This window comes from Collinsella sp. BM28, from assembly GCF_054551995.1.
Genome location: NZ_JBTOLJ010000001.1, coordinates 1,493,956 through 1,609,298 on the forward strand (window position 1 = coordinate 1,493,956; position 115,343 = coordinate 1,609,298).

The window sequence follows — 115,343 nt, forward strand, 5'->3', positions numbered from 1 at the left end:
AGGTCTATTCCGACGACCCCGTTGCCATCGCACGCGAATTCTCGCAAGCGGGCGCGCAGTGGATCCACGTCGTCGATCTTTCCGCGGCATTCGGCGAAGACGACGACGTGTGCGCCGCCAACATGCGCGCGATTCGCTCGATTTGTTCCATAGAGGGGCTATCGATCGACGTCGGCGGCGGCGTCCGCTCCCTCGCGCGCATCGACCAACTCGCCGCGGCGGGTGCCAAGCGCATCGCCCTCGGCACCGTCTTGGTCACTGAACCCGGGTTTGCCGAGGTCGCAGCGCGTGGATTTGGAGAGCTGCTCGTTGCAGACGTCGCTGCCCGCGACGGGCAGGTCAAGGTCAACGGCTGGCGCGATGGCGTTGGACGCAACTGCGACGAGGTCGTGTCCGAACTCGCCTCGCTGGGATTCAAGCACCTCGTGTTCACCGACATCGCCCGCGACGGCATGCAGACGGGCATCGATGTCGATGCGCATCGCGCGGTCGCCCGTGTCGCCGGATTCCCCGTGGTCGCCTCGGGCGGCATCTCGACGCTCGACGACATTCGCGCCCTCGCCGCCGCCGGACCGGAGGTCATCGAGGGTGCCATCACCGGACGTGCCCTGTACGAGGCCTCCTTCACGCTCGAGCAGGCGCTCGATGCGGCGGCTGGGAGGTAGACCATGCTCACCAAACGTGTTATTCCCTGTCTCGATGTGCGCGATGGGCGTGTGGTCAAGGGCGTGAACTTCGTTGACTTGCGCGACGCCGGCGATCCCATCGAACTCGCCGCCGTCTACGATCGCGAGGGTGCCGACGAGGTGGTTTTCCTCGACATCACCGCCACGAGCGATAACCGTGCCACGACTATCGACATGGCGGCCCACGCCGCCGCCGAACTCGCCATCCCCTACACCGTGGGCGGAGGATTCCGCGACCTTCCCGGCATGCGCACCATGGTTGCCGCCGGCGCCGACAAGGTCTCGGTTAATTCGGCTGCGGTGCGCGACCCCGATCTCATCACGCAAGCCGCGGCCGCATTCGGTAGCCAAGCCGTTGTGGTGGCGATCGATGCCAAACGCGTGGGTAAGCCCGGAGCGCCGGGTGCCGATCGATGGGAGGTCTACCTTGCCGGCGGGCGCACCCCCACCGGCATCGACGCCGTTGCCTGGGCAGAGGAAGCGGCTCGCCGCGGGGCTGGTGAGATCTTGCTCACCAGCATGGACCGCGACGGCACAAAAGCCGGATTCGACCTAGCGCTCACCCGTACCGTGGCACGCGCGGTGTCCATTCCTGTCATCGCCTCAGGCGGCGTGGGCACGCTCGAGCACTTCGCCGAGGGCGTACTGGAGGGCGAGGCCGATGCCGTACTCGCCGCAAGCGTCTTCCACTTTGGCACCTACTCGATCCGCCAGGTGAAGGAATACATGGCCGCCCAGGGCATTCCCGTGAGATTGGACTTCTGATGAACATCAATGACCTGCAATTTGACGACCGTGGCCTCATCACCTGCGTAGTGCAGCAGCACGATACGGGCGAGGTGCTCATGGTCGCCTGGATGAGCCGAGAGTCGGTGCGCCTCACGCTCGAGACGGGCACCACCTGGTTTTGGAGCCGCAGCCGGCAGGAGCTCTGGAACAAGGGCGCCACCAGCGGCAACATGCAGCGTGTGATCGAGCTGCGCGCCGACTGCGACGCCGACACGCTGCTCGCGCTCGTCGACTCGCCCGGCCCCGCGTGCCATACCGGCAACCGCACCTGTTTCTTCAACACGGTCGGGGCGGAATAACGCCGTCGCCGCCCCGCGCCGTCGGCGCCCCGCGTTCGCACCGGCACATCATCGAACAGGAGACCAACATGGGAGTTAGAACCGCCAACGTGCAACCCGGTAACATCGGCGAGACCCTCGAGGGGTTGGCCGCCACCATCCACGCGCGCCGCGACGCCTCTCCTCAGGAGAGCTATACGGCGCGTCTACTCACGGATGTCGAGGACGAGCTGCTCAAAAAGCTCGCCGAGGAGGCCAGCGAAATCATCATGGCCTGCAAGGATCGCGATCACGATCACATCCGCTATGAGGCGGGTGACCTGGTATATCACCTGCTCGTGACCCTCGAACGCTACGGCATCTCGCTCGACGAACTCGCCGGCGAGCTCAATGCCCGGATGAAGTAGCCCCGTCATTCGCCCGCAGGCGTTCAGGCGTCAGCACAGTCAAAAAAAGGGCCTCGGCGCGCAGCCGAGGCCCAAGGGCAATGCAGCGAAGATTACTTGCAGAGCGACAGGGCCGCGTCGTCGGCGATGACCACGCAGTTGGGGTGCAGCTGCAGGATAGAAGCCGGGCAGGAAGGCTGGATGGGGCCAAAGCACATGTCGTGCACGGCCTGGGCCTTCTTCTCGCCATTGGCGATTACGAGCACCATGTAGGCGTTCATGATGGTGTGGATGCCCATGGTGTACGCCTGACGAGGAACGTCCTCGATGTTGTCGAACAGGCGGCTGTTGGCCTCGATGGTGCTCTCGGTGAGGTCGACGCAGTGCGTGCCCTTGGAGAAGCAGGTGTCGGGCTCATTGAAACCAATGTGGCCATTGTTGCCAATGCCCAGGAGCTGCAGGTCGGGATAGCCGGCCTCCTCGACGATACGGTCGTACTCGGCGCACGTGGCCTCGGCATCGGGGTTGGAGCCGTCCGGCACATGGGTGTTGGCCTGATCGATGTTGATGTGATCGAACAGGTTCTCCTTCATGAAATAATGGTAGCTCTGGGGATCGTCGTGGGACAAACCGCGATACTCGTCCAGGTTGTAGGTGCTCACCTGGGAAAAGTCCAGATCGCCCGCCTCATAGGCCTTGATGAGGTTCTGATAGGTGCCGATGGGCGTGGAACCGGTGGCAAGACCCAAGACGCAGCAGGGATCCATGACAACCTGAGCGGCGATGAGATTTGCCGCCTTTCGGCTCATATCCTCATAGTCGGCGGCGTGAACGATACGCATGACGCGCTCCTTTCCTCCGGGACATCCAGTCCCGGCACATGCGGCCCCGTCGGCCGCAACCAACGTGAGACGCGCACCGTCCAGGGCGAGGGCGCGTATGTCAAAATCCCCACCGTGTCGAGGCCCCTGCCCGTCCACGGCGACTCGGACGCGTTCGCCCCAGCACTTCTATTGTGAAGGTTGCGCGAGGAAATGCAAGTATGGCCTCGCAAGCCCTCAAGCTAAGGGAAACCCGCCAAGAGAAACTCCTGGCGGGTTTGTCATTCCAATTGCCCCATCGGGCCCCGTTACCGCGAACGAACGGTGATGAGCTGGTCGAGCTCCTCGACATCCGCTCCTTCCGATCCCTTAATGCTGGCATATTCCGCAGAATTGCAGATAAGGATCGGCACCGTGACGTCATAGCCCTCGGCTGCGATGGCCTCTCCGTCAAACTCTATGAGCACGTCACCGCGATGCACTGCATCTCCCACGGACGCGTTCACCTTGAAATGCTTGCCATCGAGCCTAACCGTCTCCAGGCCAACGTGGATGAGCACGTCGAGGCCTTCGGCGGTATGAATCGCCACCGCATGCCCCGTGGGGAAGATCGCCTCGATCTTACCATCGGACGGGGCCACCACGCGATTGCCCGTGGGTTGAATGGCCACGCCCTGACCAAGCAAGCCCTTGGCGAACATCTGGTCAGAGACTTCCGAAAGCGGGATAACATGGCCCGCCAAGGGCGAGGTCAGTACGCTCGTGCGAGTGTTCACGTTAAGCGACTTGAGAAATCTGTCGAACATCTAACTCCTTTGAGGTCCCCCATGTCTCTCCATTCTACCGAACTGTGAGACCGAAAACCAATCCCGGAAACCAGGGCTCGCTTAGGGGAGCTCGCGCTGGACCACGGCAACGATCGAGTCGACGGCGGCCTGTGCCGCCTCCTGCGTCTCTGCCTCGGCCATCACGCGCACAAGCGGCTCGGTACCGGAGGTGCGAACGAGGATGCGACCACGCTCGCCCAGCTCCTCCTCTGCCGCGCGAACGGCGTCCCACACGGGCTTGCACTCATCGAGCTCGGCCTTGCGCTCGCTGCGCACGTTGACGAGCACCTGCGGGAAGATCTTAACCGGGGCGCACAGCTCGGAGAGCTTCATGCGCTCGGCTCGGATGACCTCCATGATGCGCAGGGACGTCATGATGCCGTCTCCCGTAGTCTCGATATCGCCAAAGATGACATGGCCCGACTGCTCGCCGCCAAGGCTATAGCCCTTTTCGCGCATACAGGCGGTGACGTACTTGTCGCCCACCGGCGTAGTCTCGTACTTGAGGTTGGCACGGTCGAGCGCGCGGAACAGACCGAGGTTGCTCATGACCGTGGGGACCACGGTACCGGCGGTGAGACGGCCGTGCTTGTGCAGGTAGGTGCCGCACACATACAGGATCAGGTCACCGTCGACCACGTTACCGCGATCATCGACCGCCAGGCAGCGGTCCGCATCGCCATCATAGGCAAAGCCCACATCAAGGCCCTGCTCGACCACATGACGGCGCAGACGCTCAATATGCGTGGAGCCGCAGTCGACGTTGATGTTGAAGCCGTCGGGCGCATTGTTGATGATACGGACATCGGCGCCAAGGGCGTCGAACACGGGTTTTGCCACCGAGGAGGCGGAGCCATTCGCGCAGTCCAGGCCGACCTTCACGCCCTGCAGAGAGAAATTCGCGCTGGCGATCAGATGCGCGATGTAGCGGTTGCGGCCCTGCATGTAATCGACCGTGCATCCAATCTCATCGCCCGAGGCGAACGGGATCTCGCTCTTGCCGTCGATGTAGTCCTCGATGAGCTCAAGGACTTCCTCGTCCATCTTGCAGCCTTCGCTGTTCATGAGCTTGATGCCGTTATCGGTATAGGGGTTGTGGCTCGCCGAGATCATGATGCCGCAGTCGAAGCGGCCGTCGATGGTTTCGTACGCAACGCCCGGCGTGGGGATGACGTGGAGCATGTACGCATCGGCACCGGAAGCGACCAGACCGGAAACGAGACCGGACTCGAACATGTAGCTCGAGCGGCGCGTATCCTTACCCACAATGACGCGGGCCTTGCGGTTCTGGCGCGCGCCGTAGTACCAACCTACGTAGCGACCAATCTTATACGCGTGCTCGACCGTGAGGGTCGTGCCCGCCTCGCCGCGGAAGCCGTCGGTTCCGAAGTACTTCATTCGCATTCCTTCCATACGCCCAGCGCCCATACGACGCCGGTCTGATGTGGGGCGGACATTGTTGAGAACGAAAATTCCGCACCGTCGTAATGGTACAAAAAAAGGGCCCACCGAAAAACTCGGTAGGCCCATTTCCATACGGGAAACGTCTTCGCAAACACCTTAGCGCTTGGAGAACTGGGGAGCGCGGCGGGCCTTCTTGAGGCCGTACTTCTTGCGCTCGACGACGCGGGCGTCACGGGTGAGGAAGCCAGCGCGCTTGAGGTCGGCACGATAGTCGCCCGCCTCGAGAAGGGCGCGGGCGATGCCCAGGCGCAGGGCGCCGGACTGACCGGTGATGCCGCCGCCATCGCACAGGGCGATGACGTCAAAGGAACCGAGGGTGTCGGTCACCTTGAAGGGGGCAAGGGCGTCCTCAACGAGCTGGTGACGGCCGAAGTACTCCTCGGCGTCGCGCTTGTTGATGGTCACCTTACCGGTGCCAGGGACGATACGGACACGAGCAACGGCGTTCTTGCGACGGCCGGTGCCGTAGTAAACAACGGTGTTCTCAGCCATCTTTTAGCCCTCCAGCTCGATCTTGACGGGGTTCTGAGCAGCGTGCGGATGCTCGGCGCCAGCATAGACCTTGAGCTTGGTCAGCTGCTTGCGGCCGAGAGTGGTCTTGGGGAGCATGCCGCGGACAGCGCGCTCGATGACCTTCTCCGGGTGCTTCTCCATAGCCTGGCGGAAGGACTCCGCCTTGAGGCCGCCATTGTAGCCGGAGTGACGGTAGTAGGTCTTGTGGTCGGCCTTGTTGCCGGTAAGCTGGACCTTATCGGCGTTGATGACAACCACGAAGTCACCACAGTCGGAGTTGGGCGTGAACTGGGGCTTGTTCTTGCCGCGCAGGATCTTGGCAACCTGGGCAGCAAGACGGCCCAGCGTGGCGCCCTCGGCGTCGATGAGGACCCAGTTACGGGCAACCTCACCCTGCTTGGCGTAGTGAGTCGACTTAAGAATCACTTTTCCTCCATGTACAGTACGTGTGTCTTAACAGAGTTTCACGGGGCTCTGGAAAGTAACTTGTCAATAATACCGCCCTGTGCTGCGAAGTCAACGCATTTCCGCTATACGTGCAGAACTTCTGCACAGGCGGGTAAGTATGGGAATAGGCATATGACGACGCCCCGGATGTTCCTCTGGTGTTTAGCAAGAAGGAACCCGGGGGCCTTACGCCTACCCGGGTTCCCGACCTCTCCGCCCTCTGATGGGGCTTCTCTGAGTATCTCAGTGGAGAGGACCCTTTGTTCACTCTTCTTATACCACGAAGTGCCAGCAGGTAGTCTTACTGGTATGAGAAATCGAGACCAACCGGTAAGCGGTCGATATTCAGCTGCCAATGGAATGCGCGGTATCGACGTCACGCCTCCGTCCAGCCCCTATTTGCCCACGAACTCCCGTATCTCATCAATATGGGCAACCGCCTCTTGGCGGCCCTGAATATACAGATCGAGCAACTTCGCCGCATCGTGTTCGACATGCCCCACCTCAACGGGGCGCGGCGGCGCCAGCACAAATGCCCGGCCCTCACGCTCATATTCCCAAATGTGCTCGCGCTGCTCGTTGTAGCGCACGTGACGATTCTCCATTGCCTCCAGCAAATACGGATATGCGGCGTATGCGCGCTGAGCAGCCGGCATGAGCCCATAAGTGCCCTTGACGTAATCGCGATCCTGCGTGAGCACCACAATCGCCCGGTCAAAACCCGCATCTTCGAGCGCATGCTCAACCGGTACGGAATCGGCGGTGCCACCGTCAAGATACAGGTGCCCATCGATCTCGACAGGCTGCGTAACCAGCGGCAAGGACGTGGAGGCGCGCACGGCGTCGATGTCGAGCGTTGCATTGCGAACCGGCAGGTACGCGGCAGTTCCGAACATCACATCCGTGGCGCATGCATACATTTCCATGGGATTCGCCAAATAGGCGTCATTATCGAAGGGGTCAAGGCGATCCTGTACGTCGTTGAGCATGAAATCGTAGCCGACCATGCTGCCGGTGGTAATGAGCGACTGAGCGCCCATGTAGCGCGGATCATTGCAAAATGCCAGGTTCACGCGGTTTGCACGACCGATCTGACGGCTCTTGTAATTCAGGCCGTTGAGCGCACCCGCAGAGGTTCCGTAACACGCCGCGACCTCAACGCGGTGCTCCATGAGAACGTCGAGCACGCCCGCGGTGAACTGGCCACGAAAGCTGCCGCCCTCCAAAACAATCGCAACCTTACCCGCGTTTTTCGCCTTGTCTTCCATCTGAGCTCCTCTCGTCTGTATGACTTGTACCCCAATGAGTCGTGAAGATGAACAGATGTCCGCAAATCATGGGGCTTCTTCTCCCGCTGTGCGTCACATGAGTGCCCTGAAGACGCTCGAGACGCGAACGTGGTACACTGTTCGCTTACGGATTGCGGCACGTTCGCAGTTCGGGTACTTTGACAGGTCGTCGCCGCTCATGCGGCACCACGACCCTCACATGAGGGGCCGACTGGTTTCGACACGATAGTTCTGAGAGAGGAAGCAGGCCGTGGTCTCCTCGCCCACGTTAAACAGGGGTACCGTCAAAATGAATTGACAAGAATTCTTCTTTTGAGCCCCAGCTGGCTCTCGCTGCTTAATTTATAGCGGCGCGTCAACCCGGTGATTTCCCCGACACCGGCGCGACGTCATTTGAGGGGAATGCTCCCGCGCACGTAATCGGTATGGCGCGGGCTAAGACCGAACCGGTTGGGACGCCGAGAGCGTGTCGCTCCGCGCGAGGCGTCCGAGACTAAATGAGTGACTGAGCCTGGAGATGCCGATCAGGGAGCTGTCGTGGACCGGAGTTCGATTCTCCGCGGCTCCACCATAAGAGAATTACGCGAACTGTCAACCACGGTTGACAGTTCGCCTTTTTGCTATCTTCGCCACCATCCACCAGCCGCGATGCCGCTCGGCGGACATAAGTCGCCGGAGGTTTTTCCTTGGCTTGCCATCATCTCTTCTCGGCGCGGGCCACGGCGCGTTTGACGCCCAGCAGGATGAGTACAATGCTCACACCCAAAACGATATGGCCCAACCCGGCGATGCCGGAGATCGCCGCGTCCATGCCGCGGGAAAGATCGATACCCAGAACCTGGGGCACGCCGCGAGCCACGAGCATGAGGGCGGTAACGTTGAGACCTACGTGGTAGGCAACCACCGCACGGGACACGGAGCGGTCGGCGATGTGCAGGGTCTTCTCAAGCACGAGGAGCAGCAAGAACATGATCATGCCCAGGGCAAAGTAATGCGTGTGCACGAACGCCAGGGTGGTCGCGCCGTCAAACGAAAAGAACTTGGTGAACTCGCGGAAGAACACGCCGCCGATCATGGCCAGGATCGCATAGAACAGAGCGCTGTTCGCATATTTCTTCATGAGGCACGTTCCTTTCCCACGCCTTGCGCCTCCTGGCGCCTCGGCTCATATCTTGCCCATGGCCTTAGGGTACCCTCGCAAGCGTTCTATTGCTAGATTTTTTGCACCATTAACCCCTCCCCTCGATGAACGCTCTACGCCGATGTTCAGCGGAGTCATCGCGCTCATCCAGGGCGACGTCGCGCTCCTCCCCCGCCGCATTGGCCGCCTCGTCGGCGGCATCTTGAGCGTCCAGTCCCGCACGCTCATGATCAGGAGCCAGAGGGCATCGGCCTTCCTAAGCCCGCGCAAGCGATAGATTGTCCGCTCCTCTTTTGGGTTAGCGATGATCGATCGCACCAACTATTCGTCTGGTAGAAACCCGCACGCTGGTCTTCCTGGACAGATACCAATGCTCCACCTTTAGCCGTCTGAAACTCATAAACCTACCGTTCATGTTCCAAATTAATACGCCTGCCGATTCCACGAGGGGGGGGGTTGGGCACCCAGGCAAACTTGTTCCGATTGAGTGCATCCTGCACCGATCGTAGCCGGATGCACCACCAGTACCTGCCAGCACCGGCTGGCAGCACGTGATGGGAGGAATATGCAGCGTAAAAACCTCGCGCGGTTTGCCATCGTGGCCGGTTTGTGCTCATCGCTCGCACTGCCCACGGCGGTGTTCGCGGATCAATGGATCACCGATGAGAGCCTCAACGGCGTTGCCACCGCACAGCCCCAAAAGGACGACATCGTCCCCAACAAGGGTCAATACAAATACACCAAGGAGGAGCTCGCGGCGTTCTGCCACTTTGGGCCCAACACCTTCTCGGGCGTCGAGTGGGGCACCGACTACGGCACCAAGATGCCCTCGGCGGTCACCTATATGAACAACCTCGAGACCTTCGATGCCGAGGGCTACGTCAAGATGATCAAGGAGGCCGGCTTCAAGCGCCTGGTCGTCACCGCCAAGCACCATGACGGCTTCTGCATCTGGAACAGCGAGTCGACCGACTACGACATGGGCAGCACCACGAGCCGGATCGACATCCTGGCGGAGCTTTCCAAGGCGTGCTCCACATATGACCTCGACATGGGCCTGTACCTCTCCCCCTGGGATATCCATGAGCCGAGCTACGGCAACAAGGACGGAAAGCCCGACAACTACAACGACTTCTACGACGGGCAGTTGCGCGAGATCCTCGGCGATCCCAAGTACGGCAACAAAGGCAAGTTTGTCGAGGTGTGGATGGACGGCGCAAAGGGCACCGGCGCCGACGCACAGAACTACAACTTCGAGCGCTTTGCCAAAACCATCAAGGAGCTCGAGGGCGACGAGTGCGTCCTCTTCCAGTGCGGCCTGCAGTCCGAGGTCCGTTGGGTGGGCAACGAGAACGGCCTTGCCGGAGACACCGCCTGGAACCGCGTCGAGATGAACCCCAACTGGGATTCGAGCTCCGCCGAGGTCCCCTGGAACAAGAACATCCAAAACGACCCCACGGTGGGCGCGGAGGTCAGCGTTGGCTCCCCAACAGGAGGCAAGTGGATCATGCCCGAGGCGGACGCCCGCATCACCGCCGGCTGGTTCTGGCACAACAACATGAAGACTCCCAAGACCCTCACCGAGCTCAGCAACATGTACTTCAACTCGGTCGGTCACGGCGCCCCGTTGCTGCTCAACGTGCCGCCCAACGATACGGGCACGGTCGACCCCGAGATCAAGCAGCGCACGCTCGATTTTGGCGACAACGTTGAGAAGACCTTCGCCCAGGACCTCACGCGCGAGGGCGAGGGGCGTACGGCGGCGACCGCCAAGGCCAGCAGCGCCTGGGAGAACGACCCCGCGTACGGCCCCGGCAAGGTGCTCGACGGCAAGGACGAGACCTACTGGAGCGCCAAGGACGCCACGGGCACCCAGTCGCTCCTCATCGAGTTTCCCGAGGAGCGCACCTTCAACGTGGTCTCCTTTGAGGAGGCCATCCAGAACGGCCAGCACATCAAGAACTTCGCCGTCTCGTACCGCGACGCCGGCGGCCAGTGGGTGGAGTACGGCAAGGGCGGCACCGTGGGCGCCAAGCGCCTCGTGCGCGGCTCGAACGTGACCGCCAGCGCCATCAAGATCGACCTCAGCACCCTTGACGGCAAGGTCGCCCAGATCTCCGAGGTCGGCGTCTTCAAGACCACCAAAGCCTTCGAGAAGCCCATGCCCGTCCCCGAGGGCATGGAAATCCTCGACAACGCCAAGATGCAGACCAGCAGCGGGTGGAACCAGGAGAAAAACGCCAGCTTCATCGACGGCACCAGCATGTGGACCGGCCAGGCCGGCGCAACCGCGACCTTCCAGTTCGATGGCACCAAGTTCATGCTCATGGGCACGGTCGACCCCAACCATGGCCACGCCAAGATCACGATCGACGGCAAAGAGCCGATCGAGATCAACACCCGTGCCAGCAAGCGCGCCACGAGCGTCCCGCTCTTCACCTCCGACACCCTCGAGGCGGGCACCCACACCGTCAAAATCGAGGTCGTGGGCGGTGACAAGGGAGCCGTTGGCATCGACGCCGCCGCCTACCTGAACAACAACGGCGCGGGCATGATCGACTTCGACGTGACCGAGATCACCATGGACGAGAATTCCGTTTACGAGCTCGGCGTCACGCGCAGCGGCGGCTCCACCGGCAGCGCCGAGGTGGTCGTGAACTTTGAGCCCGGCTCCGCCGTTCAGGGCGACTTCGACACCGATTCCAAACACGTAGTCTTCAACGAGGGCGAGACACACAAGACCGTCCAGGTCCGCACCAAGCGCGTCGTGAGCTCCAGCACCATCGGCAACGGCCAGTTCTACGTGACCATGGCTCCGGTCTCCCCCGAGGGCCTCGTGATCGGCTCCAACGACGACGTGACGGTGACCATCATCGACCGCGAGTCCAACTACACCCTTGAGAAGCTCAAGGAGGCCATCCAGAACGCCGAGGCGGCGGCCAACGCCGGACAGTACACGGCCGAGAGCGTCCGAGTCCTCGACAAGGCGCTTGTCACCGCACACGCCGTGGTAGCCAAGGACAATCCTTCCGCCGATGCCATCTTCGAGGCCATGAAGGTCCTCCAGGCTGCACAGTCGGGTCTCGAGATCCGCAAGGCCTACTCCGAGGATGAGCCATTCGCGTTCCCGAGCATCGTTGGCACCACCTCGACCATCGAGTTCGAGCTCGGCGTGCTGCATAACGACACCACGGGTGACAACAACTGGCCCATGGCGATCAAGGATCGCGACGGCGCGAGCCTGGGCAAGCTCGTCGACTCCGTGGGCGAGAACGACACGATCGCCATTCCGTTCACCGTCGAGCGCGCAGGCACCTACAACGTCAAGCTGCGCTACATGAGCGGCTCCAGCAACAACAAGGTCGTGTGGACCGACGCCAACGCCGATGACCCCATCATCGCGAAGGGTGAGCATGCGGCCGGGCACACCAATGCGGATGCATATCAGACCGTCGACTTTACCTTCACGGTGAACAAACCCGGCACCTCCCAGCTCGTGTTCAAGGGGCCCAAGGAAAAGTCCCCACGCCTGGACAAGCTTGACATCACCCTCGCCGCGGACAGCCTCACCAGCTTTGGCGCCGTGGGCCGCGCCGGCGTGGGCGGCACCGTGACGCCCGAGGGATTTGTCGCCCTCAAGGACGGCAAGACGACCTTCACCGTGACCCCCGACGAGGGCTACCGCATCGCATCCGTCACCAAGAACGGGACGCCGGTCGATGTTGCAGGCCCCACCTCCACGACGTCCGTCGAGGTCACCGAAGTCGACACCGAGAGCGGCGATGCCGTTGTCGAGGCCGTCTTCGAGAAGATCCCCGCGCCTTCCCCCGAGCCTGAGCCGCAGCCCGACCCGCATCCGCAGCCCGACCCGCAGCCGGAACCCGAGCCGCAGCCGCAGCCCGACCCGCAGCCGGAACCCGAGCCGCAGCCGCAGCCCGACCCCAAGCCCGAGACCGGCAACAAGCCGAACAAGAAGCCCGCAGGCACGAACGGCCCGCTCCCCCAGACTGGTGACATCGCCGCTATCGCCACGCCCGTCGCCCTGAGCGCCTCCGCGCTCATTGGCGCCGCAACGGCCCTAAGAAAGAAGCGCCGCTAGTCTGTCTGCACACTCGCAGGGATGCAAAGGTGGAAGACGCACGCCGTCTTCCACCTTTTTCTTTTCGTTTTGGCGGTTGTGGTCAAAAGGGACTGTGGACGAAAAGTTGGACACCTTGACGGTGTCTGGTCTGGAGGTTCGCATGCACACCAAAGAGGAGGTCGGGCTGTTCCTGCTCGCGCGAGAGGATGGCATGTCCGTCGCCGAGGCCGCGGCGTTCGTCGGCGTCGGGGGAGGGGCCGCCAGAAGCTGGGACGCGGGGATGCTGCCGCACAGCTACACCGGCAGGCCCTGGGACTCGGGTAGAATCGGGGGCGGCGACGCCCGCACGACCCGAGGGGAGCCCGAGTGGGGAAGATCGAGATCAAGGGGCCGTACGAGCCGCCCGAGACGGGCCCGCTCGCCGAGATGACTCCCGACCAGATAGAGAAGCTGCTGCTCAGGGCGGTGTCGGACGACCTAAAAGAGGGAGGCTCGCACCCCCTTCGACCCCGATGCGGAGCAGGTGCGGGCTCGCCGGGAGATTGAGGGGGCCACCGGTCTTCCGACGTCGACGATTACCCGCTTCCTTGACATCCCCAGGAGCACCTACTACCACCACCTCTCGCGGGCACTTGGCTGGAGGACGCCCGACGAGACCGCCTTGCGCTGGGCTACGCGGTGTAGGATTGTCTAAGAAAATGTCCGCATCCCCATCCGCAATGAACGCTCTACACGTTCGTTCAGTTCCTTTGCCACGAGGCCCCAACGATGCGTCGGCGCCGCTTTCCGCAACACTCCCCATACGCCTTGCCCGAGCCACATGGGCACGGGTCTGCGTCGCTCACGCGGATCTCGCTTCCGTCCGGCGCGTAAAACACCTTGCGACCCGTCAGGCGCTCCATGTGCTCTCGTCTTGACCAGCCGTTATCATCCCACGAGGGCAGCGCCTGGTAGAAATTGATGACGAGGCGAATGAGCTTCACCGTGGAAGGCGCTTCGTGCGGATATCCATAGAGCTTCAACGCGCGCATGGCAGATCCGAGCGAGCCCGTGGCAACCACGGAGGTCATCAGGTCCTCAACCATGCGATCGGCGAAGAAATATTCGTTCTCCCCATCCGGCACGATGCCATCGAGGAAATTCCTAAGTGCTATGGCCTCCGGCAGCGAACAGGCAAAATCGAGCCATCCGTCTTTGACCAGATCGGAGCTGAGCGGACAACGCGGGGTGGCACGGTGCTCTTGGATAAGCTGGTCGATATACTCGTTGGTTTGGCTCTCAAAACGATCATAGGCAGCCTGGATGCGAGCCGCCGTCGTGTCGTTGGCGGGACGTGCGGCGAGCTGCTCGCGCAACGCATAAAAGAGCTCATCGACCGTCGCACCGCCCTCTTCCATAGCGGCGAGAAGACCGAGAAGCGCCCCGTCCCCGCACTCCTTGACCGCATCGTGCACGAGGCAGGGAACGCTCAGCACGCGATTGGCTACGTACTCGGTACCATGGCGGAAGACTAGCCCCGTGCGGCACAGACTCCAATACCTGCCTGATGCGACACCCCTGAATTCTTCGATCGAGATGGGCGTGAGCGTCATTTCCGCATACAGGCGGTACGCCTCTGCCAATTCGATCACACCGTACAAGTACGTACACGATTCAATCACTCGAACGGCCTGATCCAACGGGAATCCGATAGCTTCGAGCTCACCACAGTCCTGCGTAGGCGTGGATTCCCCCTGCCCCTGGGGTTTTACTTGGCAATCAGCCACCCCCTCTCCCTCAAGCGACTCAAGCAGCGCTACGGCCTCTTGCTCAACGAGCTCAGCGCGCTTTTCTTCGGGAAGGCCATAGAGCACGCCGCGATGGAAGCCCTCGCTGGGCTCGTCCTCGTGCTCGGCATCATTAAGCAAGTAATCGATCTTGTTTTGGAGGGCGCGCGTCTTCTCGGCGCGCGCGGTGAGTCTGAACGTCCGCGCATCCGAGATGGGAGGGCATTCCACAGACGCAGCGTACGCATTCGCTTCCTCTTTTGACAGAGGGGGCAGCCCATGCACGCGCATGGGCTCTTGCATCACGATGACATCGCCGAAAGGAAGCAAAGCGCCCTCAACGCAAACGGGAAGCACCGGAAATCCGAGCTCCAGGGTCTCCCCAAAGCCACTCACCCTGAACAAGATGCCATCGCCCACGAGCAAGGCAGTACCGTCTTGCACTTCGAGCACGATGTATATGCCAAACAGGGCATCTTTCCAGCTCCGGACCAGATTCAGCTCAGAAGCCGACAAGCGATAGACTTCCTCTTGCGCAAAGTCATCAATTACGTCGGGCGTGTGCCACAGCTCCTGCAACACGAGCAGGCATTTTTCCTCAAGTTCAGGTTCAATGGGCCAAGCTGGACTGAATACATCGAAAACCGGCACAACGCCCAAGCGTTCGTTGGCGTACGTCATGAGCTCGCGAAGGAGCCCGTAGTATTCCCTTTGTTGCGCCTCATCCATGCGCATGGTCTTCCCTTCGACGCCACATCGCGCGGACCTTTTTAATAAACGGATGTTCATTATTTTGTCCGACTTGCTATTTGATGGTGCACGTTTACCACCTCCGACGCCCTCGCTGCAACGAATCAACCCGTTTGAAGCCACCGCCGTGGGCATCTACCCCGAGAACCGGGCAACAGCGGCAAGAGACTGGGTATTGAACACCTTTTCAACCGCAACCTCATACTCATTGATCTTCCGGACCTTCCGCACCGTGCGATGCACCGCCATGGGGTCGGCAAAGGCGCACTTGGCGTAGAACCACCACTCCTTCATGCGGAAGACCGCGTTGCCGCCGATCTCGTCGACGTATGCATGGAACAGCTTGTCGTGGAACTGTCTGAGTTCGTCCGCGCTCGCAGCCAGGCCGCCGGCGAGCATGCGCGCGAGGGCCGGATTGGCGAGCAACCCGCGTCCGAGCATCACATGACGGGTCCGCGGGTGCGCTTCCGCGAGCGCATCCATGTCCCCCGTGCCAAAGATGTCGCCGTTGTAGGCCACCGGGAAGGGCGCGCGCTCGAGCGTTTTGCCATACGGCTCCCAGCGAGGTTTGCCCTGGTAGCGGTCCTTCTGCACACGCGGATGCACGATGAGTTCCGCGAGCGGCAGGGTGCAATACAGCTCGAGGATGCGCCCGTACTCGGAGTCGTCCTCGAGTCCAAGGCGCGTCTTGACCGAGACGGGCAGGGCCGAGCGCTCGCACACGTCGCGCAGGAACGCCTCGAGCGCGTCCGGGTCGCGCAGGAAGCCGGAGCCCTTGCCCTTGGAGACGACCGTGCCGGACGGGCAACCGAGGTTGAGGTTAACCTCGCCATACCCCAGCTCGGCCAGCTCGCGTGCGGCCCACACAAACTCGTCGGCGTTCTTGGTGAGCAGCTGCGGGACGACGTTCAGGCCCTGGTTGTTGACCGGGTCGATCTCCTTGAGGTTCTTGCCGCCGAAGGGGGACCCCACGCGCGGCGGTGGGAGGAAGGGCGTGTAGTAGCGGTCGAGCGCGCCGAAGCACTCAGCGTGCACGCGGCGGAATGTGTGCCCCGTGATCCCCTCCATGGGGGCGAGTGAGTACAGCATCTATCGATCCTCCCAGGGCGTGATGACCAGCTTGAGGCAGCCGTCCTCGTGCGCCTCGAACGCGCGGTACGCCTCCACGATGTCGTTGAGCGGGTAGCGGCCGGAAATGAGGCAGCCCGTGTCGATGCGGCCCTCCTGCACCAGGCGCATGGTCTCGCGCAAGTTGCAGGCGTCGACGCCGCCGGTCTTGAAGACGAGGTTCTTGCCGTACATCTCGTGCAGCGGCAGGGTCTGGGCGCCCTTGGGCGTGGCACGTGGAACGGCGCCGTGGATGATGTGCGGGTCACTCGTGCAGACGGTCGAGCACGTGACGCGAATGATGGCGTCGTGCGGCGATTGCAGCTGCGGCTCGGGGCGATCCTCGAGTGCGATATGTCCGCTGCCGTCGTGTACCAGGGCTTTCATGGGGATCTCCTTATCGCTTGTTCGCCCGCAATGATACGCGATTCGGGAGACTCGTGACATGCCGCCGGCAACGTCCGCCTGCAGGTTTCGTCCTTAAAAATGTTGGACTCCACATTTTTAAGGACGAAAGACCCATCTGCCAGCTTTGGGCAAGGCTACCGCGGTCTAGCGTGCAATAGCTATTGCACAATTCGATGTGCAACTTACAGCCTGATAGCCATCCGGCCCGAATCTCCTATGGGGCTGAAACCAAAACGGACATAGAACGCCGCGGCCGTATCGTCTGCGGGATCAACCACAAGCGCCCGCGCGCCGGCAATCGCCGCCACCTTGGAGGCGTTGATGATCGCATCGCGCAGAAGGGCGGCGCCGAGACCCATCCCCTTGAAGTCGTCGTCCACGCCCAGCATCCCCAGAAGCACGGCGGGGACCCGGGAGGGGGCGTTGCGGGCGAGCCATCCCCCGCCGATGTCGGACCGCACAACAGAATGCGTGCTCAGCGTATAGAAGCCCGCCACGCGCCCGGCGCAGCGCGACACGTAAACCACAGCCGTGCCCCGAGCGCGGGCGGTTGCGGCATGGCGCGCAGCCCATTCGTCAACGATTTCGACGCCGCAATGGAAACCCTCTATGCCCTCCCCCGCCGCAAGCTGGACGGGCCGGGAAAACCCAGCCGTCACACCCAGATCTCCTCACGGGCAAGGAGCTCGCGAGTCGACTCCGGCAGCGGAGCGTCGAGCATCGAGCAAAACTCTTCAAACGCGGGCCCCGCGAGCCGGGTCAGGCGTGCAGCCTCTATATCTGCCGCCGCCGCCTCATCGAGCTTGGAGGTCGACCACTGCGTGAGCGTCTGACCCTTGAGCGCCGCCGCCTCCTCATAACTGGCTCGTTGGGAGCCAGTTAGCCTCAGGTCCATCCTGCAAGGCTTTTCCAAAACAAGCGTTGCCATGTCATCCTCCTCTTGAAGCCCACCATTCGTACGGAACTACTACGTACAAGTATAGTGTCACGAATCAAGTTCGTCCAGGTGCCGCCGCGGCGCTAACGCTCCTCTCCAGCTATCTGCACTTCAGCCTGTCCGCCGACTACGGCGCCTCGACGCGCGGCGCTTCCCGGTCGTCCACAACGAAAGGAGCCACAGGTCAATCCTGAGCGATAACGCGCCGAACGAGTTTTGCAGTAGCTATTGCACAATTGATCATGCCGAGGGCTTGAGCCACCAATCCACATCCACGCTGCATCCAACGTCTATCGGCTCGGGATGGAGATCCGGCATGGAGCTTGCCGCGCCGTTCGGGGTCGCAGAAGCGTCGGCACAAGCCACGCCCCAGAAACAGGAATCCCCGCTATTTCGCCGAGTCATGCCTGCAAACAGATGTTTTCGAGCACCATTGCAGGCGCACGGCGATGAGATCGAATTCGATGTAGATCCCGCCATCGAACTTGGGAGCATCGTCCTTGCGGTTCAAGCTCTTGCAATCAGGCGCGAACGAGGGCGCGCTTCGTCACAGTCTCGCCATGCGCGCGAGCGCGTGCACGGTCATGTCGCTCTTAACGGCGCTCCCATCCGGAAACGCCATAGCCGGCGCCTCCCCTTCCCATTGTTCCCGCATTTCCCGGTAATCCTCGATTGCCATGTCGATGATCTCCTCAGGAGTTCCGTCCATGAGGCCACGGTCTTCCGGCCACGCGTCGAGGAGTTTTCTCGCGAGAGATTCGCGCTCACTCGGACAAAGTTCGATGTCGAACGTCGCCTCCAGCACAAGATCGATGATTCGCGCGACCTCCGAGATGGGCGTCTCGGGCGAGACGCACGCCGCCAGAATGAGCGCCTCAAACGAGTACTCGTCAATCGGCGCGCCGCCCTCGCCCCCACATAGCTCCATGGGGTCGGCCTCGTAGAGAACGCGTTCCGCCACCGCCGAGCGGTGCTCCAGCATGAGGCTGAACTGCTCGCCCTCGTCCAGCACATCGAGGGCGACGCGGTAGCGCTCGCGCCTTCGAGAGAGCTTCGCCTCGTCGATGTGCCCGCAGCCCTCAAACCGCGTCTCGTCCAGGTTATGCATGAGGTCGGCGCGCTTGACCGTGCGTGCGACCGGATCGACGACAAGGGCGTCTATGTAATCGCGGTAAGGCACGGCGGGGTCGTGCGTGAGCAGCCGCAGCGGCTCGGTGACCTCCGGCGGAAACTCGCGCTCCAGCTCTTCGAGCGTGATGGGCGTGTCTTCCACCGCATCGTGCAGCAGGGCCACGCAGGTCGTGACCTCGTCAGGCATCTGCTCCGCGAGATGATACGGGTGGAACACGTAGGGCGCGCCGCACTTGTCGACCTGCCCCGCGTGCGCTTCGTAGGCAATTTGCATGGCGCGGTTGGTAAGCGCTGTGTAGATCATGAGCGGCCCCTTTCTCGTTGTACGCATTATCTCACGGAAAATGCCAGGCCATCCGTGCGGCTACAGCCAGCAAGGAAGACGAGTAAGATCTTGAGAGTCTTCATCAGTTGCTTCACGCAACAGATCTTCTCGAGAGCTCACCGACGAGCCCAGAGGTATCGCCCCCTGCAATCCCAGTTCTCGAATTCGTGGGCGCAAGGCGCAGCAAGACCATCGCTGTCGATGAGAGCCGCCCTTGATCCGGACATTATCGGAACGTGTCCTGATAAATTGAGACATGTCCTGATTCTGTCCTATGGTGGCGCCGCCAGAATCCCCTTCTTGTTGAGCGTGCCCTGTCGGAGTGGCTCGGCGCCATCTATTTCTTCGACTTCGAGCAGGTGCAGCCGAAGCCGACGTCGCCCACGCGCTCCACCGTCTGCCTGCCGCAGCTCACGCAGCGGACAACAAAGAGCTGCTCCCCAGGACGCGCCCCCTGGAGCAGCTCGACGAGCCCGTAACCGTTCTTGCGGGCCAATGCGCGGGCCTCGGCCTCGCTCATGTCGACGGGAGCCTCCCCCGTGCCCGCCGCTACGAGATGCTGCTTCGCCTCGACAAGGCTCATGCCGTTTGTGTAATGGATATCCTCCTCGCCGCGATACCATTCGCGCCAGTAGCACGCACGGCAGACCTTCTCGCCAATCGCGTTCTTGTCCAAGATGTAGGCGAGGCGGTAATCCGCCTGCGTGCCGCACGCCAGGCACGCGGTGCGCAGCCACTCGGTCTTGCGATAGCTGCAACGCGGGCTGTGCTCCTGATCGAGGCGCAGGCCGGCTTTTGCCAGCAGGGCATCGAGCTCTTCATTCGTCAGCTTCATACGACCTCCAAGCACGTTGTGGCGTCTTTGATTGTAGCGCGGCGCAGGGCGGACCAGGCGACCGCTCCGGCCAGGAATGCCTGCTCAGCGCCGAAAGGAGAGATGCGACGACAATATAAGAATGCAGCATTACATTGTAGAACAGCAGGTCGATATAGAAATCCTCACCGCCCACCGCAAGGTGATACTGCCTGCCCACGAAAGCGAACCCCGTCCCCAACTCTAGCAGGGTCTTGGTGACGTTCTAGACCATCTGCTGTTCAATCTCATGCTCCTGGTGGCCCTGCCTGGTGGTGATGAAGTCAAACACGTACGGGTCTTTGAGCGCCTGCTGGGCGAGTTCGCTCTCCGGCGCGGGCAGGGTACGAGAGAAGTTGGTCACCTTGCCGGCAAGCCTCTGGCGCTCGTAGAGCTGCAGGTCAATCTGGTGGTCAAGAACCGCACGCGACCAGCCATTTTCGATAGTCACGTTCAGGTACCACAATCGCTCTTCCCCAAGCCTGGTCTTGTCGAGGAGCAGTATCATATGGCCCCATGGAATTGTGCAGCAACTGCTGCGCAATTCTGAACCCACCTCACGTGCGAACTTCGCCATGTACTTGAGGCTGCGAACCGAAAAACCCTTAATGCCCGGAAATGCAGCTCTAATGTCCTTCGAAAGAGTCTCAATGTATTTGTTGCCCCACTCCGAACGCGCCACAAGCTCGTTGCCTATGAGCCAGTACATGCGAATCATCTCTGCAGAAGCCTTCTGCGCCGCATTCGACCGCGCGGAAGAGATAATCTTGACCACATGGCCGAGAGACTCTTTGTATTCACCCGTGTTCAGTAGCATGGCGCCCACTCCAGCTCAACAAGTCGCACATCGATCGCTGCGTAATTAGCCACCTCATTTTAGAAACATAGCTCCCGGAAAACCCGCACAGACCGCCGAGCTTCAATTTGAAGCTGCGCCTCAATGGCCTTGGCCACACCTACCACCTCCAATCCTGGGAGGCGTCCGCGTCCTCGCGGAACTCGAGGAAGCGCAGGTAGTCGTCGTGCATCTCGCGGCCGGTGCGCGAGAGGGCCTCGACGCGCCCCTGAATCGAGTCGCCGCCGGCGGCGTCGATGTCCTCGCGGCCGACGACGAGGTCGATGGAGCAGCCGAGCGCGTCGGCTATCGCCCAGGCGCTGGGCAGCGGGATGCCGCACTCGGGTCCGTCGCCCGCGCGCTCGTAGCGGGCGTAGGTGGACATGGGGATGCCCACGCGCTCGGCGAAGTCCTTGGCGGAGCGGAAACCCGCCTCGCGGCGCATGCGCTGGAGCGTCCGCTTGCCCTTGCTCACGTTGGGTTTGGGTAGGTTCGTGCGTGATGACATATAATGTCACCGTCCTCTCTGGATGCCTCTGGATTGGACCGGGCCCCGTAGGAGTTGCCGCTCCCGCGGGGTCACTCTCGTTTTTTCGCGCTACTTGCCGCCCGCACCCCCTCTCCCGGCGCGCGCGGTGCTGTCGAAGCTAATGAACATGCGGTCGAAAACATCGGTGCGGGAATCGTACACCACGCGCGACAGGTCGACCCAGTGGATGCGATCATAGGCGTCCATGATCTTGGCGATCACCGCTTCGTCGCGGATGCGTTCGAACTCGGTGCCGGACTCGCCGCGCTTCTCCTCGGCCATGAGCGTAATGAAGGCCTCGAAGCCGCCGCGGCGCTTCTCGGGGTCCCCTTCGTTTGCGAGCTCGCCGAAGGGGGCGTCTTCGTTGAGGGAGTTGATGTAAAGGGTCTCATAGGTCGTGGCAAGTGCTTCGAAGCGCCGGCGCTCCGCCTCCTCGGCCCGGGCGCGCTCGTCGGCGTCGGAATGCGCGAGGAACGCGAGGTACTTGTCTAGGGCGACCCTGGAGTCGGGCGAAAGGTTGTCGTAGGCGCGCTGCACCTCGCCGCGAGCGTCTCCCACCTCGATGCGCTCGCGGCCGACGATGGCGTCGATGGAGCAGTCGAAGACGTCGGCGAGCCTCCACGCCTTGTCGAGGGGGATCTTATCCGGGCTGCTCTCGTAGCGGGCGTAGGTAGACTCGGGTATGTCCATGGCGCGCGCGAACTCGGGCGCGGTCCGGTAACCGACTTGCTTGCGGAGCTCTTGAAGGGTGCTGGCCACGGCGCGGCTCCTTCCTTTCGCCAATGAATGCCTGAGTAGTTTAGAGTAATTTAGCATAATCTGAACTTCTATATCAGCAGATGATATTTAGTTCGATGTACTACAGACTCATTTAGCATAATTCGATATTTACTATAGAAGCCGCACGAACACCAGAAGCACAATCTACGAGTTCGCACCGGCGATGCGCACCGAGGACCAGGCGCGGGCGTTCAGGGTCGCACTGCGGACGCTTGGCGACCTGTGCGACTTCGACATCAACCACTTCGACCTGGAGAACGTCGGCTACGCAAAGACCGCCGCGGAGATCTCTGCCGACAACTCGACCCTCATGCGCAACATCCGCAGGCACGAGCACGCGCTGGAGGGTGCGATCGCGGGCATATGCCGGGCGCTGCTGGCGACGGAGCGCAGGCTCGGGGTGGAACTGCCCGACGAGGGACTAATGCGTGTGACGCTCGACGACATCATCATCACGGACACGGCGGCGGAGAAGCGCCAGGGCATGGACGAGGTCGCGGCGGGCCTCCTGGAGCCGTGGGAGTACCGGGCCAAGTGGCGCAGCGAGGACGAGGCGACCGCAAGGGCAGCCGCACGGCCAGGTCCATCCGCCGCCGGGCCGGGGTGACACCACTGCCGGCAGCGGACAAGCGAGACTGCGGACAACCTTCGATGGGCAGCGGGCGGCGGTGGCTGCGCCCCGGGTGGCGACGGATGGCTCGACGTCCTTCTCGTCCCCCTCGTTAGTCACCGCCCATATTGATGGATCTGTTGTCGGAAGGGGTTGGGGACGGTCCGCCTCAGGTACCCTTGCGCGCGACGGCGACGCAGGCGGTCGAGCCCGCGCGACGCCAGGACACGTCGCTGAACCAGATGCCGAGGATGCGGCGCATCTCGGCCTCGGAGTAGATGCGGACGTCCCCCTCGCGCGAATGCGGCATCCATGCGTTCATAATCGCGCGGGCGGGCGCCGGCTGCCACGCGTCGCCGACGACGAGCGTGCCGCCGGGCGCGAGCACGCGCCACGCCTGGAAGGCCGCGCGCTCGGGGTCCGGGTAGTGGTGGAAGGAGTCGTTGCACCAGGCGGCGTCGAACGAGCCGTCGTGGAAGGGCAGGCGCTCGGCGTCGCAGAGGAGGACCTCGGCCCGCCCGCCCAGGCGCTCCCTCGTGGCCTCGACCATCCTCGGCGACAGGTCCACGCAGCCGAGGCACGCGCCCGGGATCTCGCCGAGCACCAGCTCGGCGAGGGCGCCCGTGCCGCAGCCCAGGTCGAGCAGGCGCGGCGCTGGGCTGCTCGCCACGGCGCGCGCCACCTCCGCGAGCACGTGCGGGTAGAGCCGGCGCGCGTGATCGCCTTGCACGCTCTCGTCGTAGGTCGGCGCCTGAGCGTCGAAGGCCTCGCGGGAGCGCGAGCGCAGCAGTTCGGCGCGCTCCTCGTCCGTCCTGTTGTCCATCTGCTGTCCTTTCTGTTGAGCATTGTTCAATACAATCGGCCGAAAAGAGCCCCGGCCTCGGCCGGGGCGGGATCCCTAGTCGGCGGCGCCCCCCGAGCGGAACTCGGCGAGCAGTGCGCGGAGGTAGCGGCGGGCGGCGGCGGTCGCGGCGCCGTCCGGCATGCCCGGGCCCGAGGCGAGGCCCACCGCGCCGTAGGTCATGATCGCGGCGAGCTCGTCGGCGTAGGGCGCAGCCGCGCCGCGCGAGGCGGCATCGGCCTCGAGCGCGGCGCGCAGGTGTGGCCGCACCGCCTCGCACATGGCGAGCGAGAGCCTGTCGTGGAGCGTCCCGTTTCCCTCGGTGTGGAAGAAGGCGGCGTAGGGGTAGCCGCCGGCCGCGCCGAGATCGAGCGCGCGCCCGAGCCTCTCGTCCAGCGGGAGGTCCCCCTCGTCCAGCACCGCGTTAATCCCCTCGGCGCAGCGGCGGGCGTAGTCCCCGATGGCCTCGGCGAACATCCTCTCCTTGGAATCGAAGTAGTGGTAGGCGAGCCCCGGCGCCACGCCCGCGGCGCGCGCGACGGCGCGCACGGACACGTTGTCGTAGCCCTCCTCGGCGAAGAGCCTCATCGCGCACGCCAGCAGCTCGCGCCGACGCTCCTCGGGGCCCATCACGGTTCTGGTCACGGCCGCCACCTCCTCGTGACGGATGGTACACCTCGATTGAACATTGGTCAACGGTGGAGAGTGCAGTGGGTCGCCGCCAGTCAGCCCCCCCCCACACCCCACCACCGCCCGCGAACGAGTACGAGAGAGCAGCACCCCGTCTGCCGTAGCGGAGTGCGCGCCGCCGCGAGGAACCGACCCGCCCTGCGCACGTCGGACTCCCAACAGGCCATGCCCAGAGCGCAGATTGTGTATGCGCAGCGCCGCGAGAGACAGACAGCGCAGCCTGCGTGTGCGACCGCCGCGAAGGGCAGACGGCGCAGCCGGCTGAACTGAGCCGGAAGCGACACGCAGGCGGAGCCGGCTGGCCCGAGCCGCGAAGCAATACACAGCCGGAGCGGCGGGCATGGCCGTGGATGGCGCTTCCATGCACAGAGAAGATCCTTGAGCTGCCCCTTGAAGAGCACAACTACGACGGCAAGCGTAGGGAGCTCGGCGCTTTGGGTAGCCTCCCTGATGACATACCGCAGCTCGCAGGATTGAGCTTTCCTTTCGATGTGGAAGTGATCGATGAAGCCAAGGTGCTGCTCAAGACGCGTTACACAAGGGATGATTTTGCCGTCGATTTCATCAGGAGCGTGACATCCAAGCGTCGTTTCGTTGAAGCGGGACTCAAACTTTTGGATGGAGACGAGTGCCCTTTCTGTGGGACACCCTTTAATTCCGATGCCCAAAAGCTCATAGAATCCTACGAGGCGTATGCGCAGGGGCAGGAGGCGAAAACCGTCGCCGCACTAGAGCCCTGCATCCAAGCCCTTGACTCGCTACACACTTCCTACGGAGCGTTTGTGGAAAGCTACCAAGGAAGGTCAAGCTGGCTTGCACGGCTCAAGCCGGCCTTTCCCGCGCTCGAAGCAGGCGAGCTACCGTCCATTCCATCTACCGCCGAGCCCAATGCGGCAGCAGATTCCGCTGTCGGTGCATTACGCGACAAGATTGCCGATATCTCAGCCGTACAGGACTGCCGGGATGTTGCATTGCTACGCAATCAGCTGCAAGATACACAGGCGTTTTCCAGGGCAGCCCATCTCGCTTGGGATTGATTTTGATTTAGACGGCGCAAGAAGTCCGAACAACCAATAATCCGTCTTTTGTGACACCGATTGATGGTGCCCGTACGTACAAGGTGCGGGCTTTTTATTTGCCCCCCTTATTGAAAGGACGGGTCATGAATGGCTTGCAGGACGAGACGAAGCAGGGCGACGAACAGCGCATAGGGCTCGAGCTTCAGCTCGCGGGCGTCCGCAACGTCAAGGCGGCCCACGCCCCCCCCGACCACGACAACGACATCGAGAAGCTGAAGGCTGCGGAGCCGTGGCTGTTCGGCGAGGGCGCCCTCGCGCCCGCCCAGTCGGGCGCCACGGGCCTGCCGAACGCGGGCGCGGCCACGGTCGAGGGCGCAACGATGAAGCGTTGGCGCGAGATCGCCGGGCTGGGCGAGAAGTAAGGAGCCAAAGACATGGCCAACAGCATCGCATTCGCGAAGAACTACATGGGAATCATCGACGAGGTCTACAAGCGCGCCTCCGTCTCGGGCTGCCTGACCTCCAGCGCGCGCATGGTGCGTGCGGGCGATCGCGGGCTCTGCGTCTCCACCGTGGGCTTCACCAAGGAGGCCCGTTACGAGGCCGACCGCGCCAACGTACCCGTGCGCCTGCTCGACCTCGACGCCTTCATTCGCCATTACGTCGAGACCTACGATAAGACCGACGACGAGACCCGCAGCATCCTCTCACTCACCCGCATCTAGCGGCCAAGCAGGATGGCAATATAGAATCCTCGCCAATATACGCGTATCTCCGCCATTTCCAACATGTTTGACGAGGATATCTGAAGCACAGTGGACCAGCAACGTGGACTCACGCCACGATTTCACGGTCGCAAAAAGCACGTGCGTCGCCCCCTGAAAAAGAAGTTGAGGTTTTTCGTACTCGATTCCGGTTTTGCCAAGTAGAGAGCAAACCCACGCATACAAAACCCCAGATAAGGGAATTGAAGTGAGGCTGTATACTCGGCCAATTCAAAAACTAATACGAAAAACCTCAACTTCATAGCTTCGGGGAGTCAACTCGGGTCAACCAGCACTGGCTCATGCGGTAAACAGGGTTTCCAGAGGCGAATTCCAGCTCGCTCACCGCGCCGACAGCCCCGCCCCGGGGGCCGTTGCGGCATTCCTTCGCCATACGAACTCCTGTTCGATGGATTTAGCTTGGACGCCACCGCATACGACCCGCGCTATGTTACGGTATTCATTTACATGGCTACAAAGACGCACAAGGGACCCACCGAGAGAGCGAGCATGGCAAAGAACACCGCAAACTATGGCAACGACAGCATCCGTCAGCTCAAGGACGAGGAGCGCGTACGCCTGCGCCCCGCCGTCATCTTCGGCTCGGACGGGCTCGACGGCTGCGCACACGCCGCCTTCGAGATCCTGTCCAACGCCGTCGACGAGGCGCGCCAGGGCTACGGCAAGCTCATCACCCTCACCGCATTCCGCGACGGCTCCATCCAGGTCGAGGACAACGGCCGCGGCTGCCCGCTCGACTGGAACCCCTCCGAGAAGCGCTTTAACTGGGAGCTCGTCTTCTGCGAGCTCTACGCCGGCGGCAAGTACAGCAACAACGAGGGTGGCGACTACGACTTCTCGCTCGGCACCAATGGCCTGGGCTCCTGCGCGACCCAGTACGCCTCCGAGTACATGGACGTCACGGTCTGGCGCGACGGCAACAAGTACTCCCTCCACTTCAAGAAGGGCAAGGTCGTGGGCGCCAAGAAGAAGGCGCTCGAGATCGAGCCCGCCGATGGCGACCGCACCGGCACCACCATCAAGTGGCGCCCGGACCTGGAGGTCTTCACCTCAATCAGCATCCCCCACGAGTGGTATCGCGAGACCATGCGCCGCCAGGCCGTGGTCAACGCCAACGTGACCTTCCGCCTGCGCATCGAGGGCGATGATGGCGAGTTCATCGAAGAGGACTTCTGCTACCCCAAGGGCATTGAGGACTACGTGCTCGAGAAGGTGGGCGCCGACTACCTGACCGAACCCTTCTTCATCGAGGCGGAGCGCCGCGGCCGCGACCGCGAGGACCTGCCCGATTACAACGTCAAGATCACGGCCTGCCTGTGCTTCTCGCGCACCTTCCAGATGCAGGAGTACTACCACAACTCCTCGTGGCTCGAAAACGGCGGCTCGCCCGAAAAGGCTGCCCGCAGCGCCCTGACCAGCGCGATCGACGCCTACATCAAGCAACAGGGCAAGTACAACAAAAACGAGAGCTCCATCAAGTGGCAGGACGTCCAGGACTGCCTGGTGCTGGTGACCAACTGCTTCTCCACCCAGACCTCGTACGAGAACCAGACCAAGAAGGCCATCAACAACCGCTTCATCCAGCAGGCCATGACGGCGTTCCTCAAGGAGCGCCTGGCGACCTACCTGATCGAGAACAAAGACGCCGCCAACAAGATCATGGAGCAGGTGCTCATCAACAAGCGCTCGCGCGAGAACGCCGAGAAGACCCGTCAGAGCATCAAGACCAACCTACAGCAGAAGACCGACATGGCCAACCGCGTGCAGAAGTTCATCGACTGCCGCTCCAAGGACAAGACCCGCCGCGAGGTCTACATCGTAGAGGGCGACTCGGCGGCGGGCGCCATCCGCACCTCGCGCGATGCCGAGTTCCAGGGCGTCATGCCCGTCCGCGGCAAGATTCTCAACTGTTTGAAGGAGGACTACCCGCGCATCTTCAAGTCCGACGTCATCATGGACCTCATGCGCGTGCTGGGCTGCGGCGTTGAGATCAAGGACAAGCGCATCAAAAACCTGGGCGCCTTCGACCTGGACAACCTCAACTGGAGCAAGGTCATCATCTGTACGGACGCCGACGTGGACGGCTACCACATCCGCACGCTCATCCTGACGATGCTCTACCGCCTGGTGCCCACGCTCATCGACGAGGGCTACGTCTACATCGCCGAATCGCCGCTGTATGAGATCAACTGCAAGGAGAAGACCTACTTCGCCTACACCGAGCTCGAGAAGAACGCCATCCTGGCCGAGATCGGCGACCAGAAATGCTCCATCAACCGCTCCAAGGGTCTTGGCGAGAACGACCCCGACATGATGTGGCTCACCACCATGAACCCCGAGACGCGCCGCCTGATCAAGGTGGAGCCCGAGGACGTGGCCAAGATGGAATCCATGTTCAACCTGCTGCTGGGCAACGACGAGGCCGGCCGCAAGCGCCATATCGCCGAGCACGGCAAGGAGTATCTCGACCAGCTGGACCTGCAGTAAGGACGGGCGGCCAGGACGAGCGGCGTCAGCCCGCGACAAGCCCCGCGCCCGCCATCCGGCGGCCCCGCACGCGCTACAGCACAACGGCCCTAAAGGAAGCATCAAGAGGACATCGTGGCAAAGAAGAAAACCAACACCCCAAGCAAGAAGAAGCAGGTCAACACCGATAACGTCATCGGCCTGCACTCGGAGGTCACGGCGCAGCCCATCACGGAGACGCTCGAGACCAACTACATGCCGTATGCCATGAGCACCAACGTCTCGCGCGCGTTCCCCGAGATCGACGGCTTCAAGCCCTCGCACCGCAAGCTGCTGTACACCATGTACAAGATGGGCTTGCTCAAGGGCGAGCGCCAGAAGAGCGCCAACATCGTGGGCCAGACCATGAAGCTCAACCCGCACGGCGACGCCGCCATCTACGAGACGATGGTGCGCCTCGCCACGGGCAACGAGGCGCTGCTCGCGCCGTTCGTGGAGTCCAAGGGCAACTTCGGCAAGTACTACTCGGGCGACTTGACCTACGCCGCCTCGCGTTACACCGAGGCCAAGCTCTCCCCCATCTGCGCCGAGATCTTCAAGGACATCGACAAGGACCCGGTCGACTTCGTCGACAGCTACGACGGCGCCATGAAGGAGCCGCGCCTGCTGCCCACCACGTTCCCCAACATCCTTGTCTCGGCCAACAAGGGCATCGGCGTGGCCATGGCATCCGACATCTGCGGCTTCAACCTCAACGAGGTGTGCACCGCCACCATGCACTTCCTCGAGGACCCCAGCTGCGACCTGCTCGAGTACATGCCCATGCCCGATTTCTCCACCGGCGGCGAGATCATCTACCGCCGCGAGGAGATGGAGCGCATCATCGAGACGGGCCTGGGCAGCTTCCAGATCCGCTCGCGCTGGCGCTGGGTCCCCGAAGAGCGCATCATCGAGGTCTACGAGATCCCCTACACCACCAAAACCGACGTGATCATCGACCGTATCGTCAAGCTCTCCAAGGAGGGCAAGGTGCGTGAGATTGCCGACATCCGCGACGAGACCGACCTCTCCGGCCTGCGCATCGCCATCGACCTCAAGCGCGGCGTGGACCCCGAGAAGCTCATGGCCAAGCTCTACCGCACCACCACGCTGCAGGACTCGTTCTCCTGCAACTTCAACGTCCTGGTGGACGGCTACCCCCGCGTTATGGGCGTACGCCAGATCCTGCATGAGTGGGTTGCGTGGCGCATCCAGTCCACGCGCCGCCGCGTGAGCTTCGATTTGGGCAAGAAGTCCGAGCGCCTGCACCTGCTGCACGGCCTCGAGGCCATCCTGCTCGATATCGACAAGGCCATCGCCATCATCCGCGGTACCAAACTCGAGGCCGAGGTCGTCCCCAACCTGATGAGCGGCTTCGACATCGACGAGACCCAGGCGGAGTTCGTCGCCGAGCTCAAGCTGCGCAACATCAACGAGGAGTACATCCTCAACCGCACCAAGGACATCGCGAAACTCGAGGGTGAGATCGCCGCGCTCGAGGAGATTCTCTCGAGCGAGGAGAATATCAAGAAGGTCATTCGCGACGAACTGGCCGCGGTCAACAAGAAGTACGTCATGCCGCGCCGCACGGGCCGCATCGAGCCGTCCGACGTCATCGAGGTGAGCCTGGAGCCCGAGGTCGAGGAGTACCCGGTCACCATCATGCTCTCGCGCGAGGGTTACCTCAAGAAGATGACGGACCGCGTTCTACGGAAGGCCGCGGAGCTCAAGTACAAGGACGGCGACGAGCCCTTCATCGAGTTCCCGTCCGCCAACACGCACGAGCTGCTGGTCTTCACCAACAAGAGCCAGGTGTATAAGTGCAAGGTCGCGGCGTTCGAGGACACCAAGTCCGCGCAGCTGGGGTCGTATCTGGCCACGGACCTCGAGATGGACCCCGACGAGAGCGTGATCTGGGTCATCGACCCCGAGGACTACAAGGCCGACGTGCTGTTCGTCTTTGAGAACGGGCGCGCGGTGCGCGTGTCGCTGGCCGGGTACGTCACCAAGACCAACCGCAAGCGCCTCAAGAACGCCATCTACGGCGGGTCCAAGCTGCTGTACGCCCAGGTGCTCAAGGAGGATCGCGACATCGCTCTGGTCTCGAGCGACTACCGTCTGATGAACTTCAACACTTCGCTACTCAAGACCAAGACGACCACCAGCACGCAGGGCGTCCAGGCGTTCACCGCCAAGAAGGGTCGCGCCATCACTACCGTGAGCACGGTCGAGGAGGTGCTGGGCGCCGGCGTCTCCGCGAAGAAGTTCACCGCTCAGAGCCTTCCTTGTGCCGGAGCTCTCATGAAGGAAGACGACATGCCGAGCTTGTTCGACTAGGGGCGACGCTGGGCATGAAATGCTTGCGGCGCACGGGCGCACGGGAATACGCTACACCCTGCGGTACCGCGTCCCCCTGCCAGCGCCCTCCCTCGTAACGAGGCCGCGCGACGCGAGGGCGTTCAGAATGCGTGTGGTCTTGTCTTTGCTGAAGCCGCTCCGGAGACCGATCTCCGCGCGGGTCATCAGGATACTCCGGCTCATTTCGTCCATGAGCTTGCGCTCATCAAGGGTCACCCCCTCAGGTCGCGCTGCCTCGAAGGGCAAGGTCACCGCGATGGAGTTCTCGCGGATGTCGAAGGCGGGCTTAACCGCCAGTTCTTCATACGCCTCGTTGATGCGCGCGATGCCTGTCCCAAACTGCTCGATGTAATCGAGTCGGAAGAATATGTTGGCCACGACGGGATTCCTCGGGATCGAGACGCCACCCCCTAGATACTCCTCCTCGGTCACGCCGCTGGGGAGGCCGCCCGGCGAAACAACGGTAACCCGGTCGTCGTAGATTGAGACGGTGACGTTGGCAGGGACATCCCATACGCGATGGACGAGCGCGTTCGCCACCGTCTCTCGAAACGCCTCGAACGGGACGCGCTCCACCCTTTCCCTGGCAGCGCTCGAAACCGTCTCGTACACGAGGTAACGCTCGTACATCTCAAGTGCCGCGTCGTATTGCTCGAGAGCCGAGCGGCCCTCGACGGCCTTGCGGTCGAGCAGCTCGCTAATGCCCGAGCCGAACTTCACGGCATCAATGCCCGGGAGGCCGTTGTCATCGGCGAGGATCTCCCCGGCAATGGTGTACGCCCCGTCTATCCCGAGGAGCCCGAGAGTCCGAAGGGAGTTGTCATCGAAGGCGGTCAGCCCGAGATGCCTCATGAAGCGCTCCGCCAAAAGCGAGAACGACAAATCGGTGCGGGAGGACCGGAGTTCGTCAAAGCTGAGGTTCTGCCCCGAGAGGACCAGCCTGCCGAGCTCGATTCTATCAACCTCGATAGTCGCTGAATCCGCCCTTCGGTAGGCCCTCCGGTTGCAGTAGTACGGCTTCGACTTCCCCTCGTTCACGGTTAGGCAGATGGCCTTGTTGGCCTCATCGATGTTGATGGTGTAGCGCGGAACGGGGTCGAGCGAGTCGTTGATCATGTTCTCGATTCGAAGCGCATCCGCCGACGGATCTGCGAGGCCGACCGTCGCACCCGAGTCGTCAACCCCAAACAAGATGCGACCTGTGCCGTAGTTTGCGAAGGCGCTTACGGTCTTGAGGAACGTCTTGGTGACCGATTCTTTGAATTCAAGGGTCCTGGTTTCTCGCATGGGCTCTCCCCTTCGCCTGAATGATAATGCATCGAAGCTGTTTTCGTTGCATATTATAATGCAACGATACACCATTCGTTGCATTATGACTTACACCGACCCTGGCCCATTCATTTCTTTTGGCGAACTGAAGGGGGCGCGCGAGAATTCTTACCTCCTTTTTCAGGCCCAGCGCCTACAAAGATTGCCCAGAGGTTGCCAGAAAAGAAAACCCCCGACCTCTCCGCAGGTCAGGGGTTTGGACGGTGCTGTTTCTCGCTACTCCCACTCAGTAACAGGAGCCACTGGTCAAAAGCTCATTAACTTCAACACGAGTTCTCGGCCTGCCGATTCCAAGTGAATCAATGGTCCTCTTTTAATTCACGTCACTCATGTACCGAGAAGCAAAGAAATCCGGCCGCCGCTCAAATTAGGTCGCCATTATCTTTCATAAACGACACCATGTTAAGATGTCTGACGCCATCTCTCTCCTGCAGCAGGGGATCAAGCGTGAAAAGGTATCGCGGATACCCGTCCCTGATGTAGCCGAATGGCCTGTACTCACGCTCTTCCACGTTCCTATCGGCAATTGTCATCGAAACCTGGATGTAGGCATAGGCGTTGCGCCTGCGGGCGATGAAGTCGCACTCCAGCTTCCCGATGCGGCCTACGGATAGCTTATATCCCCTCGAGCGGAGATAGATGTACAAGGCGTTTTCCAACGAGGGCCCGTAATTCAACCGGACATCGATGTTGCGCGCAAAATAGATACCCGGATCCGCAAGGTAGTACTTCTCCTCGCCACGCAACGATTTGCGGGACTTAAGGTCGAATCTCTCGCATCTGTAGAGCACCTTGGCGTCAACGAGCATCTGGATGTAGGAGGCGATCGTCCGCCGCTCGACGGCAATGCGCTCCGTCTTAGTGAAATAGTCATGAAGGTTGGTGAGGCTCGTTGGCGCACCATAGTTGTTGATGACGTAGGTCATGACACGGTTGAACGTATCAATGTTCCGGATCTTGTTGCGAGACCTGATGTCCTTGTCGACGATCTGCCCAACGACATCCTCGATGTAGCGAGCCTTTGCCTCGGGATCTTCGTATTCCAGAGACCGAGGAAACCCGCCATAGCGTAGATATTCGTCAAATTCGATTCGCGCGTCACCGACCGCCTTGCCCATGAACCTCTTCATATCGAGGAACTCGGAAAAGGACAGGGTGAACATCTCGAACTCCACGTATCGGCCCGTGAGCTTGGTCATCAGCTCGCCAGACAGCAGATACGAGTTGGAGCCTGTGATGAATATCGAGAAGCCGCCATCCGAGTTGTAGGCGTTCACGACCTCCTCGTAGTCTCGGACGTTCTGCACCTCATCGATGAAGAGGTATTTGAAGCCGTTGTCAGCCAGAAGCGACTCGATTTTTTCCTCCAGCTGCTCAGGCGTCTTAATCGAGCGGTTTCCGCGCTTATCAAGATCGAGGTAGATGATGTCCTTATCTTCGACGCCGCGATTTCTCAGTTCTTCGGCAATCGTTGCCATGAGGCACGATTTGCCGCAGCGACGAATACCTGTGATTACCTTGATTAGATCGTCATCGTAGAACGGTCGAATCTTTTTCAGATATTGCTCGCGATGGTACAGTTTCATGTAAACCGCCTCCTCTGCCTAGTTTATCAGAGGAGGCGATAATCGTCAGTTAAGACACTAATATTTTTGATTTTTCAGAAGTTGGTTCCTTAAACCTTATTCCCACTCACTAAATCGAAAATCACATCGCATCTATCTGATAGCGTAGATTATCCACGAAACGGACATGGCGACACTTGGTGTACGCCACGGCACCAAACTGGGACAGCACTGCTCTCTTCCATGAAACTCAAATGAAACTCAGGGGTGTTGAGTTTCATTTTTGTCCCAGTAGAGAAATGGGGCAGGGTAGAGCAGCCAAATCCTCCCCTTTTGTGTGGTTTGGTGCGATATCGCATGCAAGCCACCAGCAACAATTGCAAAGCAGTTGACGCAAGTGGCTTGCACGTGATGTCACCCACCTGCATGTTTGCAGAATGATTTGGACATTATTCGTTTGGAATAATCGCAAGTGGCTTGGTGCTAATCGGCTATGAGTTGCAAATGTCCTTATTGGGACAAATTGTCCCAATAAGGCTACATAACCGCATTCTGGGTTGTAATACTCTCCAACCTTCCGTCCTTGAAGACGATGGCGATACCGTGTTCGATGTCGAACTTAAAATCACACAACAAAGCGACGGCACCCTTTGGTTTGCGCATCACGAAAATCGACCTAGGCACAACGTACTTATACACGTTGTCTATGTCGTCGGCTTTGATCTTTCCAGCCGAGTGCTTCTCGCAGTAGTTTTTCAGGGAAGCAAGGGATAGCTCGACCTCGGGGCAGTCTCCCAAAAAGGAAGAAAGAGCTTTTTCTTGAGAAGGGGCAATCTCCTCGTCCTCGAAGCAGTCGTAAATAACCTTCAGTTGGAGTTTGCGACCCCATATTGTCTTATCAACCTTAGACATCGAATCCTCCTCCGTCTTCTAGCATTTCTTTACCTTCTGAAACATATGGCGCACCTTGTCCAGGCGGCTGTTTGGACGGCGGGGCTGGATGACCGGCTCGCCGACAGCGGCCTGATACCCTTTCAGTTCCGTCAGGCATACGCTCCGCCCGTTGGTGTAAAAGGCCAGATCAGTATGGTATGCCTGTATGCAGCGGACGGGAATCTCGCCCGTAATGACAACTTCATCCTTTTTTACCTGGGCCGTTTCGATGGTGGCACAGTATTTCGGCGCATCATGATAAGCCCTGGAAAGGTATTCCTGGGGCGCATAGAGGGTGAAGGAGAGATAAGGTTCCAGCAACTGTGTCCCTGATTCCTTCAATGCCTGTTCCAATACAATCGGGGCCAATGAGCGAAAGTCCGCCGGCGTGCTGACCGGACTATAATAAAGCCCGTATTCAAAGCAAATCTTACAGTCCGTTACGTTCCAGCCACACAAGCCTTGCTCCAGACCGTAACGGATACCATCCATGACAGCGTTTTGAAAACTCTGGTTCAAGTATCCCAGGGAAACCCGGCTCTCGTATTGTACACCGGAGCCAAGCGGGAGCGGCGTAACAGACAGTCCGATGGATGCCCAAAACGGGTTGGGCGGCACCTCGATATGGATAGTGTGGCTGGCCACTTTGAGCGGCCGCTCTAAATAAATGACGGTAGGTTCCTTCACCGCTGTTTCAATCTTGTACTTTTCCGCCAGCAAAGCGGAAACAACCTCCAACTGCACCCAGCCTAAAAAAGAAAGAATGATCTCGTGGGTGATGGAATCCACCTCGTAGCGCAAAAGCGGGTCAGTATCCGCAATTTGAGTAAGAGCGTCCAGCAGCCGTTCTCTTTGCGCTGCCGTTTTCGGCGCAATCGTCGTCCGCAGCATGGGGAGGGGGGGGCATCACGCCACCTTTCACGAGGAAGCCGGGTGTTGTCCCCCAATACGTCGTTTAATCCCACGCTGTCGCTGGGAAGGATGACAATTTCACCCTTATGGGCGGTGTCTGTCCGAACAATCTCCCCTTTGGATGGAATACGCATCTCTGTGATTTTCAGCTTTTCTCTCCCGGCCAGGGCCACCGTATCCCGCAGGCGCAGCGTTCCGCTGTATAGCCGCAGATAGATGAGCCGCTGGCCACAATCTGTATACTCCACCTTGAAAACGCTGCCGCATAGGGCGGCGCTCCCCTGTTCCCCAATCGGTTGGAACAGCCCTGTCACCGCATCCATCAACGGTTGAATGCCAAGGCCCTTTTTGGCGCTGCCATGATAGACCGGGAACAGGGAGGCGTCTTGAACCCGCCGCTGTTCCTCCCGCGCAAGTTCTTCCCGGCTGATTGGTTCTCCTGCGATATACTTTTCCAATAATTTATCGTTATTTTCGATGACCGCATCCCATGCTTCTATGCCGGTATTTTCCTCCAGGACTATTTCCGGGGACAGCGACACCGTCTGCTTGATGATAATATCGGCGGAGAGCTTATCCCGAACAGACTGATACACGCCCTGCAAATCAACGCCAACCTGGTCGATCTTGTTGATAAAGATAACGGTGGGAATGTTCATTTTCCGCAGGGCATGGAACAGAATACGGGTCTGGGCCTGCACGCCATCTTTAGCGGAGATCACCAAGATGGCCCCATCTAAAACAGCCAAAGAGCGGTACACCTCCGCCAAAAAATCCATGTGGCCGGGCGTATCCACAATGTTGACTTTACATCTGTGCCACTGGAAGGAAGTGACTGCCGCTTGAATGGTAATCCCACGCTGCCGCTCCAAAAGCATGGTGTCCGTCCTCGTTGTCCCTTTTTCGACGCTCCCCGGTTCTGAAATGGCTCCGCTGGCATATAGCAGGCTCTCCGTCAAGGTTGTCTTTCCAGCGTCTACATGGGCAAGAATCCCAATATTGATAATGTTCATGTCTATCCTCCGTACAAGGCCCAAATGGGCGCAAAAATCCCCAGCGGCTAATACTTTTACCGCTGGGGATCATGACTTCGGACACACAGAAGTATACACGGCTTACATAAGCCGCTGTCCGTCACGATATTTACTAAAAAGGCAAAAGTATTCTTAAATTGGGTGCAAAAACCAAGCCCCTGCAAGGGGCAATCATTTTTGTGCCCATTATCAAATTTTATTTAATAATACCTTGCCGCATATTTGGTAGACTCCTCAAATCAGGCTAATAGCAGTATATCATAGTACGCTCTAAAAAACAAGAAATTATTTTACCCGATTCCCCAAATAAATCAGGAGGGCATTCACTGGAACACCCTCCGGTTTTGGTGATTATCGTGCGCCTAATCTTGCTTTTTGCCTTGCGGCCCGTTTCCGTTCCTTTTCAGCCTGTTCCTGCTGGTAAGCGGCCTCTAATATTCTGTCCGCCTGTTCCGGGCCAATGGCCCGCCTGACCCGCTCATAGTCTCTGACCTTTCCCTTTAGACTGTCCCTCTCGGCGCAGACCTCGTAAATTCTTTCTGATAAGGTGCTGTTTTTGCTGACCTCCCGGCCATAGTCCGCTTGCAGCCGCTCAAATTTGGATTTGAGGTCGTAGTAGGCCCGATAGACAGACCGCAGCACCTTGACGATCTTCGCCCATAAGGGCTTGGCCTTTTTCTCCCGGTAGGCTCTGGCCGATTCCAGCGGTCCCGCTTCTGGCAAGACCTGTTCCGGGTCGCTGGAAAATTCCTCCGCCAGCTTCTCCATGCCTTTCAGCATGGGGGCCACATCGTTTAGTTTGGCCTTGGCCTGGGCCGCTTTCTTTTCGGCAGCTGTCGCCTCCCTGTTCCTTCGGTCAACCTCGGCCTGGGCCAGCACAGCCGCCTCTTGAAGCTGTGCCAACCGCTCCTGTTCACACTTCACCTTGAACTGCGTGACCGTCAGATGTTCCTCGGAACTGCCACGCTCTCCACGCTCCAAGTCCGTGTAGCCAGCGGAGCGCATCTGCTGAAAGAAATCATCCTGCAAGACGCTGTACGACTTTCTCAGAACAGGCTTGCCCTTTGCTGCTCGTAATGGCTCCCCGGTGGCCTCGTCTACTGAGGGCTGGGACGCCCACTTTTTGCTCATGCTGACCTGCATAACGGTTTCTTTGACCTTGCCCACCAGAGATTTGTCCTTGCACCGCTTTGTCCAGCGGATTTCCTTCTCCACCACCGGGATATAGACCACATGGAGGTGGTAGTGGTACACGTCCTCTCCCAGCGCCTCGGACATAGCCCGGTTGCGTTCGTCGGCGTGCATGACCGCCGACAAAATATACTGCTCTCCACCTACGATTTTGATTGCGGATTTGTAAGCGTCGGTGTAAAATTGTTTTGCGAAGTCATAGCCGCCGTGATTGTAGAAGTAGGCGGAGTTCACATCAAAGACCAACTCACCGTATCGAAATGCGTCCGCCTTAATGCCACGGGTGGAGATCACACCATCGGCCTCCATTTGGGAGAACATCTCCTGATACCCTGCAGATGGGGCCTTGAAATGGACATTGAGCGGCGTCCGCTCTGGTACAATGTCCTGGTTGACATAGGAATCCTTCTCACGCTCGTTGTGCTGCTGGGTGTTGCCGATCTTGGTTTCGGTCAGCCTCATATTTCTTGCGTTGGTACGGTCAATACCGTCGCCTCTCGCCATAGGCAAAAATCCTCCTGTTTCAGATGTTTGGTTGTTGAAAATGGACGGGGGTTCGGGGGAGTCACTTCCTGCGGGAAGTGTAATAACCCACTATGACACTTTCGCCCCGTTGGTGCGAAAGTGCGCGTGCTTTCCCGAGGGGGTGTGGGGGCTTTGCCCCTGGTAGGGCGGTTGCCTCCCCCAGCAGGGCCGCCCTTTGAAAAGGGCACCCTGCACCCCGCCTAAACTTTTCCACTCGCCGTTGGGCAGGTGGAAAGGCACAGCCTTTCCACCACCCGGCAAGTGTCCTCCGTGGGCCAAATGTCAAGGGGTTCGGGTTGTATTGCCTTGCGGCAATCTCCACCCGTAGGTATGCCCCCTTGACATTTGACCCCGCTCCCCCGTGACAGCCGTGACGACCGTGACGATGTTTTAGACACCGCCCCCGCTCTCAAAAAAGCCGTCACAGCCGTCACGGTCGTCACGCCTGGGGAGGCTCCAGCGTCAGGCTGATGCTTCTCCCGGCGTGGGTACGAGTGTTCTCATAACGGATATGATACTCCGTCGCCAGTTTCCCAGCCCGGACATTCAGCCGCATAGCCAAGGCGTTAGGCTTCATATCCACTTGCAGGACCGCTGCCAACTCCGTGGCTGTACCGCTCCAGGACGGCCTCTCCGCCGTAATAAAAGCGGCTACGGCCTCCAGCACCGGGTCGGGGGGTTCTACCCACAACTCCGTTTCCATCCGCTCCAGTGTCCATGTCAGGTGTTCCTTGTCCTTGGTGAGATAGAGCCGCTGGTCTTGCTGGTCACGTCCTACCACATCCAGAATGGCGGTGTCGTCCGTCCGCTTCTCCTTCTGAAGAAGAAAGGCCCCATCCGCCGCACCCGACAGGCCATTGGTGCCGGAGATCATATCAAACTTGTCGTCGGCCTGCTGTTTCCGAGTGTGATGTACCAGCAGGAGGCAGACGCCGCAGGCATCAGCGAGGCGTTTCAGCTTGCCCACCACCTCGTAATCGTTGGCGTAGCTGTACTTATCCCCGCCAGCCTCCCGGATTTTCTGGAGGGTGTCAATGATAATCAGCTTGGTGTCGGGGTGTTCCTGCACGAACCGCTTTAGCTGTTCCTCCAGCCCGCTGCCGACCTGCTTGGCACAGATGGAAAAGAGAAGGTCGTTGGTGCCGTCCATGCCGAACATCCGGTAAAGCCGCTCCTGCAAGCGACGGTGATCGTCCTCCAGCGCCAGATAGAGGACAGTCCCCTTGTGAACGGGATAGTCCCACAGGGGGAGGCCCATGCTGACGTGGTAGGCAAGCTGGGCCATCAGGAACGACTTGCCCACCTTGGGTGCTCCCGCAAAGAGGTACGTCCCCGGATAGAGCAGACCGTCAATGACGGGCGGTCTGCTCTGATAGACGTTCTCGTACAACTCGTTCATGGAAATCGTGGGGAGATACGCCGGGTCGTTCATGCGCTGCATTTTGCGCAGCAGTTCCGCATAATTTTTTTCAGGGGGATTGTTTTCTGTCGTTTCCTCTGTTATACTTGCAGTAGGTGTTTGTGAAATGGGCTGTTCCCCGTCTGCGCCAACAGACGGAACCGGGACAGTCCTTTTCGTTTCCTTGGAATCCAAATCTATCAATCCTCCTTCATGCCGCCCATGATGGCGGCGATCATCTGAATGGTGTCCAGCAGTTCATCATCCACGCCAGCCCCATCCTCGGCCCGCCGCAGTTCGTCCAGAACGGCGGCAAGCTGGTCACGCAGGGCCTTGTAGACCTTGGGATTACCCTGTACCACTACTTCCCGGCACAGGAGGCGTCTTGTGATGTAGTCCTGCTTTGTCAGGCCGGAGAGCCGCACAGCGGCCTCGATCTGTTCATCTTCCTCCGGGGACACCCGGAAGGCCACGGTCTTGTTCCTCCAGCGATTTTTGTTGTCTCGGTTTTTCAGTGACATGGTTACGTTCCCATCCTTTCAAAGTCCAGATTGTCCGCCATCTCCGTCTGCCTTGTAGGAAACAGATGGGCGTAGCGGTAGGTGATGTCGATACTCTCATGCCCCACCCGGTCAGCGATTGCCAGGGCGGTGAAGCCCATATCAATCAGCAGGGAAATGTGTGAATGTCGGAGGTCGTGAATCCTGATCCGCTTCACTCCCGCCGCTTTCGCACCTCTGTCCATTTCATGGTGGAGATAGTGCTTGCTGACAGGGAAAATCCGTTCATCCGCCCCGGCGCTGTAAAACATCTTTAAGTAGTCCTCCATCTCTCCACAGAGGAATTTGGGCATCTTAATGACACGGTTGCTCTTTTTCGTCTTGGGGGTGGTAATCACGTCCTTGCCCTTGAGCCGCTGATAGGATTTGCTGATGGACACTGTACCCGCCTCAAAGTCGAAGTCTGTTGGGGTGAGGGCCAGCAGTTCCCCCTCCCGGATACCGCACCAGTAGAGCATTTCAAAGGCATAGTAGGAGAGGGGCTTGTCCATCATGGCGTCGGCAAATTTCAGATACTCTTCCTTCGTCCAGAACAGCATTTCACGCCGTTCTTCCACCCCCATGTTCCCGGCCTTGGCCGCAGGATTGACCTGGAGGCCGTAGTAGCGGACAGCATGGTTAAAGAGGGCACTTAACTGATTGTGGACGGTTTTGAGATAGGTAGGGGAATAGGGTTTTCCCTTGGCGTCCGTCAACCCTCGGATCACGTTCTGCCAGTCCATCACGTCCTTGGCGGTGATTTCCGACAGTTTGCGCTTTCCAAAATACGGAAGGATTTTCTTTTGGATGATGCTCTCTTTTGTCAGCCAGGTGTTCAGCTTCAGCTTGGGCTTCATATCCTTCTCATAGAGCTGGGCGAAGCTCTCAAAGGTCATGTTCACATCGGCCTGCTTCTGCATCAGAAACTCCCGTTCCCACGCCTGGGCCTCTTTCTTGGTGGCAAAGCCACGCTTTAACTTCTGCTGGCGCTCCCCTTTCCAGTCCGTATAGCGGAACTGGACGTACCAAGTGCCGTTGGTCTTGTTCTTAAACGCCGCCATAGGTTAATCACTCCTTTCGCTCTGGCCTCTTGTGCCATAAAATTTTTCGTGGAAGAATTTGCGGTCGATCCGGCCTGAAATGGTAATACAGCCCGTCTTTTTCAACTCCGCATTCATGGAACGAATCAGCTTATAGGCATAGGGGACAGAAACCCCTAATTCCTCCGCTACCTCGTCCACCCGCATGAACATAGTGCTTGCCATTGTGCGCTCACCTCCTTTCACGGCTCGAAAACTAAGCCTTTATGCTTAATCTATTATAACTAAGCAAATTTGCTTTGTCAAGTGGCTTGCGGAATAATTTTTAACTTTTTTGTTTAAGATACTCTTGACTGTTACTAAGCGAATATGTTATACTACTTTCGACAGAAACCACCAGATAGGAGTTGGCATTTATGGCAATAGGAGAGCGCATCCATTTTTTCCGCACCCTCCGGGGTATGACACAGAAGTATCTTGGTATGGCGGTGGGCTTTCCAGAGCGTTCCGCCGATGTTCGTCTGGCACAGTACGAAACAGGCACCCGGACGCCGAAGGCCGATTTGACCGCTGCCCTGGCTCATACTTTAGATGTATCGCCCCAGGCGTTGAGCGTCCCGGACATAGACAACTACATAGGTTTGGCCCATACGCTGTTCGCCTTGGAGGATGTTTACAGTCTGAAAGTGATAGAGGCGGATGGACGTGCCTGCCTGCAAGCAGATATTTTCCAGGGAGGCCGTCAAGCCAGTGAGTTGAACAAAATCTTGATTGCGTGGCGGGAACAGGCGGCGAAGTTGGAGGCCGGGGAGATCACCAAGGAGGACTATGACCGCTGGCGGTACAACTACCCCAAGTATGACACCACCCAGCGGTGGGCCAAAGTCCCCTCGAAGGAATTAAGCGATGCTCTGATAAAAGGATTGAAGAAACAGAGAAAAGACAAATAGCAAAAAAGGTCTTGCCGACTGGTGAAAGTCAGCAAGACCTTTTTCTTAGGATATGGAGGATTTACCCGCAAACCACCCGCTATACAGGAGTGAGCAAAGTAAATCCGATTTTGGTATCTGCTATCAATTTGCTATCAAATGCCCCGTTTCCGCTTCAAAAACCCAGTGTTTTCAAGGCTTTGCGGGTTTTGTCAGTTATTCCCACTCAATGGTCGCGGGCGGCTTGGACGTGATGTCATAGCACACGCGGTTGGCGCCGGGAACCTCGGCAACGATGCGGCCGGAAATGCGGGCCAGCACATCGTAGGGCAGCTTGGCCCAGTCGGCGGTCATGGCGTCACTGGACTCGACGGCACGCAGGATGATCGGACGCTGATAGGTGCGCTCGTCGCCCATAACGCCGACGGACTTGATGTCGGGCAGGACGGCGAAGTACTGCCAGCAGGAGTGCTCACTGTTGCGCTCGCCGGTCTGCTCGAACAGGCGCGCGTTGTACTCGTCCAGCTCCTCGCGCACGATGGCGTCGGCGTTCTTCAGGATCTCGAGCTTCTCGGGGCTCACCGCGCCGATGATGCGAATCGCCAGGCCGGGGCCCGGGAACGGCTGACGGTGCACGATGTGCTCGGGCAGGCCCAGCGCCAGGCCCAGTTCGCGCACCTCGTCCTTGAAAAAGTGGTCGAGCGGCTCGATGAGATCGAAGTGCACGCCCTCGGGGAACGGGATGAGGTTGTGGTGGCTCTTGATGGTGGCCGTCTTGCCGCCGGTCTTGCGGGCGCCGCTCTCGATGATGTCGGGGTAGATGGTGCCCTGCGCCAGGTACTTCACCGGGCGGCCGTCGGTCTCCAGATCCTTCGCCACGGCGAAGAACTCGTTCCAGAACTGCGTGCCGATGATGCGACGCTTCTCCTCGGGATCGGTCACGCCATCGAGCAGCGCGGCGTAGCGCGCCTCCGCGTGCACGTGCACGAAGTCGACGTCGAACTGCTTGGTGAAGACCTCCTCCACCTGCTCCGACTCGCCCTTGCGCAGCAGACCATGGTTGATGAACACGCAGGTCATCTGGCGGCCGACGGCGCGGGCGCCCAAGGCCGCGACCACGGAGGAGTCGACGCCGCCGGACAGCGCCAGGATCACGCGGTCCTCGCCAACGGCGGCGCGGAACTCGCCCACCATGGTCTCGACCAGGTTGTCCATGGTCCAGCTGGCCTCAAGCCCGCAGATGTCGAACAGGAAGTTACGGAGCAGCTGCTGGCCGTGCTCGGTGTGCTTGACCTCGGGGTGGAACTGCGTGGTGTAGATGCGGCGCTCGGCGTCCTCCATGGCGGCAACCGGGCACACGGAGGTGCTCGCGGTCACGGCGAACCCCTCGGGCACGCGGGAGACGGCGTCGCGGTGGCTCATCCACACGGTCTGCTCAAGCGGCGTGGCGTTGAAGAGCTTGCTCTCGCGGTCGCGCTCGATGGTGGCGGGGCCGTACTCGCCGATCTCGGAGTGGCCTACCTCGCCGCCGAGCGTGACGGCGGTCACCTGGTGGCCGTAGCAGAAGCCCAGAATGGGCAGGCCGAGGTCATAGATTGCGGGATCGACCGTGGGCGCGTCCTCCGCGTACACGGACGCGGGGCCGCCAGACAGAATCAGCGCCGCGGGCGCCATCTCGCGCACCTCTTCGGCCGTGATGTCGCACGGGACGATCTCGGAATATACATGCAGGTCGCGTACGCGACGGGCGATGAGCTGCGCATACTGCGCGCCGAAGTCGAAGACCAGCACCTTCTGCGCGGCCCGCTCGGATGCATTCTGGGTCATGAACCCTCCCAACCGTGCCGCCATAATCGACGGCGAGACGTGTTAGCCAATTGGTACATCATACTCGCCAAGCTGCGCGTGCGCAGAATCCTTACATGGTTTTTAGCCACATTGTGCCGATACGACTCGTAAAACCTCCTCGCGTCATCCGCGAACGCATCTCTCGCAGCAGTCGGCATCCACTACAATGTCTGAGTCGTCGTAACCCGCCATGTTGAGGAGGCCCACGCGTGAAACGCATTCTTTTGATTGCCACGGGCGGCACGATCGCCTCGGCCGAGGAAGGCAATGGCCTCTCCCCCGCTCTCTCTGGCGAAGAACTCGCACGCAGCGTGCCCCAAATCGAAGGCCTCTACGAGCTTGACATCGTGCAGCCCATGAACATCGACAGCACCAACATGCGACCCGCCGACTGGCTACGCATCGCCGAGGTCATCCGCGAGGGCTACGACGCCCACGATGGGTTCGTAGTCATGCACGGCACCGACACCATGGCATATACCGCCGCGGCGCTCTCCTACCTTATCCAAGGCAGTCCCAAACCCATCATACTCACCGGCTCCCAGCAGCCCATGGGCAATCCCTTCACCGACGCCAAGATTAACCTCTACCAAAGCCTGGTTTACGCCGCCGACGACCGCTCACGCGACGTCTCCATCGTCTTTGGCGGCTACGCCATCGCCGGAACGCGCGCACGCAAGCAACGCACCATGAGCTTCAACGCGTTCGCCAGCGTCAACTATCCCGTCCTCGCCTACCTGCGGCAAGGCAAGATTATCCGCAGCGGTTCCGTTGCCGTGGCCGCAGGTCTTGCCGAAGGCGAAGTCGCCGCATCCATGGGCACCGCCTCCGTGGGTGCCGGCGCCCCAATTGACCAGCGCCTCACAAGCGAAGATGGCCCCCGCTTCTACACTCACGTTGACAACCGCGTGTGCGTCCTCAAGCTCACTCCGGGTCTCACCCCGCACATGTTTGAGCTGCTCAAACCCGATTACAACGCCATCATCCTCGAAACTTTCGGCATGGGGGGCGTGCCCGAACTCGGCGCCGACAACTCATCGTTCCAAGAGGCGATCTTTGACTGGGTCGACTCGGGGCGCACCATCGTCATGACGACCCAAGTGCCCGAAGAAGGCCTTGACCTTGGTGTATACGAGGTCGGTCGCGCATATGCCGAACACCCCGGGGTCCTCAAGGGCGGAGACATGACCACCGAGGCACTTGTGGCAAAAACCATGTGGGCCCTTGGACAAACGCGCGAGCCCAAAGAGCTGCAGCGCCTGTTCTACACCCCCATCAACCACGATCGTGTGGACGAGTGGTAGGCACTCTGCAATTCGAGACCAACGTGCACGCTGCATCAATCGCCCGCACAAGGCCGTCGGCCTCGCGTGCGGAAAACCTGAGACCGGCAACTGCCAAAGCGTCATAACCTGCCCCCTCCAGGGCAATGGGGGCACCCGCTGCCATGAGCAGGTCGCGATCGATGGGGCTGGTACCGACTGCCACCACGTCTTCCAAGCCCATACCCCATCCTTGAAGCACCGTCGTCAGTGCCTCCACCCGCGCCGCTCGGCGCGTCAAGGGCGGACCCGGCATAAGCCTCGAATCGCGGGGGACCGCTATGGACACTCCGTCAACCCCGTCGAACTCCTTCGCTGCTTGCCTTCCATACAGCTCGGTGAACACGACGATTTTGAACCCCGCAACAGCGGCGCGTGCGATTGCATCGCGCTCGGAGACCGTGAACCCCCTCGTGCCGGTGCCAATCGCCAGCGCTTTGGGCACGCGCACAAATTTCCCACCATGCAACACGGTCAACGACAGCTTTTGCCTCATTGGGATCTCTGCACCTCCCCTGCGCCCTCAATCAAGCCCAGACGTAAACTGTACTTTACATCTTATCCATCAGCTTCGCATCGCTTTGCGAGCGGCGCTCGACTCCAAGCACTTTAGAGATAGAATTTCCGCGACTCCACAATATGGATTCCAACCACAACAACAGGTGAGCGCCTTGAGTAACGACGACAACATGCGGCAGAAGTACATCGACAGGCATCGGCGGCGCCACGGCGATCGCCCTGCGCTGCAACGCGTCTGGAGGGGCGTGCAGAAATTCGTTTGCCGCACCTTCAATATCCGCGAAGGGCGCGCGCCCTACCATGTGATCCGCAAGCGCTTCGTCAACGGTGCCCGTCTTACGGGCACCCATTTGTGCATCCTCATCGTCGCAATGATCATTGCGTGCATTGGCTTGGACACCGACTCCGACATCGCCATCGTGGGCGCCATGCTCATCTGCCCGCTCATGGGGTCCGTGCTCGCCATCGCCTACGGTGTCGCTACGGTAGATCGGGCGCTTATGCGCGACGCCTTGGGCGGTCTCGTGCTCCAAATGGCCTTTTGCCTCATTACGTCGACCATCTATTTTGTGCTCTCGCCAGTCGCGGGCATGACCCCCGCCCTCGTTGACAACTCGGGGCCCACTATATGGGATCTTATGCTCGCGCTCGTAGGTGGCTTCGCGGGTGGCCTGGGCAACTCACGCGACCAAGAACCAGCAACCGTCATCTCGGGCGTCGCCGTGGCCACAGCCCTCATGCCTCCACTGTGCGCGGCGGGCTACGGACTCGCCGCTGCCAATGCCGGGGTCTTCCTTGGGGCGCTGTATGAATTCGGCATCAACGTCGTCTTCATCGCACTCTCCGCCGCGGTCGTTTTGCTGTTGCTGCACACGCCACTCAAACGCGACCTCAACGACGACGGAGTGGTGACGGAAGCGGAAGACGAGCTCGTGCGCGCCGAGTCGCACAAGATTCGCTGGCGCATCATGCTGGGGACCGCTATCTTCGCCATCCCCTGTGTGATACTTACCGGCAACATGCTCGCCACCGCCGAGGAGCAGGCCGCCGGAGACACCGACTACTACGGCGCCGCCGAGACCGCACGCGAGCTCGCCGTGGTGTGCCCGGAGTTTAAGAACTACTCGATCGGCATGGAGGTGTCCGCCCAGGCGCAGGGCGGGGACGGGGCCGAGAGGCAAAGCGGCGCCGAGCAGCTCGTGGCTCGCGTCACGACGTTGGAGCCCCTTGCCAGCCGAGAGCGTACCATCGCGGAGGAGCTGATACGCCTGGACGCCCCCGACGTGGAGCGCGTCGAGTTCAGCGTGGGATAGGGTTTTCGACGCGGATAAGAAGCAACGGACCGGTCGCCAATAGGAACAGCGACGTCGCGGCAGGTATCATCTCCCAACGATCGACAGGACTGAAACACCCCATCCGACCAAACGCGAGCAAAGAACAGTTTTTACAACGAACACACCAAGTGCACGGGGCGTCCTCATTCGCGTGGTAACGTCTTGGCATTAACGCCGGGGCATCGGCTCGATACGCCGACAGCCCGCTTTGCGTTGAAGCGACCACGAGGAGGTGGACCGTGGCAAACGAACTCGAGAGCAACATGGCATGCGCGCGGGAACGCGGATGCGCAGGTTCTTGCCACGCTCCGTGCGCGTCCCACGCCGCCGACGAAGTCGAGCTCGCCGCACGCGCGCTCGAATCACAGGGGCGCTTTGGCCTCACGCGCGGCTTCATCCAGCATGGAGACGTGAGCGTGCACGCCCATGTGCTCTCGGTCGCCCGCGCGAGCGTCGCCATGGCGGACTTCCTCGGCCGCGCCGGAGTCCGCGTCGACCGCGCCTCGCTCATTCGCGGCGCGCTGCTGCACGACTACTTCCTCTACGACTGGCACGACCCCGACCCATCGCACCGCCTGCACGGCTTCACGCACCCCTCGACGGCCCTCGCACGCGCCGAGGAGGACTTTGAACTCACCGCGCGCGAACGCAACATCATCGCCCGTCACATGTTCCCGCTGGTGCCCATGCCGCCGACCTGCCGCGAGGCGTGGATCGTCTGCCTCGCCGACAAGGCGTGCGCCCTTCACGAGACCATCGCGGGTCGCCTGCCCAAGCGGGCATCGAGCAAGAATCGGGCGGTGTAACGTCGATGAGCCTTGATGGATTTTTCGCCGCACTGACCGCAACCGGCGCTCCCCTGTCGGCGCTGTTCCTCTCGTTTTTGGTCTTCTCGTTCGCCGGCTGGCTTTACGAATCCACCGTCTGCGCCATGGCGAACTACGGTCACTTCGCCAACAGCGGCTTCCTCCTCGGCCCCTATTGCCCCATCTACGGCGTGGGGGCAGTCGCGTGCTGGCTGCTGTTGCGCGACATACCCGGCGTCTTCACGCAGTTCCTCGCCGCCGCCCTCGTGTGCAGCGCAATCGAGTACACCGTGGGCGCCCTGCTCGAACGGCTCACCGGCGCGCGCTTTTGGGATTACTCCAAGCTCCCCTTCAACATCAAGGGAAGGGTCTGCCTATACGGAGCCGCGCTCTTCGGGGCCGGCGCGGTGATCGTCTGCCGCGTCGCCGAACCCGCGCTCCTCGCCGCGCTGCAGCTCATCCCCTCCCTCGCGCTGAAAGTCATTGCGCTCGGGTGCGCCGCGTGCATCGCGATCGACACCGTGTTCGCCGTAGTGAGCTGGCGCCAGCTCTCCCAAAAACTCGAGTTGTTGCGCATCGAGATCGCCGACAAGTTCAACGACTCCCTCAAGGACGCATCCACCTCGCTGCTCGACAAGGTGCCCACCCCGATACTGGATTCGGCCGCCGAACTCAAGGCGCGGAGCCGGGCACTCAATTCGTGGCTCGCCGACATGTCGGACGGCACGTTCGAGGCCGTCCGCGGAAGGGTGGAGCTCCCCTCTTTCATCGCCGAGGGGACGCGCGGGGTGAGATTGGTCGCCCGCCATGCACATGGCATCGCGACGCGCGCCGAGAAAGCCGCCCCCGAGAAGCTCAAGACCATGATGACCCGGCGCGAACTGCGCTTCTTTAACGCATTCCCCGAAATCAAGCTGAAGTCCTACGAGGGCGTCATCCGTGCGACAAAGCTCAAGGAGCGTGCCCGTGAGCTGTTCCATAGGGACTGAACAGCGACGAAGCTGAACCGATGACGAGCCGTCAAGGCGCGCCCAGATGAGTATGCTAGGCGTTCTTTGCCGGCAACTTCTGCACCGCCATTAACACGGACCTCGACGATACCGGCACACTGCGCGCCTGGACCCCTCTCCGACACGGAGCCAAAAGAGGAGTTCAACGAGTACACCTCGCCACAGATCTCCGTCTATCTGATAGCATGCGACCATTAGACGTTTTATTTTTAGACCCTCTGTCCTTGATGATTTCCCATAGCCATCTAACAGCTGTTTTATAAAACTTGTTTGTTAATAGGGAGACGTGATTATTAGAATATTGTATTGTTTGACCCTCCCCTGAAAGGAGAAGACATGAGGACCATCGTTGTTGGGGACATGCATCAGAAGCAACATCTGGTCTTGCCGATCGTGGACAACGCCATCCGGTTCCTCGGCGCGAAGCGGGTCGTGTTGCTCGGGGATTATTGCGATGACTACAGCCCCGACAGGGACGAGACCGACGCCGAAAAGCTGCTCAGAGGGCTGGAATACCAGGTGGATTGGGTCGACCGCACGCGCAACCGCGGCGTACAGGTAGACGTCTTGCTGGGAAACCACGACATGCAGTACCTCGTCGAACGTCAGGGCCCCGGCACCAACCTGAACTGCATCATCCCCGTCCGGCGCCTGCTCGCCCAGATGAACGTGCGCATGGCCGCCGCCGTCGATGGATGGCTCGCCACGCACGCGGGTCTCACCAGCCAATTCGCGGACATTGTGCTTGAAATCGATGACGAGGCCGAGTCTTTCGGCAAGCCGTCGTATTCCGCCGAGTCGCTTGCCGCCCAACTCAACGCTGCATTTGACCACGCACTGACCGAGATGTTCGATCATGCTAACGATGAGGAACTCCTGCTGTTCAACCTCTGCGGCCCCGGACGTGGCGGCATAAGCATCCCCGGCCCCCTGTGGGCATCGACCAGCGAACTCACGGTCCTCGGGATGCCGCACCTCGACCAGATCGTCGGCCACACGCCCGTCTATTCCGTCCACAAGCTTGAGGAGCAAGGCTTCAGTGGCGAGCGATTCATGGCCTGCGACACGTTTTCGACCGATTTCGATTTCCGCCCGCTCGGAGATGGAAGCATCCTGCTCGCCGATGACGAGACGCACGAGATGCGCGCCGTTATACCCGAGGAAGTAGACTGCGAGTGGGCGGGGACATTCTGATTCCTGCGGATATCAGGCCCACCCGTCACATAAATGAAGTAGTCACGCGGACGGAGAGAAAGAAAGACGACAAATGAGCGACAAAACGAACCTTACCGCCAGAGAATTTCTCGAAGCGATCTTCGAGCAGATCCGACCCTACGCAGCCAACCCCGAAGAGTTTACAAGCGAGTGGGAGAGGATAACGGACGAGCTCGACAGCGAGATCGAGGATTTGGAACGCGTCATGAGCGAGCGGGATGCCCTGGCTCGGCAGCTCATCTTGCTGGTGCGCAACCAGCTTGCAAACAGCTACCTGTTTGACGATCTGTGGCTCCAATACTCCCAAGGGTGCAGCGTATTGAGCGACTACGCCGAACTGTTGAGCGACCCCGAGCTTGACAGGAAGAAGGGAGGTGTCTGGGGTGGACACAAGTGCGATGCCATCCATTGGACTTGGTACGAAAAGCGCGCGATGCCGAAACCCCTGGAAGAGAAGAAACTTGTTTTCCAAGGTGGGGAAAGGAGCGGCTGGCCATACTGCAGCTGCATGGACCACGCCCTGAGCAACTTGATTTGCAAAGCCTGGGGCTTCTCCGGATACAGAAAAGGACTAAGGTCCGATGATCCCGAAACAGAATTCAAGGTTACCTTTTGGCAGGACTCGAGCATGTACCTTTCCGTACTGCTCTGCTTCGGAGTCAACATCTTGAACGACCAGATACTCCTCGAAGACCTGAAAGACACGCAGCAGATCGATATCGATATTATTCCCGAGCCAAAAGAGAAGCTGCGGGCCGTATTGAACGCGAAAAGTATTCGCCCGAAGCTCTGGGCGCGCATACAAGATCAAATAGGGAAACGCGCGAAAGAGGCTGGCGCGAAGGCTTCTCAGCAACAATAGCTCGAGCAACCCGCACGAGAGGCGGCGTCTTCACCGCGCTCTACTGGTTTGGCGTCGGGTGTCTGTTCTGCATCGCCATCGTCGGGATTCCCCTGGGCCGCCAGGCGTTCAAGATGGCGAAGCTCTCGTTGCTGCCGTTTGGCGCAACAGTTCGATAGCGCTGTCAGTTTTCCGCTCGTGTAACCGGACCAGTCACTACCAATGCCATTTAGTGGATGGGTGTCACATCATTATTTGAAGATAAATGCTATCAGCTCTCTGAGATGTCTCATTTGGTGCGCAGATAACTGACATACGTTTGTTTACCGCATCGCTCGATTCTCGTTAACGGCCCAGCCGCCCCCTTCTTTTGCCATTCGTCGGTCACACAAGCACCGTTTTTGACAATCGCAGTCGCCAGAGCGCTCGTTTTATGCCAAGACTACGTTGGCGGCACGCGCTTTCGGAGATGCGCGCCGCACTTCTTGAAGTTTTTCGTATCGAAATTAAAAACTCGCGAGTAGGCCGAAAGTGGCGGTAGGAAAAACCGCAGGTCGCCGGAGGCCGCAAATGCCACCTACTCGACGAATCCCGATTTGAATACGAAAAGCCTCATTTAGGCTTGCCAGCTTGGAACGTAAACGACAAAAAGGAGACGAGCCCGGTGATAGGCTGCCTCCCATTTCTTGGACATGAGAGAAAGAAGGCGGCTCGGGCGGCCGCCTCCTTTTTCATCGAAACTTATCCTCGGGTAAGATGCCTGGTCGAGATGCTTACTCCTCCGTGTCGCCCCTACTCGCGCGCCTCCAGTGCAGGCCGCGGCTCAGCCGATGCGCCACGCGCTCGACCTCGGCATCGCTCGTGAGATGGTGCGGCTTCATGCGGCTCGTCACCGAGTCGCGGCGGATGGTCGCGATCGGCTCCATCACGAAGCCCTTGCCCGCGCGCATGTTCTCCTTGGCGACGCTGATCATGAGCTTAATGCGGTTGAGCTGGTTGACCTCGCTCGCACCGGGGTCGTAATCCACGGCCACGATGTTGCTCTCGGGATGCTGGCGGCGCAGCTCTTTGATCACGGCCTTGCCCACCACGTGGTTGGGCAGGCACGCGAAGGGCTGCGTGCAGATGATGTTCGGCGCCCCGTGGTCGATCAGGTCGAGCATCTCGGCGGTGAGCAGCCAGCCCTCCCCCATGTTGTTGCACAGGGAGAGCACCTGGCTCGCCTTGTCGGCCATCACGGAGATGGGCTCGGGGCGCTCGAAGCGCACGCTGCGCTCGAGCAGGTCCTCGACCGGCTTGCGCATCCAATCCACCAGGCGGATGGCGGCGTCCATGCTGGCGCGCGCAGCGGCAGAGCTGCCGAGCTCGCCCTTCTGCACCTGCGCGTTGCTCATGGAGTACAGGAAGAAGTCGAGCAGGCCCGGCACCACGGCCTCGCAGCCCTCCGCCTCGATGACGTCGACCACGTGGTTGTTCGCCGTGGGATGGAACTTCACGAGGATCTCGCCGACCACGCCCACGCGCGGCTTGGTGCCCTCGCCGGTGAGGGGCAGGACATCGAACGCGTCGATCGCCTCGCGGGAGAGCTTGGTGAAGCTGCGACGCGTGAAGGTCGGCACCATGCGGCGCGCGCGGTCCATGAACTCCTCGAACAGCGCGTTCGCGGAGCCCGGCTCGGCCTCGTAGGGACGCGTGCGGTAGAGCATCTGCATCATGAGGTCGCCGAACAACACGCTGTACACGCATGCCTTGAGCATGGCGGGAGTGAGCTTGAAGCCGGGGTTCTGCTCGTCCAGCTTGACCGCGGACAGGCTGATGACCGGGATATCGGCGTGCCCGCTCTCGCGCAGGGCCTTGCGAATGAGCGCGATGTAGTTGGTGGCGCGGCAACCGCCGCCCGTCTGCGTGATCACCACGGCGGTGCGGGACAGGTCGTAGCGGCCGCTCTCGATGGCCTCCATGATCTGGCCCGTGACCAGGATGGACGGGTAGCAGATGTCGTTGTTCACGTAGCGCAGGCCGGCTTCGACGGCGCCGCGATCCGTGGAGGGCAGAAGCTCCAGGTTGTAGCCGGCCGCCTGGAAGACCTCCTTGATGAGGTCGAAGTGGATGGGCGCCATCTGCGGGCACAGGATGGTGTAGCCCGCGTCGCGCATCTCCTCGGTGAACGCGACCTTGGGGAACGCGGCGCTCTTGCTCGCGCGCTGCGCCTCGAGGGCGTACTTGTGCGTCGCGAACACCGGCGCGTCGGTGGAGGGCGCCACGGGCGAGGCCTCGCCCGGCTCGTAGGCGTCGCCCGACGAGGCGGCCTCGGCGGCGCGCTCGGCCTCCTGGTCCTTGAGCGCCGCCATGAGCGATCGGATGCGAATGCGTGCGGCGCCCAGGTTGGACACCTCGTCGATCTTGAGCACCGTGTAGATCTTGCCGGAGGCCTCCAAGATCTCCTGCACCTGGTCGGTGGTGAGGGCGTCCAGGCCGCAGCCGAAGGAGTTGAGCTGGATAAGGTCGAGGTCGTTGCGCATGGTCACGAAGCGCGCGGCCGCGTAGAGGCGGCTGTGGTACATCCACTGGTCGACCACGCGGATCGGGCGCTCCGGCTTCACCAGGTGCGCCACGGAGTCCTCGGTGAGGACCGCAAAGCCAAAGCTCGCGATGAGCTCGGGCAGCGAGTGGTTGATCTCGGGGTCGTTGTGGTAGGGACGCCCCGCCAGCACGATGCCGTGGCCGCCGTGCTCCTCGATCCAGTGCATGGCCTCCTCGCCCATGGTCTGGATGTCCTGATGAAAGCGGGCGTCGGCCTCGTAGGCGGCGTTCACGGCGTCGTCGATCTCGGTACGGGTGAGCTTGGGCCCGTGCACGCGGCCGCGTCCGGCCTCCGCATCGGCCACGCGCTCGACGGCGAGCAGCTCATACAGGCGGCGCTTGAGCTCGATCTTGTCGTGGTAGGGCACGAACGGATACATGAACTCGACGTGCTTCTCGCTGATGTCGTCGATATTCAGTCCGAGCGCCGTGGGGTAACTCATCACGATGGGGCAGTTGTAGCAGTTGCCCGCCGACGGATCCTCCTTGCGCTCCCAGCGCACGCAGGGCATCCAGATGAAATCCGGATCTTTCTCGATGAGGTTCATCACGTGGCCGTGGGAGAGCTTGGCCGGATAGCACACGCTCTCGCTCGGCATGGACTCGATGCCGCTCTCGTACGTGGCCTTACTGGAGTTGTCGGAAAGCACGACGGAGAAGCCCAGGCGCGTGAAGAACGCGTGCCAGAACGGGTAGTTCTCGTACATGTTGAGGGCGCGCGGGATGCCCACGGTGCCGCGCGGAGCCTCCTCGGGCGCCAGGGTCGGGCGGTTGAACAGAAGGTCGTTCTTGGCGGCGAACAGGTTGGGCGCCTCAGACTTCTGCTTCTTGTGGCCCGCGCCCTTCTCGCAGCGGTTGCCCGTGATGAAGCGGCGGCCGCCGCCAAAGTCGTTGATGGTGAGCTGACAGTTGTTGGAGCAGCGTCCGCAACGGGCGTGCCTCTGCTCGACCGTCAGCGCGGCGATATCGGGGGCAGAGAGCACCGTCGAGACTCCAGAGGCGCCGGCGCGGTCGCGGGCGAGCAGGGCTGCGCCGTACGCGCCCATGCAGCCGGCGATGTCGGGGCGCACGGCGTGCACGCCCGTGAGCTGCTCGAACGCGCGCAGGGTCGCGTCGGACATGAAGGTGCCGCCCTGGACGATCACCTGCGTGCCGATCTCCTTGGGATCACGCAGCTTGATGACCTTGAACAGGGCGTTCTTGATCACGGAGTAGGACAGGCCCGCCGCGATGTCGCCCACCGTGGCGCCCTCCTTCTGCGCCTGCTTGACGCGCGAGTTCATGAACACGGTGCAGCGGCTGCCCAGGTCGACGGGGTTCTTCGCCGCGATGGCCTCGGCCGCGAACGCGCGCACGTCCATATCCATAGACACGGCGAAGCTCTCGATGAAGCTACCGCAGCCAGAGGAGCAGGCCTCGTTGAGCATGATGTGCTCGATCACGCCGTCGCGCACGCGCAGGCACTTCATGTCCTGGCCGCCGATGTCGAGGATGAACTCGACGCCGGGGAGGAAGGCGCGGGCGCCGCGCAGATGGGCGACGGTCTCGATCTCGCCCGAGTCGGCCTTGAGGGCCTCGATGAGCAGGGCCTCGCCGTAACCGGTGGTGGTCACGTGGCCGATGGTGCAACCAGCCGGGATATGCGCGTAGAAGTCCGCCATGATGGTCTTGGCGGTACCCAGAATGTCGCCGTTGTTGTTACCGTACCAGGTGTGCAGGAGCTGACCATCCTCACCCACCATCGCGGCCTTCATCGTGGTGGAGCCGGCGTCGAGGCCGATGAACACGCGCCCGGTGTAGCCCTCAAGCTCGCCGCGGGGCACGACCTCGCGCGCGTGACGCTCCCGGAACTCGGCGAGGTCGGCCTCGGTCGCGAACAGCGGATCCAGGCGGGCGACCTCGTCACCCTGGGTGTCGCCCAGCGCGTCGATGGCGTCGATGAGCTCGCCGAACCGCACGAGCTTGCTCGACTCATGTGCCATGGCTGCGCCGGAGGCCACGAACAGATGGGCGTTGTCGGGCACGATGATGTGCTCGTCGTCGAGGTTGAGCGTGAGGTAGAAGCGATGACGCAGCTCGGAGAGGTACTGCAGCGGGCCGCCGAGGAAGGCGACGTGACCGCGGATCGGCCTGCCGCACGCCAGGCCGGAGATGGTCTGGGTCACAACCGCCTGGAAGATCGAGGCGGCGACGTCCTCGGGGCGGGCGCCCTCATTGAGGAGGGGCTGCACGTCCGTCTTGGCGAACACGCCGCAGCGGCTCGCGATGGGATAGATGGTCTCGGCGCGCGCGGCGAGTTCGTTCAGGCCGCCGGCGTCCGTGTGCAAGAGGGTCGCCATCTGGTCGATGAACGCGCCGGTGCCTCCCGCGCACGTGCCGTTCATGCGCTGTTCGATGCCCGAGTCGAAGTAGATGATCTTGGCGTCCTCGCCACCGAGCTCGATGGCGACGTCGGTTTGCGGGATGAGCGTCTCGACGGCGCGCTTGCTCGCAATGACCTCCTGCACGAACTCGAGGCCGAGCCACTGCGAGAGCAGAAGACCGCCCGAGCCGGTGATGGCGCAGGTCATGCGAGCCTCGGGCAGCACGGTGGCGGCCCCGGCGAACAGGTCGCGCGCGCAGGCGCGGACGTCGGTGTGATGGCGCTGGTACTTAGCGTATACAATCTGGCTCTCGTCGTTCAGCACGGCGAGCTTGACCGTGGTGGAGCCCACATCGATGCCCACGCGGAGATCGCCGCGGGCGTTCTCGGGGTTCCAGATGGCACCCTCCGGGGCCTGCGGCACCCCCGCGAGCTCTCCCCGTTCGGGAGAATCCGGGGCACCGCAGGCCCCAGAGCAATTCGCCTGCATGTTCTGCATATCGTCAGCCATAGTTAGTTCCCTTCCGTCGGGGAAGACGAGGTGCCGCCCGCGAGCATGGCCGTAAGGTCGGCAAGGAGGTCATTCGGGGGTATTTCGCAATTGTCTACATTCAGTCCCATGAGCTTGAGGCCATATGCGGCCACATTGACGTCGATGGGCATGCCGTAGAGGTCGCCCGGGCGCACAAAGGCGATGACCGTCATGATGCGCGCCATCGTCTCGGGCGTCTCGGCGAGGTCGCGATCGAACCAGCGCTGCACCACGCCCACCTCGGAGGCGACCACCGAGGCGAGGTAGTAGTCGAAAAAGGCACCGAGCGCGCCGGGAAAGATGCCCGTCTGCATGCGGTCCGACACTGCGGCGCAGGCCATATCGATGACTTTCTTGATAAACGCCTGGTCACCGCCGGGACCAATCAGTGCCCCGATGAGCTCGCGGTTGTCGGCGATGTAACGGAGCAGCTCAACCGAGCCGGGCGCCGGCTCAAGGTGCTCGATGCTCTCGTACAGCTCGGGCAGGGTCGCCTCGGCAATGGCGCGCACGAGCGTGCGAACCTCGGCCAAAAGCGCGTCTTCCACCTGCTCGATGAAGTCGGGAATGTCCTTATAGTGCGAGTAGAACGTTCGCCGCGTAAGACCCGCGCGCTCCGTGAGCGCGGCGACGCTGATGCGCGAGATGTCCTCCCCCGCCGTGATCTCCTCCGCGAGGGCCGACCTGAGCGCGCGCTGGGAGCGCAGGCTGCGACGATCGGACTTGCACGCGGATGTGCCCGTTGGCTGAGGCATATCGCCCCTTTCCTCGACCGAGTTCTAATTCACTCTCTGTGCATTATTGCACACGGTGTGCATCAACATGGAATCAGCACGGTAAGGGTTGTGCAAGCTTCAACGCGAAAACGGGCGAAGGGATTACGCGATTTGAATACACTGCTGGCTGTGGAGGGTCTTGAGGATGTGCTTGGGTACCGCGTGGAACTCGCAACGGCCGATCGTCGCGCTCGCGGCGGCCTTGGCGGCATCACTGCCATTCGCCGTGGCGTAAGAATGGCGGAAGCGGCTGAGCATTGCCAGGTCGTTGCCACCGTCACCGTACACGGCGATCTCATCCTCCTCGATGCCGTAGTAGCGGCCGAGCCACGCCACCGACTCGCCCTTATTGCAGTCCTTGTCGGTAATCTCAAACATCACGGGATCGAACGGGGCGTTGACCACCGTATCCGCATGGTCGGCGAGGAACGCCTTGAGCTCGCGGTCGAGCTCCTCGGACGTCACGCGGCAATTGATCTTGCAGACCTCGTGCGAGAGGATTGACGAGAGCGGCTGGTCGAAGAACTGCTCCTCATGCGCGCCGCCGCGGGCGCGCATGCCGCGCATGATGATGCGTCGCATGAGGCCATCGCGTTTGAATCCCGCCTGATGCATTTCGTAGCTGCCGCTCGAGAACATGCCGTCGGGCGTACAGCAATCAAAGCAGATCTGCGGGAATGCGCACAGCAGCTCCTCCACGAATGCGGGGTCGACGGAAAACGTCTTGAGCACCTCGCCATTTTGCCCGCGGACAATCGACCCGTTGGCGCACACAGCGTCAATCTTGAGGCCCGTGAAACCGCGGTCGCCAATGGGCAACACCGAGCGTCCCGTAGCGGGAACAACATGCGCGCCGAGTTCACCCGCCTTCTTGATGGCGCCGCGGATCGTGCGGTCCGCCTCGTGCAGGGCATTCAGCAGGGTTCCATCCAAATCACTCGCGAACAACTTGATCATGCGCATCTCCTTAGCCGAGGCTTTCCGCGCATCATTGTACGCCGCACGGGCATACGAACCCCTCGGCACGCCCCGACTTCGGCAGAACTTCCGACCACGGCCAGCCTCGAAGCACCCCGGAGCCTACGCCTCGGCGGAATCCTGCACGTCAAGGCCTTCGCGACACGAGAGCAGGGCACGCGCCAAATCGCCCACGAGCTCACGGTTCGACTCGGAGTCAGGCATGGCGGTAAGGATCGACATGATGTAAGTCTTCCCGTCGATCTCGACGATGCCGGCATCGCTCACGCTGTTGTACGCGGGATCGGAATCGGAGCACCAGCCTGCCTTGTCACGCACGGTCGCGCCCATACCCTCAAGTCCATCGCGGATAAAGGAGACCGCCGTCTGGCTTGTCAGGTCGCTCAGCCATTGCGCCGTGTCCGTGCCACCCGATATATAGCTGAGCATTTCCGTCCATAAGCGCGCCGAGCTACGGGCGCAATAGGTAGGGAACCAGGAGTCGGAGCGATAGACGGCGTCCATGGCGCCAAGCGCCGTGACCCATTCGTCGAACCCCTCTTGATCAAACGCGTTCCTCAACGCTCCATACGCGTTGTTGCTCGACTGCGTGATCGCTCCTTCGATGAGGCTGGAGATGGTGTAGGAGCTGCCCGCGTAGAACCCGTCAGGGCTCAGCGAGTAGTTGACCGTGCAATGCGTGTCCAGCGAGGCGTCGCCCGTCTCGATGAACTCCTCGCACACATACAGGGAGTAGAGGGCCTTGAAGGAGCTCGCACCATACGTCACCAAATCGGGCTGGTACGAGATGCCGCGGCCCGTCTCCACATCAATAAACACGACGGATGCGCTTCCCTGCTCCTCGATAGCGTCGATTGCCTGCTCGACGCTGGCAAAGTCGTCCGATGCGATCGTGGGGCTCTTCAATCCGGACAGTGAGAACAGCCGCAGTCCGTCATCGGTGGGCATTTCGTCAAACGACGCCGCAGTGAGATCGAACTGGAGGTCCTCAAGCTGTTCGGACTCTGACGCGGTCTTTACCTCGGCTTTCGTCGCGGCCTTCTCCTTGGCGGCTTCCTGCTTGGCAGCCTCAGCCGCAGCAGCGGCGTTGTGGGCAATCGCACTCGGGATGATCACCGCCAACACCACAATGCAGGCAAGCGCGGCATACCAAGACGCAGGTACGGAGCGCAGTAGGCACACGGCTCGTTCGAGCGCCCCCTGTCCACCCGCGCCGGCATACGAGGAGCGATAACCCGATGCCCCACTCCGACGATACCCATACTGAGAGGATGAACGCGTCCCGTAGTCGTCACGCGCGTTGCCGTGCCAAGATGCGTGTGCAGAGCGATCGCCACGGTCACGCTCGTAACCATCGGCGCCTGCATGTCCCACGGATCGACGCGTTGCCCCTGCGCCGGCACTCCCACTCCGCGATGACGCCAGCTGAATGCCCGGCCTTCTTGCGGATCCATTCCCCGAGGCGCGACTTGACCCAAATCCCCCGCCGGAGGCATATCCGCCGTCGCCGTTCCAGTCGGTGGACCCGTAGGCTTCCTCATCGCGTTCCACAGGGCGCCTCGAGCGACCGCGGTCAGATGCGTACCCCATGTCTGCAACCGCCTAACGTACAAGTGACAATTATGTCACCGCATGGTACTACACATTTGGTACCTCTCCGGTTGCAAGAATCGCCTCCATCGCTGCTTCATCGAGCACAGGCACGCCCAAACTCTCTGCCTTGGTGAGTTTTGACCCCGCCTTGGGACCCGCCACCAGGTAGCTCGTCTTCTTGGAGACCGAGCCGGAAACCTTGGCGCCGAGCAGCTTGAGCGCCGCGCCCGCCTCGTCGCGCGTGCGGTTGACGAGCGTACCGGTGAGCACGAAGGTGAGGCCGGCGAGCGGTTGCCCGGACGCGAGGGTGGCATCGACGCCGGTCTCTTGAGCCGCCTGCGCCACCGCGGCACCCAGGTTCTCCTCGAGTGTGAGGCCAACGTCGCGCAGGCGCTGCAGGACCTCGAGATTCTCGGGCACGGAGAGGAACTCACGCACGGACGCCGCGATCTTGGGGCCGATGCCCTCACACGCGGCAATGTCCTCCTCGGATGCGGCGGCCAGCGCGTCGATGGTGAGGAATCGCTTCGCGAGGACCTCGGCAACGGACTTGCCCACATGGCGGATGCCGAGCGCGAACAGCACGCGAGAGAGCGGCTGCTCCTTGGAGCGTATGAGCTCGTCCATGACTTTGGTTGCGATAGCGGTGCCCACCTTGATGGAGTCGCCCGCGGCTACGCCCTTCTTCTTGTCGTCCTTGGCGTAGGTGCGGCCGGTATCGAGCGCGGCGATTGCATCGACGTCGAGCAGGTAGAAATCGGCGACATCGTGCAGCAGGCCCGCCTCGATCATCTTGTCGATGAGTTCGTCGCCCACGCCGTCCACGTCCATGCAGCCGCGGCTCACCCAATGGATAAGGCGCTCCTTGAGCTGAGCGGGGCAGTCGAGTGAGATGCAGCGGTACGCGACCTCATCGCCCTCATGCACGACGGGGCTGCCGCAGGCGGGGCAGGCAACGGGCATATCCCACTCGGGCGCGTCGGCGGGGCGCTTGTCCAGCACCGGCCCCACAACCTCGGGGATCACGTCGCCCGCCTTATGGACGATGATGGTGTCGCCGGGACGGACGTCCTTGCGGCGGATCTCGTCGAGGTTATGCAGGGTGGCGCGGGCGATGGTGGAGCCGGCCACCGTGACGGGGTCGAATTCGGCGACCGGGGTGAGCACGCCGGTTCGGCCTACCTGGATGCGAATCTCGCGCAGAACGGTTGTCTTCTCCTCAGGAGGGAACTTGAAGGCGATGGCCCAGCGCGGAGCACGGGCGGTGAAGCCCAGGTCAAGCTGCTGATCGAATCCGTCGACCTTCACCACCACGCCATCGATGTCGTAATCGAGGTCGGCGCGATGCGCAAGGGCGTCGGCGCAGAAGGCGTGGACTTCCGCCGGCGAAGTGCAGCGAGCGACGTTGGGGTTCACCGAAAAGCCGGCACTGCGGAGCCAGTCGAGGAACTCGTGTTGGGAGTCAACGTGCAGCGGCGCCGTGTCGGCGATGGCATACATGAAGGTAGCGAGGTTGCGCGTTGCCGTGACCTTGGGGTCCTTCTGACGCAGGCTGCCCGCAGCGGCGTTGCGGGGGTTGGCGAAGGGCTCGCGGCCCTCGGCGTCGGCCTCGGCGTTCAGGCGGGCGAAGCTGCCCTTGGGCATATAGACCTCGCCGCGGACCTCGATGGGGGTCGCGCGGTCCGCGCCCATGTGCGCGAGCGCCGCCTCGGAGAGATGCATGGGCACGTCCTTGATCGTGCGAACGTTAAGCGATACGTCCTCGCCCGTGGTGCCGTCGCCGCGCGTGGCAGCGCGCACAAAGGCGCCATTTTGGTAGGTGAGGGCCACACCGAGGCCGTCAATCTTGAGCTCGCAGGTGTAGGCCACGTGCCCGGCGCCAAGCGCATCTTCCGTGCGGGCGAGCCACTCGTCGAGCTCCTCGAGGTTCATGGCATCGTCCATGGAATACATGCGCGCCATGTGCGTGACAGGCGTGAACTGCTCAGACACGTAACCGCCCACGCGCTGGGTGTAGGAATCCGGGGTGACGAGCCCGGGATAGGCTGCCTCGATCTGCTGGAGCTCGATGAGGAGCTTGTCGAACGCCGCGTCCGTAATCTCGGGAGCGTCGAGGGCGTAGTACCGATAGGCGTGGTAATCGAGCAGATGGCGCAGCTCGGCCGCACGCGCCGCCGCCTGGTCGACCGTCTGAGCATGGGCGGCGCCCTCAAGGGGGGACCGAGAGCCGGTGGATGCATCCGCGGCGGCACCGGCTGACGCGTTGGCGACCATCTGGGCACCAGTGCCCTCGCCGTCCGCAGCGACGTGCGCTGGAACCCCGGTCTCTCCCTGTCCCGTCATACCCCCGAACAAACTCTGCTGATCAGCCACGTCTGCCTCCTTGATTGATTTCAACTGTTACAGAGTACCATCGCGTCGAGAATCAAGCGCCTTCGCATGGTCGCCCCTCACAAACACACGGCCCCTCTCCTACGGACCGTCTAAGCTGCCCATACGGCATGTCAAAGAGTCATTGCAGCGAACGTTTGGCGTGCAAATACGCAAATGTTGCCCCAAATCACGTTAGGCCGAGTAGAGAGCTATATTGGCATCACAAAAGAGCAGGTAGAAAGGATGACATGATTTTGCGTACTTCACGCATCGCGTTTTGAGGCAACATTTGTGTATTTGCAAGCCGACAGAGATGTTGCGATGGCAGCAGATGCAATCCAAGGCCTCGCGGTCATCGATCGCCAAAGAAAAAATGTGCCATTGAGGACATCGTCCTCAATGGCACATCTAATGGATGCCTTGTTGGCGGAAAACGACGCTCTAACAGCGAAGTTCTCGATGGCAGCGACGCTCTAGACGTCGGCGGGTGCGACCAGATCTCGACCGCCTTGGCAATGGAAACGATGCGCCCCTGGCTGCCCTGGTAGCGTCATCTCCAGGCCCGTCGGTATCGGCACCGGCGGCATCATCTCCGGACCCGGCGACCTTAGAGGAGGATCGACTAGGCCTCGTCAGCTCCGAACTCGGCGGCACTGGCATCGGCCTCCGCCTCGGCGGCAAGCGCCGCCTTGTACTCGCGCCACTCGGCGTGCTTGTGCACGCCGGCGCACACGGACAGCACGAGCGCCGCGGAAACCGCCACGAAGCCCAGGACGAGCATGGGCGCCACGGTGTAGAACACGGATTCGAACATGGCTCAAACCCCCTTACACGAACAGTCCGCCGGCGATACCGGCGACTCCGGTGAACGCCAGCGCCATGAGGGACGCGGTCACGAGCGTAATGGGCAGGCCGCGCAGGGCGGCGGGCACCAGGCGCTCGTCGATGCGGTCGCGCACGAAGGCGAACAGCACGACGGCGAGGAGCACGCCCAGGCCGGCTCCCAGCGAGCTGCCGAGGGCGGCGTCCCAGGTGAGGGTCTCAGCAGCGGCGGCATTGCCGAGCGAGACGGCCAGCACGGCGGCGTTGCAGGCGATGATCGGGCACGCGCGCAGCAGGCGCTCGCGTTCCGCCACGGTCTTGCCGGCACCGAGAACCGTCGCGATGACGACGATGGCGGTCCAGCTCACGAGCACATACGCGAGCGGGGCCAGATAGGCCACGCCCCAAGGCTGCAGGAGCTGCGTGTACAGCGGCCAGCCCAAGGCGCCGGCGACGGCGGTCGCCACCGCGACCATGCCGCCGAAGCACCAGGAGTCCTGCGGGCGGCCGGCCACCAGCACGACGGACACCATGCCGACGAGCTGCGCGAACACGAGGTTGTTATCGAGAGCGGCGGTAAAGAGCGCATTGAGGAACGCCATTAGCGCTCACCCCCTTCCGCATCGGCGCCATCGGCGGCAGCGCCCTTGGCGCACACCTGCTCGATGGACTGCACGAACACTGCCACGAGCGCCAGCACCAGCAGCGAGCCCGTGGGCTTGCCGAAGGCGGCGATCGGCGAGGCGGCGAGCTCGCCCATGGTGAGACCGAAGACCTGGCCGGTGGTGAACATGCCGTTGATGAAGCCCACGAACGCGAGGGTCGCGAACACGCACACGGCCGCGAAGGCGGCGGTGGCGAGCGGCGTCTTGGCCGGGGCGACCACGAGGCCGTCGCCGGCGATCCAAGCGACCACGAGCGCGTTGACGGCGACGAGCGGCAGGTAGATGCCGAGCGCCTCGAACACGACGGGATCGATCACGCGCACGGCGTACCCGAGCAGCGTCACCACGGTGACGCTCAGCATGAGCATGACGGCGGAACGCGACCACACGCCGGTAAAGGCACGCAGCACCGGGGCGACGAGGGCCATCACCAAAATGGCGACGGCGGTCACGATGCCGATAGCAACGCCGTTCTCCAGCGAGGTGGCGGCGTACAGGGCGGGCAGGGCGCCCGCGACCACGAGGAACGTGGGCGTATGGATCATCTTGGAGATACGAGCGTCCTGCTCGCGCACGATGTTCTCATTCAAGGCCATTAGTTGCCTCCCATCTGAGCGTAGGCGGCGAAGGCGATATTGAGGCAGTCGACCACGGCGCGCGAGGTGAAGGTCGCACCGGAGACGGCGTCGACGTGGGTCTGGCCCGAGCCCGCTTCCTCGACCGTGAGCTCACCGGCGGCGGGAGAGCCCGCGAAACCGCCGAAGTACTCCTCGGTGAGCGCGTTGGTGCCGATGCCGTCGGTCTCGTCCTCGGCGACGACCTGCAGGCCCGCCACGGTGCCATCGGCGTTGATGCCCACCATGAGCTCAACATCACCGTGGTAGCCCTGAGAGGAGGTCACGTCAAAGACCCACTCGCCGTTGTCGGCGCGGTACACGGAATTCAGGCCCTCAACAGCAGGAGCAGATTGGGCCTCGAAGGATCCGGCATCGGGGAACAACGCCTTGCGCTGGGCGCCGCCCTTCGCCTCGTCAAGAGCGGCATCGGAGGCGGTGAAAGCGTCGGTCAGGCCGTAATGCGTGCCCGCAAGCACGCCCGCGCACGCAAGCGCGACGAGCAGGACCGCGAACGCGGAGAAGATGGCACCGTTGCGGCGACGTGCCAGGGGACATTTGCTAGACGAGGGCATGCTTCACACCTCCAGCGGGCTGAGGACGCGTGTAGCGGTCGATCAGCGGGGTGAACATGTTCATGAACAGGATGGAGAACGCCACGCCCTCAGGGGCGGAGGCGAACAGGCGCACGAGCGCGGTGATGACGCCACAGCCTATGCCGAAGATGATCTTGCCCTTCGGCGTCATGGGCGTGGTGGTGTAGTCGGTAGCCATGTAGAAGGCACCGAGCGCAAGACCGCCGGAGAGAACCTGGTAGATGGCGTCCTGGCCGGCCAGGCCCGTGATAACGGCAACCGTGGCGATGAAGGGCACGGTCGCCCAGGCGTCGACCACACGCAGCACGAGCAGGAACACGTAGCCCGCGAGCAACGTGATAATGCAGGTCTCGCCAAGCGCGCCTGCGTGCATGCCGAACATCATGTCCATATAGCTGTAGGGCTCAGCGCCCGCAGCGTTCATGGCAAGCGGGGTAGCGCCAGTGATGGCGTCGAGCGGACGACCCATGATGTCGGGGTAGGCACCCAGGGCGATGGGCATGGCGAGCATGATGAACACGCGGCCGGCGACCGCCGGATTCGCGAAGTTGCAGCCGATGCCGCCGAACAACATCTTGACCACGGCAACGGCGAACACGGTGCCCAGGATGGCCGGGAAATAACCGCAGTCGGCAGGCAGGGTGAAGGCGAACAGCATGGCGGTGACCACGCAGGACAGGTCGCCCGCAGTGCTCTCACGGTGCATGAGCTTGCAGCACACGTGCTCGGTCACGAGCGCAGTGGCGACGCAGACCAGTACGAGCAGCGGAGCGCCGAGGCCGTAAAGGAACACAGACGCCACGAGCGTGGGTACAAGCGACAGGCACACCATACCCATGATCCACTGCGTGGAGCCCTTCCCGTGGAAGTGAGGCGAGGCCTCGTTGATGAGGTTCATGGTTTACGCCTCCTTCTTCTCGGACGGGACGGCGGGCTTGGCCGGGGCGGTCAGGCGCGCAACCTCACCGCGGTAGACGGCCTTGCCCTCGCGGATTGCCGCGGTAATGCGACGGTGCGCCGGGCACACGTACGCGCAGGAGCCGCACTCCATACAGTTCATAACGGCGAGCTCGTCGAGCGCGACCACATCATGGCTGCGGGAGGCGCCGTCGAGCGCAAAGGGCGACAGCGACAGCGGGCAGGCGCGCACGCAGCGGCCGCAGCGGATGCAGGCGGTCTCGTCGGGCAGGACGGCGGCGTCGTGCAGGGCGACGATCGCGTTGTTCGCCTTGATGATCGGGCAATCGATATCGGTGATGGTGCGACCCATCATCGGTCCGCCCATGATGATCTTCCTGGGCTCCTTGACCATACCGCCCGTGGCCTCGATGACGTCGCGGACGCTCATGCCGATGGGGATGCGATAGTTGCCCGGCTTGGCGATACAGTCGCCCGTGACCGTGACGGTCTTACAGGTGAGGGGCATGCCATAGCGGAAGTACTGCTCCACGCGCGAGATGGTGGTGACGTTGACCACGAGGCAGCCCACATCGATGGGCAGGCCACCGGCGGGGACGTCGCGGCCGGTCGTGGCCTTGATGAGCACCTTCTCGCCACCGGCGGGGTACTTGGTGGGGATCGACATGACCTCGATACGGTCCTCGCGACCCTTCTCCTTGACCACGCGCTGGAGCTCGAGGATGGCCTCGGGCTTGTTATCCTCGACGCCGATGACGGCGGCGGGAATCTCGAGCGCCTCGATGGTGCGGAACACGCCGTCGACGACGCGCTCGGTATGCTCCATCATCTGGCGGTAGTCGCTCGTGATGTAGGGCTCGCACTCCATGCCGTTGACCACGAGGAACTCGAAGCTCTTGCCTTGCGGGGCGCGCATCTTGAACCACGTGGGGAACGAGGCACCGCCCAGGCCCACCATGCCGGAATCGCGCACGCAGGAGATAAACTCCTCCTTGGTGGTGTACTCGGGCGCCTTGAGCGCGGGGTCGGCCTCCATCTTGCCGTCGGAGACGATCTCCACCACGGGTGCGGTCGCGCCCGTGGGCAGCTGCTCGGTCGCCACCTTGGCGACCGTGCCGGAAATGCTCGCGTGGATCGGGGAGCCCAGGCCCTCGACCTGGCCGATCAACGTGCCGACATATACATGGTCGCCCTCGCTCACCACCGGACTCGCCGGCGCGCCGATGTGCATATTCAGCGGAATGAGCACTCGCTCGGGCGACGTGATGGACGTGCAGGCAAAATCCCGCATATCCTTGCACTGGGGCGGATGCACGCCACCCCTCGTCTTGTGCAGAGAGAACATTGGCTTCCCTTCCATATCTCCCCCAACAATGCGCGGCCGCGCAAAGCACGGCCGCGGCGCATAGCTAGGAAAAATTGTAACGGGTTTCCACCCGATATGGGGTGCCAATGAGCAGTTTTATGCGGCCTGAAGCGTTTTAGCGTCCACAATGGACGACAAAGCTCTCCACGCGATCGGATTAGATGCCAATCCCCGAGCCGGTATAGACGCCGTACAGGATAATGCCCGTGGCGACGATGAAGACGATTCCCTGGACCGTCGCATTGCGGACCGCACGCTGGAAGGTGATGACGGCGAGGGTCTTATCATCGCGATAGCTCTTGGCGTTCTTGATGCCCGTGGCGATCGTGGCACCCGAAAGCAGGAAGCCAAAAGCCGGAATGAGCATGAGCTCCCACTTGGAGCCCCAGCGCAGAACCTCGCCCGCGGAGCTGACCTTCATGGGAACCTGGTCGCCGAGCTGCGGGAAAACCATCAGCACCGCGATCAGCGGGATGAACGAAAGCATGATGGCCACCATGGCCCTTGTGCCATTTTTCTTGCCAAACGAGAACATTACAGCCCCTCCTTACACGTTGAAACGGAAGTGAACGACGTCGCCGTCCTGCATGACGTAGTCCTTACCCTCCATGCGCAGACGTCCCGCCTCCTTGGCGCCCTTCTCGCCGCCGAGCTCAACGTAATCGTCGTACGCGATCGTCTCGGCCTTGATGAATCCGCGCTCGAAATCGGTGTGGATCACGCCCGCGGCCTGAGGAGCCGTGGCGCCCTGGCGCACGGTCCAAGCCTTGACCTCCATCTCGCCCGCGGTAAAGAAGCTCTGCAGGCCGAGGAGCTTGTATGCCGCCTGGGCGAGGGTCTCCAAACCCGAGCGCTCAAGCCCAAGGTCGGCCAGGAACATCTGGGCCTCCTCGGGGTCGAGCTCGGAAAGCTCGGCCTCCACTTTGGCGCAGATTGGGATGGGCACGACGCCGTCGATGGGGTCGAGCTCCTCGCCCAGCATGTCCTCGTCGACGTTGGCCACATAGAGCATGGGCTTCATGGTGAGCAGGAAGAGGCCCTTGGCGGCGGCGCGCTCTTCGTCGGTCATCTCGAGCGTGGCGGCGCGGTTGCCCTCGTTGAGCCACTCGAGCTGGCGCTTGGCGATCTCGAGCTTGGGCTTGAGCTCGGCGTCGCGCTTGGCCTCCTTCTCGAGCTTGGGAAGCTGCTTCTCGAGCGACTGTATGTCGGCCAGGATGAGCTCGGTCATGATGGTCTCGGCATCGCTCGCGGGGTCGACGAAATCGCCCGTGTGGTTGGCCTCGCGCATGACGTCCGGGTCCTTGAAATAGCGAACCACCTGGCAGATGGCATCGCACTCGCGGATGTTCGCCAGGAACTGGTTGCCCAGGCCTGCGCCCTCGGAGGCGGCACCCTTGACCAGGCCGGCGATGTCGACAAACTCGACCGTCGCGGGAACGATGCGACCAGGATGCACGATGTCGGCGAGCGCCTGCAGGCGGTCGTCCGGGACATCGACGATGCCCACGTTGGGGTCGATCGTGGCGAACGGGTAGTTTGCGGCCAGGCCGCCCTTCTTGGTAAGGGCGGTGAACAGCGTGGACTTGCCCACGTTGGGCAAGCCGACGATTCCGATGGAGAGTGCCATGGGATTCCTTTACTCAACGCGGCGCATATGGCGCCGTTAACATGTAAACCTTGTTATTATAGCCCGTTGACATAGCAAAGAGACGCGGGGGTCAAGCCCCTCGCGCCGCGCGGCCCCGCAATCCCTCCGCCGCAATCCCTCTACCGCAATCCCTCCCTGCAATCTTGCTGCAAATCTGCCTACTCCTTGTCGAGAGTTAACTCTCGCGGCATTTTTGCGGATGCATCCCCGTGAAAGCTCCGCGAAAGTTAACTCTCGCGAGTTTTAATCGAGTATTACCCTACATTTGGCGTTATTTGACCATATGTAGGGTAATCACATCAGGCAAGCGCTCGCACTTCGGGCATTTCCCGGCTCTCGAGCATCTTCAGCTGATATGTTGTCTCAAGATCGAGCCAGAAGCGCGGGGTCGTACGAATTATTTCCGCGTCCCTTACTCCGCGAACTTCTCCACGCTGTCGAGGACCTTGTCCACGGTCTTCTTGACCTGGGCCTTAGCCTCGGCATACTCGGCCTTGGCCTCCGCAGCGAGCTTCGCCTTGCGCTCGGCCTCGGGATCGGGAACCACGAGCTCGGCGCCATCGCGCTCGACCATCGTGAGGGCGTGGTCGCCGCACACCTCGGCGCACAGGCCGCAGCCGATGCAATACGTGGGTTCAATGGCGAGCTTGCCACTTGCGAGCAGATCGCATGCGAACACGGGGCACGCCGCGACGCAATCCCCGCACATGGTGCATTTGTCATGGTCGCACTCGGGTATCTGCACCCGCACGTTCTCCGCGAGCTCCGGGTGCTGCTGAAGTGTGGAAAGCATGAGCTGGCGACCCTGGGTGAGGACGCGGCGGCGCTTTTGCGACGTCGTCCCGCAGGCGGTGTTGAGAGTCTTCTCCAGCGCGCTCACGCGGCTCGAATGCTCGCGGATGCGCTGCGTCACGGTTGCCACGGCAGCGGTCGCCGGCGTGAGCTTGGACACCGTCAGACCCGTCTGGCGCACGATGTTGTCGACGAACTCCTTGCGCTCGTACTCGCGGCGTTTGTTGCACACAAGGTCCTTCGGCTCGACCTCGAGACCCATGCCACGACCGGCCCACTCCTCGGCAGTCGCGATGGCCTCGCCGAGCATCTCCTCGCCCGCGGCGTTTCGACAGGCCGTGCAGATGTCGAGCGGCAGGTACACGCTCACGTTGGGAAAATCGGTGAGGATGGAGAACCACGTCTCGCGCGTGACATCGCCCACGCAGGCAAGCACGACTTCGTTCTCGCGCGGGACGCGCTTGAGGGCACGCGTACAGGTGACGTAGGCCGTCTCGTGAGCGGTCGCCGCGCGAGCCACGGCGTCGTAAACCTTCTTGGGCTGCAGGCGCGGGCTCACGAACGCCTCCGTGGGACACGATGCCACGCACAGGCCGCACTTGCGGCAGCTGTCGAGCACGTCGATGGCGCCGTCCTCGATCTCGATGGCGTTAACGGGGCACACGTCGATGCACGCGCGGCAGCCGCTCTTGTCGGACTTGCAGGCCAGGCATGGAATGCAGTTCACACGCGGACGTTCCTTGTAATCCGCCGGGTTCCAATGCGGCTTGGAATCGTCCACCGTGCCGATCAGCGCGTCGGTAATGCCGCCGAACGGGTTTTTGAGCGCATCGATGCCCTTGCTGATATCGATAATGTCGTCGAACATGTCGCGCTGCTGAGCCATGCGTATCCCCTTGCGCTCGATTTGCCGAAAAACGCGCCCGCCATCCAGACGGGCGCGTTCACAGCACCATATTGTACTCAGCGCCGACTCACTTCGCGAGAGTTCCAAATGCAGAGGCGCGCCCAAGGTGCCTGCCGTCCGCTACACGCCAAGGCGCGTGCTCGCGAAGAAGCAGATACCGGCGAGCGCCAGCACCACGAGGGCTCCGGAGATATCGACGAGCATGCCGCCGACGCCACGATGCGCACGCCAGGCATCAAGGCCCTCGGAGCCGCGCCTCCACGTGCGCCAGAGCAGCACGGCCATACCGGCGATTCCCACGATATTTTGCAGGAGCATCTCGGCGCACAGAAGCGCGATGAGGTTCGACACGGCATAGCCCGTGTCCCCCTGCGCGTAATGACGGTAGACGAACCGCAGCAAATACGCCACGAACGGCTGCAGGCACGCGGCGATGAGCGTGATCGATGCGGCGGGGTTCTCGGCGAACGTCGCTTGCAGGCCCTCGGCCGAAAGCCCACCGCCCGTCATGGACAACACCGCGACCGACCCCACCAGCACAAGGCACAGCACGACCTCGACCGTCGTGAAGATGCGCTTCGTGAGCTGCTCACGGCCAGGCAAGTTCTCCTCGTCAAGTGCCGGTAGCCACCAGGATTGACGATCGCCGGGGGCATTGGCTTTGCGTGCGCCCGCCGTCTCTCCGTTGCGAGCTACTTGGCCCTGCACGCCCGAGCGCCCCTCGCGCCGAACATCGGCCTTCGTACCAGCCGCCGCAGCCTGCGCCCTCGTCTTCTTCGCCATGCCCAATACATCCTTTCGCCTGCCAACACGCAACCATGCCACCTCAAGGGTTTTTAAGGCTTTCCCAAGTGCCGCAGATCGCCCTGAAAGAGGAGGGCGCACGCCTTGCGAGCGGCGCCCGACGATTGAGGGGCGAGGTGCGGTGCTTGGGGAAGTCGACTACTTGAGCTCGGGCCAGAAGCCCTTGTTGGCCTCGATGAGCTCGTCCAAGATCTGCTTGGCGACCTTGGCGGACGGGATGGTGGCGGAGAGCGTCAGCGCCTGCCACAGCTTCTGGTAGGAGCCCTCGACCCAGGCCTGGACGACGAGCTTCTCGACGGAGACCTGCTGCTCGAGCATGCCCTTCTGCCACTGCGGGACCTTGCCCTGGCAGATCTTCTCGTAGCCGTTGGAGCCCACGATGCAGGGGACCTCGACCATGGCGGTCTCGTCGAAGTTTGACACGGCACCGTCGTTGGGGACGATGAGCAAGAAGCGCTCACCCGTGTTCTCGGCCAAGGCGCAGGCCAGGTCGACGATGTAGGTGGCGTGCGCATCGGCCTCGAAGCCCGCACCCTTGGCGGTACCGGTCTCGATCACCTTGCGGCAGGCGCCGAAGACCTTCTTCTCGCGGCCGTCCATGACCTCGTTGGCGCGGGTGTACTCGGGGTTGGAGGTCTCAACCACATAGTCCGGGAAGGTATAGTACTTGAGGTAGGTGTTCGGGATGGTCTCCGGGTCGAGCGCATAGACGTCCTTGGCCTTGCCGAAGGTGTGGATCCAGGATTCGTCGATATGCTGCTCCTGGCCCTCCTCGTGGCTGATGCCGTCGAGGTAACCGTTCTTGGCCATGTGCTTCTTGATTTCGGGCATGAGGTCGTTGCCCTGCTTGTCAAAGATCTTGGTGAACCAGCCGTAGTGGTTCAGGCCGTAGTAGCTGTACTGCAGGTCGCGGTGATCCTCAAGACCGCACATGACGGCCATCTTGTCCATGAGGTCGATGGGCATGTCGCAGATGTTGATGATCTTGGAGTTCGGGCGCAGCACGCGGCAGGCCTCGGCCACGATTGCGGCCGGGTTGGAGTAGTTGAGCATCCAGGCGTTGGGAGAGTACTTCTCCATGTAGTCGAGGATCTCGATGACGCCGCCGATGGAACGCATGCCGTAGGCGATGCCGCCGGCGCCGCAGGTCTCCTGGCCCACGCATCCGTACTTCAGCGGGATCTTCTCGTCGAGCTCGCGCATGGCGTAGAGGCCCACACGGATGTGGGCGAGGACGAAGTCGATGCCGGTGAATGCCTCCACTGGGTCGGTGGTGTAGGAGAAGTCGAGCTCAGGCGCATTCTCCTTGAAGTAGATCTCGCAGGCCTTGGCCACGATCTCCTGGCGCTCGGCGTTGTTGTCGTAGAAGATGACCTTGTCCACGGGGAAGCGATCGTGCTCCTTGAGGAGCATCAGCGCGATGCCGGGGGTGAAGGTGGAGCCGCCGCCGGCGATGGTTACTGCGTAGCTGGACTTTGCCATGGTTGATCCCTCCTGGATCCGGCCGCCTACCTGTTGTGGGGGCGCCGCCGCGGCCACGTGCGACGCCCGGTTGGTACCAAAATGGCGTGCCCGGTTGTGCTGGGACGGGCGGCCCCGTGATGGTCGGCGTGTTTTGGGAGACGTAAGGCGTCACTGCCCGGCGTCTGCCCACCCCTTAGAGAAGAGCTTCGAAGCGATCGCGGACCTTGGGCACCTTGAGGCCGATGATGACCTGCATGCCCTTGCCGTTCTTGGCGATGCCGCTCGTACCAATGGACTTGAAGTCGGGATCGTCGGCCACGAGGGTCTCGTCCTTCACGTTGACGCGCAGACGGGTCACGCAGTTGGTCACGTCGACGATGTTGTCCGCACCGCCGAGCAGCTCGAGGACGGCCGCAGCCATGACCGCGTAGGGGTCGGACTCGTCGATCTCGACGCCTACGGCATCGGCGAGCTCGCCATTCTTGGCGGCGCGGTACTCGGCCTTGCTGCGGAACTTAACCTCCTCGGCATCATCCTCGCGACCAGGGGTCTTGAAGTCGAACTTGAGGATGAGGAAGCGGAAGACCACAAACCAGATGAGGGTAAAGACGAGGCCGATGGCGAGCGTCATGAGGTACTGCTGCCAGTGATTGGCCATGAGCGGAATGAAGTTCAGCGAGCTGATCTCGATGAGGCCACCGGCGAACACGCCCACGCAGCCGACCATGTTGATAACCATGGCGAGGAACGCCGTGATGATGCAGTGGACCAGGAACAGCGGCGGGGCGATGAACAGGAAGGTGAACTCGATGGGCTCGGTCACGCCGCAGAAGATCGCGGTGAGGGTAATGGGGATGAGCAGGGAGAGCAGCTCCTTCTTCTTCTCGGGCTTGGCGGTGGCGTAGAAGGCAAGCGCGATGCCCGGGCAACCGAAGATCTTCGACCAGCTGGAACAAGTGAAGGCGGCGTAGGGAGCGAGCTCCTTGAGCGAATCGGTGGATGCGGCGATCTGGGGCAGTGCGGTGGCGAAGGCGGTGTAGATGCCGCCGTCGACCACGGCATTGTCATAATAGAACGGGCTGTACATGAGATGGTGCAGACCGAACGGGATGAGAGCGCGCTCAAGGAAGGCGAACACGCCCACGCCCAAGGTGCCGGTGGTTGCCACGAAGCCCTGGAAGGCACGGATGCCGTCCTGGACATGGGGCCAGCCGAGGCAGGCAAGGAAGGCAACCGGGAGCATCACGAAGAACGTGACGATGTAGACGAAGGTGGAACCGGCAAAGACGCCCAGCCATTCGGGCAGTTCGACCTCGTAGAACTTGTTGTGGATGGCAATCACGATGCCGGAGACAGCGAGAGCGCCGATCATGCCCATGTCGAGCGTCTTGATCGAGGCGATCATGGCAAGTCCGGACGTTCCGCCCACCTCGGCGGCGAAGTCGACACCGAAGAAGCCGCCCCACTGCGAGAGCAGCGTGCTCACGAAGTACTGGAACGTGAGGTAGCCCACAAGAGCTTCCATGCAGCAACGAGCGTTCTGCTTATTGGCGAGGCCAATGGGAAGCGACACGGCGAATAGCAACGGCAGCTGGTTGAAGACGGTCCAACCACCCTGAAGGATGACATTCCAGACGCCGTACCACATGGTGTCGGATGCGGCGAGAGGCCCAAAGATGACCTCGGTCGTGAAGAGCGTGCCAAATCCGATCACGACGCCCGCGAACGCGAACAGCATGACCGGGGTGAACATCGCACCTCCGAACTTCTGAATCTTCTGCATCATGGCAGGAAGTTCCTTTCCCCTCTCGTGCGTCCCGTCCTTTGCGGGGCGCTACGTGCCACCTGCGCGAACATCCCTTGGCGCCTTTACGGGATTGCTTGTTCGTACAAGTTGTGTGGCAGCATAATTGCTTACTTGTTCGTACAAGTTAATTATTGAGAAGGGACCTTCCCTGAACGGTCGGTTTTTACCGGTGAACGTGTTTCCATGCTGATGGTCGACGGCATGCGCGATCGTACACCAGCGCGCCCTGTTGCAGTATCATGTTCGTACAAGCTCAAACAAGGTAAGCTCGCACGGACGTGGGGTCATCATGCCTAAATCGGTCTACCAAGACATCTATCAAGATCTCAAAGGCCGCATCGAATGCGGAGATATTGCGTATGGCGCGTTTTTGCCCTCCGAAAACGAGCTTACGGGCAGGTACAGCTGCTCGCGCAGCTCGGTACGGCGGGCGCTCGCCGAGCTCGCGTCCGACGGCTATGTGCAGTCGCAGCAGGGTAAGGGCGTGCGCGTTATCCGCGACCCCACGCTCGACGTAAGCCGCGGCTACGACGGGCTTGAAACCTTCAACGAGATGGCAGCGCGCCTCAATTTCACGCCGACCACGCGATGCCTGGTACTTGAGGACCTCACGGCAGACGAAGACCTCGCCCGTCTGACGGGCTTTCCTGCAGGAAGCGAGCTCACGCACGTGCTGCGCGTCCGCATCGCCGACGGCAAGGCTCTCTCGACCGACGAAAGCTACTACCTCTCGTCGGTGGTTGAGGGGCTCACGCCCCCGATCGTAGAGGGCGGCATCTATCGTTTTTTAGAGGGGGAGCGCAGAATCAAAATCGCCACAAGCCGCCGCATCATCACCGTTGAAGGCGTAACCGAGCAGGACGAGCGCTGCATCGATCTTGATGGGTTCAACGCCGTCTCGGTTATGCGCAGCCACACATTTGACCTTGAGGGCATCATGGTCGAATACACCGAGACGCGTCAACGGCCCGAGACTTTCTCCCAGTACTCCACCACCATTCGCACGCGATAAGCTGCCGCGTTGGCCCGTCGACCCGTCCGCGAGTCAACCGCACCCCTTCCCACGTGCAACGCCTCCGCATTCCCTACGGAAAACGGGGGCGAGCATGGCTGCAACCGTGGCCAAAGCCACGTGTCATTGCATGCGCTCAAGCACGGTAACCGTATAGTTGTTCCGCTCGTACGGACGATAGAACGTCCTTCCCTCAACCACCTCAAATGCACCGGTCGCCACGAGGTCATCTGCAAGCGACGTGACCTCGTATACGTCGTTTTCCTCCGCATTGTCTTCATCAAGCACCACAATAAATCGCCCGGAGGCACTCAGGACCTCCTCGACATGTGCCGCAAACGACATAACGGGCGCGTACACGCGGTACGCGCGGCCGATACCCGTATCGGGGGCAATGAACGTCTGCGGCACATCGTCGCACATCACCGCATACGTTCCTGCACACATAATATTACTTGAAATAACGGTGGGCTCACCATCGTTATCGTAGGTGTGCGCCACCGCCTCGAGATAGTCAATCGGCTCATTGTTGAGCTGGGAATACCCGGCGACCACAAAAACCGCCTGGCCATATAGCCCCACAGCGATGAGCGCCGCACAGCCGCAGGCGATTGCACGCACACCCAAAAGCTTTGCCGCAACGATAGAGATGGCCAGCAGCAAAGGCGGCAACGCAACGTAAAAGTAGCGAGCAACAGCTATAGGGGATGCCAGAAGCACCGAAGCAGCCAAGGCGAACGCCACCGTACCTGCATACACTGCAACGCCCCACCAAACGTCGACGGCCCAATCATCCGAGCGCTGCACGCGACAATGGGACCCGCGTGCCATCGGCCTCAATGAAATCATGCAAAACCTGATAAACAGAAAGGCAAGTAGAAGCAGAAGCGCAGCAGCAAGCGCAAGGAACACCAGCGCAACCATTTGGAACATGCCACCGCTCAGACCACGAGCCTCATCGAGCATCTGGGTCGAAACGAGCGGATATACCATCATTTGAGCAAGGCGGGCGGGCGTGAGCTTAATCCAATAAGACGTTGATACCACGGAGAGCTGGTCCAACAGTTTAAGTAACCACGGGGCGTACAAGGCAAGCTGGCATACGGTCGATACCACAAATGCGCCCATGTTGGATTGAGCATTTTCCGACTTTGCCGCAACGCCGCGCAGCAGATGAATCATGAGCAGCAAGTTAATAATGAATGCGGCAATGGCACCAAAATAATGCAAATATGCCGAGGCGAGGCTCGCTAGGGCAAAAAGAACCCAAAGGCGCGTCGGGCGTCGGGCGCCTGCATCGGAAAGCTTTTTGATATGCAGCGCGCACAGGAAACACGCCCCGATCGAAAAAGCAGCCCAAGAATACATGCGAAGCTGCACGGACATTGACGAGGCGTGCGGCAACATAACGGACATCACGGCAAACAGCAGACCGGCAATATCGCCGTAATCCCGTCGAACGACCGTTGCGCCCAGCACGGCGAACAAGAACGTTGGAAGCAACGTAACCACGCGATAGACGATTAAATTCGTTCCAAAAATTACGTTCACCAGATGGAGCATCCAGTAGTACAGCACAGGGTGAACGTCCAAAGCACCAATGTCCCAAATCTCCGCAAACGAGTGGGTCGCCATAGCAACTGAGAAGCTCTCGTCAAACCACAATTCGTTAGTAAAGGCTCCCGTAAGCAGAAATGCGGCGCTCAATACAAGCAGTACAGGCCAAATGATGGAGGGGGGGGTGGAACAAGGCCGGGGCTCTTCGTGCGCACCATTTCGCATCCAATCGCTCGATAAACACCTCGAGCTATTGTATACCTGCGTACAGGATTGAACATGACGAGGGGCGCCCGATATGTGTCGACCATGCAAGACAATAGTGGCTGTTTTGTCTTTCATAGTCGCCACGCATGCATGGGCGGTAAAACGATCATGCACCATTGCGCCTTCGACACAAAAACCCGCGCGCGGTTCTTGACCTGCGGCAGCTCAGGGTCAAGCCAGTCGTCGCTCATGTAGACCGTCTTGCCGTCGAGCTCGCACTCGTACCAATCGGTGCCAAGAACCTTGCCGGTCACGTGGACCGCGATGCAAAAAAGGATCCGCCCTCAATGGACGGATCCTTTTTGACTAAACGCGACGCTTGCGAGCACGTGCGCCGGCTATTGTCGTTGCGACACCGACAGCCACGCCACCTGCAACCATCAGCGTCGAGGCATCGCCCGTTTGGGGCAGGCCTCCCTGGGGCTTCTGCTCGGGCTTTGGCGTGGGTTTGGGGTCGGTCGGCTTCTCGGACGGTTCGTCCGGCGTCGATGCCTTGGTCCACTTGGCACTCAGCACCAGATCGCCCTCAATCGGCCTGCTGGAATCGAACGCGGTGCCGTCCTCATAGAACCAGCCCTCAAAAACCCATCCCTCGCGAGTGAGCACGGGAAGCTCCTCGGAGAGCTTGCCGTCCACCACATCAATGGTCTTGTACGGCTCGCCATCGAGCATAAGCTTGATCGTGTAGACCGTCGGTTCGGGCTCGGGCTCCGGATCGGGATCCACCGGCGGCTCCTCGGAGCCATCACCAATGGCCACGATCGTGAAGGAGTGCGGGGCGAGCTCAAGCTCATACGTGGCACCCGTTGCCTCCTCGGTGCGCTCCTCAATCGCCAGGTTCTCAGGGTTGGCGAGGTCGTTCTCCTGGTAGAAGCTGTCACCGGCGAGCGTCTTGATCTTGAGCGTCTTGCCCGTGAGATCCATGCCGTTCACGGCGAGCGTGACCTTCTGCGACAGCGCGGCATCGGCACCGGCCGTTTCAACGTCGTTCAGGCCCAGGTTGACAATGGCAATGTAGACGGTGCCGTTCTCGTCGGTCGAGGCCATGACGGAATGCTGGGATACACCGTTGGAGAGCGTTCCTTCGTTCGAAAGCGACGTGCCCACCATCTTGGAGCCAAAGCTGCCATTCAGCATCTGGAAGATGTGCGCGCTCGGCGTGGAGAAGAACTTGAACTCGCCGGTTCCGTCCTTCTGGTTGTCCAGGTTGCCCTGGGCAACGGCCTGGATAACGGCTTGCTGGGTGGGGCCAAGCGAGTCGGCGCCGCTGGAATAGTAGTCCACCAGGCAGTGCTTTTGAATGTAGGGGCTCCCCTGCTCGGCATACTCCATGATGGCACGGGCGATGTAGAGTGCATGCGTCTGCGAACGGACCATGGTATTGGTCGAGCGGAAGATGCCGTACTCCGAAATGACCGGCACCTTGGTGTTGTCGCCCGTCACACGGCGCATGTAGTCGACATGCTTCTGCACGTTGTTGGCAACACCGTCACCCAAGCGCATGACGTCGAGGTACCACTGCGTCTTGTTCTCAACCGTGGGAGTGTTGTCGTTGTTGGCGGGATTTCCCACCTTGTTGGTGTAGGGATGCACGGCCATGCCGTCGTAGAGGGCGTCGGCGTTCTTCTCGTGCATCTTGTCGACGAAATTGTCGGCCTCCCACGAGGTGTAGATCTCGATCTCGTCCTGGGTTCCGGCATCTTTGTTGATCTGATCCATGGTGCTGCGCATGGCTTGGGAGATATCGATGAAGCCATCGCGGGCAACCTGATAGTCGACCTTGATCTGCTTGCCCTTCCCGGGAATCGCGCCATGCTCGCCATCGCCGAAGGTGAAGAAGCCGGTGGTCATGTCGAGCTGGTAAACCTTGTCGCCTGGCTTGGCGGACTTGATGTTGTCGACGGGGCTCCAAAGCTCATCGTCCACGTAAACCTTGACGGAGTCCTTCACGACCGCGTCACGAGCCTTGCCGCTCTCATCGGTGCGCGGGATAAGCGCGTAGCGGCAGGCGAATTCCTGGTTCTTCTCACCCGTGGAGTAAGACTTGGCGACGTTCCAATCGCCACGAATGACGGCGTACTGCTTGTTGAAGGTCGCGGTGCCACCGTCCACATAGCCCTCAAGGGCACCACCGTTGACGTTGGGCATCCAATACTGCTGCGAGGCAGTGCCGTCATCGCCGCCCTGGTTGTTCTCATTGCCGATCTCGAAATAACGGATGCCGAAGGGTTCGGGATGGCCGAGCTCAGCGCGCTTATCGGCCCAAGCAACACCACCATTGGGGTTGGTACCCTGCTCGGCGTTCAGGAACTCGACCATGTCGGCGGCGTCGAGCGCGTCACCGCGGCCGATGCCGTAGACCATGATGATCTCGGAGTTCATCTGCTCCGCGAACTCTGCGACCTCGAGCAGGCCGAACGCAGGTATAAAGCCCGCCTGGCCCTGGTTGTTATAGAAGCCGTGGATCTGCGGGGTGCGCTCAATCTCTTTGGTGATGGGATCGAGGTCGCCAATGGACTCGGTCCACACGTAGTTATTGGAGATCGTGCCGCCCGGGTAGCGCAGGGAGCCAAAGCCCGCCTGCTTGTAGAGCGCGGCGAAGTCGTCCTTAACGGTGCCGTCCGCGTTCACGGTGCCATAGCCGTAGTTGGAATACCGGTGGTTGATGCCAAAGAGCGAATCGTCGATGGCGCGGCCCACGACGGACGGGTCAACGGTGATCGTCGCGCCCAGCGCGCGCACGGCGGCGACCGAAGCGGCCAGCTCGGCCTTGGCAGCCTTCATGGCCTCGACGTCCTTGCCCTCTATGGCAGCATTCGCCTTGTCGATAGCGACCTTGAGAGACTGGTACTCGGCAGCGTCCTTGGTAGAGGCGTCGTCGTAAAGCTTTTGCGCAGCTTCGACATCGCGCGCGAGCTCGTCGGCGATGGTGATGTCGCCGTACGAGGCATAGAGCTGTTTGACCTGCTGCTCGGTCAGGGCGCTATCGAAGACGCACAGCTCGTCGATTTTCCCTTGGAAGCGGGACATATCGTTGGGGTTCTTGTGCTCGCCGATGAGAAGGTCCATCATGCCAGCGGGCAACGTCTCGGTCCACGTACCGGAACCGTTCTTCTCGCCGTTCACATAGAGCGTGACATTCTTGGGATCGCCCGTCTTGGTGAGAACGAGATGCTCCCAACTTCCGCGCTTGGGATCCGAACCCAAGCTGCTGTCTACCTTGCCAACAAAGGAAACGAACTCACCATCGGCACGCTGGTACAGAAGCGTGCGCCCCTCGCCTGTAAACTGGAGAATGGCGGTCTTGGCGCCAGGCGCGCTGTCCTCCGACTTCAGCCACATGGAGATGCTGTACACCTTTTGCGAGTCGACCGCCTGGGCAACCTTGACGTCAAAATCCTTGCTCTTATCGGCCAAGTTGAGCGAATTGCCGAGCGCGGTCATATCGCTCGCCTCGACCTTTGCGCCCTCGCCGCTTACCGTCAGCTTGAGGTCCTTCTTGGTGCCCTCGTTGACGTAGGTGCCGTCCTCGCCCTTCTTTTCAAACGACCAGTAACCTTGGGCGGTCTGAGGCGCCACCGTTTGGTCGGCGATCGCCGGAGGAGCCGCAAACACGCACGTCGCCGTGACAGCCGCGCCCGCGAGCGCGTAGGCGATCACATGACGCGGGCGCCTCAAGACGTTGCGAAATAACGGACGCCCCGCCATCTCGAAGCTCTGCCTTCTTCCCATCTGTCTCCCATCAACCTTGCTGCATGCGCAGCCCAGCATATCCGGCCCAATGTAACGAACATTTTCGAACATTATGTCCGCATTTCGATTAACGGTCGGTAATTCCATCGCAACGGTAGGTTGAAATGGAGGGAGTTTATTGTGTTGGAATTAATGGTGTTTTAAATCAAGGCAGCACATGGGGAATGCGCAACAAGAGATAGATGCGCGACATTAGATTGTTCAAACCAATCGAACATCTTCAAACACATAGAACCCCCTCTCCATGTCAAGAGGAGGGCATCTCGTGAATCGTTCGCCTACCATTCTGTCGAGTATACTGGACAAGACGATCCCGTTTAAAATGCCGACGAACATGACGAAGCCGCCCCGTTCTCGAGCAACGATGCGCAAGATGTAGGGCAGAACGCATAGACCCTAAAGCGCCCCTCCCCCACCACAGCCCATGCAAGGCCGAAAACGCAGGAATCCCCCGGCGGATTCCTAAGCGAACATTCCGCAGGCCGCAGGCCGAGGACGTTCGCGTGGAACCGCCGGGGGATTCCGGTGGGAGTTTAGGCCTTACGGCTTAGTACATGCCACCGCCCTGGGCACCCGCGGTAGCAGCCGCGATGGCATCCTCGAGCTGGGTGTTCTTCGGCACGTCGGTGACGGTGGCCTCGGTGATGAGGATGAGGCTCGCCACGGAGGCGGCGTTCTGCAGGGTGGTGCGGGTGACCTTGACCGGGTCGAGCACGCCCATGTCGATCATGTTGCCCCACTCGCCGTTGGCGGAGTTCAGGCCCTCGCCCGCGGGGAGCTCGGAAACCTTGTCCACGATGACGGCGCCCTCGTAACCGGCGTTCTTGGCAATGGTGGCCACGGGAGCGGTCAGCGCCTTCTTGATGATGTCGATACCGATCTGCTCCTCGGGGTCGGAGACCTCGAGACCCTCAAGCGCGGGCAGGGCGTCCATGAAGGCGACACCGCCGCCAGCGACGATGCCCTCCTCAACGGCCGCGCGGGTAGCCTGCAGGGCGTCCTCGACGCGGTGCTTGATCTCCTTGAGCTCGGTCTCGGTAGCGGCACCGACCTTGATGACGGCAACGCCGCCGGAGAGCTTGGCAAGGCGCTCCTGGAGCTTCTCACGGTCGAACTCGGAGTCGGTGTGCTCCATCTCGCCCTTGATGGCGGCAACGCGATCGGCGATGGCGTCCTTGGAGCCGGCACCGTCGACGATGGTGGTGTTGTCCTTGGTGATGGTCACGCTCTTGGCGGTACCGAGCATGTCGGCGGTGATGTCGGCGACCTTGATGCCGAGCTCGTCAAGGGCAGCCTGGCCACCGGTAAGGACGGCGATGTCCTCGAGCATGCGCTTGCGACGGTCACCGTAACCAGGAGCCTTCACGGCGCAGACGTTGAGAGCGCCGCGGATCTTGTTCAGGACGAGCGTGGGCAGAGCCTCGCCGTCGATGTCCTCGGCAATGATGAGCAGACCCTTGCCGGCGCGGGAGACGGCCTCGAGCACAGGCATGATGTCCTGCACGTTGGAGATCTTCTGGTCGGTGATGAGGATGTAAGGATCCTTCATCACGGCCTCCATGCGGTCGTTGTCCGTGACGAAGTACGCGGAGACGTAGCCCTTATCGAACTGCATGCCCTCGACGGTGTCGATGGTGATATCGAAGGTCTGGGAGTCCTCGACGGTGATGACGCCGTCCTTGCCCACGACATCCATGGCGTCGGCAATCTTGGCGCCGACCTCGGGGTCGCCGGCGGAGATGGTGCCGACGGACGCGATCTGCTCCTTGGTCTCGACCGGCTTGGCGAGGGCCTTCATCTCGGCGACGGCGGCGTTGACAGCCTTGTCGATACCACGACGGATGGCGAGCGGGTTGGCGCCGGCTGCGACGTTCTTGAGGCCGTCGTTGACGATGGCCTGGGCCAGCAGCGTGGCGGTGGTGGTGCCGTCACCCACGGTGTCGTTGGTCTTGGTGGCAACCTCCTTCACCAGCTGAGCGCCCATGTTCTCGATGTTATCCTCGAGCTCGATCTCCTTGGCGACGGAGACGCCGTCGTTGGTGATGGTGGGAGCGCCGAAGGAGCGCTGCAGTGCCACATAGCGGCCCTTGGGGCCCATGGTAACGGTCACGGCGTCTGCCAGGGTGTTGACGCCCTTGGCGAGCTTGGCGCGAGCGTCGGTGTCGAACGTAATGTTCTTTGCCATTGTTCAATCCTCCAAATGAGTGAAGTTGCATGCCGTCTGCGGCTGAGTCGCGCACCGCAGCGGCGAGAACGAGTACCACGCCTCAATTTAGGGACAGGCACTAAATTGAGGTCCGGAGATGCTACTCGACGACGGCGTAGATGTCGTCGGCGCGCATGAGGAGGTAGTCCTCACCGTCGACCTTGATCTCGTTGCCACCGAACTTGCCGTAGATGACAACATCGCCCTCGTGAACGTCGAGCGGCAGGCGCTCGCCCTTGTCGTTGAGCTTGCCGGCGCCCACGGCGACGACGGTGCCGCGCTGCGGCTTCTCCTGGGCGTTGCTGGCGATGTACAGACCAGAAGCGGTCTTCTGCTCAGCAGCGTCGGGCTTGATCAGAACGCGATCTGCAAGCGGCTTCAAAGACATGTTCGTCTCCTCCTTTGCTGGCACCCCGGCTCCACGCCAAGGCCCATGCGGTTTATGTACGCGATGAATAGTACCCAGCTTCCAGAAGTTATACAACACGACTTCAAAAAATCTTATAAACCGGCACTTAGATTTCCTGAGCGCTCATTGGGTATCGCAAAGACGCGATCGAGCATCAAATGCTTTCCGGACGTCTGGAGGCGTTTTAGGACATTTTGACCCCGTTTCCGGACATTGTCCGCAAATGTCCGGAAACGGGACGTGGATGTCCGCAAAGGCGTGCATCTTGCCGATGAACCCCAGTTACCCACCGCTAGCTAACCGTTCATGAGCATGGACAATCCATGCAGAACACCTCGGCAACCGCTACCGCTCGTAGACCCGTTGACCACCCACGTAGGTGACAAGCACCTGCGCAGATTGGATCTCCTCCGGGTCGCACACGGTGATGTCGCGGTCCAGCACCACGAAGTCAGCCAGGTAGCCGGGCGCAATTTGTCCGAGCTCGTGCTCGCGGCCCACCGCCGCGGCGCTGCCTGCAGTGTAGATGCGCAGCGCGTCTGCGGCACTGATGCGCTCGCTCGGCAGCCATCCGCCCGAAGGTTCATGGGTAAACGGATCCTGACGCGTAACGGCACAATAGAGCACATCCATGCTGGTCACGGCCGTGATGGGTGAATCGGTGCCAAAAGCTTGCTCAACGCCACGCACTGTGTACGTCGCGAATGGCCACATGATGCGGCTGCGTTCGGGGCCGAGGTCGCGCTCGGGGCCACCCGGGTCGAGGGTGATGTGCCCAGGTTGCGAGCTTGCCAGCACGCCAAGATCTGCCAGGCGGTCGATGTCCTCGGGCAGGAGGTTCTCTAGGTGCTCAAGGGTGTTGCGGCCCTGCATGGGAGCACCGTACCAAGCCAGCGCCTCCTCAAAGATGTCGAGTGCCTCGTGGATGGCGCGGTCGCCGATGGTGTGGATGCGAACGGAATGACCGCGCTCGGCAGCTGCGAGCACCAGTTCGCGCATACGGTCCGCCGGCACCGTGGGGCGCCCGCAGTCTCCCTCGAACCGTGCGTTCGCGTACGGTTCGGTCAGCCACGCGGTATGCTGGCTGCTCACGCCGTCGAAAAACTGCTTGAAACCCGGAGCACGCAGCAGCGGGAACTCGTCGCCCGCATAACGATCCTGCAGGTCTTCCAGACGCGACTGGTCGTCCAGTAGCGTGGGGTACATGTGCACGCGCAGAGTGAGCTTGCCCTCGCGCGAGAGCTTCTCGTATACATCGTCGCGAATGAAGTCGCAGCCGGGGTGCGGCATGAGCGCCATATCGCAGATCGAGGTGATTCCCTGCTCCGCCATGCGGTGCATCTGAGCCTCGTAAGCGGAGGCGATGTCCTCCTCGGTGAGCCATTCGAGGCACCGAGGAAGTAGTTCCATCGCAGCTGCCTCGCGGATGATGCCCGTGAGCTCGCCGTTCTCGTCGCGGTCGTAGCTGCCTCCCTGAGGGGGCACGGAATCGCGGGTCACGCCGAGGGCCTCGAGGGCGCAGGTGTTCATCCACAGCGTATGGCCATCACCCGAGTACATAACGCACGGGCGGGTGGGAAACGCCTCGTCGAGCGAGCGCTTGGTGGGCGGTACGGGCGGGTCCCAACGGTAATCGCGCCAGCCCTGCGTGACCACCCAGGCGTGATTGGGCAGCCCAGCGGCGAACTCGACGGTGCGCGCCACGAGTTCAGCCTCGCTTTCGCCCATGTGCATGAGCAAGTACGGGGGTGCTCCAAGTGCCGTGTGGAAGAAGTGCAGGTGGGCGTCGTGGAATCCGGGGCAGATGAAGGCATCGCCGAAGTCGAGCACCGGCGTGCCCGGCGCGCAGGCGGCGATGACATCTGCGGGCGTTCCCATGAACTCGATGCGATCGCCCACAACGGCAAACGCCAGGGGGCGAGCCGCGTCATCACCCACCGCGCTCGTAAAGACCCGCTTGGACGTAACGATGTAGTCGACGTGCCCAAACCCCATCACATGCTCCCCTCAAAAGGCGTTGCCATCTAGGCAAGATTGTTGAACCTGCGCCGCAAAAGCACAAGACATAGTTACGAGAGGCAGGCTCGATGGTGTTCGTGAGACCTGATGCTGAATGAATCCCTTGAAGTAAAATGTCATAACTTTTGATGCATCTTTCCGTCTTCTACGCTCTTCCGCCACCTGTGGTTTTACAGCCATCTCACCGCACACTTATTGTTGCAGCAGATATAGCAATTTACTTCAAGGGATTTTTTCATCATCAACCACAGAATCAATCCGAAAACGCGCTTTAGCATTTCGCCCAGCACCGATGACTTGTACGCATACAAAATCAGGTCAGATGCACGAAGCATCTGACCTGCTAATTTCGATGGAGCCAGCGACCGGGCTCGAACCGGTGACCCCCGCTTTACGAGAGCGGTGCTCTGCCAACTGAGCTACGCTGGCGGTTCCATGCGCGATACGGCATGACCATACCGACGGTTGTTTATAGTACGTGGAAACCGTCGGCGACGCAAGCCCCTAGTGCCGCTTCCTAGAAAAATCTGCCATTGCATTGCAAGTCGCGAATACGGCGCAGGAAGTGTCGAGACCAGCCGACCCGCATCAGTGGCAAGCAGGCCCAAAGCCTAGGACACACACTGGAGGCAAACCGCACCGCGACCCGGGGAAACGCTACATGCGTGCGAGCACACCGAGGGCGAGTGCCTGCATGGCATCAGCGGCGGCATCCGCCGCCTCGAGCACTTCGGCATGCCCACCACCCGGACAACCCGCTTTATTGGTCACGAGCGTGATGCCGAGCACCTCCATGCCCAGCGCACGTGCCATAATCGTCTCGCACACCGTGGACATACCCACGTAATCGGCACCGAGCGCACCCAGCATACGGATCTCTGCCGGCGTCTCATAGTTGGGACCCAGCAAGCCGGCATACGTACCTTCCGCGAGCTCCATTCCCAGCTCCGCCGCCGCCTCGCGCGCCAAGCCGGAGAGATACGAAGAATACGCGCCCGCCATGGAAACGAAGGGGCTATCGAGTCCGGCTGCCGCCACGCCAGCGGGCGTTGCAAGTGGATTGCGCCCCGTGAGGTTCAGCTGGTCGCTGATAATGCCGACCGTTCCCGGCGCGATGTCGCCAACCGCGCCCGAAGCACAGCTCAAGACAATGCTGCGGCATCCCAGTTTATGGGCATGACGAACCAGGGACGTCACCTGAAGGGCATCGTACCCTTGATACATATGGACACGACCGGGATACACGACCACCGGAACGCCATCGAGCTCACCCACGAGCACCGTGAAACGATGGCCCTCAACGGGAATCGCCTCGGCGGGAAATCCGTCGATGTCGCTGTACGGGATATGACGCACAACGCGCACCCGCTCGCCCAAAGAGCCAAGGCCGCTGCCCAGCACAATCGCCACGGGATGCTCCATAGTGGGCTTGCAATGTGCCGCCATCTTCTCAAACGTCTCGCTCATGCGTCGTCCTTTCTTCTTGCCCGATGAAGACGCGGAGACCATGAATGCATGGCCGGAACCGCGATCTTGCAACCGCGCGCTTACCTTGGGAACCATATGCCCAGCATAGCAAGATGCCCGGCGACCGCCTCGGGCAAACCCGTGAGCGGCGCGCCGGGCATCCGGGCGGTCATATAAAGGCCCTACATCTAAGCGAACAGACCATAGAGCGTGATATTCGCCTTGGCAAACAGGCCATTTACGTACGCGGTCCAATCCTGGTTGGCGCTAGAGGCCTCAGTCGCGTAATCCTGATACGCGGCGGCGTAGGCCTTCTGCGCCTGCTCATAGGTGGCAGTCTGACCGTCAAAGTCGTCCCCGCTGAACGCCGTGGCGTACGTACCGTCGGAGTCGGCCCAGGTGCCAGCCTCCTCATCCCATTCATCTCCCGCGAGGTCGAGGATATAGGCGGCGTAGTCAGCGGTCGCCGTCGTGCTATCGCCGTCCGCCGGCTCCTCGGGAGCAGTTGGAGCGGTGGGAGCATTCTTCACGATGGTGCCGTAGAGCTTTTGAATGGTCGCCTGCTGACGAACGATGTCCTGGGCCTGCTCCTCCGTGACCTGATACTGGCTCGCAATCGTCTCGAAATCGGAGGTGCCCAGGGACTGCTCGGCAGCCGCGGCGAGCTCGGAGTCGTCGATGGTCAGGCCCTGCTTCTCAGCTGCCGCAAGGAGCACCTGGTTGCGGGCATAGGAGAGGATGACCTCGGCAGAAGGCGCAGGGTAGGCGTCGTCATCGCCCTTGACGCTATCGAGGCTGTACTGGCTCTCGATGGCCTCGCGGGCAGAGACCTTGTGGGTGCTGCCGTCGATGGTCCAGGCGGCGACGGTGGTGTCGAGCTGGTCTTCGGTGAGCGTGGCGGAACCCGTCCCCTTCTGCCCGAATCCACCCGAGCCAATCACATAGCCCACGATGGCGGCGGCGACCACGGCAATAACGGCTAGGGCGATATAGAGCTTATGACGCTTACCCGGACCGCCCGCAGATCCATTCGTCGTGGAGACGCCGTCGGAATCCGCATCGAGCTCAACGTCCGCATCCTCATCGGCGGCATCGAGCAGCTCGGGGTCGGCTTCGAGCTCGCGCTCGGCCTCCGCCGCCGCGGTCTTGCCCGAGATGTCCTCTGCAGTCGGACCGTTGTGCAGCTCCACGAACGGACCATCCGCCTCCGGCTTCGGCCCCTCGCCCTGACCAATGACCTCGATGCCGTCAATGTACTCGTTATCTTCGGAATCGTCCTTCTTCATAACCAGACCCATGCGGTCCGCTCCCTTCTATCGATGCGATGTATTACGAAATATGCGAAATGACGGCGTCGGCGTATACCTGCGTCCCCACGGCTCCCTCGGTGCTGCCGGTGAGCGCGCGCTGCACGTCACCCGTAACCTGCGTGCCCTCGGCAAGCGTGGCGCGAACGGCGGCGCGGATCTTCTCGGCGGCCTCGCCCTCTCCCAGATGATCGAGCATCATCGCGGCGGAGAGAATCTCAGCCGTGGGGTTGGCGATATCCTTGCCGGCGATATCGGGTGCGCTGCCATGCGTGGGCTCAAAGATGGCAGCCTCGGTGCCGATATTGGCACCCGGGGCCATGCCGAGGCCACCCACCAGGCCGGCGCACAGGTCGCTCACGATGTCACCGTAGAGGTTGAGGCACACGAGCACGCCGAAATCGTGCGGCTCCTGGACGAGGCCCATGCACGTCGCGTCGACGATCTTGTCGTTGAACTCGATATCGGGGTAGCGCTCGGCCACCTCGCGCGCGATGCGCAGGTACAGGCCGTCGGTCGCCTTCATGATGTTGGCCTTGTGCACGCACGTGACCTTCTTGCGGCCACAGCGACGGGCGTATTCGAAGGCGTATTCCACGATGCGCTTGCAGCGCGCGATGGAGATCGGCTTGATGGAGATGGCGGAATCGGGAGCGAACGTCTTCTGACCGGAGGCCTCTACGAGCTCGCTCAGCTTCTGCACCTCGAGAGCACCCTCGTCAAACTCGATGCCCGCATAGAGGTCCTCGGTGTTCTCACGTACGATAACAAGGTCGACGTCGCGGTAGCGCGAGCCGTCGCCGGGCTGCGACAGGCAGGGGCGCACACAGGCGTACAGGTCGAACTCCTTGCGCAGGGCGACGTTGACGCTGCGGAAACCCGTGCCCACGGGAGTGGTGATGGGCCCCTTGATGGCGACCTTGGTGGCGCGCACCGCCTCGAGGACGTGCTCGGGCAGCGGGGTGCCAAACTCATCCATCACACCGGCGCCGGCGTTCTGCACATTCCAATTGATCTGAACGCCAGTCGCCTCGACCACGCGGCGCATGGCGCTCGTGATCTCGGGGCCGATACCGTCACCGGGAATCAACACAACATCGTGGGCCATGGTCTACTCCTCGTCCTCATCGTCGGCTTCGCTCTTCTTGGCACGGGCCTTTTTCTGCGGGTTGTCGAGCTTGAAGCGCTTAACCAGCGCATCGTATATCTCGCGCGAGCGCACGCGCAGATAGCTCCCCTTGCCGTTCTCGGCATCGAACTGCAGGCGACCGGCGAGCTCGGCGGCGACGGTGCCGGCGATTTGCCCGTGTGCAAAGGCGAACAACAGGGCGAGCATGTCGCGGTACTCAAGGTCACCGTGGTAGCACTGGATCGCCTCGTCAATGATGGGCCAGACCTTCTCGGAACGACGGCGCTCCGTAGCGCCCCACACCGTCAGGAAGCGGAAAGCGGACAAGCGTAGAGGAGCGGAGATCTCGTCGAACAGGGCCGACTCGGCGCCCTCGTAGGCGGCTCCGCACTCCTTTGCGTGCTCGGGGGCGAGCAGGGTCAATGCGTCGAGAATCTCCCAACGGGTCTGAGCCTCCGGGCGGTACAGCGCGTCGATGAGCTGCTCAATGCAGGGCACAAGGAGTGCGGGGTCGCGCTGGGCGAGCAGGTTGACCACACGGGCGGCAAGCTGTCGCGTACGACGGCTCGAGCTCGACAGGTCCTCAATGAGGGCGGAGAGGGCGTCGGCGCTCCCCTCGACGCTTGCAAGGCGCGCGGCCTCCTCGGGGGTCAGTTCGACGACGGAATCTTCTGCCATGTGCATACCTCGTATCTTTCTTATCCAACTAACGCGACACTATCAAAAGCGCAGAGCGCTTATTCACGGGTGGAAGGCCCCTTCTTGTCGACCGAGATGAGGTCGGGGCCCGCCTCGCCAGTCTTGCGACGGCGACGATACGCCTCGCCGTTACCCTTCTCGGCAACCTTGCGATGACGGCGGTTGACATCCATAAAGTTATCAAGCCACTTCCAGGGACCGACGGACTCGCCAAAACCCATCTTGAGCCCAGCGATTGCCCCCGCGAGCACACCCATGGCGCACACCTGGATAAGCGGTACCGCGACGAGGGTCACCAAGAGCACCACGCCCACGAGCATCCCGAGATTGCAGAGCCAGTAGGCCTTGGCAGTGACGATGCGCTTGCCCCAGCCGTCTCCGAGCAAGAAGCCGATGTAGACGGCAAAGCCGAACACCAATACGTTGACGATGGCGAATGCCCAATCTGCCGGCATCTTCACCTACTCCTCGTGGTGGCCGTGGCCGCACTGGCACTCGTGGCCCTCACCGTGGCCGTGACCCTCGCCGCCGCAGCAGCACTCGTGGCCGTGCCCCTCGTGATCGTGATCGCAGCCGCAATCACAGCCCTCGTCGTGCTCGTGGGCTGCCGTGTAGAGCGACCAGTCCAGACCGGCGGCCACGGCATCCGCCTCCTCCTGGTACAGCAGGGTGATCGCCTGGGTGCCCATGCGCCCGCCACCGATCGCGTCGAGCATATCGTAGAGGGTGAAGGCGGTGTCGGCGCCGGGAAGCGCGAGTTCCTTCTCTTCGGCAACCGAGAGGGCAAGGCCCAGATCCTTGAGGAAGTGCTCCACCAGGAAACCGGGCTTGTAGTCACCATCGAGCGCCTTGGGGGCAAGAGCCATCATGGCACCGGTGCTACCGGTACCGGAGCAGATCATCTCGCGGACCTGTTCGACGTCGAGGTCGTTCTGCTGCGCGAAGGACAGCGCGTCGGCCATGCCCACCATGGAGCTGGCAAGTGCGACCTGGTTGGAGAGCTTTGCGGCCTGGCCCTTACCCGCGCCGCCGAAGCAGAAAATCTTGCTGGTGAAGGTCTCAAGCACCGCGCGAACGGGCTCGATGTCGCGTTCGGTTGCGCCGACGATGGCCGTGAGGGTGCCGGCGAGCGCGCCGCCCTCCCCTCCCGTCACGGGGCAGTCAAAGGCGTGCTTGCCGCAGACCTCGGCGGCCCCGGCGATATCGCGGGCGAGTTCGGGCGCGCTCGTGGTGAGGTCGATGAGGTACGCCCCGTCCTTGGCGGTCGCAAGCAGACCGTCGCCGGCGAGGTAGATCTCCTCAACATCGGTGGGGAAGCCGACCATGGTGAAAACGACATCTGCATCCTTGGCCGCCTCGGCCGGGGAATCCGCCCATGTGGCTCCCTTGGCAATGAGACCTTCTGCCTTGGCCTTGGTGCGGTTGAAAACGGTGAGCGGATAGCCGGCATCCATGATGTGGCCGGCAATGGGCGCGCCCATGATACCGGTACCAATGAACGCGACCTTGAGTTTCTTAGACATATCTCGACTCCTTCACAGGGCTGTCTTTCAACAATGTTTTTGTGTGTGCCATTTGGGGATAGTGGCGAGGGCTACTCGCCGCGAACGCGGTTGGCAATACGGTCGGTGAGCGATATCTTCTCGGCGCGGTTCTTGCCCCAAAAGACGAGTGCCACCATGCCCGGCCCAACGTGCGCACCGATGGTGGGCCCCACCGATCCGCGCAAGATCGTGAGGTCCTCACAACCGGGCTCCTTACGAACGGCGGCCTCAAGCCAGTCAGCGTCCTTCTCGGCATCGGACGATACGATCGTCAGGGGCAACGTGGGATCGAGCTCGTAATTCTCCCTAAACGATTTGACAAGCGACTTAAGCGCCTTCTTGCGTCCGCGGTTCACGCCGATGAGCGATAGCGAGCCCGCAAGATCGAAGGATAGCTCGGGCTTGATATCCAGCTTGGACGAGAGCGATGCGGCGGCAGGAGGAATGCGACCACCGGCAGCGAGGGCATCAAGCCCGTCGAGCGTAAAGTACCCGTGGACGTATATCTTGGCTTCGTCCGCCCAATCGGCGAGCTGGCGAGCGTTCAAGCCCGCGGCACGCTGGCGCACAGCCTCCATGGCGAGCAGCTCGCCGCACGAACACGGCAAAGCATTATCGACGACGTACAGCTCGAAATCGGGATGCTCCGCGCGCACCTGTTCGGCTGCCCGACACGCGGAGTTGTAGCTCGATGACAGGGCGCTCGTAAAGCACAGGTACACCGTGGGCGTCCCCTCCTCGGCGCACTGCGTGAAGAACTCGATGTAGCGGCCGAGTGAAACGGCGGATGTCGACGCCTTGGAACCTGCGCGGAGCTTGTCGTAGAACTCCTTGGGGGTAATCGATGTCCAGATATCATCGGTGAATTCCTCACCGTCGAGGATGTAGGGGAATCCCAAGATATCCACGTCGAGCGTCGCAGCGACCTCCGGCGAGAGGTCAGCGCACGTATCGATGACGATTCGGCACTTGCCGGGACGTTCGATCGCGACGGGAGCTTTTTCCATGTGCATGCCTTTCGCAACAAAGTGGCGGCCACCCACATGGGATGACCGCCATCCAAATCATGCAATGGATGCTATTTTACTCGCCCTCTACCTCAAGTTTGGGCTTGATAATGCCGTATCCACCATTCTTACGGTGATACACCACATTGACCAAACCCGTCGTGCTGTTCTCAAACACATAGAAATCATGGCCAAGCAGATCGGTCTGAACGAGTGCCTGTTCCTCGGTCATCGGGGTGAGCTCGATCTCCTTGACACGGACGAGTTGCTCGTCGTCATCCTCGGGAATGAGCAGGTCGGCCAGGTCGGCAACGGGCTCAACGGGCGCAACGTCAGCAGCGGACAGACCCTGCTGGCGATTATCGACCACGCGCGTCTTGAACTTGCGCAGTTGGCGAGTGACCTTGTCTGCCGCCAAATCGATGGCGGCGTACATGTCCGCACCATGCTCGGCAGCGCGAATCACGGAGCCACGGGCGCGAACGGTGACCTCGACGATGGCGGGGTTGGGATTTGAAGGGTTCTTCTCGTAGCGCAAGACCACGTCGGCGGTCATGGGCTCGATGTCGAACACCTTGAGGGATTCGCCGATCTTCTCATCGACATGGGCACGCAGCGCATCGGTTACCGTCGTTTTGCGACCGGAGACCTTGATATCCATACGTGTTTCCAATCTATCCGGGGATAGGACCATGTCCTTGTTGTACCCAAGATTGGCACTTCCACACGCGAGTCCGTCGCACTCCCGTTGACTGGAGCATGTGAACCGATTGCCGAATTGTCGCGCCGAGAGGGTCCGCTTGCGGCTAGTCGAGTGCGTTGAGGTCGCCCTCGATCACCAGCTCTCCATCCTCCCCAGAGTCGACCGCCTCGTCCTCGGAGGCATCATCAGTGGAAGCTGAGAGTCCGGCGAGTTGCTCGTTTGAAAGGCCAAAAGGCAGAGACCCGTACCAGGAACGATATATAGCATCGAGCGTGCCATCGCTCTCGATGGCGGCGAGTGCGTCCTCAACGGCGCTGGCGAGGTTGCCCCCGTCTGCCGGCAGGATGAGCCCGTACGAAGCGAGCGAGCTCAGTGTCGCCACAAAGACGGTTCCCGGATAGGCGCGGGCGAGATATGCGCCGGCAGTCGCGTCACAGGCGACGTATTCCGCTTCACCGGAACCGAGGGCTTCAAAGCACTCGTTCACATTTGAGTAGGTCTTGAACGTCGCGGTTACGCCGCCGCGCACCAGCGCGTCCTGTGAGGCGGAATCCCCCTGGACGGCAATCACCGCGCCGGAAAGGGAGTCTGCGTCGAGCGCGGGCGACTCAAGGGAGCCGTCCTCATTGTGCACGAACAGGGACGAGCCATCCTCGAGCAGATTCCCGGCAATGACGATCTCCTCGTCATCGTCGGTCGACTTGCCGCCGAGAAAGATATCGGCCTCGCCATCGGAAAGGGTTCCCGGGGCATCGGCGGAGGAAACGACCTTGAGGTCGAGGCCCAGGCGCTCGGCGAGCGCACGAGCGACGTCGGCGTAATAGCCCGACGGCGTTCCATCCGTCTCGATCATCGCCTGGGGAGCCTCGGTGGTATCCATGGCAACGGTCAGATACCCCTCGCTCACTAAGTCGCTCGAGGTAAGTGAGGGCTCAACACGCTCCCGCTTCACCTCGGCGCGCGGCGGCGTGGTGAACACACAGCCGCTCAAGCCGAGGGTCAGCGCGCACGCGCATGCTCCCGCCGCGAGCAACACGCTCCACGACCTGCCGCCCTTTGCCCAGTTCCGCCGCACCATGCTGCGCACCATCTTCGCCCCCGACTCAACCCAACATCCCTGCCTCGCCTGCGAGCGTACGTTGACGCATCCGCGCGCAGGCGTTTTCCATCGATGTTCCCCCAGCTGACCTGGTTTTTGACCCCACACCTGCGCACTGGGACGTTTGCTCAACCGCCGCGGCGGCATCACGACTAGCCCGCTCGCCCGCGAGGCACTATTGCCTCAAAAACAAGTAGGACGGACGGTGCGACTGACCTCTAGGACGCGCCATGATCGCCTCCGCGCGCACGCTTCGGCTTACGTGGATCCCTTTGACCGCGTCTGTCTTGGACTAGGGAGCGCACGGCGTTTTTCGCTCGCGCGCTCCCGCAACCACAGCCTGGAAGGAACTTCGCGGCATTATACCGCAGGTTGCAAGGGGTGTGTAAAAGGGGACAGGTGCATTTTTACACATCACCACACGCGGGCGAATGCAAGGCAGTCTACACGCGCGGCTCCGGCGCATTTGAGCGCGTGGGCGGCGGCGTTCATGGTGGCTCCCGTGGTAATGACGTCGTCCAGCAGCAGGACCCGCATACCACCAACCGGAGCGACCACCTCGTATTGCCCTCGTGAGCGAGCAAGTCTTTCTTCGCGCGCCAATTCTCGCTGGTCGAGTGAGCCGTGTTTCACCAGGGCATCGATGAGCGGCAGGCAACTCGCATCCGCAAAATCGCAGGCGATAGCCTCCATGTGGTCGAATCCGCGGCGTCGGTATGCCGATGAGGTCACGGGGACGAACGTCACCGCGTCCACCCGCGAAAGAAGCCCTCCGTACCGTGCGGGCACCGTGAGCTCGGCCTCGCGCGCGGCACGGTGCATGATGCACGCGATTTCGGTGGATAGCCGCCGTTCTCCCCCGTCCTTGTACGCACGGACGATACGTGCGGGAGGCCCATCGAACACCACGGCGGCAAGACACCGGTCGAGCTCGACCTCGTCCCCTTGGCATTCCGTACAAAGCAGGCTCCCATACGGAGCTCCGCATCGCGTGCAGGCGTGCGCCGGATTGATGCGCACCATATCCCGCAGGCAGGCATCGCACACCAGGGCACCGGGCGCCTCGCAACTCGCGCAGCGCGTGGGCGAGAGCAGCTCCAACGTTTGCTCGGCAAGCTCCCGCAAGAGCCCTGTCACGCGCCCACCCACACGCTCGCCCCCACCTTGCACAATCCCGACACGACGCATCAAAAAGCCCTCCCCCGTGTTGACGAGGGAGGGCGTGTCGTTCCAATGGGCGCGCCTGTTGAGCAGGCACACACCTATTCGGTTCGCGGTGCCGCAGAATCGGAGCCGTCCGCCCCATCCTGCTTGGGCTTACGACGCGAGCGACGGCGGCGCTTCTTGGGCGCATCCTCAGCGTTGCCAGAAGAGCCGGCGGAACGGTTTTGCGCCTCTGTACCTCCCCCATCACCCGGGCGACGGCGCTGAACCTTGACGTTGCCCTCGGCAAGCTGATCGGCAACAGAGGGGATCTCGGGCTTGCGGGAGCGCTTGCGACGCTGTCCGCCCGAACCGGCCTCGTTTGCAGATTCGCTTCGCTGAGGTGCAGTGTCGTTCGAGGCCACATGCTTGCGGCGACGACTGCGACCAGGCGTCACATCCGCAGCGGCCTCCCCCGCCGTCGAAGCGGAACGGACGCCGCCCGCACGCGACGTGGCACCTGCTTCATCGCTGGCGCGATGCCTGCGGCGCCGACCGCCCGCAGAGCCCTCGGCAGACACGGAGGCGTCCACGGCGGGAGCGGCCTGAACGCTCTCCTCGCCTGCGGACGAGCGACGACGGCGACGGCGCGGCGGGACCTCATCGGCGGAAGCAGGGCGATCCTGGCCCTTGCCCTTGGCGGGCGCAGCGCTGGAAGCACCCTTGCGGCCTCGACCAGACTTGCCGGAGCTCGCACTCTCAAATTTTGCCGCCTCCTCCTCACGCATGCGCTTGCGGCGCGGAGTCGGACCGGAAGCGACGATGCGGTCGGCGCGGTCGAGGCCATCGCCGACATCGATGCCATTTTGGCGATCGAGCTCCATGAGGGCGAGGGCGAGCTCAGGCGACTCAAGACGCTCGAGGACGTCACGCGTTACGCAGTCGGGGCGGCACGCGCAGCCCTGGCTCTCGCAGCGCTCCTTGTTCTCGTCGGTACAGGACATGTCGGCGAGGTCGACACGGAAGACCTTGCCGTTCTCGAGCCTCAGCACCAGCTGCTCGCGCGGGGTGTTGTACTCCATGATGCGCGCCTTGCCCAGCGGGGTGTCGATAAGCGTCTTCTTCTTAGGGGCGCGGCTCTTGAAGTCCTTGTAGGCCTCGAACTCATAACGCAGGCAGCACATAAGGCGGCCGCACACGCCCGAGATCTTGGCGGAATTGAGCGGCAGGTCCTGCTCCTTGGCCATGCGGATGGAAACCGGCTCAAACTGACCGCCAAAGCGGGTGCAGCACAGCTCCTGACCGCATGTCGCATACCCGCCCTGCAGGCGGGTCTCATCACGCACGCCGATCTGGCGCATGTCCACGCGCACGTGGAAATGGGCGGAGAGGTCCTTGACCAACTGGCGGAAATCCACGCGGTCCTCGGCAGCGAAGTAGAAGACGGCTTTCTCCCCGCCGAACAGGTACTCGACGCCCACAGGCTTCATGTCGAGACCGTTTTTCTCCACCAGGCGACGGAAGTCGAACATGGCGTCCTCGCCGGCGTCGGCAAGGTCGTCGGCGCGGTCGAGGTCGGCATCGGTGGCGATACGAACCACGGGCTTGAGCGGTGCGGCGAGCTCCTCCGGCTCGACCTCAAAGGGGTCGGCCGTGACAAGGCCGATCTCTGTACCGCGCTCGGTGGTGCAGATGGCGTGATCGCCCTCGAGGATGTCGAGGCCACGGGGATCGAACCACAACTCGCGCGCGGCGAACGCGAATTTGACGGGAACAACTACGGGCATTTGAGCGCCTTCCTGATATCGAAGAGCATGACCTCGATGGCCAGCTGGGGAGTTACGTTGCGGGCAATGCGCGTCTCCGCCAACGAAACCGCGTCGAGGGCGAGGGTCACCCCGGTCGTCGTCGTGTCCGAGGCAATGCGCTCGACCACATCGCGAACGTCGTCGTTGACGGGAGCGTCCTGCGCGTCTTCGAGCCGTATAAGCACGTCACGGAGCAGCGAGCGCACGCTTGCCAGCGCTTCCATGATACCCGAACGCTCCCGGGCGTTCAGTTCGCGCTTGTTGCGGTCTTCCAGCTGCTTTAAAGCACCACGGGAAAGGTAATCCTGGTTTTGCTCGAGCACGGCCTGCTGGGTTGATTTGACCTCCGCGAGAGGCGCGTGAATGGCCCCCATGAGCTCCTTTGCCGAGGCGAGGATGTCTGCCTCGTCCGCGTGGGCAAGCGCATCGACCGCGCGGACCATGGCACGACGGGCCGCTTGGCGATCGGCGGACTTGAGGAACTCCACCGCACGGGCAGGGCTGCCGGCAACCGCCACTGCCATGCGGCAGCGCGCAGGCGGCAGGCCCGTGGCGCGCGCAACTGCGGTCGTGGACTCGTCGGTGGACAGCGGGCGGAACGGCACGCACTGGCAACGCGAGACGATGGTGGGCAGCATGACGTCCGAGCTGGTGCCCAACAGGATGAACGTTACGCTCTCCGGCGGTTCCTCGAGCGTTTTGAGCAGGGCGTTCGCGGTGTTCGCGCGAAGCTGCTCGGCACGATCGATGATGTAGACCTTACGCTTGGCGCGGATGGGCGAAAGCGCGACGTCTTCGAGCAAGTCGCGCGTCTGGGCGATGAGGTAGCCCGTCGCGGACTCGGGCGCGTAGTAGTGCACGTCCGGGTGGGTGCGGCGAGCAACGCGGACGCAGTCGTCGCAAGCCGCGCAAGCACCTGGAATGGCCTCCTCAGCGCACAGGAGCGCCTGAGCCAACGCCCAGGCGGCGTCGAGCTTGCCCGAACCGGGCGAGCCCAGGAACAGATAGGCGTGGCTCGCGCGACCACTGGCCACGGCGCGCGCGAGGAAGTCGCGCACGCGCGGCTGCGTATCGAGCTTGGCGAGGAGGCTGTTGGGAGCGAGGTGATCCGACATGGCTAGCGGACCTCCCCGGTAGATACAGGCTGTTTGATCATTGCCAGCAGACCTCCCCAGTAGACGTGGAAGGCAACAGGGTGCTCTCGTTCGCTCCATCCATCTCGGCTAGCGCCGCGGCGACGTGTTCATCAGAAACGTCAAGGCCCGCTGCGCGTAGCTCGCGCACAACGTTCTCGAACACCCCCGCAACGGAATGAGTGGCATCGACGAGCTTCACGCGGCGGGGCTCCTCCTCGGCGAGGGCACGAAACCCCTCGGCAACGCGACGCTGGAACTCAAGGCCCTTGAGCTCGAGACGGTCCTCTGCCCCATCTCGCCCCGAGCGGCGACGCAGAGCCTCCTCAACCGGAAGGTCGAACACGAGCGTGAGATCCGGATGACAGCCATCGACCGCCAGCTCGTTTGCCTGGGCAACCATCGCGCGCTCGAGCCCATCAGCAAAGGCCTGATAGGCTGTGGTGGAGTCGTAGAAACGGTCACACATCACGACACGACCGGCGGCGAGCGCAGGGCAGATCACCTGATGCACGAGCTGCGCGCGTGCGGCCTCGTAGAGCAGGAGCTCGCAAACGTCGCCCATCTCGGTATTGGCTGGATCAAGCAGAATCGCGCGAATCTTTTCGGAGATAGCCACGCCACCGGGTTCACGCAGACGCAACACATCGCGCCCCGTGAGCTCAAGCGCACGCGCTAACAGGCCGGCTTGCGTGGACTTACCGCAGCCGTCAATGCCCTCAACAGATATGAACAGGCCTGGTGTCATAGATAACGCCCCTCGTGTGAACCAAACGAGCATCCATCATACCGCGCCCGGTGTTTCTCAGATAAACATCGATACAGGTCGATATCCATTCTCTCGCGTGGAATCTGCCTTGAATGCGCATCGGCGGGAGTCCTGTCGCTTACCGCACTGCCATGCCACTAGTTACCTTGCAAAGGCAGCAGTAGAACCGTACATGTCAGCAATAGTCGCAACAGTAATCTGAGTATAGGGCACGCATCGGCGTTCGGAGACGAACCGGCGGAAAACGGCGGCGGATTGCACCCGCGGGCTGGCTCGCAAAGAGCGAACGGGCGCACTCGAGTGCAAAAGCCAGCAAACTGGCTAAAAATTACCGTTTTGTATCGACTTGCTTCGGAGTCTGCCCGAGCGTGGGAATCCCAGGGAAACAAAAGCGCAGCTCAGGTGAGCGAGGGAGACCCGCGCGCCGCTCACGCGGCGCGACGCGCCCCGTAACAGGGCGCATTTGGGCCGAAATGAGCGCCGCCAACTGCCCCTGCGATACAAAACGGTATTATTTAGCCATTTTATCGGTGCGGGCGCTTCGAGCGGGTACCTGCACCTCGATGAGGTTGCGCCGAAACTCATCGTCCACGAGATGCGCTGATAGCGCGCCACCGTCTCGGACGAGAATTGCGTCGCGGTGGGAACGGGCCTGTACACGGCGAGGTGGAGTCCACCGTCGCATATGAACCGCTTTATGAGCACCATGAGCATGGCGATTAGGGTGACCCGGGACAAAAGTCCCGGGCGGCTTATGCCGCCCGGGATAGAGAGCGATTTGAGGTTTTGAGGCGTTCTGAAGGTTACGCCTTCTTCGTTGTCTTCTTCGCGACGGGTTTCTTGACAGCAGCTCCCTTTTTCGCGGCGGGCTTCTTGGTGCCTGGTTTCGCCGCCGGCTTCTTCGCCCCCGCCTTACCGCGGGCGGGCTTCTTCTCCTTGCCGGGGCAGTCCATGTTCACGCAGATGCGCCACGGGCCGCGCGCGGTCTCGACCACCACCACGGGGGCGCCGCAGTGCTCGCAGACCTCGCCGGTGGCAGAGAGCTTGCCGCGTGCTGGCAGCGGGTAGCTCACGCCGCACTCCTCATAGTTTGCGCAGCGGATGAAGCGCTTGCCGCTCTTCTCGCTCTTGTGGGCGATCAGGTCGCCGTGACGGCCGGCCTCGGCGCACACGGAGCACTCCCCCACCTTGAGGTCGGGCTCGAAGTTGGTGGGGCACTTGGGGTTCACGCACTGCTCGTACGCCTTCTGTCGGAACGGCTGGCACTTGATGCGCGGGGCACCGCACTCGGGGCACACGGCGGCCTCGCCCTCGAGCGGGCTCACCTTCACACCGGAGGGCACCGGGTAGGTCACGTCGCAGTCGGGCCAGCCCATGCAGCCGATGAAGCTGCCGCGCGTCTTGGCGCTCGTCTTCATGACGAGGTCCTTGCCGCACTTGGGGCAGGCGCCCACACGGGCATCGGCGGTGACAGCGTCGGAGATCGCTTCGCCCAGATCGTCCTTGTGCTCAATGAGCGCATCCAGCATGCCGGCGAGCAGGGCGCGGGAGTGGTCCACCACGTGGTCCTGCGCGTCCTTACCCTCGGCGACCTTGGTCATGTCGGCGTCGAGCTCCGCGGTCATGTCGGGCGTGGTCACGCGCGGGGCGAACTCAGAGAGCGCGTCGATGATGGCGATGCCGAGCTGGCTGGGCTCGATGGGGTCGTTCTTGAGATAGCGCACGGTATACAGGCGCTCGATGATGCTCGCGCGCGTGGACTTGGTACCGAGTCCGCGCTTCTCCATCTCCTGGACGAGCTTGCCTTGGCTGTAGCGCGCAGGCGGCTCGGTCTGCTTGGCCTCGAGCTTGATGTCGCGCACGTCGATGACGTCGCCCTCGGCTAGCACGGGGAGCTGCTCGTCGCGCTTGAGTCCGTAGGGGTAGGCCTCGCGGAAGCCCGCCTTGACGAGCACGTCACCGCTCGCGGCGAAGGGCTCGCCTGCGACATCGATGGACAGCTTGGTGTTCTCGATGGTCGCAGGGCCCATGAGGGTCGCCAGGAAGCGCCGGGCGATGAGGTTGTAGAGCTTGAGCTGACCGCCGTCGAGCGTGGTGGGATCGCCCTGGCCCGTGGGGTGGATAGGCGGGTGGTCGGTAGTCTCGACTTTGCCGCGCGTAGGCGTGAGAGGCCCGGCGAGAACCTTCTTGCACACGGGCGCAAGCGCCGGCGTGCCGGACGCGAGACCCTTCACGATCCCCTCGATGTCGAGCGTCTTGGGATACACCGTGTTGTCCACGCGGGGGTAGGAGATGAAGCCACTCATGTAGAGGGACTCGGCGATGCGCATGGTACGGGCGGGGCTGATGCCCTCCGCCGCTGCCGCGGCCTGCAACGCCGTGGTGTTGAACGGCACCGGAGGCTGCTGCTTGCGGCTGCGCTTGGCCACGGCGACGACAGTACCCGTCGTAGCGCCGTCGACGTGCGCGAACGCAGCCTCCGCCGCCGCTTTGTCCGTAAAGCGTGCCGTGGTGTGGGCGATCTTGAACTCTTGCCCGTGGGCCTCTGCCGCACCGCGGATCTGCCAATAGTCCTCGGGCACGAACGCCATACGCTCGCGCTCGCGCTCGACTACCAGGGCAAGCGTGGGAGTTTGCACACGACCGGCGGAGCGCACGTTGCCAAAGCCGCCGAACTTGGCGAGCGTGAGGTAACGGGTGAGAACCGCGCCCCAGATGAGATCGATGTACTGGCGGGACTCACCGGCGTCGGCCAGATCCTGGTCGAGCTCGACGAGGTTCGCGAAGGCCTCGGTCACCTCGCCCTTGATGAGCGCCGAATAGCGCGCGCGGCGGGCGGGCAGCTCGGGTGCGACCTCGCGCACCATGTTGAGGGCGTCGGAGCCGATGAGCTCTCCCTCGCGGTCGAAGTCCGTGGCGATGATGACCTCGTCGGCCTTCTTGGCGAGATTTTTGAGAACGCGGATGATCTCCTTCTCCGCGGGAAGCTTCACAATGGGCGCCCACGTGAGGTACGGAAGGCTCTCGACCTTCCAGCCCTTGATGGAGATGCCGTTGGGTAGGAAAGGCTTGCGCTTGGTATCGTAGGGCGGGCGGGCCAGGCCGTCGGGCACCTCCGCCGGCAGGACCTCGCCATCGGGCGAGACGCCGTACCAGCCCATCTGTTTGTCGAAGAGGATCTCCTCGGGGAAATCGGGCGCCAAGATATGTCCCGCCAGACCCATCGAAACCCAGTCCTCACCCGCGACCTTGAAGCGGTAGACCTGCGTGTTGTAGACCTTATCGGCCTTGGGCGCGCCGGCATCGGACAGCAGCTGCGCGATCTTTTGCGCGGCGATGTTCTTCTCTGCAACGACGAGTTTCACGTCGGGCTCCTTTTTGGTGTGCGCGAACCGGCATGCCCAAAGGGCGTCCGGAAGTATCTATATATGGTGTGGGGTCAGTGTACACGAGTTCTGACCGCAGCGCGAAAAGCTCACGTTGAAGGCTCTTCAGCGCGGGCAGCTGCGGGCGGGCGCGCAGAAGAACGCGGGCCGGTAAGGACAAGCGAGGTTGGATATGGACGGGCACGGGTGATTCCGAGAGTCCTAGCTGGTGCTTTTAAGCGCGCGACGCTTTGTTCGCGATTTGAGCCAGCAGCCAGTCACACCAGGCGTCCATGCCCTGTCCATGTCGAGCGCTCACCTCAAAACGGGGGGCGGTGGGGTTCAAATCATCGAGAACGTGATTGTATTCGGCAAGATCGAAGTCGAAGGCAGCCGCCACATCGACCTTGTTGAGCAGCAGGGCTCCAGCATGCTGGAAAATGCCCGGGTACTTGAGCGGCTTGTCATCGCCTTCGGGAACCGAGAGGATCATAACCGACAGGTTTTCACCTAGGTCAAAGTCGACGGGACATACCAGATTGCCCACGTTCTCGATAAAGATCACGTCGATATCCTGCAGGCCCACGCTTGTATCGAACGCGTCGACCGCCTGCTCGATCATGTTGCCCTCAAGGTGGCAAAGACCGCCGGTGTTGATCTGGATGGCCGGCATGCCGGCATCTTTGCACGCTAAGGCATCTACGTCGGACGCAATGTCACCCTCGATAACGGCACAGGTAAGACCCGCAGCGCGCAGTCGCTCACTGGAGGCCAAGATGGTCGTGGTCTTGCCAGATCCGGGACTCGAAAGGACGTTCACCACAAACACCCCCGACTCCGAGAAACGCGTTCTCAAGCGATCAGCGATGCGCTCGTTGCGCGAAAGCACCGGCTGTGCAATATCGATCGTTTTCTCCGCCATGAAGTCCCCTTCCCTGTTTTCGCTCCGACTCTATCCCCGTTTTTCCCAAACGATTTCCAAAACGACTACGTCCCCAATTGGAAATCGTCGTCGGTTTCGACTTCCATTGACACGATGTCGAGCTCCCGTCCCTGCAACAGGCGCGTCTGCGGGCTCCCACATGCAGGGCAGCGCAGGTGGAACCGGTCGTGGTCAAACTCATGACCGCACGCGAGGCAGCGGCTGCGGGGATGGACATCCTCCACCTCGAGCTCAGATTCACCTGTGAGCGGGTCATCCTCCCGAAAGACCTCCCAGGCAAAATCGAGCGACTCGGGAACGACCTCGCACATGTCACCGATGCGCAGTTTAACGGAAACGACGCGCGAAGCACCTGCCTCGCGCGCCGTGTCGATCACTGTCTTGAGTATGCCATTGACGATGCCGATCTCATGCATGTTCCATGGGCGCGCGTGCGCTACTCCTCGTCGTCCTCATCGTCGCCGAACAGGCCCAGGCGGCTCTCGGTAAGGCCTGCCTTGCCATCGCGCGCGACCACAACAAAACGGGTCACGAGCAGGGCGACCTCGTAAAGCGACAGCATGACCGCGTACATGAAGATCAGCGTCACGGGCGATGCGTCGGGCGTGATGGACGCCGAGACCACGAGCATGATCACATAGACATAGCGCCAGGCCCCACGGAAGCTGGCGTACGGCACGATATGGAATACCGCGAGGTAGAACACAATGAGCGGAAGCTCGAACGATACGCCGAAGCCGATCATGAGCAGCAGCTCGGTGTTGATGAAATCCTCAAGCTGCGGCATGGCGGCGCCGATCGAGCGCGTCTCCTGAAGCAGCCATTCAAAGGCAGCCGGGGCGATGAAGAGGTAGCAAAACACCACGCCGGCAAAGAACAGGGCCGTTGCCACGAGCACGGTAGGCACGACCCACTTGCGCTCGTTGGGACGCAGGGCTGGAAGGAAGAACGCAAGGATCTGCCAGACGATCATGGGCGTGCACATGGCGAGCGCGACCTTGACGGCAATGTTGAACTTGATGGAGAAGCCACCGAGCGACGTCATGACGGAGAGCTGCTCGCCGGGCTGTAGGGACCCGTTGATGGGATCCTTGAGGATATCCACGAGCGTGGGTGCGGCGAAGTACATAAATACCGTGGCGGCGACAACCGACGCCACAACGATGGTGAGACGACGGCGAAGCTCACCAAGATGATCCATGAGCGGCATGCGCGCGGGTCCGATGGGCATTACTGCTCACCTCCCTTCGAAGCGTCGGCGGATGTGGCGGAATCGTCCGCCGCCTCAGTCGCCTCGGCAGCCTTGCGCTTGCGGGGACGGCGGGCGTAGAGGTCCTCGGTAGTCAACGGCGCGGACTCCTCGACCGTCTCCTCCTTGGTCTCGGCCTGGGGCTCCTCGACGGAGGCAGAGGCAGAAGTGGTATCGTCAGAAGTTGCGTCGGCATTCTCTTCGGCTGCCGCTTTGGCAGCCTCCTGCTCCGCGCGCTCCGCAGCCAAACGAGCGCGACGCTCGGCGAAAGTCTCCTTGCGTGCGGGCTCGGTGGCGGAGGCGGGCGCATCGGCGTCTTCGTCGTCATGCGAGGAGGCTGCGGCATCGGACGTCATCGGCTTTTTAGCCGCGGCAGCCATGGGGTCGACCACCTCGGTCTGCACGACGGCGGTCAGCTTCTCCTGCGTTTCGCGGAACTGACGCAGCGCACGGCCGATGGTGTGACCCATCTGCGGCAATTTATCGGGTCCAAACAGCAAAAAGCCGAAGACCAGAATGATCACGAACTCGGTTGAGCCGATTCCTAACACGGGATACCTCCCAGGGCAGTCGAATGGCCGACGCGCCAAACCGCGCGCCGGCGAGTGTCGGCAATTTTTTAAGTATACCCCCGCACGATGAACGGACCTTGCAGAACGCAAGGTCCGTTCAATCGCTTACACAGCGCTGATGTCGATGTCCTTGTCTACGCCGAGCAACTGCACAACGCGCACGACATTGGGCTGGGCTCCCGTGATGGCAAAGGCGCGACCACGCTCGGACGCATGGTGGGCAGCACCCACCAGCACGCCGATGCCGGTCGAATCAATGTACGCGACCTGGGAGAAATCGAGCTCGACGCGATCGGTAGGCTGCTCCAGAGCCAGGTCGATGGCATTGCGGAGCTTGTCGGCATTCGAAATGTCTATCTCGCCTGCCACGGAGACCACGTAGCGCTCAGGGCTCGGGTTGGTGGTAATCATGAGTTCCATATATCACCTTTCATCGCGCGCGGCACCAGGGCACCGCCGCTATTCGTTCAACGCGTCGAGACGCTGCTGGGCATAATCCTTGACGCCATACGTATCATCCTGCTCCGCAGCGTCGATTGCGGCACGATACGCTTTCTTGGCCTTGGCGGTATCCCCGTGCGATTCGTAGAACATGCCGAGGTTCGCCCATGCCGGAGCGAAGGAGTCGTCACGCTCCACCAGGTCTTCCAAATCCGCGATGGCGGCATCGTGGTCGCCCGTGTAGAACACGCAAATCGCGCGATCGACCTCGGCGGACGGAGAGTCAGTCGTCTCGAGGTACTCATCGTAGAGCTCAACTGCCTGGGCAAACAGATCCGCCGCCTGCTGCTGCGCAGATTCGTCCTGGGCATCTTCCATAGCGGCCATGCCCATGTCGAAGTACGTGTTGGCGCGAGAGAGGGTGTCCGTCTCACCTGTCGCGCTCGAACCGTCGACAACTGTGGCGTTACCCTCCTCGTCGACGTCGACCTCGGGATGCCCCTCGGGCATCGACAGCGACGCCTCATCGCTCGCGTCATCGGAAGCACTCACGGACTGCCCGGCATTCGCGCTCAGCTCCGCTATGGTCGCCGAGGTGCCGATCAGATAGCCGATCACCACGCCCAAGACAAGCGAGATGCCCGCAATGGCCAAGACCATCCAAAACGGAGGAGCCTGTCGGGTGGGGACAGCAGATGCCGAAGCGGCCTTGCGATTGGAGCCGGCTTCCGTTCTCGGCTCATGCTCGGGCTCGGAGGCCTGCTCGGATCCGCCGTCCCGGCCAGACTCTTCAGCAGGCTCTCCGGCAGATGCAGCGTTCGCGCCCTCGAGCGTCTCCCCTGCATCCATCAGCTCCTGCTCGTCATCGAAAAACTCGTCAAAGGACTCGCTCATCTAGGCGCGCTCCTCGCTCGCCAACTCGGCACTCACCAGCTTGACCGCGAGTACCAACACGTCGAGCGCGGCGGAGAGCTCATCGACGCTCGGATAGCTCGGCGCAATGCGGATGTTCGTGTCGAGCGGGTCCTTGCCATAGGGCCAAGTGGCGCCCGCCGGCGTCATGGTGACGCCCAGCTCCTTGCAAAGGGCACCCACGCGCTTGGCGGAGCCCTCGGGGCCGTCGAAGCTCACGAAGTACCCGCCGTTGGGGTGAGTCCACGTGGCGCAACCAGTACCCGCTAGCCCCTCCTCGAGCTTGCGCTCAACGCACTCAAAGCGTGGACGCAGGAACTCCGCGTGCTTGGCCATGTGCTCGCGCACGGCGTCGAGCGTGGGCAAAAAGCGCACGTGCATGAGCTGGTTGAGCTTGTTGGCGGAGATCAGGCCGACCTTGAGGGTGCTGGCGACCTCCGCGACGTTCGAGGGCGAGGAGCCGAAAAACGCGATGCCCGCGCCGGGGAACGTGATCTTGGACGTGGATGCGACGGCGAGAATGCGATCCTCGTTGCCCGCCTCGCGTGCGAAGTCGAAGATGTTCGCGAGCTTCTCGGGCTCCTCGGCAAAATCATGCACGGCGTAGGCGTCGTCCCACACGATGCGGAAGTCGGGGGCGGCACACTCCATGGTGGCGAGACGGCGGACCGTCTCATCGGAGTAGGTCACACCCGTGGGGTTGGAATACTTGGGGACGCAGAACATGCCCTTGATGGAGGGATCCGAAGCGACGAGGCGCTCGACCTCGTCCATGTCGGGGCCGGTCTCGGTCATACGGACCGGGATGTTCTCGATGCCGAGGTCCTCGGTGAGGCCGAAGTGACGGTCGTAACCGGGCGCGGGGCACAGCCACTTCACGCCCTCGAGCTTGTGCCACGGGGTGTGACCGGGCACGCCCTTCTCCCAATAATGGACGATGACGTCCTGCATGATGTTGAGGCTGGAGGAGCCGAGGACGATGGTCTGCTCGGCGGGAACGCCCAAAAACTCGCCGGCGAGCTTGCGCGCAGACGGGATGCCCTCGAAACAGCCGTAATTGGAGCAGTCGACGCCCTCGTCGGTGAGGTCCGCCGTGGAGCTCAGGAGGTCGAGCATGGGGCGGGAGATGTCCACCTGCGCGGGCGACGGTTTGCCGCGCGCCATGTCGAGCTTAAGCCCGCGTGCCTTGACCTCGGCGACCTGGGCCTTGAGATCCACAAGGGCATCGGCCAGTTCGGCATCGCTCATCTTTTGGTACTTCGTCTGCATGTCGGCCCCTTTCTTGGAGGCGTAAGGGTGCGGGAGCCGCAGGAATCGTCCTGCGCTGCGGCCATGTGCAATCACGCCGCTTTGCTTCGAAACAGTATACGTGGTTTGCCAGCCGTATGGCGCACTCCACACGATGCTTAAAATGAAGTCGACCCCCTTTGCGAGCATGACTCTGCCCGCGGAGATGTATCGACAAACGCCCCTTCACACTTCCCCAACAGACCCGCCACAGAAGCGCCATGGTAAACGGTCGATTTCTTAAGGCGTGCGTAAGGCTGGCCAGTCGCCATGCAGTGCGTTATATTTCATTTTTCTCCGCTGAGCTGGCCATTCATCAATCTGGCAAAGACTCGTAAGACTTTCTTATGGCAACAAGGAGAAGCTCGCTGGCAATAATGAGGACAGCACCCGGGGCGATGCAGCGATGCCCCGCGTGCTGTATTTGGTGGATGACGAGGAGGTCCGAGCATGCATTCTTCCAACGATGCCAAGCTGACCCGGACGCACCGGTCGCAGCACACATGTGCAAGTCTTTTCTCCTTCCCCCCGACACAGAGAAAGGGCCTCCTCGGTCCCACCGCCCTCAAGCGCTCGAGTGACCAGACCGCGAATCTCGAACAGTCGTTTCGCAACTTGCTCTTTGCGCTCAACATGGCACCCATGCAGCAGTACACAGCCTAAGAACACCACCAATACAGCGACTCGCCAAAAGGGCCTCGGGTATCGAGGCCCTTTTGGTGTACATTTCGGATATCGTCATATCTGAAGGGGTACGGCAATGGGTGCGTATCTTGGCGTGGATATCGGTGGGACCAGCGTGAAATGGGCGCTCGTCGACGATGACTTCAACATGATCGACCGGGGAGACACGCCGACCGCGTTTTCCTCAAGCGAAGAGGTCGTCCGGGCAATCTGCGACATCGCGCAGACGCATGCCGGAGCATTCGCGGCAGTAGGCGTGAGCGCTCCGGGCCTTATCTTCGAAGAGGACCCCGACGGCACCATCTACCACGGCGGCGCGCTCACCTACATGCAATGCGTCCTCGACCCCGATGTGTTCGCCATCGCCGGCGGCATCAGCTGCCACGACGTTCTCATCGAGGCGATCGAGGAAGCGCTCGTCGAGCAGCGCAGGGCGTATACGGGCCCGCTCGACGCCATGCCCCTCCCCCGCGTCACCCGCACGACGCTCGGAAACGACGCCAACCTCTACGGCGCCGTACAGGAGGCCCGCAAGCTGCTGGGGTAGCCGGCTTTCAACCCGTGAAAGACACCTCGAATCGTGACAAAAGAGGGCGGCCCGAAAGCCGCCCTCCCTCTGCGGATGTCGATTTGATTCGCGGAATGCGCGTGTTTGATTAGGCGCGGCCCACGGAACCGAGGTTCTCCATGCGGATCTTGACGATCTTGGTGATCTCCTCGGCACCGGCCTTGCCCGGGTTCTTGGGATCGAAGTTGTTGGGATTCTCAGCCATGTAGGCCATGTAGCCCTTGGTGTAGGCCTGGCGCAGCTCGGTGGCGTAGTTCACCTTGCAGATGCCGTTCTTGACGGCCTCGGCGACCTGCTCGTCCGGCACGCCGGAGGTGCCATGAAGGACCAGCGGCACGTCGACGGCGGCGCGGATGGCCTTGACGACGTCCTGGTCGATGTGGGGCTCCTCGGTGTAGACGCCGTGCGCGGTGCCCACGCCGATGGCGAGGGAGGTGCAGCCGGTGCGCTCGACGAACTCCTTGGCCTCGACCGGGTCGGTGTAGGGGGACTCGCCCTCGACCTCGACGTCGTCCTCCTTGCCGCCGACCTTGCCGAGCTCGGCCTCGACCGGAACGCCCATGGCGGCACCGGCGTCGGCAACGAGCTTGGTGAGGGCGATGTTGTCCTCGAAGGACTCGTGGGAGCCGTCGATCATGACGGAGGTGTAGCCGGTGCGGAGAGCCTTCATGCAGCGATCGTAGCCATCGCCGTGGTCGAGGTGCAGGGCCACGGGCACGGAGGCGCGCTCAGCGGCGGCCTTGACCATGCCGTAGAAGTAATCGAGGCCGGTCTTCTTGATGGTGCCGGACGTGGTCTGCATGATGACGGGGGACTTCGTCTCCTCGGCGGCGGCCAGGACGGCCATGACGAACTCGAGGTTCTCGACGTTGAAGGCGCCGACGGCGTAGTGGTTCTTCTGCGCGTCGAGCAGCATCTCCTTGGTGGTTACGAGCATGAGCGATCGCTCCCTTCTCCACGGGCGGGATGGCCCCCGCGCCGCTTGGCAATTCGCCGGCCCCATCGCCGACGTACTTGATGCCCCTATTGTACGAAACTGCACCGTGCACGTGCCCGCTGCATCGCTCTGTCCGCACGGGATGTTGATGGGTATTGGCAAGAAAACACAACACGCGGTCCCTGATGGCGAGATGTGAGATTGCCTCCGCACCCCTTCCCCCACTTGCGTTCATGACAAAACGAAAGAGATGGAAACTTCTTTTGCTTCTTTAAAAGAAAATATAAGAAAATGGAATCTGCACAATTCGTACACGATTCCCTAAGGGGGCACCTATGTCCGCCACAGCCTCACGCACCTTCGCCGAGGAACGGCGCGCCGCCATCATGGACATGCTCGAGCGGACCTCGTCGGTGCAGGTCGCCGATATCGCCGAGACCTTCGGCGTCTCATCGGTCACCGCGCGCGCGGATCTCGACGCCCTGGCCAGCGCGGGCAAGCTGCGCCGAACCCACGGCGGCGCCGTCTCGCTTCACAAGAGGCTGACCGCTTCCGTGCAGGACCAGCGGATCAACGTCAACGTCGAGGCGAAGCAGGCCATCGCCCGCACCGCAATAGGGCTGGTGCACGACGGCGACACGGTGTTCGTCGACTCCGGAACCACCGCGCTCGAGTTCGTCCGCATGCTCGACATCCGCAGCGGCGTCACGGTCATAACCGCGGACATCACCATCGCCGACTTCATCGACGAGAGCCTGCCCGGCGTCACGGTCATCATGCTCGGCGGAGAGCTGCGCCAAGGGCACCGTTACCTTTTCGGGCCACTCACCATGGCCGCCCTCGGCACGCTGCACGCCGATCTTTCCATCATCTGCCCAGGGGCGTTCGTGGCCAACCGCGGGTTCATGACGGACTTTCCGCAAATGGCAGAGATCAAGACGGCGGCCACGGGGGTCGCCTCGCGCAGCGTCGCCCTCATGGACGCCAGCAAACTCAATGCGCGCGGCACCTACTGCTTCGCCCCACTCGATGCGGTGGACCACATCGTCATAGACAAAGATGGAGAGGGCGCCCTTGCGGACGCCCTCGGCGCTCTGCCCGAAGGCGCCAAGCGCCCTCAGCTTTTAATTGCCGACCAATAGTCGGGATCCGCGGCGGCATAAAACGCAAAGGTGGTAGCACAGCTCGATAAAACTTCCGAAATTCGTGAAGTTTTGTCGAGTTGTGCTACCAAATCAACCCGGCACCAATCAGGAGCGGGTTCCCACAGTGCCCGAGGTTGCCGCGAAAGAAGAGGGCGCACGCCTTGCGTGCGGCGCCCGACGATTGAACGGCAAGATCGGTCCCGCAAAGCCGCGCGGGTTTCCCAGGCGCCGCAGATTCGCCCGAGGGCGAGGGCGCGGTGTACGAAGGTACACAAGCTATCGCACTCGGGCGAAGGTGCGGTGCCTGGGGAAGCCGCCTAGAGCTCGGTGACCTCGACGGCGTTGTAAACTTCGTCCCAGCGCTCGATGACCAGGTGGCCGGTCTGCGGGTCCATGGCGTTCAGCTTGCCGCAGGTGTTGGCCGTCTTGAGCACGGTCACGTCGTCGGCGCCGGCGGCGATGGCGTGCGCGAAGCCGGCAATGGTGGAGTCGCCGGAGCCGGTGGCGTTCACGGCCGGGATCGGCGGGGTGACGGCGCGGTAGATCTTGTCGCCGTGGAAGGCGAAGGAGCCCGCGGCGCCCATGGACACGACGACCCACGGGATGCCGGCGAAGCGGGCGTCGGCCTTGAGCGCGGCGGCCAGGTCAGCCACCTGCTCGGGCGTGTACGACGTGCCGAGCAGCGCGTTGATCTCGGTGAGGTTGGGCTTGACGAGCGTGGGCTTGACCTCGGCCTCGAGGGCGGCGTCGAGAGAGGCGCCGGAGGTGTCGAGCAGCACCGGGACGCCGTGCTCGGCGGCCTGGGCGACCATGCCGGCGTAGAAGTCCGCGGGGACGCCCTTGGGCAGGGAGCCGGAGATGGTCACGCAGTCGGCCTTGGCGACGAGCTCGGCGAACTTGGCGGAGAAGGCAGCGAGCTCCTCAGGCGAGATCTCGGGGCCGCTCTCGAGCAGCTCGGTCTGATTGCCCTCATGCAGGATGTTCAGGCAGATGCGGGTCTCGCCGGCGATGGGCGTGAAGTCGTGCTTGATGCCGTCGGCATCCATGAGGGAGCCCATGTAGGCGCCCATGTGGCCACCGAGCAGGCCGGTCGCCACGACGTCATCGCCGAGCTGGCACAGGACGCGGCTCACGTTCAGGCCCTTGCCGCCCGCGGTCTTCTTGGGGGAGACGCGGTTGACGTCGTCGATGACCAGCTTGTCGAGCTGATACGCGGTGTCGATTGCGGGGTTCATGGTTACGGTCAGAATCATGTTCACTCCTTTTCTCGGGGCCTTGTCGAAAGACCCGGTTCAACACGATGCAAAACGGGCGGGTGCGACGGCTGTCGCGCTCCGGGAACCCTGCATGTAGGCACTCCCGAGCGCGTCATCGCAAACGCTAGAGGATCTCGATGGAGAAGGCGCGGGTGACGGTCTCGCCCGGCTTGGCGACGATGCAGCCTCGCTTCTCCTCGAACACGTCGCCCTCATCGGAGCAGGTGGACAAGCCGCCCCACGGCTCGATGGCGACGAAATCGCCCTCGGGCTTGCTCCAGATGATGAGATACGGGAAGTCGGGGAAGGACACGCGCAGGCCCTTCTCCTCCCCCTTCTTGACGAGCTCGACCGTGCGGCTCTCGAGAACGTCGAAGATGGTCTCGGCGAAGTCGAAGAGCTCGTGGGTGAGCGGGAGCGTCCGGCCGACCATGGGGTTGTCGCTGCGGTTCTCCACGTCGATCAGACCGGTCGAGGGGACCGCCGTGCACAGCGAAGCCGCCTCGTCGGCATCGAAGCGCAGCTCGTAATCGGAATAGGCCTCGCCCTCATCGAGCGGGCAGGCGAACCCGGGGTGGCCGCCGATGAAGAACGGCATGTCCTCATCGCCCTCGTTGGTCACCTCGTAGCTCACGTCGAGGCGGGCGCCGTCGATCGCGTAGCGGGCGGTGAGGGTGAAGGGGAACGGGAACTGCTCGAGCAGCTCGGGGCGCTCGGCACTCGAGAGCTTGAACGCGATCTGGCCCTCGCCCTGCCCCGCGAGCTCCCACTCCTGCTTGCGGGCGAAACCGTGGCGACCGAGCTTGACCTGCTTGCCCGAGCGGGTCTGCGCGCTGTCGCCGCGCAGGCCGCCGCAGATGGGGAAGCACACGGGAGCCTGCCCGCTCCACACCGCGGGGTCGCCCTGCCACAGATACTCACGCCCCTGCGAGAACAGGGAAGTGAACGACCCACCCGCGGTGGTAAAGCCCACACGCAGGGTGCCGTTATCCAATACGAAGTCGGCCATGGCCCTCTCCTCTCCGCACGACGTAGCGTGCGAAAACAAAGAAATACGTGCAAATGCATGCAGCTCGATTGTACCGCGCCGGCGACCCCGCCCGCCTTCGCCCTCGACGCCGAATGCGGGTAAGCGGCGGGGCAAAGCAAACCAAAGCAAAGCCCGCGCCCCCTGACGGGACGCGGGCGATGGGAGCCTCGATGCCGACGGCGGGGCGAGGGGCACCCGCCGCCGTTCGCGGGGACCGGCTAGTCGTGATACTCGCCGCGGTCCCACTTCTCGATGAACTCGTCGAAGAAATGCGGGTCGGCCTGGGCCTCGGCGTCGGCCTTGTTCACGGCGTCGATCTTGGCCACGAGGGCGTCACGCTCGGGGGTCGGCTCGTACTCGGCCTCGAGGAACGCGAGCATGATGTCGGCCATGAGGAACTCACCGGTGATCTTGCCGCCGAAGCCGACCACGTTGGCGTTGAGCTCGCGGCGGGCGTACAGGGCGCTCGTCATGTCGCGGACCAGGGCGCAGCGGGCGCCGGGAACCTTGTTCACAGAGTTGGTGATGCCGATGCCGGTGCCGCAGAGGACCACGCCGAGATCGGCCTTGCCGGAGGCCACGGCCTCGCCCACGGCCTTGCCGTAGATCGGGTAGTGCGTGCGGGTGTGGCTGTAGGTGCCGCAGTCGAGAACCTCATAGCCGGCCTCCTCCAGGCGGTCGTGCAGGTAGGTCTTCTCATCGGTGACGATGTGGTCGCAGCCGAGTGCGATGATCTTCTTGGTCATGATTCGTTCCCCTTAGGCCATCTTGTTGAGCATGTCGACGCGGATCTGGTGACGACCGGCGGCGTAATCGGCCTTGAGGAACTCGCGAGCGATCTTCTTGGCGACCTCGGAGCCCACCACGGCGGATCCCAGGCAGACGATGCGGGAGTTGTTGTGCTCGCGCGTCATGTAGGCGCTGCGCTCATCGGAGATGTTGGCGGCGACCATGCCCTTCACGCGGGTGGCGGCCATGTAGCTGCCCACGCCGTACGCGTCGAAGCAGAGGCCCTGCGAGCCCTCGTTGGCCAGCAGGTCGGCGGCGACGGCGGTGGCGGAATCCACGAAATCGGCCGCCG

General features: G+C 61.8%; 101 protein-coding genes, 1 tRNA gene, 1 other RNA gene and 1 pseudogene (2 of these 104 only partly in view). 23 read left to right on the forward strand and 81 right to left on the reverse strand.

Going from position 1 to position 115,343, the window contains the following annotated elements; genetic code table 11:
- The 4 genes from ACX9NZ_RS06560 to hisE all read left to right on the forward strand — a co-directional run.
- Positions 1-665, forward strand: the 3' portion of a protein-coding gene (locus ACX9NZ_RS06560) for a 1-(5-phosphoribosyl)-5-[(5-phosphoribosylamino)methylideneamino]imidazole-4-carboxamide isomerase (protein ID WP_407496528.1). The gene continues 76 nt to the left of window position 1, outside the view; 665 of the gene's 741 nt are visible here — the last part of the coding sequence; the start codon falls outside the window, past its left edge; it ends in the stop codon at positions 663-665.
- A 3-nt stretch (positions 666-668) separates the two neighbouring features.
- Positions 669-1,451 (forward strand): imidazole glycerol phosphate synthase subunit HisF, encoded by a 783-nt coding sequence (gene hisF / locus ACX9NZ_RS06565; RefSeq protein ID WP_407496530.1) that lies wholly within the window; start codon positions 669-671, stop codon positions 1,449-1,451.
- Positions 1,451-1,774: a phosphoribosyl-AMP cyclohydrolase gene (gene hisI / locus ACX9NZ_RS06570; RefSeq protein WP_294121941.1), complete on the forward strand. Its 324-nt coding sequence runs from the start codon at positions 1,451-1,453 to the stop codon at positions 1,772-1,774. The genes hisF and hisI overlap by 1 nt, the downstream gene beginning before the upstream one ends.
- 68 nt (positions 1,775-1,842) lie before the next feature.
- Complete coding sequence (hisE, locus tag ACX9NZ_RS06575; protein ID WP_294121942.1) at positions 1,843-2,160, forward strand: phosphoribosyl-ATP diphosphatase; 318 nt, start codon at positions 1,843-1,845, stop codon at positions 2,158-2,160.
- A gap of 92 nt (positions 2,161-2,252) precedes the next feature.
- Here the strand turns inward: hisE and nagB are convergent, their stop codons facing one another.
- The 6 genes from nagB to ACX9NZ_RS06605 all read right to left on the reverse strand — a co-directional run bounded on the left by nagB (position 2,253) and on the right by ACX9NZ_RS06605 (position 7,479).
- Positions 2,253-2,981, reverse strand: a complete 729-nt coding sequence (gene nagB, locus ACX9NZ_RS06580; RefSeq protein ID WP_294121943.1) for a glucosamine-6-phosphate deaminase — start codon at positions 2,979-2,981, stop codon at positions 2,253-2,255.
- Positions 2,982-3,268: 287 nt separating this feature from the next.
- The gene (locus ACX9NZ_RS06585; RefSeq protein WP_294158881.1) at positions 3,269-3,766 is read right to left on the reverse strand and encodes a PTS sugar transporter subunit IIA; all 498 of its coding nucleotides are present in this window, start codon (positions 3,764-3,766) and stop codon (positions 3,269-3,271) included.
- An 81-nt stretch (positions 3,767-3,847) separates the two neighbouring features.
- On the reverse strand, positions 3,848-5,185 hold the full coding sequence (gene glmM, locus ACX9NZ_RS06590) for a phosphoglucosamine mutase (protein ID WP_118654216.1): 1,338 nt from the start codon (positions 5,183-5,185) through the stop codon (positions 3,848-3,850).
- Between the two features lie 162 nt (positions 5,186-5,347).
- The gene (gene rpsI, locus ACX9NZ_RS06595) at positions 5,348-5,743 is read right to left on the reverse strand and encodes a 30S ribosomal protein S9 (RefSeq protein ID WP_006720175.1); all 396 of its coding nucleotides are present in this window, start codon (positions 5,741-5,743) and stop codon (positions 5,348-5,350) included.
- Between the two features lie 3 nt (positions 5,744-5,746).
- Positions 5,747-6,190, reverse strand: a complete 444-nt coding sequence (gene rplM, locus ACX9NZ_RS06600; protein ID WP_118654215.1) for a 50S ribosomal protein L13 — start codon at positions 6,188-6,190, stop codon at positions 5,747-5,749.
- 416 nt (positions 6,191-6,606) lie between these two features.
- On the reverse strand, positions 6,607-7,479 hold the full coding sequence (locus ACX9NZ_RS06605; RefSeq protein ID WP_294121945.1) for a patatin-like phospholipase family protein: 873 nt from the start codon (positions 7,477-7,479) through the stop codon (positions 6,607-6,609).
- A gap of 224 nt (positions 7,480-7,703) precedes the next feature.
- Between ACX9NZ_RS06605 and ssrA the strand changes: the two genes are divergently transcribed.
- Positions 7,704-8,071, forward strand: a transfer-messenger RNA (tmRNA) gene (gene ssrA, locus ACX9NZ_RS06610).
- Between the two features lie 126 nt (positions 8,072-8,197).
- Here the strand turns inward: ssrA and ACX9NZ_RS06615 are convergent.
- The gene (locus ACX9NZ_RS06615) at positions 8,198-8,620 is read right to left on the reverse strand and encodes a DUF2871 domain-containing protein (protein WP_118654213.1); all 423 of its coding nucleotides are present in this window, start codon (positions 8,618-8,620) and stop codon (positions 8,198-8,200) included.
- 586 nt (positions 8,621-9,206) lie between these two features.
- Between ACX9NZ_RS06615 and ACX9NZ_RS06620 the strand changes: the two genes are divergently transcribed.
- A complete protein-coding gene (locus ACX9NZ_RS06620) occupies positions 9,207-12,740 on the forward strand; it encodes an alpha-L-fucosidase (RefSeq protein WP_407496535.1) in 3,534 nt (1,177 codons plus the stop codon).
- A gap of 722 nt (positions 12,741-13,462) precedes the next feature.
- Here ACX9NZ_RS06620 and ACX9NZ_RS06625 read toward each other — a convergent pair.
- From ACX9NZ_RS06625 to ACX9NZ_RS06675, 11 genes are all read right to left on the reverse strand, one after another.
- A complete protein-coding gene (locus ACX9NZ_RS06625; protein WP_158574847.1) occupies positions 13,463-15,223 on the reverse strand; it encodes an SEC-C metal-binding domain-containing protein in 1,761 nt (586 codons plus the stop codon).
- 150 nt (positions 15,224-15,373) lie between these two features.
- Positions 15,374-16,327: a tRNA dihydrouridine synthase gene (locus ACX9NZ_RS06630; RefSeq protein ID WP_294121948.1), complete on the reverse strand. Its 954-nt coding sequence runs from the start codon at positions 16,325-16,327 to the stop codon at positions 15,374-15,376.
- Positions 16,328-16,732 carry an MDR/zinc-dependent alcohol dehydrogenase-like family protein gene (locus ACX9NZ_RS06635; protein WP_407496538.1) on the reverse strand — a complete coding sequence of 135 codons (405 nt, stop codon included), beginning with the start codon at positions 16,730-16,732 and terminating at the stop codon, positions 16,328-16,330.
- Positions 16,733-16,935: 203 nt separating this feature from the next.
- Positions 16,936-17,412 carry a GNAT family N-acetyltransferase gene (locus ACX9NZ_RS06640; RefSeq protein WP_407496540.1) on the reverse strand — a complete coding sequence of 159 codons (477 nt, stop codon included), beginning with the start codon at positions 17,410-17,412 and terminating at the stop codon, positions 16,936-16,938.
- Entirely contained in the window at positions 17,409-17,681 is a 273-nt protein-coding gene (locus ACX9NZ_RS06645) for a type II toxin -antitoxin system TacA 1-like antitoxin (protein ID WP_407496542.1), read from the reverse strand. The genes ACX9NZ_RS06640 and ACX9NZ_RS06645 overlap by 4 nt, the downstream gene beginning before the upstream one ends.
- 556 nt (positions 17,682-18,237) lie before the next feature.
- Positions 18,238-19,125 carry an HD domain-containing protein gene (locus ACX9NZ_RS06650; protein ID WP_407496544.1) on the reverse strand — a complete coding sequence of 296 codons (888 nt, stop codon included), beginning with the start codon at positions 19,123-19,125 and terminating at the stop codon, positions 18,238-18,240.
- 358 nt (positions 19,126-19,483) lie between these two features.
- Positions 19,484-19,981, reverse strand: coding sequence for a hypothetical protein (locus tag ACX9NZ_RS06655; RefSeq protein WP_407496546.1), 498 nt, complete (start codon positions 19,979-19,981; stop codon positions 19,484-19,486).
- Complete coding sequence (locus ACX9NZ_RS06660; RefSeq protein WP_407496578.1) at positions 19,965-20,210, reverse strand: PDDEXK nuclease domain-containing protein; 246 nt, start codon at positions 20,208-20,210, stop codon at positions 19,965-19,967. Before ACX9NZ_RS06660 ends, ACX9NZ_RS06655 begins: the two co-directional genes overlap by 17 nt.
- A gap of 15 nt (positions 20,211-20,225) precedes the next feature.
- Positions 20,226-20,816 carry a DUF1016 N-terminal domain-containing protein gene (locus tag ACX9NZ_RS06665; protein ID WP_407496548.1) on the reverse strand — a complete coding sequence of 197 codons (591 nt, stop codon included), beginning with the start codon at positions 20,814-20,816 and terminating at the stop codon, positions 20,226-20,228.
- Between the two features lie 139 nt (positions 20,817-20,955).
- Entirely contained in the window at positions 20,956-21,342 is a 387-nt protein-coding gene (locus tag ACX9NZ_RS06670) for a helix-turn-helix domain-containing protein (protein WP_407496550.1), read from the reverse strand.
- Positions 21,343-21,432: 90 nt separating this feature from the next.
- Positions 21,433-22,122, reverse strand: coding sequence for a helix-turn-helix domain-containing protein (locus ACX9NZ_RS06675; RefSeq protein WP_407496552.1), 690 nt, complete (start codon positions 22,120-22,122; stop codon positions 21,433-21,435).
- 184 nt (positions 22,123-22,306) lie between these two features.
- On the opposite strand from ACX9NZ_RS06675, the gene ACX9NZ_RS06680 reads away from it, so the two are divergent.
- Positions 22,307-22,750, forward strand: a complete 444-nt coding sequence (locus ACX9NZ_RS06680; protein ID WP_407496554.1) for a hypothetical protein — start codon at positions 22,307-22,309, stop codon at positions 22,748-22,750.
- Between the two features lie 172 nt (positions 22,751-22,922).
- Here the strand turns inward: ACX9NZ_RS06680 and ACX9NZ_RS06685 are convergent, their stop codons facing one another.
- Positions 22,923-23,576: a class I SAM-dependent methyltransferase gene (locus ACX9NZ_RS06685; RefSeq protein ID WP_407496556.1), complete on the reverse strand. Its 654-nt coding sequence runs from the start codon at positions 23,574-23,576 to the stop codon at positions 22,923-22,925.
- Positions 23,577-23,651: 75 nt separating this feature from the next.
- Positions 23,652-24,239, reverse strand: a complete 588-nt coding sequence (locus tag ACX9NZ_RS06690) for a TetR/AcrR family transcriptional regulator (protein ID WP_407496558.1) — start codon at positions 24,237-24,239, stop codon at positions 23,652-23,654.
- A 479-nt stretch (positions 24,240-24,718) separates the two neighbouring features.
- Here ACX9NZ_RS06690 and ACX9NZ_RS06695 point away from each other — a divergent pair, with 479 nt between their 5' ends.
- From ACX9NZ_RS06695 to ACX9NZ_RS06715, 5 genes are all read left to right on the forward strand, one after another.
- Positions 24,719-25,321, forward strand: coding sequence for a hypothetical protein (locus ACX9NZ_RS06695; protein ID WP_407496560.1), 603 nt, complete (start codon positions 24,719-24,721; stop codon positions 25,319-25,321).
- A gap of 125 nt (positions 25,322-25,446) precedes the next feature.
- Positions 25,447-25,725, forward strand: coding sequence for a hypothetical protein (locus ACX9NZ_RS06700; protein WP_407496562.1), 279 nt, complete (start codon positions 25,447-25,449; stop codon positions 25,723-25,725).
- Between the two features lie 12 nt (positions 25,726-25,737).
- Positions 25,738-26,028 carry a restriction endonuclease gene (locus ACX9NZ_RS06705; RefSeq protein WP_407496564.1) on the forward strand — a complete coding sequence of 97 codons (291 nt, stop codon included), beginning with the start codon at positions 25,738-25,740 and terminating at the stop codon, positions 26,026-26,028.
- A gap of 549 nt (positions 26,029-26,577) precedes the next feature.
- On the forward strand, positions 26,578-28,575 hold the full coding sequence (locus ACX9NZ_RS06710; protein ID WP_407496566.1) for a DNA gyrase/topoisomerase IV subunit B: 1,998 nt from the start codon (positions 26,578-26,580) through the stop codon (positions 28,573-28,575).
- 114 nt (positions 28,576-28,689) lie between these two features.
- Entirely contained in the window at positions 28,690-30,930 is a 2,241-nt protein-coding gene (locus ACX9NZ_RS06715; RefSeq protein WP_407496568.1) for a DNA gyrase subunit A, read from the forward strand.
- 51 nt (positions 30,931-30,981) lie between these two features.
- On the opposite strand, the gene ACX9NZ_RS06720 is transcribed toward ACX9NZ_RS06715, so the two are convergent.
- The 9 genes and pseudogenes from ACX9NZ_RS06720 to ACX9NZ_RS06760 form a co-directional block, all read right to left on the reverse strand.
- Positions 30,982-32,238: an ATP-binding protein gene (locus ACX9NZ_RS06720; RefSeq protein WP_407496570.1), complete on the reverse strand. Its 1,257-nt coding sequence runs from the start codon at positions 32,236-32,238 to the stop codon at positions 30,982-30,984.
- Between the two features lie 404 nt (positions 32,239-32,642).
- Positions 32,643-33,866: an ATP-binding protein gene (locus ACX9NZ_RS06725; protein ID WP_407496572.1), complete on the reverse strand. Its 1,224-nt coding sequence runs from the start codon at positions 33,864-33,866 to the stop codon at positions 32,643-32,645.
- 516 nt (positions 33,867-34,382) lie between these two features.
- Complete coding sequence (locus tag ACX9NZ_RS06730) at positions 34,383-34,757, reverse strand: DUF6985 domain-containing protein (protein WP_407496574.1); 375 nt, start codon at positions 34,755-34,757, stop codon at positions 34,383-34,385.
- An 18-nt stretch (positions 34,758-34,775) separates the two neighbouring features.
- Positions 34,776-36,703, reverse strand: a pseudogene (gene tet(W) / locus ACX9NZ_RS06735) (tetracycline resistance ribosomal protection protein Tet(W)).
- A gap of 372 nt (positions 36,704-37,075) precedes the next feature.
- A complete protein-coding gene (locus tag ACX9NZ_RS06740) occupies positions 37,076-38,419 on the reverse strand; it encodes a plasmid recombination protein (RefSeq protein ID WP_407496576.1) in 1,344 nt (447 codons plus the stop codon).
- A 460-nt stretch (positions 38,420-38,879) separates the two neighbouring features.
- Positions 38,880-40,034 (reverse strand): helicase RepA family protein, encoded by a 1,155-nt coding sequence (locus ACX9NZ_RS06745; RefSeq protein WP_329737620.1) that lies wholly within the window; start codon positions 40,032-40,034, stop codon positions 38,880-38,882.
- A gap of 5 nt (positions 40,035-40,039) precedes the next feature.
- The gene (locus tag ACX9NZ_RS06750; protein WP_154940762.1) at positions 40,040-40,360 is read right to left on the reverse strand and encodes a plasmid mobilization protein; all 321 of its coding nucleotides are present in this window, start codon (positions 40,358-40,360) and stop codon (positions 40,040-40,042) included.
- Positions 40,361-40,362: 2 nt separating this feature from the next.
- Complete coding sequence (locus ACX9NZ_RS06755; protein WP_407496289.1) at positions 40,363-41,439, reverse strand: site-specific integrase; 1,077 nt, start codon at positions 41,437-41,439, stop codon at positions 40,363-40,365.
- A gap of 3 nt (positions 41,440-41,442) precedes the next feature.
- Positions 41,443-41,643, reverse strand: coding sequence for a MerR family transcriptional regulator (locus tag ACX9NZ_RS06760; RefSeq protein WP_033524007.1), 201 nt, complete (start codon positions 41,641-41,643; stop codon positions 41,443-41,445).
- Positions 41,644-41,834: 191 nt separating this feature from the next.
- On the opposite strand from ACX9NZ_RS06760, the gene ACX9NZ_RS06765 reads away from it, so the two are divergent.
- A complete protein-coding gene (locus tag ACX9NZ_RS06765) occupies positions 41,835-42,368 on the forward strand; it encodes a helix-turn-helix domain-containing protein (protein ID WP_055081003.1) in 534 nt (177 codons plus the stop codon).
- Between the two features lie 195 nt (positions 42,369-42,563).
- On the opposite strand, the gene guaA is transcribed toward ACX9NZ_RS06765, so the two are convergent.
- Positions 42,564-44,174: a glutamine-hydrolyzing GMP synthase gene (guaA, locus tag ACX9NZ_RS06770; RefSeq protein WP_407496288.1), complete on the reverse strand. Its 1,611-nt coding sequence runs from the start codon at positions 44,172-44,174 to the stop codon at positions 42,564-42,566.
- A gap of 230 nt (positions 44,175-44,404) precedes the next feature.
- On the opposite strand from guaA, the gene ACX9NZ_RS06775 reads away from it, so the two are divergent.
- Entirely contained in the window at positions 44,405-45,499 is a 1,095-nt protein-coding gene (locus tag ACX9NZ_RS06775; RefSeq protein ID WP_118654365.1) for an asparaginase, read from the forward strand.
- On the opposite strand, the gene ACX9NZ_RS06780 is transcribed toward ACX9NZ_RS06775, so the two are convergent.
- A complete protein-coding gene (locus tag ACX9NZ_RS06780; RefSeq protein ID WP_294121964.1) occupies positions 45,471-46,013 on the reverse strand; it encodes an HAD family hydrolase in 543 nt (180 codons plus the stop codon). The two genes, ACX9NZ_RS06775 and ACX9NZ_RS06780, sit on opposite strands and share 29 nt — an antisense overlap.
- Before the next feature lie 175 nt (positions 46,014-46,188).
- Between ACX9NZ_RS06780 and ACX9NZ_RS06785 the strand changes: the two genes are divergently transcribed.
- The 6 genes from ACX9NZ_RS06785 to ACX9NZ_RS06810 all read left to right on the forward strand — a co-directional run bounded on the left by ACX9NZ_RS06785 (position 46,189) and on the right by ACX9NZ_RS06810 (position 51,421).
- The gene (locus ACX9NZ_RS06785; protein ID WP_317440409.1) at positions 46,189-47,349 is read left to right on the forward strand and encodes a DUF389 domain-containing protein; all 1,161 of its coding nucleotides are present in this window, start codon (positions 46,189-46,191) and stop codon (positions 47,347-47,349) included.
- A gap of 284 nt (positions 47,350-47,633) precedes the next feature.
- Positions 47,634-48,176, forward strand: coding sequence for an HD domain-containing protein (locus tag ACX9NZ_RS06790; RefSeq protein WP_407496295.1), 543 nt, complete (start codon positions 47,634-47,636; stop codon positions 48,174-48,176).
- Between the two features lie 5 nt (positions 48,177-48,181).
- Positions 48,182-49,165 (forward strand): putative ABC transporter permease, encoded by a 984-nt coding sequence (locus ACX9NZ_RS06795; RefSeq protein WP_294121972.1) that lies wholly within the window; start codon positions 48,182-48,184, stop codon positions 49,163-49,165.
- A gap of 357 nt (positions 49,166-49,522) precedes the next feature.
- Positions 49,523-50,380: a metallophosphoesterase gene (locus tag ACX9NZ_RS06800; protein WP_302741241.1), complete on the forward strand. Its 858-nt coding sequence runs from the start codon at positions 49,523-49,525 to the stop codon at positions 50,378-50,380.
- A gap of 73 nt (positions 50,381-50,453) precedes the next feature.
- Entirely contained in the window at positions 50,454-51,263 is an 810-nt protein-coding gene (locus ACX9NZ_RS06805) for a hypothetical protein (protein ID WP_407496284.1), read from the forward strand.
- Positions 51,260-51,421, forward strand: a complete 162-nt coding sequence (locus ACX9NZ_RS06810; protein ID WP_294122041.1) for a YccF domain-containing protein — start codon at positions 51,260-51,262, stop codon at positions 51,419-51,421. The genes ACX9NZ_RS06805 and ACX9NZ_RS06810 overlap by 4 nt, the downstream gene beginning before the upstream one ends.
- Before the next feature lie 594 nt (positions 51,422-52,015).
- Here ACX9NZ_RS06810 and ACX9NZ_RS06815 read toward each other — a convergent pair.
- The 17 genes from ACX9NZ_RS06815 to ACX9NZ_RS06895 all read right to left on the reverse strand — a co-directional run bounded on the left by ACX9NZ_RS06815 (position 52,016) and on the right by ACX9NZ_RS06895 (position 74,821).
- Positions 52,016-56,698, reverse strand: a complete 4,683-nt coding sequence (locus tag ACX9NZ_RS06815) for an acyl-CoA dehydratase activase-related protein (RefSeq protein ID WP_407496282.1) — start codon at positions 56,696-56,698, stop codon at positions 52,016-52,018.
- A gap of 2 nt (positions 56,699-56,700) precedes the next feature.
- Positions 56,701-57,474 (reverse strand): TetR/AcrR family transcriptional regulator, encoded by a 774-nt coding sequence (locus tag ACX9NZ_RS06820; protein WP_118654359.1) that lies wholly within the window; start codon positions 57,472-57,474, stop codon positions 56,701-56,703.
- Positions 57,475-57,597: 123 nt separating this feature from the next.
- Positions 57,598-58,452 (reverse strand): HAD-IIB family hydrolase, encoded by an 855-nt coding sequence (locus ACX9NZ_RS06825; protein ID WP_294160314.1) that lies wholly within the window; start codon positions 58,450-58,452, stop codon positions 57,598-57,600.
- A gap of 123 nt (positions 58,453-58,575) precedes the next feature.
- Entirely contained in the window at positions 58,576-59,847 is a 1,272-nt protein-coding gene (locus ACX9NZ_RS06830; protein WP_302741244.1) for a serine hydrolase, read from the reverse strand.
- Positions 59,848-60,111: 264 nt separating this feature from the next.
- The gene (gene ligA, locus ACX9NZ_RS06835) at positions 60,112-62,340 is read right to left on the reverse strand and encodes an NAD-dependent DNA ligase LigA (RefSeq protein ID WP_407496292.1); all 2,229 of its coding nucleotides are present in this window, start codon (positions 62,338-62,340) and stop codon (positions 60,112-60,114) included.
- A gap of 721 nt (positions 62,341-63,061) precedes the next feature.
- Positions 63,062-63,253, reverse strand: a complete 192-nt coding sequence (locus tag ACX9NZ_RS06840) for a hypothetical protein (RefSeq protein ID WP_118654356.1) — start codon at positions 63,251-63,253, stop codon at positions 63,062-63,064.
- A gap of 13 nt (positions 63,254-63,266) precedes the next feature.
- Complete coding sequence (locus ACX9NZ_RS06845) at positions 63,267-63,863, reverse strand: Rnf-Nqr domain containing protein (protein WP_118654355.1); 597 nt, start codon at positions 63,861-63,863, stop codon at positions 63,267-63,269.
- Positions 63,863-64,522 (reverse strand): Rnf-Nqr domain containing protein, encoded by a 660-nt coding sequence (locus ACX9NZ_RS06850; protein ID WP_294160306.1) that lies wholly within the window; start codon positions 64,520-64,522, stop codon positions 63,863-63,865. The genes ACX9NZ_RS06845 and ACX9NZ_RS06850 overlap by 1 nt, the downstream gene beginning before the upstream one ends.
- A complete protein-coding gene (locus tag ACX9NZ_RS06855; protein WP_407496281.1) occupies positions 64,522-65,115 on the reverse strand; it encodes an FMN-binding protein in 594 nt (197 codons plus the stop codon). The genes ACX9NZ_RS06850 and ACX9NZ_RS06855 overlap by 1 nt, the downstream gene beginning before the upstream one ends.
- Positions 65,102-66,034: an RnfABCDGE type electron transport complex subunit D gene (locus tag ACX9NZ_RS06860; protein ID WP_407496280.1), complete on the reverse strand. Its 933-nt coding sequence runs from the start codon at positions 66,032-66,034 to the stop codon at positions 65,102-65,104. The genes ACX9NZ_RS06855 and ACX9NZ_RS06860 overlap by 14 nt, the downstream gene beginning before the upstream one ends.
- Before the next feature lie 3 nt (positions 66,035-66,037).
- Complete coding sequence (gene rsxC, locus ACX9NZ_RS06865) at positions 66,038-67,399, reverse strand: electron transport complex subunit RsxC (protein WP_294160301.1); 1,362 nt, start codon at positions 67,397-67,399, stop codon at positions 66,038-66,040.
- 178 nt (positions 67,400-67,577) lie between these two features.
- The gene (locus ACX9NZ_RS06870) at positions 67,578-67,955 is read right to left on the reverse strand and encodes a DUF1648 domain-containing protein (protein WP_118654351.1); all 378 of its coding nucleotides are present in this window, start codon (positions 67,953-67,955) and stop codon (positions 67,578-67,580) included.
- Between the two features lie 12 nt (positions 67,956-67,967).
- Complete coding sequence (gene ychF / locus ACX9NZ_RS06875) at positions 67,968-69,047, reverse strand: redox-regulated ATPase YchF (protein ID WP_304291406.1); 1,080 nt, start codon at positions 69,045-69,047, stop codon at positions 67,968-67,970.
- 433 nt (positions 69,048-69,480) lie between these two features.
- Positions 69,481-70,746 carry a 4Fe-4S dicluster domain-containing protein gene (locus ACX9NZ_RS06880; protein WP_118654349.1) on the reverse strand — a complete coding sequence of 422 codons (1,266 nt, stop codon included), beginning with the start codon at positions 70,744-70,746 and terminating at the stop codon, positions 69,481-69,483.
- Positions 70,747-70,887: 141 nt separating this feature from the next.
- Positions 70,888-71,550, reverse strand: a complete 663-nt coding sequence (locus ACX9NZ_RS06885) for a hypothetical protein (protein WP_233546244.1) — start codon at positions 71,548-71,550, stop codon at positions 70,888-70,890.
- Positions 71,551-71,709: 159 nt separating this feature from the next.
- Positions 71,710-73,053, reverse strand: coding sequence for a 6-phospho-alpha-glucosidase (locus ACX9NZ_RS06890; RefSeq protein ID WP_118654347.1), 1,344 nt, complete (start codon positions 73,051-73,053; stop codon positions 71,710-71,712).
- Between the two features lie 175 nt (positions 73,054-73,228).
- Positions 73,229-74,821: an alpha-glucoside-specific PTS transporter subunit IIBC gene (locus tag ACX9NZ_RS06895; protein ID WP_407496279.1), complete on the reverse strand. Its 1,593-nt coding sequence runs from the start codon at positions 74,819-74,821 to the stop codon at positions 73,229-73,231.
- A 310-nt stretch (positions 74,822-75,131) separates the two neighbouring features.
- Here ACX9NZ_RS06895 and ACX9NZ_RS06900 point away from each other — a divergent pair, with 310 nt between their 5' ends.
- Entirely contained in the window at positions 75,132-75,854 is a 723-nt protein-coding gene (locus tag ACX9NZ_RS06900) for a UTRA domain-containing protein (RefSeq protein WP_118654345.1), read from the forward strand.
- Between the two features lie 123 nt (positions 75,855-75,977).
- Here ACX9NZ_RS06900 and ACX9NZ_RS06905 read toward each other — a convergent pair whose 3' ends face one another.
- From ACX9NZ_RS06905 to ACX9NZ_RS07040, 28 genes are all read right to left on the reverse strand, one after another.
- Positions 75,978-77,753: a glycosyltransferase family 39 protein gene (locus ACX9NZ_RS06905; RefSeq protein ID WP_407496278.1), complete on the reverse strand. Its 1,776-nt coding sequence runs from the start codon at positions 77,751-77,753 to the stop codon at positions 75,978-75,980.
- A complete protein-coding gene (locus ACX9NZ_RS06910; protein ID WP_118652633.1) occupies positions 77,750-77,932 on the reverse strand; it encodes a hypothetical protein in 183 nt (60 codons plus the stop codon). The genes ACX9NZ_RS06905 and ACX9NZ_RS06910 overlap by 4 nt, the downstream gene beginning before the upstream one ends.
- Positions 77,933-77,984: 52 nt before the next feature.
- Positions 77,985-81,410 (reverse strand): LamG-like jellyroll fold domain-containing protein, encoded by a 3,426-nt coding sequence (locus ACX9NZ_RS06915; protein WP_407496277.1) that lies wholly within the window; start codon positions 81,408-81,410, stop codon positions 77,985-77,987.
- Positions 81,411-81,978: 568 nt separating this feature from the next.
- On the reverse strand, positions 81,979-83,616 hold the full coding sequence (groL, locus tag ACX9NZ_RS06920) for a chaperonin GroEL (protein WP_294160277.1): 1,638 nt from the start codon (positions 83,614-83,616) through the stop codon (positions 81,979-81,981).
- A 121-nt stretch (positions 83,617-83,737) separates the two neighbouring features.
- Positions 83,738-84,025, reverse strand: a complete 288-nt coding sequence (gene groES / locus ACX9NZ_RS06925) for a co-chaperone GroES (RefSeq protein WP_118652629.1) — start codon at positions 84,023-84,025, stop codon at positions 83,738-83,740.
- A 366-nt stretch (positions 84,026-84,391) separates the two neighbouring features.
- Positions 84,392-86,041 (reverse strand): amidohydrolase, encoded by a 1,650-nt coding sequence (locus tag ACX9NZ_RS06930; protein WP_407496276.1) that lies wholly within the window; start codon positions 86,039-86,041, stop codon positions 84,392-84,394.
- A 377-nt stretch (positions 86,042-86,418) separates the two neighbouring features.
- Positions 86,419-86,494: transfer RNA gene (locus ACX9NZ_RS06935), tRNA-Thr, on the reverse strand.
- A gap of 228 nt (positions 86,495-86,722) precedes the next feature.
- Positions 86,723-87,532, reverse strand: a complete 810-nt coding sequence (locus tag ACX9NZ_RS06940) for a purine-nucleoside phosphorylase (protein WP_294159649.1) — start codon at positions 87,530-87,532, stop codon at positions 86,723-86,725.
- Between the two features lie 188 nt (positions 87,533-87,720).
- Complete coding sequence (locus ACX9NZ_RS06945) at positions 87,721-88,830, reverse strand: hypothetical protein (RefSeq protein WP_317440391.1); 1,110 nt, start codon at positions 88,828-88,830, stop codon at positions 87,721-87,723.
- A gap of 31 nt (positions 88,831-88,861) precedes the next feature.
- Positions 88,862-89,947, reverse strand: a complete 1,086-nt coding sequence (locus ACX9NZ_RS06950) for an isocitrate/isopropylmalate dehydrogenase family protein (RefSeq protein ID WP_407496274.1) — start codon at positions 89,945-89,947, stop codon at positions 88,862-88,864.
- A 3-nt stretch (positions 89,948-89,950) separates the two neighbouring features.
- Positions 89,951-90,646 carry a hypothetical protein gene (locus tag ACX9NZ_RS06955; protein WP_407496273.1) on the reverse strand — a complete coding sequence of 232 codons (696 nt, stop codon included), beginning with the start codon at positions 90,644-90,646 and terminating at the stop codon, positions 89,951-89,953.
- A gap of 59 nt (positions 90,647-90,705) precedes the next feature.
- A complete protein-coding gene (locus ACX9NZ_RS06960; protein WP_294122020.1) occupies positions 90,706-91,122 on the reverse strand; it encodes a hypothetical protein in 417 nt (138 codons plus the stop codon).
- Positions 91,123-91,128: 6 nt separating this feature from the next.
- The gene (locus ACX9NZ_RS06965; RefSeq protein ID WP_294122021.1) at positions 91,129-92,190 is read right to left on the reverse strand and encodes an NAD(P)-dependent oxidoreductase; all 1,062 of its coding nucleotides are present in this window, start codon (positions 92,188-92,190) and stop codon (positions 91,129-91,131) included.
- Between the two features lie 71 nt (positions 92,191-92,261).
- Positions 92,262-93,218: a DegV family protein gene (locus tag ACX9NZ_RS06970; RefSeq protein WP_407496272.1), complete on the reverse strand. Its 957-nt coding sequence runs from the start codon at positions 93,216-93,218 to the stop codon at positions 92,262-92,264.
- A gap of 76 nt (positions 93,219-93,294) precedes the next feature.
- Positions 93,295-93,879 (reverse strand): ribosome hibernation-promoting factor, HPF/YfiA family, encoded by a 585-nt coding sequence (gene hpf / locus ACX9NZ_RS06975; protein ID WP_407496271.1) that lies wholly within the window; start codon positions 93,877-93,879, stop codon positions 93,295-93,297.
- Positions 93,880-94,024: 145 nt separating this feature from the next.
- Entirely contained in the window at positions 94,025-94,999 is a 975-nt protein-coding gene (locus ACX9NZ_RS06980; protein ID WP_294122022.1) for a substrate-binding periplasmic protein, read from the reverse strand.
- 435 nt (positions 95,000-95,434) lie between these two features.
- On the reverse strand, positions 95,435-96,208 hold the full coding sequence (locus ACX9NZ_RS06985; RefSeq protein WP_118652613.1) for a ComF family protein: 774 nt from the start codon (positions 96,206-96,208) through the stop codon (positions 95,435-95,437).
- Between the two features lie 74 nt (positions 96,209-96,282).
- Complete coding sequence (locus ACX9NZ_RS06990; RefSeq protein WP_294122024.1) at positions 96,283-97,950, reverse strand: regulatory iron-sulfur-containing complex subunit RicT; 1,668 nt, start codon at positions 97,948-97,950, stop codon at positions 96,283-96,285.
- Complete coding sequence (locus ACX9NZ_RS06995; RefSeq protein WP_118652609.1) at positions 97,941-99,086, reverse strand: DNA polymerase III subunit; 1,146 nt, start codon at positions 99,084-99,086, stop codon at positions 97,941-97,943. Before ACX9NZ_RS06995 ends, ACX9NZ_RS06990 begins: the two co-directional genes overlap by 10 nt.
- Before the next feature lie 37 nt (positions 99,087-99,123).
- Entirely contained in the window at positions 99,124-99,852 is a 729-nt protein-coding gene (gene tmk, locus ACX9NZ_RS07000; RefSeq protein WP_304291436.1) for a dTMP kinase, read from the reverse strand.
- 824 nt (positions 99,853-100,676) lie between these two features.
- A complete protein-coding gene (locus tag ACX9NZ_RS07005; RefSeq protein ID WP_407496268.1) occupies positions 100,677-103,238 on the reverse strand; it encodes a DNA topoisomerase I in 2,562 nt (853 codons plus the stop codon).
- 235 nt (positions 103,239-103,473) lie between these two features.
- On the reverse strand, positions 103,474-104,160 hold the full coding sequence (gene hypB / locus ACX9NZ_RS07010; protein WP_294122032.1) for a hydrogenase nickel incorporation protein HypB: 687 nt from the start codon (positions 104,158-104,160) through the stop codon (positions 103,474-103,476).
- A 65-nt stretch (positions 104,161-104,225) separates the two neighbouring features.
- A complete protein-coding gene (gene hypA / locus ACX9NZ_RS07015) occupies positions 104,226-104,597 on the reverse strand; it encodes a hydrogenase maturation nickel metallochaperone HypA (RefSeq protein WP_294122033.1) in 372 nt (123 codons plus the stop codon).
- Positions 104,598-104,617: 20 nt separating this feature from the next.
- The gene (tatC, locus tag ACX9NZ_RS07020; protein ID WP_302741296.1) at positions 104,618-105,412 is read right to left on the reverse strand and encodes a twin-arginine translocase subunit TatC; all 795 of its coding nucleotides are present in this window, start codon (positions 105,410-105,412) and stop codon (positions 104,618-104,620) included.
- Complete coding sequence (locus ACX9NZ_RS07025; RefSeq protein WP_118652599.1) at positions 105,412-105,981, reverse strand: Sec-independent protein translocase subunit TatA/TatB; 570 nt, start codon at positions 105,979-105,981, stop codon at positions 105,412-105,414. Before ACX9NZ_RS07025 ends, tatC begins: the two co-directional genes overlap by 1 nt.
- A gap of 126 nt (positions 105,982-106,107) precedes the next feature.
- Complete coding sequence (locus tag ACX9NZ_RS07030; protein WP_118652597.1) at positions 106,108-106,422, reverse strand: STAS domain-containing protein; 315 nt, start codon at positions 106,420-106,422, stop codon at positions 106,108-106,110.
- Positions 106,423-106,461: 39 nt separating this feature from the next.
- A complete protein-coding gene (locus ACX9NZ_RS07035) occupies positions 106,462-107,337 on the reverse strand; it encodes a hypothetical protein (protein WP_294122035.1) in 876 nt (291 codons plus the stop codon).
- The gene (locus ACX9NZ_RS07040) at positions 107,338-108,624 is read right to left on the reverse strand and encodes an aminotransferase class I/II-fold pyridoxal phosphate-dependent enzyme (RefSeq protein ID WP_294159639.1); all 1,287 of its coding nucleotides are present in this window, start codon (positions 108,622-108,624) and stop codon (positions 107,338-107,340) included. It abuts the gene before it with no gap.
- A 778-nt stretch (positions 108,625-109,402) separates the two neighbouring features.
- Here ACX9NZ_RS07040 and ACX9NZ_RS07045 point away from each other — a divergent pair.
- A complete protein-coding gene (locus tag ACX9NZ_RS07045) occupies positions 109,403-109,873 on the forward strand; it encodes an ROK family protein (RefSeq protein WP_294159638.1) in 471 nt (156 codons plus the stop codon).
- A gap of 109 nt (positions 109,874-109,982) precedes the next feature.
- Here the strand turns inward: ACX9NZ_RS07045 and ACX9NZ_RS07050 are convergent, their stop codons facing one another.
- On the reverse strand, positions 109,983-110,831 hold the full coding sequence (locus ACX9NZ_RS07050; RefSeq protein ID WP_294122037.1) for a class II fructose-bisphosphate aldolase: 849 nt from the start codon (positions 110,829-110,831) through the stop codon (positions 109,983-109,985).
- Positions 110,832-111,166: 335 nt separating this feature from the next.
- On the opposite strand from ACX9NZ_RS07050, the gene ACX9NZ_RS07055 reads away from it, so the two are divergent.
- Complete coding sequence (locus ACX9NZ_RS07055) at positions 111,167-111,973, forward strand: DeoR/GlpR family DNA-binding transcription regulator (protein WP_407496266.1); 807 nt, start codon at positions 111,167-111,169, stop codon at positions 111,971-111,973.
- Between the two features lie 320 nt (positions 111,974-112,293).
- Here the strand turns inward: ACX9NZ_RS07055 and ACX9NZ_RS07060 are convergent, their stop codons facing one another.
- The 4 genes from ACX9NZ_RS07060 to lacA form a co-directional block, all read right to left on the reverse strand.
- Complete coding sequence (locus ACX9NZ_RS07060) at positions 112,294-113,229, reverse strand: hexose kinase (RefSeq protein ID WP_118652583.1); 936 nt, start codon at positions 113,227-113,229, stop codon at positions 112,294-112,296.
- A gap of 127 nt (positions 113,230-113,356) precedes the next feature.
- Positions 113,357-114,241, reverse strand: coding sequence for an aldose 1-epimerase family protein (locus ACX9NZ_RS07065; protein WP_407496265.1), 885 nt, complete (start codon positions 114,239-114,241; stop codon positions 113,357-113,359).
- Between the two features lie 239 nt (positions 114,242-114,480).
- The gene (gene lacB, locus ACX9NZ_RS07070; protein ID WP_152063600.1) at positions 114,481-115,008 is read right to left on the reverse strand and encodes a galactose-6-phosphate isomerase subunit LacB; all 528 of its coding nucleotides are present in this window, start codon (positions 115,006-115,008) and stop codon (positions 114,481-114,483) included.
- Positions 115,009-115,020: 12 nt separating this feature from the next.
- On the reverse strand, positions 115,021-115,343 hold the 3' portion of the coding sequence (gene lacA, locus ACX9NZ_RS07075) for a galactose-6-phosphate isomerase subunit LacA (protein WP_294122666.1). Its footprint extends 106 nt past the window's final position; 323 of the gene's 429 nt are visible here — the last part of the coding sequence; the start codon falls outside the window, past its right edge; it ends in the stop codon at positions 115,021-115,023.

Coding starts and splice junctions, on each gene's coding strand:
- guaA (WP_407496288.1), bottom strand. CDS start 44,174: ATGACCCAGAATGCATCCGAGCGGGCCGCGCAGAAGGTGCTGGTCTTC.
- hpf (WP_407496271.1), bottom strand. CDS start 93,879: ATGGATATCAAGGTCTCCGGTCGCAAAACGACGGTAACCGATGCGCTG.
- ACX9NZ_RS07035 (WP_294122035.1), bottom strand. CDS start 107,337: ATGAGCGAGTCCTTTGACGAGTTTTTCGATGACGAGCAGGAGCTGATG.
- ACX9NZ_RS06800 (WP_302741241.1), top strand. CDS start 49,523: ATGAGGACCATCGTTGTTGGGGACATGCATCAGAAGCAACATCTGGTC.
- ACX9NZ_RS07060 (WP_118652583.1), bottom strand. CDS start 113,229: ATGATTCTGACCGTAACCATGAACCCCGCAATCGACACCGCGTATCAG.
- ACX9NZ_RS06630 (WP_294121948.1), bottom strand. CDS start 16,327: ATGCTGTACTCACTCGCCCCCATGGAGGGGATCACGGGGCACACATTC.
- ACX9NZ_RS06650 (WP_407496544.1), bottom strand. CDS start 19,125: ATGATCTACACAGCGCTTACCAACCGCGCCATGCAAATTGCCTACGAA.
- ACX9NZ_RS06950 (WP_407496274.1), bottom strand. CDS start 89,947: ATGGCCCACGATGTTGTGTTGATTCCCGGTGACGGTATCGGCCCCGAG.
- ACX9NZ_RS07040 (WP_294159639.1), bottom strand. CDS start 108,624: ATGCAGACGAAGTACCAAAAGATGAGCGATGCCGAACTGGCCGATGCC.
- groES (WP_118652629.1), bottom strand. CDS start 84,025: ATGTCTTTGAAGCCGCTTGCAGATCGCGTTCTGATCAAGCCCGACGCT.
- ACX9NZ_RS06960 (WP_294122020.1), bottom strand. CDS start 91,122: ATGCCGGCAGATTGGGCATTCGCCATCGTCAACGTATTGGTGTTCGGC.
- ACX9NZ_RS06670 (WP_407496550.1), bottom strand. CDS start 21,342: ATGTCATCACGCACGAACCTACCCAAACCCAACGTGAGCAAGGGCAAG.
- ACX9NZ_RS06790 (WP_407496295.1), top strand. CDS start 47,634: ATGGCATGCGCGCGGGAACGCGGATGCGCAGGTTCTTGCCACGCTCCG.
- ACX9NZ_RS06870 (WP_118654351.1), bottom strand. CDS start 67,955: ATGTTCTCGTTTGGCAAGAAAAATGGCACAAGGGCCATGGTGGCCATC.
- hisI (WP_294121941.1), top strand. CDS start 1,451: ATGAACATCAATGACCTGCAATTTGACGACCGTGGCCTCATCACCTGC.
- ACX9NZ_RS06820 (WP_118654359.1), bottom strand. CDS start 57,474: ATGCCTCAGCCAACGGGCACATCCGCGTGCAAGTCCGATCGTCGCAGC.
- ACX9NZ_RS06685 (WP_407496556.1), bottom strand. CDS start 23,576: ATGGACAACAGGACGGACGAGGAGCGCGCCGAACTGCTGCGCTCGCGC.
- ACX9NZ_RS06635 (WP_407496538.1), bottom strand. CDS start 16,732: ATGAAAGCCCTGGTACACGACGGCAGCGGACATATCGCACTCGAGGAT.
- ACX9NZ_RS06620 (WP_407496535.1), top strand. CDS start 9,207: ATGCAGCGTAAAAACCTCGCGCGGTTTGCCATCGTGGCCGGTTTGTGC.
- ACX9NZ_RS06765 (WP_055081003.1), top strand. CDS start 41,835: ATGGCAATAGGAGAGCGCATCCATTTTTTCCGCACCCTCCGGGGTATG.
- ACX9NZ_RS06845 (WP_118654355.1), bottom strand. CDS start 63,863: ATGGCGTTCCTCAATGCGCTCTTTACCGCCGCTCTCGATAACAACCTC.
- glmM (WP_118654216.1), bottom strand. CDS start 5,185: ATGAAGTACTTCGGAACCGACGGCTTCCGCGGCGAGGCGGGCACGACC.
- ACX9NZ_RS07050 (WP_294122037.1), bottom strand. CDS start 110,831: ATGCTCGTAACCACCAAGGAGATGCTGCTCGACGCGCAGAAGAACCAC.
- ACX9NZ_RS06995 (WP_118652609.1), bottom strand. CDS start 99,086: ATGTCGGATCACCTCGCTCCCAACAGCCTCCTCGCCAAGCTCGATACG.
- tmk (WP_304291436.1), bottom strand. CDS start 99,852: ATGACACCAGGCCTGTTCATATCTGTTGAGGGCATTGACGGCTGCGGT.
- ACX9NZ_RS06970 (WP_407496272.1), bottom strand. CDS start 93,218: ATGGAAAAAGCTCCCGTCGCGATCGAACGTCCCGGCAAGTGCCGAATC.
- ACX9NZ_RS07030 (WP_118652597.1), bottom strand. CDS start 106,422: ATGGAACTCATGATTACCACCAACCCGAGCCCTGAGCGCTACGTGGTC.
- ACX9NZ_RS06705 (WP_407496564.1), top strand. CDS start 25,738: ATGGCCAACAGCATCGCATTCGCGAAGAACTACATGGGAATCATCGAC.
- ACX9NZ_RS06795 (WP_294121972.1), top strand. CDS start 48,182: ATGAGCCTTGATGGATTTTTCGCCGCACTGACCGCAACCGGCGCTCCC.
- ACX9NZ_RS06805 (WP_407496284.1), top strand. CDS start 50,454: ATGAGCGACAAAACGAACCTTACCGCCAGAGAATTTCTCGAAGCGATC.
- ACX9NZ_RS06855 (WP_407496281.1), bottom strand. CDS start 65,115: ATGCCCTCGTCTAGCAAATGTCCCCTGGCACGTCGCCGCAACGGTGCC.
- ACX9NZ_RS06725 (WP_407496572.1), bottom strand. CDS start 33,866: ATGAAACTGTACCATCGCGAGCAATATCTGAAAAAGATTCGACCGTTC.
- ACX9NZ_RS06945 (WP_317440391.1), bottom strand. CDS start 88,830: ATGGGTCTGGTTATGAAGAAGGACGATTCCGAAGATAACGAGTACATT.
- ACX9NZ_RS06680 (WP_407496554.1), top strand. CDS start 22,307: ATGCGCACCGAGGACCAGGCGCGGGCGTTCAGGGTCGCACTGCGGACG.
- ACX9NZ_RS06915 (WP_407496277.1), bottom strand. CDS start 81,410: ATGGGAAGAAGGCAGAGCTTCGAGATGGCGGGGCGTCCGTTATTTCGC.
- ACX9NZ_RS06645 (WP_407496542.1), bottom strand. CDS start 17,681: ATGGCAACGCTTGTTTTGGAAAAGCCTTGCAGGATGGACCTGAGGCTA.
- ACX9NZ_RS06850 (WP_294160306.1), bottom strand. CDS start 64,522: ATGGCCTTGAATGAGAACATCGTGCGCGAGCAGGACGCTCGTATCTCC.
- ACX9NZ_RS06760 (WP_033524007.1), bottom strand. CDS start 41,643: ATGGCAAGCACTATGTTCATGCGGGTGGACGAGGTAGCGGAGGAATTA.
- ychF (WP_304291406.1), bottom strand. CDS start 69,047: ATGGCACTCTCCATCGGAATCGTCGGCTTGCCCAACGTGGGCAAGTCC.
- ACX9NZ_RS06955 (WP_407496273.1), bottom strand. CDS start 90,646: ATGGCAGAAGATTCCGTCGTCGAACTGACCCCCGAGGAGGCCGCGCGC.
- ACX9NZ_RS06860 (WP_407496280.1), bottom strand. CDS start 66,034: ATGAACCTCATCAACGAGGCCTCGCCTCACTTCCACGGGAAGGGCTCC.
- ACX9NZ_RS06930 (WP_407496276.1), bottom strand. CDS start 86,041: ATGGGGTTTGGGCACGTCGACTACATCGTTACGTCCAAGCGGGTCTTT.
- hypA (WP_294122033.1), bottom strand. CDS start 104,597: ATGCATGAGATCGGCATCGTCAATGGCATACTCAAGACAGTGATCGAC.
- lacB (WP_152063600.1), bottom strand. CDS start 115,008: ATGACCAAGAAGATCATCGCACTCGGCTGCGACCACATCGTCACCGAT.
- ACX9NZ_RS06895 (WP_407496279.1), bottom strand. CDS start 74,821: ATGATGCAGAAGATTCAGAAGTTCGGAGGTGCGATGTTCACCCCGGTC.
- ACX9NZ_RS06605 (WP_294121945.1), bottom strand. CDS start 7,479: ATGGAAGACAAGGCGAAAAACGCGGGTAAGGTTGCGATTGTTTTGGAG.
- nagB (WP_294121943.1), bottom strand. CDS start 2,981: ATGCGTATCGTTCACGCCGCCGACTATGAGGATATGAGCCGAAAGGCG.
- ACX9NZ_RS06655 (WP_407496546.1), bottom strand. CDS start 19,981: ATGAAGCTGACGAATGAAGAGCTCGATGCCCTGCTGGCAAAAGCCGGC.
- ligA (WP_407496292.1), bottom strand. CDS start 62,340: ATGGTCGCCAACGCGTCAGCCGGTGCCGCCGCGGATGCATCCACCGGC.
- ACX9NZ_RS06900 (WP_118654345.1), top strand. CDS start 75,132: ATGCCTAAATCGGTCTACCAAGACATCTATCAAGATCTCAAAGGCCGC.
- ACX9NZ_RS06720 (WP_407496570.1), bottom strand. CDS start 32,238: ATGCGAGAAACCAGGACCCTTGAATTCAAAGAATCGGTCACCAAGACG.
- ACX9NZ_RS06615 (WP_118654213.1), bottom strand. CDS start 8,620: ATGAAGAAATATGCGAACAGCGCTCTGTTCTATGCGATCCTGGCCATG.
- ACX9NZ_RS06985 (WP_118652613.1), bottom strand. CDS start 96,208: ATGCGTCGTGTCGGGATTGTGCAAGGTGGGGGCGAGCGTGTGGGTGGG.
- rpsI (WP_006720175.1), bottom strand. CDS start 5,743: ATGGCTGAGAACACCGTTGTTTACTACGGCACCGGCCGTCGCAAGAAC.
- ACX9NZ_RS06585 (WP_294158881.1), bottom strand. CDS start 3,766: ATGTTCGACAGATTTCTCAAGTCGCTTAACGTGAACACTCGCACGAGC.
- rsxC (WP_294160301.1), bottom strand. CDS start 67,399: ATGTTCTCTCTGCACAAGACGAGGGGTGGCGTGCATCCGCCCCAGTGC.
- ACX9NZ_RS07065 (WP_407496265.1), bottom strand. CDS start 114,241: ATGGCCGACTTCGTATTGGATAACGGCACCCTGCGTGTGGGCTTTACC.
- ACX9NZ_RS06840 (WP_118654356.1), bottom strand. CDS start 63,253: ATGTTCGAATCCGTGTTCTACACCGTGGCGCCCATGCTCGTCCTGGGC.
- ACX9NZ_RS06815 (WP_407496282.1), bottom strand. CDS start 56,698: ATGGCTGACGATATGCAGAACATGCAGGCGAATTGCTCTGGGGCCTGC.
- ACX9NZ_RS06750 (WP_154940762.1), bottom strand. CDS start 40,360: ATGTCACTGAAAAACCGAGACAACAAAAATCGCTGGAGGAACAAGACC.
- ACX9NZ_RS06980 (WP_294122022.1), bottom strand. CDS start 94,999: ATGGTGCGGCGGAACTGGGCAAAGGGCGGCAGGTCGTGGAGCGTGTTG.
- hisE (WP_294121942.1), top strand. CDS start 1,843: ATGGGAGTTAGAACCGCCAACGTGCAACCCGGTAACATCGGCGAGACC.
- hisF (WP_407496530.1), top strand. CDS start 669: ATGCTCACCAAACGTGTTATTCCCTGTCTCGATGTGCGCGATGGGCGT.
- ACX9NZ_RS06825 (WP_294160314.1), bottom strand. CDS start 58,452: ATGATCAAGTTGTTCGCGAGTGATTTGGATGGAACCCTGCTGAATGCC.
- ACX9NZ_RS06880 (WP_118654349.1), bottom strand. CDS start 70,746: ATGGCTCAGCAGCGCGACATGTTCGACGACATTATCGATATCAGCAAG.
- ACX9NZ_RS06665 (WP_407496548.1), bottom strand. CDS start 20,816: ATGCTACTGAACACGGGTGAATACAAAGAGTCTCTCGGCCATGTGGTC.
- hypB (WP_294122032.1), bottom strand. CDS start 104,160: ATGGCGGAGAAAACGATCGATATTGCACAGCCGGTGCTTTCGCGCAAC.
- ACX9NZ_RS06755 (WP_407496289.1), bottom strand. CDS start 41,439: ATGGCGGCGTTTAAGAACAAGACCAACGGCACTTGGTACGTCCAGTTC.
- ACX9NZ_RS06905 (WP_407496278.1), bottom strand. CDS start 77,753: ATGAAAGACAAAACAGCCACTATTGTCTTGCATGGTCGACACATATCG.
- ACX9NZ_RS06990 (WP_294122024.1), bottom strand. CDS start 97,950: ATGCCCGTAGTTGTTCCCGTCAAATTCGCGTTCGCCGCGCGCGAGTTG.
- ACX9NZ_RS07045 (WP_294159638.1), top strand. CDS start 109,403: ATGGGTGCGTATCTTGGCGTGGATATCGGTGGGACCAGCGTGAAATGG.
- groL (WP_294160277.1), bottom strand. CDS start 83,616: ATGGCAAAGAACATTACGTTCGACACCGACGCTCGCGCCAAGCTCGCC.
- ACX9NZ_RS06780 (WP_294121964.1), bottom strand. CDS start 46,013: ATGAGGCAAAAGCTGTCGTTGACCGTGTTGCATGGTGGGAAATTTGTG.
- ACX9NZ_RS06965 (WP_294122021.1), bottom strand. CDS start 92,190: ATGTCTAAGAAACTCAAGGTCGCGTTCATTGGTACCGGTATCATGGGC.
- ACX9NZ_RS07055 (WP_407496266.1), top strand. CDS start 111,167: ATGTCCGCCACAGCCTCACGCACCTTCGCCGAGGAACGGCGCGCCGCC.
- ACX9NZ_RS06700 (WP_407496562.1), top strand. CDS start 25,447: ATGAATGGCTTGCAGGACGAGACGAAGCAGGGCGACGAACAGCGCATA.
- ACX9NZ_RS06740 (WP_407496576.1), bottom strand. CDS start 38,419: ATGGCGAGAGGCGACGGTATTGACCGTACCAACGCAAGAAATATGAGG.
- ACX9NZ_RS06730 (WP_407496574.1), bottom strand. CDS start 34,757: ATGTCTAAGGTTGATAAGACAATATGGGGTCGCAAACTCCAACTGAAG.
- tatC (WP_302741296.1), bottom strand. CDS start 105,412: ATGCCCATCGGACCCGCGCGCATGCCGCTCATGGATCATCTTGGTGAG.
- ACX9NZ_RS06940 (WP_294159649.1), bottom strand. CDS start 87,532: ATGAGCGAGACGTTTGAGAAGATGGCGGCACATTGCAAGCCCACTATG.
- ACX9NZ_RS06625 (WP_158574847.1), bottom strand. CDS start 15,223: ATGCGCATGGATGAGGCGCAACAAAGGGAATACTACGGGCTCCTTCGC.
- ACX9NZ_RS06890 (WP_118654347.1), bottom strand. CDS start 73,053: ATGGCAAAGTCCAGCTACGCAGTAACCATCGCCGGCGGCGGCTCCACC.
- ACX9NZ_RS06710 (WP_407496566.1), top strand. CDS start 26,578: ATGGCAAAGAACACCGCAAACTATGGCAACGACAGCATCCGTCAGCTC.
- ACX9NZ_RS06885 (WP_233546244.1), bottom strand. CDS start 71,550: ATGGCGAAGAAGACGAGGGCGCAGGCTGCGGCGGCTGGTACGAAGGCC.